We start from the raw sequence: 102,055 nt of genomic DNA, 5'->3' as shown, positions 1-102,055 counted from the left end.
GTGTCTTTTTTACCGTTCATATTTAAAAATATCTTTATCCCTCCTAAGGAAGTTATTTTCTGAACATACTCATCTTTATAAAAATTCAAATATAAATACTGCTCATCGTTTGAAATACGATAGTACATCGCATTTTCCTTATCATAAGCCATTCCTTTCTTGGGATCGGTCTGGGCATAAGAAAAGGAAATAATACAGAATAATAAGACTAAGGTTAAACTGCCTTTCATTGATTAAATATTTTATTTCAGATCATAATTGATCCAGTTGTGCGACCAATTCTGTATATTCGAAAAATAGATATCTTCTTCTGGTGTTGTATTCATTAGTGTACCCAATGTAGCTCCGACTGGTAAAGGCTGAAGACGTACTCCACGCAACAATACCATAATAGATAATGTGTTATTATTACTCTTAAGTACACTACGGGGGATGCTTATTTTTCCTTTAAAAATAGAATAGTCTTTTTCATATTTGCTTTTCCCAGATATCTCTTTATATTTGGCTTCAGCGGTGATGCCGTACTTGTTATACACGGACATCTTACGATCAGGAACTCCAGTAAATCCTCTGGCAACTATTACCTCAAAGTCCTTATTGGGATAAGCATAAACTGGATATACCACATTCGGCACGTTAATGGTGTCTTTCTTGCTTGTCATATTAAAAAAAATCTTGATTCCACCTAGATTCGTCACTTTAGATGCATATTCATCTTTGTAAAAGTTCAAATAGAGGTACTTATCATCATTCGAAATATGATAATACATCATATTTTCTTTGTCATAAGTCATCCCCTTTTTGGGATTGGTTTGACCGTGCGAATACAAAACAAAAAGTATAGAGAATAATAACGCGATTACTTTCATTGATTTAATATTTTTATTTCAATTCATAATCAATCCAGGTATGAGTCCAGGTATCTAAATCTAATGACAAAGCATCTATTTCAGAAGAAGTATTGGTCCCTCTAGAATTTATTATCGGAGAAACTCTACCATCAGGTATCCGAATAGCGCGCGAACCCCTCATGAAGATCATTATCGCCAAATTATTCTTGGAATTTAATCCCTTGAAATACCTCAAAGGAATTTTAATACTACTTTGATACACATATTTATTTTTATGATAATTTCCCAAGGAATCCCTTCCTTCAATCTTTGCCTCCGCGAATATTCCATACTCGTTATAAACCGATAACTCTCCATTGGGAATACCAGATAAATTGAATAACTCTAAACTTTCAAAATTAACTGGTCGCTTATAAACAGGAAATTGAACAATAGGCACCCCTACGGTGTCTTTGATTCCTTCTACATTAAAAAAATACCGTAAACCACCCAACATCCTTGCTTTCATAGCATATTCATCCTTATATATTTTAACATCAAGATACTCTGTATCATTTGTGATTTGGTAGTATAACTTATTCTCTTTATCATATATCATCCCCTTTCTAGGGTCGGTTTGACAATAAGAATTTAAGCTTAAAAAGATTGCTGTTAGAATAAGAAGTACTTTCATTGATTAAATAATTTACTTCAGCTGATAATCAATCCAGCTGTGTGTCCAATAATCAATGTTCGAAAAATAAATATTTTGTTCTGGAGTTGTATTCATTAGAATTCCCAAATTAGCTCCTACAGGTAAAGGTTTTAGACGTACACCACGCAACAGCAGCATGATAGACAACATAGTGCTATTATCTTTCAGTAATTTACGAGGAATACTTATTTTACCTTCGAAAATTGAATAATCCTTTGCATATTCACTTTTGGTTGATATCTCTTTATATTTGGCCTCACCTGTGATCCCGTATTTATTATATATAGACATTTTGCTAGCCGGCACTCCAGTAAATCCTCGGGCTAGTATTATTTCGAAATCCCTATTAGGGTAACTGTATACAGGAAAGAGTATATTCGGTACATTTAAGGTGTCTTTTTCCCCAACCGTATTGAAAAAAATCATTATCCCTCCTGGTTTTATCACCTTGGCAGCATATTCATCTTTGTAAAAGTTCAAATAGAGGTACTTATCATCATTTGTAATACGATAATACATCGCATTTTCCTTATCATAAGTCATCCCCTTTTTGGGATTGGTTTGACCGTGAGAATACAAAACAAAAAGTATAGAGAATAATAACGCGATTACTTTCATTGATTTAATATTTTTATTTCAATTCATAATCTATCCAGGAATGGGTCCATGTGTCGCCCTCAAGAAAATATTGTTGTTGAGAGGTAGACGAACCATCAACAGGGATTGCATTTAAAAGTGGCGATGCAGCGCCTGGTGGGAGAGGTTCAAACCGCGAACCTTTCAGAAAAATGCAAATAGCTATTTTTTCTCCAATACCCACAGTCATATATTGTAGCGGAATACCTAATCTATAATTAAAAATATGACCATTTCTATCATAAAATCCTTTCTCTGGATTTTCTTTCAATTGAGCCTCTGCCGTGATACCATATTCATTATAAACAGACAGAACACCTACCGGTAAATCTGAAAAACGGTCTATTACTATTTCTTCCCATTTTAATTCTCTCCGTCCTCCTGGGGTCGGCTTCTTATATACGGGATATTGAACCACTGAAGCAGTAGATGTATCACGTCTTCCCTCAGAATTGAGAAATAACCTCAACCCTCCTCTCATCTCAACTTTACGAGCATATTCCTCTTTGAATAGTTGTATATAAAGATTTTCCTTATCATTACTTATTTTATAGTAAAGTCTATTTTCCTTATCATATATCATTCCCTTTTTAGGGTCAGTTTGACCATTGGCAAAGCCAATAAATAATAAGTAGCAAAAAAAAATCCTCATAATCTTTGAGTTATAATCTACCTCTAAAATAATGCTTTACCTGCATATGCTTCATAGACAATGTCTATGAAAATGATTTTAACTGCAAAGAAAAAAAACAGACAAATCAAAACTCGCTATTAACAGCCAGACGATAACTACCCGAGAACTCTGTCCATCGGCCATCATCTTTAATATTAGCCAAATTGCGATTTATAACTTCCGTTGGTACATTGGGCGTCTTATTTTTCATTACCTGCATCAATTTATCTTGCATCGAGACTTCCATCTGTTCTGCTAAAGCGATGTCTTGTTGTGAAGGCCTGATTTCTCTAAACCCACGTAATAGGATATTGAACTTAATCTCATTTCCATCAAAAAATGACTTCAAATGTATCAAAGGAATCGCCAATTCATACCGATAAGTTGGATCCACATACTCATCGTCGCTATCTTTTTCCAGAGTCCAGCCGACCTGTATACCGTGCTCGTTGTATAAGTTTAATGCTTTTCAGGTATACCGGAGACCCCCTCAACACCTATATTTGTCAACTGGTCGTGTGGAACGGCTTTGTCATTCTTAATCGCCAAAGGAAATGAAATGCTAGAACTGCTTTTTCGATCTTCTTTGCTAACCGAAAACTGCAATCCACCCCAGCTGAAAATTTTATTCGAATTTTCTTCTTTCTTTACCGCCAAATAAAGATACGTATCGTCATTTGCAAGACTATACCATAACCGTGTTTCTTTGTTATATATAAAATCGTTCTTATTCCATTCATCCAATTTGCCATCAAGAGAGACATCTTGCTTCCAGTGTGCAGGGGATACATCTTTTCCTGCGGTTTGTCCATTTACAAAAATTGGAAAAAGTAAGATCACTGTTATTAAAATTCTCATCAAGATAAGCGTAAGTAAATAGTGTTTATAAAAATCATTTCAATTCGTAACTGATCCAAGTTTCTGACCAAGTATCAGCCTCCAATGAGAGGGCATCTGTACTTGGAGAAGAATTCATGGATAGGGAATTTAAAATTGGAGACCTCCCCCCTGCAGGAATGGCAACATTTCGCCAACCTTTAAGAAAAATCATTATGGCAATAGTTCCCCTGCTTTCCAGTCCTAAAGAACTTAAAGGTATACAAAGGCTACTTGAAAAAACCGCCTTATTAATATGAAAATCTTCTAGATTCTCCTTAAGATCAAACTTGGATTCAGCAAGAATACCGTATTCATTAACCACAGACATTTCAACTTCTGGAATATTTTCTAATTTCGCGACACGGAGTACTTCCAGATTTCTTGGCTTCTTATAAATCGGATACTGAATCATTGGGACCGATGTCGTATCCTTTTTACCTTCGGTATTTATAAAAAATAGCATCCCACCCTGCATCATAACTTTGAGGGCATATTCATCTTTGTATATGTTTATATACAAATTTTCATTATCGTTGTTAATTTTATAAAAAAGCTTCGTGTTTTTGTCATAAGTCATTCCCTCATTGAGATCGGTCTGACAATAAGAGTTTAAGCTTAAAAAAATTGTTATTAGAATAAGAAATACTTTCATTGATTAAATAATTTACTTCAACTCATATTCTACCCACGACCAAGTCCAATCGTCAATATGAGACCAAAGCGCTTCCTCTTCAAGATTCGAATTCATTCCAGCCCCTCTAATAGCACCAAGAGGTGGTTGTACCAGACGTAATCCTCTCAACAAAATCATAATACTTATATTCTTATTTTTATCAATGCGCAATCCATTCAAGGGAATAGTGATTTGACTCTGAAAAACAGATCGATCCTTTGAATACCAATTTTTGCCCGATAATGCCATGATTTTAGATTCACCCACTATACCATACTCATTAAAGACAGACATTCTCCCCTCAGGAACCCCAGAGAAACCGGATGTCTCTATTTCTTCATAATCTTTTTTTGAGCGATTATACACAGGATAGACAATGTAGGGAACATTCATCGTGTCTTTTTTACCGTTCATATTTAAAAATATCTTTATCCCTCCTAAGGAAGTTATTTTCTGAACATACTCATCTTTATAAAAATTCAAATATAAATACTGTTCATCGTTTGAAATACGATAGTACATCGAATTTTCCTTATCATAAGTCATTCCCTCTTTTGAGGCTTTCTGAGCAAAAGAATAAGCTAATACAAAAAAAAACGTTAGGGTTAAGATTGTAACTTTCATATTGTTTTAAAATATATTTAAGGGGTCGTGAAAACCCTAATTTATCTTTTAATCATCATTAATTATAAACAATTTGCCGATGGATTAAATGCGGCCCAAGGAAACACACAGACTCTAGAATTCCAGTCAAAAACTACCTGCAGAACACTGCCTGGCAGCTGTTCTATTCTCAAAACATTGGTAATACCATCTACAATCTGAAAGATTTCCATACACTCCATCGTCCCTATTGTCACAAAAATTTCCATCAATAATAATTTCCCAATCATCTGCTTTGGCCGTATTAAACATAAATAGACCAGTAAAACAAAACATACAATAAAAAATAATTCTTTTCATAATACAAAAATTTAAATTGGTTAAATTTATTTATTCTTTACGACCCCTTCAATGATAAAAACAGCGGGTTCTTCCAAAACATTGGAAAAAAAAGTCACCTGTTGAATATAGTTCCCGATATTGCGAAGCTCATAAGTTAGCGCTACCGTACCTTGTCCTCCTGGCGGTATTGGTTTTTTATCCCAATTTGCACTTACACAATTACAAGAAGGCACCACTTCTGTCAATAGTAAATCTTTAACGCCTGTATTTTTTACCTTGACAACCACCGTCTTTTTATCGGAAGGCTGCCCTTCTCCAAATTGTAAGGCATATCTATCCAACTCCAGCTTCGGCCCCAAACTATCTATGGACTGCAGTTCTTCAGTAGAAATTAAACTCTTCTTTAAACCCGTATAAAGAAACTGATCTATATTGGTATTATGTCTCTGCATCAGCTGATCCAATAATCTTTCATCCTTTGTAAACTGGTATAGTAAATACGTATTGAAGAAATAAGGATAGGTATTAACACTCTTCCTCAGACGATCTAACTCATCTGGATCCAAAGATTCTTTTTTCTCATAGTTAAGATAAGACTGGATCTGTATATTTAAAAAGTCAATCTTTACGGCAGAGGAAACCTCCTTTGCTTCGTATTGATTTAGAAAAAGACCTTTGCCATCATCAAAAAATATTCTTTTATTGAACGTATTTTGAAAAGCTTCTTTCAAAACATGTAGCCTAGCCCCTTAACAAAACCGACTAACTCGTTTTCGGGATTTGTAATCAATATAAGCGGATAGGAAAATTCGCGTAGCAGTTGTTCCAGCCATTTGTTTTCGCTTTTTGTCAGATCCACCGACCTAAATAATACATTTGGAGGCAGACCAGAGAAACTGACCATTTTCTCTTTTACATAACTGCACAGATCGCACTTAGACATTCCCAATATGGTCACGATATAGTTGCTTCTGTCAGCATTATCTTCCTCCAAAAATTCGGTGAACGTCCTATTCTCCTGAAAATCGAATTTTGCAATTACTTTTTTCTCCTCAGCACAGCCCAATAAGAAAACGATAAAAGCCAGAATAAAACATATTAACCTCATGATTTCAAAATTTATAATTAGTTAAATATAATCAGTAAACACCACGGTTCAAATAGACATTCTCTATGAAAATTGATACTATAGCTAAAGAGTATATCCTACGCGCGAATAGAATAACCAGCCTCAATTAGCAAATTATTTTAACTAGAGGGACGACTTTCTTGAGTCAGCGATATATAGCGCATATGAAGCAATAATTCGCAAAGAGCTCACTTCCAACACATTTGATATATCCTGTATATGTTCAAGCGTGATACGTGTGCGGCCATTTTCCATTAAACAATATGAATTTTGAGACAGCCCCATCTTGGTTGCCATCGTATCCTGAGAATAACCATGCTCCAAACGTAACCGCCTTAAAAAATCACCAAAGGTTTCTGAAGAGAAGAAAATATCGTTTCCCATATCTGCAGATTACTCTAAAACAATCTTTGTAAAATACTCAGAAAAGGAAATGGAATCATTCGTTTCTTCTTCATACGGTGTCTTGGCAGCTGGTGGCATCATTCCATTATATATATGAGCCAATGCATTGCCCGTCTTTTTGATGTCCATACCGCGAAGGCATATTCCCAATGAAATCTCTCCCTTTTGTGTTGGAAGTAAAGATTTAGGGATAGCAATCTCTACCTTAAAAATACTTTTATTACGCCCTATTTTGCTTAACTCAATCTGACCGTCTGCCCGCATATCTTTAAGATGGCTCTTGTCTTCCATAAAACGAAAGGCAGTTGAAATTCCATGCTCATTGAAGACCGGAATGACAGCCGCGGACTGCCCGTTCAAATTCTCTACTTGTATAAAATCTTTCGCCTCTAGGCGCTTCTTAGGATCCTCCGCTGTAGGAATAGCGTAAGCGAAAGTAATGGTAAGTGACTTGTCCGTAATTTTTTCTGTATCAAATTGTAGCTGTACACCTCCAGATCGAACTTTTGCGGCATTAAAGTTTTTAAAAATTGCTATATACAGGAAATCCTCATCCTCCCTATAATCATAGCGAAGCTTGTTGTTCTTATCCTCAAAACGAAGAGAGGTATCTCCCCAGTCTTTCAGATCAGCATCAACATCAATCTGTGAAAAAGCATGATAGGACAGGCAAAATAACATCAATAACAAAAAGCATATTCTCATAATTGCTTTATTTAATGGTTTATAGAATTTGGTATTATTTTTTGTGAAAAAGAGAGGTTACCTTACGACAACCTCCCTATACACAAACAACATTATGAAACTTTTATTTCTTTAACCACTCGTCCAAAAGTGCTTTTAGCTTAGGATCGGATGGCCGTGGGCTATCGGCTGTAATCAGGTTGCCTGCTTTATCGATTAAAATGTATCGTGGAATACCAGTTACCTTATAGGCGTTAGATAGCTCATTATTTGTACCTGCATGGATCTGAAGACCTTTCATATGTTTTGTCTTCACATATTCTTCCCACTTTGGCTTATCCTGGTCTACGGACACACCTACAAAGGCAACAGGTTTATCCTTGTATTCCTCATTCAACTTTTCCCAGTATGGCTCTTCGGCTCGGCATGGTCCACACCAGGTCGCCCATAGATCAACCAGTACCAACTTTCCTTTCAGATCGTCCAAAGCCACTTTCTTTCCGGTAACATCTGGGTAGGCAAATTTAAAGGCAGGAACGCCAGTTTTTGTTTCCACTAACTTGGCTTCGACTGTCGCTGCACGTTGCTTTTGCTCTTCTAACGTAAAATATTTGTTAAATGCAGAGTTCATTTCCTGAAAATCATTGTACGAGCGCGAACTCTCTAACCTACCCACCACAAACTGTCCTTTCAGAACATCGTCAGGGATAGCGGCTACCTGCTGTTCGAAAGTCGGCCTGCTGGATAGATCGACCTTTCTGTATACTAAGCTTGATAAAAAGCGATCTCCGTAAGGCATATCTAATAATTGCTTAGTAAGATAACGATCCGCTTGAAATGCGGTGTAAAACTCACTCATCTCCTCTTTGCTGGGGTGTGCGGTACGGGGCATGTTTAAATATGAAGTAGCATAGTATGCAAAATCATAGTCCACTAAGGTCGGGAAAAGTGCATCAAACTTAGGATTACCTGTTTTTACAGATTTCCCAATCGATTCAATCTTGCCTTTAAAAGCTTCTACTTCAGGGAAGAAATCGACATATGTACTCATTCCCCCTGGGTTAGTCCCTTTTTCTTTAAAGCTTTGCGCTTGTTTATCCCAAGCATAAAGAGCTTCATTTTCTTTGCTATTTTTACCCAAGAGGTCGTACCCGACTTTCTTTACTGTGTAGTTGACCTCTTCTCCACCTTTAAAGTAAAACCGGTTTAAATCCTGTTGGTTCTGCGCTGTACCTGTACCTACAGCATACAATCCTTCATATTCTGGCGTAAAACGAAAGGCAAAACGTCCTTGTGTGTCAGGTGTAGATGTTGCAATTTCTACCAATCTTCCATTGTACACCTTAAACAAAGTCACTTTTTTGTATGGTGTGCTCTCAAAAGAGCCATTGATATTACTCGCCTGCTGTGCCTGTGCAGCGAACAAACTGAGCACTGCTGCGCATAGTAAAATTGTCTTTTTAATCATTATAATTCGTGTTTATTATTAAGTCCAATCGCTATTATTCACCTAGTCCATTGAAAAACCTAAAGTTCTCTTCAGATCCTTTGCCTCAAAGCCATTTGCATCTTTACGCTTAATGGCGGCCTGCATCGCCAAGGCTTCCTCCTTGTTGATTTTATAATATGGGTTCGTAAAATCAGCTGTTAAAAATTGCTCTACTGTCTTATCTGCACTCTTAAAGTCGCCTAAATACGTATACAATAGCGTTAGCTTATACTGATCGGTAAAATCTAATGGCTCCTTCTTGCTCTGGGCCTCATACTCTGCCAATAACGCTTTAAGTAGAGGCTTGTTACTCTTTTGGTCGATGATAACCTGTCCCAAAGCATTGCTACGCTCTTCCCACTTGGGATAAAGTGTGTACTTATCAATTAAAGCTAAATAGGCCTTGGCATCCTTGGAGGAATTGTAATAGTCTGCCACAAAATGGGGAAGGAAAACAGGCCACAACTTGTCATTGTATACCGGACGGATATAAGAAACTAACGCCTCCAGACTATCCAATTGTTGTGCCGCTCCGTATTGCTTACTTTTTGCTTTAGCTACATTATTTATTTTATTCATCAGTAGATTTCCGCCATATAACTGAATTAGCTTCGAAAGATTATTGTATGCCCAAAGATTATACTTCGGAAAGTTGGTTACCGAGTTTGCTAAAAAGGCTTGCTCGCTGAATAAATCTTTCTGCTGATCTAAATACTCCTCCAACTCTGAAAAAGGATGGTTTACACCAGTTTTGATAAAGCGCTCACTATAGGCGGCCGGATATTCGCTATCCAAATTTGTATCAAATGCTAAATAATTTTTAACAGCTTCCATCTGTACCGCTTTTTGTAATAAAGGAACAAATCTGTTTACGCCAAAAAAACCAGATTCTGTCAAAATAGCCTTCCCATCCTTATTCAAAATGACATAGGTAGGAAAGCCAGAAGCGCCATATTTACGGGCTAACTTTTTTCCATCCAATTCCTTCATGACGTCGGTTTTATACAAGATGTAGTTTTGCTGAATTTCCTGTTGAACAGAAGGATCCGGAAGTACGCGCTTGTCCATCTCGGCACAGGGCATACAGCCTACAAAATACATATCAATTAGAATTAGCTTATTTTCCTTTTTCGCCTGGGCTTTACAATCTTCAAAAGAGCCTTTAAAAGATTGGTCTTCTTGAGCATAAATGCTTACTATACCCATGAAAAGCATAAGCAAGAGACTTAATATTTTCTTCATTATCAGTTTATCTAAATACATTTATAAGTTTGTAATACTTCCGTCTTCTATTTCAACGGTAACTTCCTCACCAGCTACTGTTTTCTGCTGTATTTCAGCAATTAGCTCCGCCTTCTTTGCCAGTTTATCGGCTGGATAACTACCTAAGCTTTTAATTTTCGCTCCTTTAGCGAGCTCTGCCTTCGCCTCTCCAAAGCCTGCAGTACCCAATACCACTAGTTTGCCGTCATTGTCCCAACCCAACTGATAGTTCTTCAGCACAAAGTCCTGTGGCATGCTATGTAACTTATTCGGACTGAAAAAAACTTCTCCTTCTGCCAAGTTGATGGTCATATTGTAACGGCTTAATAAACGTACGCCGATAGATCCATCAGCACCCGGATTCCAGTTTTCGTTGTCAGAGGAGCCTCCCATTAATGTAACGGGAAGTCCCGACATCGGGCTTAAGCCAGCAATGTTGAATCCATAGCTCTTACCAAGGAAAGTCGGCGAAGATATGCCCATACTGACGGTAGCAGCCTGTACCTCGGGCTTAAATCCTGATACCAATAGCTTATTCTGTCGAACAAAGGGCCTGAAACAGATCAGGTCATAAGATGCACCTGTATCAAACACAAAGTTGCCCGCATATTTTTTCCCCTGTACAATCTCAAGCTCGCCCGGGAGCATCATTATTCCAGATGGCATACCTACCTGCACCGTCTGTCCTGTTCCTTCATAGGTGTGTGGCCCAAAACTGTATAAGGAAAGCATATTGCTATCGTAATCGATATGGGTAATGTAGCGACGGATCAGCGCATTGCCAATGATGCCTTCGGCATGATCTCTGCCCATCTCTGGAAAAATCGCAATACCCATCCCCTTAAGGGAAAGGGTATCCAGCGATACCGTATTGTTGTCTGAAACTTGTATTGTTTTGTTTCCACCGACTACAGAAGCATTATTCTCGCGGGTTATTTTCAATCCGATCTCATCTGCCAACGATTGGCTCAGCGCCATCCCATCTGCCCCGGTATCAAACAAAAGATTTAATGGTCTTTCAAACCCATTGATTCTTACTTTCAAAACGATGGAACCATTGTGATTTTCGAAAGGGATTCGTGCAACCAAACGTGATTTTACCTCCCGCTTTAATCCATATAAGAGATCAAATTGGGTGAGATACAATAATTGTCCTTTAGTATTTACCAATACTTGAGAGACAGTTTTATTCCCGTCCTTTTCGGTAAATTCTACGTTATAAAGTATTCCTTTTGAGGTCGATTCATGCCTCAAAATCTGCATGGACAAGGCCCCGTAATTTTTAATAACTTGATGAAGTCGGAACTTAGCCCCTTCTGCAGTATGTCCCGCTACAGCAAACTCATCTGCCAGATATGTGGAGAGCCCGGAAGTATCTTGGGTCTGGAGAGATTTGTTGATTGCAGCGGAAAATTGGAGCTTCTCTTTTGACTGTGCCTTTACAACATTACTACCAAACAACACTGCTGCTGCTAATATAATTAACTTAGTTTTTCCGCTCTGCATGGATTCCTGTTTTAATAGCCGTATATATTCCTCAAGGCAACATCAATGTCGTCTGTTGCGGAAGCTGTTATTCTCAAAATGATTTTGCCCTGGGCATCAACCAATATTTTGGTTGGAAAGCCTGTAATTGCATAAGATTTAACAATATCAAACTGTTCTTTATTCTCATTATTCAAAACATTAACCCAATGTATACCTAATTCATCTATTGCTTTCTTCCAGCTTTCATTCGCTTCCTCAGGTGTCTTGCCTCGTTCCTGTGCCACTCCAACAATTTCAAAGCCTTTGCCTTGGTACTTCTCATACAGCTCTAACAAATGCGGCATACTTGCACGACATGGCCCACACCAACTCCCCCAAAAGTCTATAAGAAATACTTTCCCTCTTAAATCTTCTAATTTAAATGGCTTACCAATAGCGGTAGTGCGTTCAAAAGTTTTTGCTATCGTTCCCTTCGCTGTTACCGCTTCTCGTTGGATGTTATTTTGTATTTCTTTCCCTACTCTTGTACTTTGATAGCTCTTGTTTAATTGGTTAAAAGTCTTTGCATAGTCATCAGAGGTGTAAATATTCTTGAGTCTATATAATAGAAAAAGACTTACGTAAGAATCTGGGTACGCTACTATGAATTTCTTCTGAGCTGCATATTCCTGGCGATGCAATATACTCATCTCCTTCATTAGGTTTTTGCCTTCTTCCGTATCGCTCTTTACCTCTCCTTTTATCAGAGGTTCATATAAAGCCGTCACTTTACGTGTGATATCCGCTGTAGATTGGCGTAAAGCATTGTAATCATTATTCTCCTCTCCTCCTGAAACAACAGCCAACTCTAACTCGTCATGCTGTCCTGTAATCTGAATATCTTCTTTATGGATGAAAAGATTTAAAGGTCTATACATTACTCCATTCATAGGGTCTGCTCCAGTAAACCTCAGCATGCCATCAATGACCAAAGCCTGCTTAGGTACAGTAAACTGAAACGCACCGGACATTACATTTGAGGATGTACGGAAATCTTGTCCGTCATGATCAGTAAATGAAAACCAAACTTTTTGAATCTGATCTGCTGTACCTTGCTTTAATATTCCGCTGACCAAGAGGCTATCTCCCTGTGCAAAAGATAGCACAGGGAACGATAAGGCTCCTGCAATAATTAAATTCCAAAATTTACGCATGCTTTTATTTTTTTGATAGCACGTTCTCTAATAATTGCTTAAGCTCTGGATTAGAAGGACGAGGTGAATCTACAGTAACAATTTTGCCATCTCTATCGAAAACCATAAAGCGCGGAATACCTTTAATCTTATAGTACTCAGCTATAGCTCCCCAGCCTGATGCAAATAACTGTATACCACCAAGATTTTCATCCTTGATCATTTTTAACCATTTTTCTTTATCCTTCTCTTCATCCACTGAAATACTCACAACCTGTACGTCAGTACCTTTCATCTCTTCCTCCAACTTCTTTAGATGAGGAATCTCTGCTTTGCAAGGACCACACCAAGTAGCCCAAACATCAACAAGTACAACCTTACCTTTTAAATCACTGAATTTGACAGACTTACCATTATTATCAGGAAAAGAAAAATTCAGACCTTGATCTCCAGCCTTAAGCTGTGCCATATCATTCATGATGGCTATAGCTCGTTTTTTTTGTGAGTCCGTCAAAAAAAAGCTTCTATATTTGTCTGCAGCTTCTTTATAAGCTGTGTAATCTTTTTGACGTGCGAGATACGTCAAAACAGCATCACCTTTTAGAGTATCGTTATTTAATAGGGCAATACTATTTTGCAAACCCTCTATCCCCTGTATATAGGGACGGTTTTTAATACGTGCCTCAACAGAAGCTACACCGCCTAAAGTACGATCTCCCCAAGGCATATTGTAAACGGTAGAAGCAGATTTAGAAAAGTCTGATAAAGATATAGTACTATAATAGGAAGAATACTCTTCTACAGCAGGGTGCACTGTTCTTGGTGTGTTTAAAAAATTAGTTGCGTTTGCAGCCATATCCCACTTGATAAATGTAGGCAAAAAGGCGTCAAACTTCTTATTCCCAGACTTATTATGCTGAGCAAAGGTATCTGCCTTTTTAGTTAGTATCTCTAGCTCGGGAAAAAAATCAACGAATGAGCTTTGAACTCGTTGCCAAGAAAAAGCTTTATTCTCTACAGTATTAGCTTCTTTGTGCCATTTGGCCAATATTTGATTCTCTTTACTGTTTTTATTTCCAATAAGATCATAACTGAAATCCGTAATATTCAGTTCAAGCTCCTCTCCTCCTTTAAAGTAAAATGTTAAATTATCTGTTTGACTACCGATCTCCCCGGTTCCAAGAGCATAAAACCCTTCATAATCAGGATAAAAAGTAAACCCAAATTTGTTATCGCCCTGAGGAACAGCGCTAGCAATCTCTTGCATATTACCTTCGACAACCTTAAATAGTTTTATGGGACGGACAAATTCTCTGTCCAAAATTCCTTTGACCTGTACGGGTTGTTGGGCAAATAGTGCAGCACCCGAAAGTGCTGCAAATAATGTTAAAAGTGTTTTTCTCATTATAAAATATTAATAGGAATTAGCATACGTATATTCAGAAACACTAGGTGAAATATACAAAACATCATTCGCCGTACCTTTCCCTTCCAACGTAAAAACGGGTTGTGACTCAAGGTTTCCAGATGATTTTTTAAAAAACCTTATTCTATACTCATTTCCTTTTTTACTACCAATAGCGATGTAGTTATGAGAATATACTGGGTTGGAGTTTTCTGAATATTTCAGATGCCTAATAAAAGTAACTTCTTCATCATTTGGTGTAGAAAATTGTAAATCTTCTGTATGATTATCCAAGTTATGACTATAGACTTGATTCGCAGTTACAAAATACAATATGCTTTCATCTTCTTTATTAAGCGTGTACATCGTTGCATTATGCAATAAACTCGTTGAAGAAATATCCGTTGGTGTAATAGTTAATATACTTTGATCAGCGACCAATTTAACTAGTGTTTTTAGACTTTGGTTTACTTTGTCTTGCAATAAAGCATAACCTTCTAATGCATAACGATAAGCGGAAGCATTGTATATAGCGCTTTTAAAGCCCATATAAAGCAAATTCTTGTTATTGTTATTGTTTGCTTTGATATCATTATTCGTCTGAGCATCAATATACTTTGCCATAGAGGTTCCATATCCCATCGACATAGTAATAAATGAACCAGAAATATTATCCCATAAAATCGGGTCATTAGAAGTATTTACTGCAAAATAATCAGACAAATTATAAGGTGAATCATACTCATCAATCATTTTTGCTGAACCAAATGTACCGTTGTTCGAAGACATCGCATATATAGAGAATAGCTTTCCGCCCTTAATTAAGTAATTTGCTGATGATCCGTTGAAAGCAGCACCGACACTTCCTGGAGGAGGTGTCCCAATAAATAAAGACTCATCGGTATGCAGTGATTTTAACGTATTAATATTCAATGGTCTTGAACTCTTTTCACTTTGTACGAAAAGTGTTCTTGTATTGGCAAGCACTCCAGTAACCGTAGTTTTATAGTTGGTTGTAAAAATCAACTGCTTGGCTCTTCCCGCTAACTTTTTACCGTTGGAAAGACTCAAAACATTCTCCTCTAAAGTTGTCGTACTAATATTATCAGGTGTAAGGTGTAAATCTAGATCTGTAGAGTCTCCCTCTGATTTTGCAACATACCATCCTCTTGTGAACATAGTAACAATATTTAAATTACTACGTAAGTACTGCGTTACCCCTGTCGTTTTATTCTTCGCCATCAAAACTAACATCCAACCTTTAGCAGGAAGTTTAATAGGATAGACCAACTTTGATCCCTTACCTATTGTATCCAACTTTGGCGCATACCCCTGTACATTAGTCTCATATACGCCCCACGTATAGTCAAAATCTGCAGCTGGGATTGTCGAGTTAGCAGAAATATCAATATTCAAAACATCATACCCAGACATTAGAGTATAACTAGGCTCCAAGCCTTCTACTGTAATAACTTCTGCTTGTTGATAATCAAAGTTATTCGTATTTTTCTCGCAGCCCCCAATAAAGAGCACGCCGAGCACAAACAATATTATATGTAATATTTTCATTTTATAATGATTTTTAGACTATGGAAATGTTACTTCAACCCCATTCTCATCAAGCAAGGGATCTCCTCCGTTGTCATTTTTATACTTAATCAGTTCTTTCTTGATTTCAGCCAAATAATATTGCTGAAGAGAAGGGTCTACATTTTCAATAAACTCGCTGTCCCATTTCTCTCCTGTAACCTCTATCATAAATTCATGTTTAACAACACTATATGTTCCATAATAATATTGGGAATAAGAATCTGTCCATGCAGATGGTCGGGTTAGCCTATCTGTGATTTCTAACCTACGAAACAACTTAGTTCTCTCACCTAGCTTAAAGAAATCATTTTCTTTAAGCTTGAACTTCAAGGACACCGTTTTGTTTGCCAGCGATTGGTCACGTATCAAAAAAATTGGTACAACAGCATGTACACTATCGGCCTTCATCATATAATGCTTTTGAATTCCTGGATCATTAAAAGGCACGTAATGAACACCCGCAACAGCGTTCTCCATATGTGGATATTCTTCTTGTTCTAAGACAAATTGTCTATCAAAAGACTCCACCCCACCTATTGCATAAATATCAAAGTATACCGTATCTTTAACAATACTAGCATCCTTATAAAAGAAATTCTGCATTTTTAGTGTATCTGCCATATTATAAGTGGCAGTATAGATACGATTCGGCTGTGGGCCAAATTGTATCCTCTTCTCGTCGTTATATATATAATATTCGTCTTGCTTACATGCGTTTAATAAGCCAGAGAATAAAAAAATTAATAAAAGTATCCTTTTCATCTTTTTATTGGTTAACATTTTCTACCGTTGGTAATGGTAATAGATAGTTTACAGCAGCAGCAGCGGGAGCAAAAATAACCGCTGTTCTAGGTGAATTATGACGTTTATAATTGTAAAAAGCTTGCCCTTCGCCATAAAACTCTCGACGATATTCTTTTACTAACTCTGTCAACAAAGCTCCTTCATTTTGCGGTAAAGGAATATTAGCTTTGTTTCTCGCAGTATAAAAATCTTTAAAATAATTAATCCCTTCTACATAAGGAGCACATTCGGCAGCGATTAAATACATTTCTGATGTACGAATAAGAGGTATCTGCTTAAAGTCTGTTGCAATAGTTACTGTTTTGGGTTCCACAACTTCATATTTACGAATAACATTAACTTTGCTCGCATTACTTAAAGTTAACAATGTCCACAAGGCACTTTCTCGCATATCACTTCCTGTATTTCCATATAGTGTATTTTTAATTGTGGATTCTGTAGAACCTTTTTTTCGTTTCCCAGATTGGTAAGTTGAAATATAACTATCATACATTTTATAATCATAAAGCCCGAAAAGATGTTCTCTAGTCAAAGTATAATCTTTAGATGTATAATCTGCAGATGTTGCTAACGGAAATTTTAAAGTACCGTTATCATTCTTTGCCTCGATTACTTCTTTCGCCGCCAAGAAAGCCTTATCCTTTTCTCCAAACCAAAGATATGCACGTGCTTGCAATCCTTTTAAAGCATAATAATTCATTTTTAAATACCTATATGCAAAAAAATTATCTTCTGGATTGAAACCTGTAGACACAGATGGTGAACGCATTTGTGACATTGATACTTTCAAAAATGGATCAACATCTTTACTCATCTCAAGAGCATCAGAAATGTCTTTCATTATCATGCTTTTGTATTCACTATAGCTTAATCTTTGATTAATATCCTTAGAGAATGTAGTAACATAAGCTAATTGATTTCCTTTTTCTGAATCAGAAGGAATAGGTCCATAAAGACGAAGTAAATCGAGATGTATAAAAGCTCGTAAACCTATCGCTTCAGATTTAATTAAAGTAAATAATTTAGGGTCCTTGAATAAGCTTTTCTTTTTATCTATGTTATCTAAAATAGCATTAATTGAAGCTATGGTAGCATATTGTTTAGAAAAAATCGCATTGAACTGGTTAATAACAGATTCATCTCCATAATTGAATTGCCCCAGCTTTTGTTCAACTGTACCAGAGGTAACATCCCATGATGAAATTAGCGCTTCAATCGTCCCTTGAGTTAGTGAGTTTCCATAACTCAAGCTTGATTTCATCTGTATATAGACACCTGTTAAGGCATCTTTAAATCCCTTTTCACTGTCAAATAGCACATCTTGTCGCATTTCTGTCTTTGGATTCACATCCAAATACTTATTACAAGAGTTCAAAGAAAACAAAGCTGCGGGTAATAGTATCAAGTATTTAATTTTTTTCATGATTAAAATGTTACATTTAGTTTCAGTGAATACATTCTAGAAAATGGATAAGAGGTTCCTCTTTCTTGTCTAATAGTAGAAAAATGAAACGGTTCCCCAACATCTGCTGTTACATATAGAGATTCCATTCCCAACCTCTTGATCCATTCCATTCGACTCATTTGATACTGAAGATTGATATTCGATACTATTAGAGTATTTTCGTCTTGAACAAATCGAGAAGTTTTATAGGTAGGGGTAGTTACTAGGATTCCTTTAAATGCAGCAAAATCTCCTGGATACTGCCATCTGCTATCAAATACACGGCTATCAACATTATACTTATAGTTTGTTAATTCCACTTTATCACGCAGGGTCTTATTATAGCTTTGCGAACCGTAATTATACCTGAATGAAGCATTTAGCGTTAGGTTTTTATAGCGAACCATAGTACTAAAATTTCCATAAATCTTAGGCTCTGTTGTTCCAACAGCCGTCACATCCGAACTGTTCCAAGTGTAGGTAGGCTCTCCATTTGCTGTTAAATACATTTCTTTTCCAGTACTAGGATCTATTCCTAAAGAAGGAACGACCCAAATTGCACGGCTAGAGTATCCTTCCACATACATCGTTCCGGGTTCAATTGTTCCAGTCTGTATCACTTTTTGAGCATCTTTCAGTGCCTGAGAGGTTTCTAGCATTTTATTCCTATTGCCATAGAAACCTGTCGAAACCGACCAAGTTAAACCTTCTGGATTTTTGAGTAGTATTCCTGTCACTGCAACCTCATATCCTTTGTTTCTCAAGCGCCCAATATTGGCTGTATAAGAGTCAAAACCGTTTGAAGCGGGAAGATTGACAGATGAAACGAGATCTTCTGTCGTCTGAATATAATAATCTGCAGTTAACTTAAGTCTGTTATCAAAGAACTCAGCATCTAGACCAATGTTGTTTTTTAACGTACTTTGCCATTTCAAGTCTTCATTTCCTAAGCCAAGCGCGTAAGCACCTAACCAATTGAAATATCTATCATCAGAATAGTATTTATAGGTTGTCATAGCTTGATAAGCATTGAAATTTTGCGATCCTGATGTTCCTATAGAAGCTCTGACTTTTAATCTATTTACATATGGATTCTCTTTTAAAAAGGCTTCATTATGTATATTCCAAGCCAAACCCGCTGACCAAAACGCAGCAAATCGTTTATTGTTTCCAAATTGAGAAGCTCCATCAAAACGTACAGTCAAATCTGTTGCATATCTATCATCATAAGCATAATTTCCATTTGCAACAAAACCTACTGCTCGAGTTAAACTTTCTTTTCCATAAGGTTTTGACCCCTGAGAATATTGAAGAGCCATTGATGGATAATCGAGATTTTCGTTAGGAAATCCTTCTACTTCATATTGACTGAACAGATCTTCTACTTGCTTGATATTTGCATCAATACCTCCAAAAACCTGATGTTTTCCACTAAAGATATTATTATAACTAATATTAATCGCGGCATCATATTTGAAATGATTCGAATTACCAAAACGATAGTCTCCTTTTCTAAACAAATCATCTACAGGATAATCTTTAAAGGCCGTATGCTCTGCAGGCCTAAATCTATTATCCTGAGTATTGGATTTAGTCAAACCTATCCTACCTCTCAATTGCAATTCACTTAAAATGTTCCATTCAACAGATGTATTATTCACCAATTCAGAAAGATTTGTATAGTCATACGTATTTAAACTAGCGTTGAACATTGGGTTGGCGGGTAAGGTCGTCCAATAACTGGAATAAATAGAGCTGCCTGGATCTCCTAAGGATTTTACAACATTGCCATTAGCGTCATACGGCGTCCAATAGGAATTCAACTTCGTATAATCTTCGAATCCTCCATATGGAGATTGATCGGATCTTCCATATTGTACTTGAAGATTATTTCTAAAACGAACTTTTTCCAAAATATAAGCAAGAGTGATATCGCCATTGAAGTTGTTTCTTCCAGATCCTTTCATAACCCCTTTCACATTATTATTCTGAAATGAAGCCGAATATCTAAATTTACTATCCCCTCCTTCGATTCGTAAGTCGTTACGCTGTCCAAAGCTAGTTCTTAATGGTATTGACTTCCAGTCGGTCTCAACTCCTCGATTTATCTCCGACAAAAGAAAGTTATAATATTGCTTTAGTGGAAAATCAGTTTCAGCGCGAGCATTATCATAATATCCTGCTATTCGCTCTAATTCCAATTTATCTCTTCCGTTGATCAACGAATAATCTGACAAATCAGGGTTTTCAATGTTAATGTTTGTTCCAAAACTAACTCTAAGTCTTCCAACCCTCGGTGTTCGTGTGGTGATAACAACTACTCCATTTGCGCCTCTAGATCCGTACATAGCCGTTGCTGAAGCATCTTTTAATATAGTCAAAGACTCAACATCATTCTCATTAATATCCAATAATTTTCTAAGAGAAGATTCGAAACCATCAAGAATAATCAATGGTGTATTTAAAGACACCCCTGCATCAGATTGAATCTCATTCACATTGGGAATACTGGAATTTCCGCGTATTTGAATTTCAGGCATCCTATTAGGATCTGATCCAAAAGAATTGGACTCAATAATATTGAAAGAAGGATCTATATTTCTTAAAGAAGTGATAAGATTTCTATTTCCAAAAGCTTTAAGTTCTTCTCTAGTCACCGTTCGTGATGACCCCGTAAAACTTTTGTCTACCTTTTGAAAAATACCTGTAGATACTACAACTTCCTCTAGTTCCCCCTCTTCAACTTTTAAAACGATCAAATTTGGTTTTCCAAAAGTCACACGTTGTACATGTTGTTTGTATCCTAATAAACTGACAATGACCTCTTGATTATTGCTAGACATAGGAAGGTAAAAATCCCCAGCTTGATTTGTAGCTACCACTGATTTTGGATTGGATTTTAAAGTAACAGTAGCTCCGGCTACAGGTTTTTTATGTTCATCTAGGACTTTACCAATCACGTAGTCTTGTTGAAATTTAGACGTTACTAATTCCGTAGTCCTTGACAAACTATTTATAGGAATTTCTCTATTAGAAGAAAGTGGTTCCTTTTTTATAACAATAGTCTTATCAAAATACTCGTAAGTAAAATTACCATTCTTCAGTACGCTGTTCAGCGCCTGATCTAAAGGCATATTTTTGACATCGATATCGACACCCTTTATCGGAGCAATATCCGTTTTCTTGTAAAAAAAAGTATACCCACTCTGCTTCTCAAAGTCTTTTAAGATAGTTTCTAAGTTTGTCTTTTGACGTTTTAACGTAACCTGTTGGGCATAGGTTCTTGCATCTACCTGAGACAAACCCAGTCCTAATAATAAGGCAATTAGGTTGAGTTTCATCAATGTTCGTGTTAGCGGTCTTGCTAGAAAAAACGGAGTCTTTGTATTATCGAACACCGCACGGGGGTTAGTTTGAGATGGCTCAATTAGAGACACGCCACCTTTCCCATTCTGCAAGAACGGATTTAAAGAAATTTTCATTAATTTCGAATGTTTGGTTGTAACGATTAAAAATTAGTTCACTTATTGATCTACGGCCTCAAACGACTCATCGGGTTCTGCGCCAACAGAATCCGATTTTTGTTTGCGCGATCTACACTATTCTGTGTTATAGTATTCCATTTTGTTTCCTTTCATGTTTTTAGATTATGTAATGATTAAGTTAATTTTCTTATTATTCCCAATAAAAGCCTTGGTCTCCAACTCGGCATAGTTCAACAGCTCTATCAATCGATCTAGGGATAGATTGCGTGGGATCTTACCTATATATTGCCCAACACTGTTTTTCCCTTCATAGACAATGTCTATATCGTACCATCGGGCTATTTCTTGCAAAACCTCTGCGGTATTGGTTCCGTCAAAGCTAAATTGACCGCGGGTCCAGCTCAAAATGTTATCAATATCAACACTTTTGGTTTCTAAGTGCTGTCCAACAGAAGTCGCTTGCTGATTTGGCTTTAGTACAGCTGTGTTTGATGCGAAGGAAACCTCTACAGATCCCTCTTCCAAGGTGGTCTGTTCTTTCTTATCCTGAGGATAAGATTTTACATTGAACTTGGTTCCCAAAACTTGTATTTTCTGTCCCCTGGCCTCTACAATAAACCGACTCTTATTGCTGGTTTTTGTTACTTCAAAATAACCCTCACCCTCGAGCTGAACCACACGGTCTCCTGTACCAAAGGCTGATGGATAGGTGAGCTTGGAATCCGAGTTAAGCGTGACACGTGTGCCATCCACTAAGGTCAACTGATAAGTTGCCGCCTTGGGGATACGCAAGCTATTCGCTTGTATCTTTTCTGTGCCGTCTGCCGCATGATGATAGCGCACCTTACCCTCGGCATCTTTCGTAATGATAGTCTCGCCTACTTGGAGGCTCTCATTGAGAGCCAATCGATCCAGATCTATTTCTTGACCGTTCTCAAGCATAATGATGGCCCGTTGCTTAGCAGGTTCGATTAAAGCAAGTTGCTCTTGTGTCGCTAATTCCTGTCGTGTAAGAGCGGTCCACATCAAGTACCCGCCAACCAAAAATACAGCAGCCGCAGCTGACCAACGGTATATATATTTAACATCCAATCTCTTGGATTCACTTTTTATGGAAGCAAGAATCCTTGTTTTGGCCTTCTCTTGTATCAGAGATTGTGAGTCCTCGCCTATAGAAGTCTTTACATGTAGCTCGTCATACCAAGCAGTCGCCTCTCGACGGTTTTCTTCCTTCGTGTTTAAAAAATCTGTTAATTGTTGGTATAATTGCTTGATGTACATCATAACCGCTTGTATGTATTAACCCCAACCAGAATGAGCACCGTCAGGTATTCCTTTTAACCATAAAAACAAAAGAATGGTCAAAAATATAAGGTTAGTTATTAAATAAGTGTATAAAAAGAGGGGTACCTTCTACTCGTTTTAGAAAAAAAGTAAAAAATTTTTAGTAACATCACGTAATCTCCTGATTGCCTTGTTAATATGTTTCTCAACAGTAGATTCCGAAATGGCCAATCGCTGCGCAATTTCTTTGTTGCTGACAAATTCGCTCCTGCTTAATTTAAATACTTCCCGGCATTTTTCGGGGAGATTTTCGATTTCATTCGAAACGATGTCGATGATATAGCGGTAATGAAGACGCTCTTCCAAAGGAACAGTCTCATCTAGAATATCCAGATCTTCAATTTCCTTAGAATTGGCACGTTTGAGTTCCGAGCGATAATGGGCCAGTATAAGATAACGACAGGAAGAGTACAGATAAGCTGGTAATGATTCTATCTCCAACATATTTTGCCGATTACGCCAGAGGGAAAGGAAAAGATCATGAAGGATATCTTCTGCCACTTGCGCATCGGATACTTTGGAAAGAATATGCTTGGTGAGATCAGCGGAAAATAAGTCATAGAGAATGGAAAAGGCTCTTTCATCGCCAGCAACGATACGCTCTAACAGCGCTCTAAAATCCATTAATTTGCTATCCTTCATAACTATTCGCCGCTAAAGCTAACAAATTTTATAATACAAACGAGAGTGAAGCATATTTTGCGACAGCCCAATCGATCAGCTGACTTCAAAAATACAAAATAAAGACTACCAAACAAGTAGTTTATTTTTATAATCAGGTAAACCAATGAATATGAACACCATCCTTTTCCATTTTCCGCAAGTAGGTCATCTGCCGCTTGGCATAACGATGTATCTCGGTTTCAAGTTTGCTGACAAATGAATCATAATCGAGTAGCTTCCGAAGATAATAGCTGCAATATTTATATTCTAAACCGTAATACTCTATCTCAGTATGATTCAGTCCCCCTTTAATCAATTGCTGAACTTCCTCTACCATCCCTTGTTCTAGACGCTCACGTAATCTCTTGCTGATCCGTTGGCGTCGGATATCAGTTAACGGATCGAGCGCAATAATCGTAGCACTATAGGAAGGAATTGGCTCGGGCAATGATTTTCTGCTATCCGTCAACCAGGTTAGAATTTCCAGTGCCCGTACCATTCTCTTTTTGGAAGAATAATCAATCTTAAAATCTTTGGGGATAACAAAACGTCCCAACTCCTCCTGTATCTCTGGTTTGCTTTTCTGCTCCTGCGCTGTACGCCAAGCCATATCCGTAGGTATCTGATTATAGGGCTGCGATGCCAACAATGCCTGTATATAAAATCCTGTGCCTCCGCAGACAATTGCTGTTTTAGCCTTTGCCTTTATCGTCCGATAGGCCCGCTCAAAATCTTCTAGAAACCGATTTACATTATATTGATCGCCTGGATCAGCTATATCGATAAGGTGGTAGGGAATTTCTTCATATTCCTGGATGTCCTTGCCCGTACCAATATCCATCTGCCGGTATACCTGTCGGGAATCGGCACTAATAATCTCACCGCTCAGGGCTCTGGCTAACTCCACGGCTAATTTGGTTTTGCCAGAAGCTGTAGGGCCTGTTATTACTAAAATATCTTTCTCGAGAAACGATGTCTCCCGAGAAAGATATTCAAGGACCTGTTTACTGTCTATCACAGCACAAATTTAGTCCATTTTTCGTTGCTCTCGTTATTTTTTACGACAGTATCAATAAATGCCATACCGCGTACGCCATCATCAACGGTCGGAAAGTCTAAAGCTTCAGGGCTCGGAGTCTCTCCCTTGCGCTTTGCGGAGACGGTCAACGCAAAATTACGGTAAATGTTTGCAAAAGACTCTAATAAACCTTCAGGGTGACCAGCAGGGATACGGGTATTATGTGTAGCAAAAGAACTTAATGTGTAAGGTGCAGCATAAGCATTACCGGTACGGTACAACTGCCGTGGCTGATCCAGCATCTTAACAATAAGATTGTTCGGATCTTCATTAGCCCATTCCAAACCTCCTTTTTCGCCGTAAATACGTATTCGAACGGCATTCTCTTCACCTGCGGAAATCTGAGAAGCCATCAAAACGCCTTTTGCTCCGTTTTCAAACCTTAAAAGTACAGAACCATCATCGTCCAGCAGACGCCCCTCTACAAAGGTGGTAAGATCGGCACAGAGTTCAGTAATCCGCAAACCCGATACATATTCAGCCAAATGGGCCGCATGTGTACCTATATCTCCCATTACTAAAGACTTACCCGAACGCTTGGGGTCGGCACGCCAAGCAGCACCAGCATTGCCCTCACGCTCTGAAAGACGGCTCAGCCATCCCTGTGGGTATTCAACAACAATCTTACGAACCTTACCAAGGTGCCCTTCACGTATCATTGCTTTAGCTTGCTTGACCATCGGATATCCGGAATACGTATGGGTAAGACACAATGTACGACCGGTCCGCTGTACCACTTCCTGCAAAGCCAGAGCCTCCTCCAAAGAGACGGTCATTGGTTTTTCCACCACTACATCAAAACCATTTTCCATAGCAAGCTTTGCTGGCTCAAAATGCAAAAAATTGGGGGTGACAATGGTTAAAAAATCCATACGCTGTCCTTCTGGAAGCTGGGACTCTTTTTCAATCATCGTTTTATAATCGGGATATACACGGTCCTGCGCAACAAAGAGCTCTCTGCCTGATTCTTTGGATATTTCCGGATCGACACTAAAAGCGCCACAGACCAATTCGATCTTTCCATCCATAAAAGCGGCAATCCGGTGTACGGCACCAATAAAGGCGTCTTTTCCCCCACCGACCATGCCCATACGTAATTTACGTTCCATAATTATTTATAAGTTTAATGTTGAAGGATGTTAAAATAACAAAATCTATTTAAAGAATGAGTTTTAATTTCAAACTACCCTTATTTTCAACATAATAGTCTGCTTGTTGATCTTCAGGAATAGCACTCAATCGCTGCTCTCCAACTATTGCAAAACACTGGGGAGCCACTATGTTTACGATTTCAAAACCAATAGTCTGTAGAGAGGAGTGATTGGAAGACCAATCTCTATCGGCATAGGTCATGATGTCCTGTGGAGAAAAATCTTTTATAAAGGCTTTGAGCAGCTTGGAAAGACCACCTACGACCAAGGTATCGCTCTTATGACAAAATCTGATTAATTCAAAAGATCGATAATCTGGTCCTTCCTGCCGCATATTACGACCTCCACTAAATACAGCAACAGACATCAACTCTCCTCTATAAAACAGACCGTACCGATATTTTCCGGGTAATGCCCCCTGTAAGTGATGCTCTTCCTGAAAAGCTAAAGCAACTCTTTTGTCAATGCGTGCTACAACGGTAGTTCGCGCATAAATCCGCTCCCCGAGACCGTGCTGTCCCTTCAATCTATTGATTATCTTTTCAGGCGCTGAACACAATTGATCATAATCAATATGTATTACCGAAGATTTACTTTCTCCTTCCTTACGTAAAGTCCCTGGCATATATAAATAAAGAACAGCCTGATCGGTATGTACTTTGAACAAATCGCTTTCTTCGTACACTTCTATTACAGAAATAGATATAGAAAGTGCTTGAATAAAGTTTTTTACATTCTTTTTTTTTCCATCCACAGGAACAAAATTACAATTTATAATCTTAACCGATCAGGTTCTAGATATGATCGCCTAATCAGGAAAAATAAAAATTCTTACCTTTGCAGAAGATTAAGAAAAATGAAATTACCAATAGTAGCATACGGTGATCCGGTATTACGGAAAAAAACCGAAGAGATAGATGAAGATTATCCTCAATTAAAAGAATTGATTGATAACATGTTCGAAACGATGTATAGCGCTCATGGTGTGGGTCTCGCGGCTCCGCAGGTAGGTCTTTCTATTCGCATGTTTGTTGTTGACGGTTCTCCATTTGCCGAAGATGAGGATGGAGAAGGCGATCCTAATTTGAAAGATTTCAAAAAAGTATTTATCAATCCGATCATCGTTGAAGAAACTGGTGAAAAATGGGGCTTTAACGAAGGCTGTCTTTCTATTCCAGATATTAATGAGGAGGTAATGCGTCCATCCAATGTTCTGATAAACTATTTGGATGAAAACTTTGAGGAACATGAGATTGAACTTACGGGACTAGCAGCACGTATCGTACAGCATGAGTATGACCATATTGAAGGAAAACTTTTTGTGGACAAATTAGGCCCTTTAAAAAAGACAATGCTGAAAGCGAAGCTAGATCAGATTTCTAAAGGACAAATACGTGTGGGGTATAAAATGAAATTCCCTCTGCAAAAGAAAGGAAGATAAAAAAAGGCGCTCTGCAGAGCGCCTTTTTTATTAACTAAGTCCTAAAATTTCTTTATTAAAGGCAGAATCTGCTCCGGTAGAAGCAAAATCATCAAATGCCTTATCTGTCACTCGGATGATATGATCCGAGATAAATTTAGAGCCTTCTGTCGCTCCATCGATCTGATTTTTGATACAGCATTCCCACTCCATCACTGCCCATCCATCGTACCCATACTGGCTCAGTTTGCTGAATATGGTTTTGAAATCAACCTGACCATCTCCTGGAGAACGGTATCTACCGGCTCTATTCAACCAACTTTGATAACCTCCAAATGTTCCCTGTTTGCCCGTAGGATTGAATTCAGAGTCTTTGACGTGAAATGCCTTAATACGTTCGTGGTAAAAATCAATATACTGTATATAATCAAGCTGCTGCAGAACAAAATGAGATGGGTCATATAATAGGCAAGCTCTCGGATGATTATTTACCTTTTCCAGAAACATCTCATAAGTAATCCCATCAAATAAATCTTCCCCAGGATGTATCTCATAACACAAATCTACACCACAGTCCTCAAAGGTGTCTAGAATTGGTTTCCATCGTCTAGCCAACTCTGTAAATGCCTCATCTACCAATCCTTCTGGCCGCTGTGGCCAAGGGTGAAAATACTGCCATAATAAAGATCCACTAAAGGTAGCATGAGCTTTTAATCCTAGATTCTGTGAGGCTTTTGCACCATATTTCAATTGCTGTATTGCCCATTCTGTACGTGCTTTTGGATTATTCCGATACTGCTCCGGAGCAAATGCATCAAAAAGCTTGTCATATGCCGGATGGACTGCGACCAATTGTCCCTGCAAATGCGTTGACAATTCGGTAATCTCGAGTCCTAATTCTTTTAACTTTCCTTTGTATTCGTCTGCATAGGTTTTACTTTCGGCAGCTTTTTGCAAATCAAAATAATGAGGATCCCCTGTTGGGATCTGAAGTCCTTTAAATCCTAAAGATTTTGCCCATTGTGCAATGTTATCTATAGAATCAAATGGAGCTTCATCAGCAATAAATTGTGCTAGAAAAATACCAGGTCCTTTTATCGTTTTCATCTAATTTGTTTTTGTTGAGAGGCTTATGGTTATAAAAAATTTGTCCACAAGCTCATTTGTAATATTAAGTTTAAGTAATGAAAGATAAGCTTATTTTTTGATAAAATTACTGCTCTCATTCCGAAGAAGACAAAGAAAGTAGCGAAAAATATAATTTCTTATGACTGTCTTTTCTTAGAATTTATATCGGAATTTGTTAAGTTTGATAAATAATATAGCAAGTCATGCATACAAATTATGAGTCAAACCCAATTCTAGACCGCCTTCCGAAACATTTAAGGCAGTTTATTAAACCCCAGAACTACAATGAATACACACCTATAAATCAAGCAGTGTGGCGCTACGTAATGCGTAAAAATGTAGATTATCTATCTAAGGTAGCTCATGAATCCTATCTTGAAGGGTTGAAAAAAACAGGACTGGAAATAGACAAAATACCGGACATGTATGGGATGAATCGGATTCTGAAGGAAATAGGCTGGGCTGCTGTTGCAGTAGATGGCTTTATTCCTCCAAATGCTTTTATGGAGTTTCAGGCATACCATGTGCTTGTAATAGCTTCGGATATCCGCCAGCTGGAGAATATTGAATATACTCCGGCTCCCGATATTATTCATGAAGGAGCTGGTCACGCTCCTATTATAGCAAATAGAGAATATGCAGAATACCTTAGGCGCTTTGGAGAAATCGGGAGCAAGGCAATATCTTCTGCCCATGACTATGAAATATATGAAGCTATACGCGAACTCTCTATTCTTAAAGAAGCGGAAGGTACTCCTTTAGAAAAAATAGAAAAGGTAGAAAGCTTGGTTAACGAACTTCAGAACAAGAAAATAGAACCTTCTGAGATGGCACTGATTCGAAATTTACATTGGTGGACGGTAGAATATGGCTTGATCGGTACGTTGAATGATCCTAAGATATATGGAGCAGGACTACTGTCTTCTATTGGAGAGTCTGCTTCGTGTATGCGCGAAGAAGTCAAGAAGATACCTTATGATATCAGCGCTGCTTATCAAGGATTTGATATTACCAAACCACAGCCCCAGCTGTATGTCACACCGGATTTTGCTTACCTTAGCTTGGTTTTGGAAGAGTTTGCCAATACAATGGCATTACGGACGGGAGGAATCAGTGGATTAAACAAGCTTATAGAATCCAGAGCACTGGGTACGATAGAACTCTCTACAGGAATACAGATATCCGGAATATTCAGTCGAGTAATTGAGCACCAAGGAAAACCTATATATATACACACCTCATCTCCGACGTCATTAGCTTATCATGATCGGGAACTTATTAATCATGGTACCGATTACCATAGCCAAGGATTTGGATCTCCCATAGGTAAACTCAAAGGAATCAACCTTTCTATAGAAGACATGAGTCCCAAAGATCTACAGGCTTATAATATAGAAGAAGGAAAAGATATCAAATTGGAATTTGAAGGTAATATCACCGTAGAGGGCCGTATTATAACAGGTCGAAGAAATATAAAAGGAAAAATTATACTGATTTCTTTGGAAAACTGTACAGTGCGTCATCAGGATGAAATTTTGTTCCAGCCGGAATGGGGAATCTATGATATGGCGATAGGTAAAAAAGTGAGTTCTTGCTATTCTGGGCCAGCAGATAATAGCAGTTTTGATCTCATTTCACATGTTTCTGCGACCAAAACCATAAAACAGCACAAGACTCAAGAAAAAATCGATCTAGAAAACTTGTATTTGGCCGTTCGCAATCATCGCGAAGAAACAAATTCAAACCTTGATCTGGAACAAATCTTCCATAAAGTCCACAAAATCTATCCAGAGGATTGGCTATTGACTCTAGAAATCGCAGAACTTGCTTATCAAGCTGGAAATAATCAACTGTTCGATCAATGTACAAAAAGACTAAATGATCTACAAAACACCAAATCATCTATTGCTCATCTTATCAAGGATGGTCTGGAATTGATGATGGCTTAGTTTTATTCTTCGTTTCAATCCACAATGACATATACTTCGTGGATTGAAACGATTGATACATCAATATATCTGCAAAAAAATTTCTGTTTCTAAAGGACCTAAGGTCTGCCTGAAGCGCTTGAAGTTTAGCAATAAACTCTTGACTGTAAGAATTATCGGCATATAAATCGTTAAAGATACGAAAACCAACCTCTTGTTTTTCTTCCCAAAGGCTCTTGTCACGATACAATCTCAACGTGTTTGCAACAAAAGAATCGGTGTCATCAGCAATGAAACCAGCCCACTCACTGCCGGATAGCATCGACTCCGCACCTATCGTACTGCTCATCGATGGTGTACCAGCATACATGGCATCGACTAACTTTCCTTTTGCACCAGCTCCAAAGGGTATGGGGGCCAACAATACTTTATACTGGGCAACAGTCTCTCTTGCATCCTCCGCCCTTCCCTTAATAAAGAACCCTTCCTTAGGCTTGTGCAATTGAAATACTTTTTCCGAAGCATATGCTCCGAAAACGTGAAGCTCTGCCTGACCTTCCCTTTTACGTATATCAGGCCATATCTTGTATTTTAAAACCTCTACTGTACGCCAATTAGGTTCGTGTATAAAATTACCGATGAATACAAAGTGTTTACGCTGCTCAAAAGATGGCAAAGATAATTCGTGTACCTGTGTTAGCTTTTCTTCCTGAAAAGGCAGAAAAAATAAACGCTCATTGGGCACCATAAAATCATTAGTCAGAAGCCTCATCTCATCTTGGGAAATAATCAAAGACAAATCAGAACGTAATATAGATGCGATCTCGCGCTTGGCGACATCTGTTCTATAGTTTATTTTCTGTTTCTTCTTAAAAGCTTCCTGTCTGGCTAACCTGACGAAGTGTAAATCCTCTGTATCCAATATGCGAATCGCATCCGGGCATTGCTCCGCAACCCGCCAACTATATTGCTCTTCTATCATAAAACGATCGAAAACAACAATATGAGGATTTAGATCCTTAATGAAATCATCAAAAGAAGAATCATTCAGCTGGATAGAATGTGATATTACTCCTATAGACCCCATGTCGAAAGAATAAGGCCCTGCTGCAGCCGCTGAAGCAAAATGAACCTCATAATATTCTGAAAATAAGCGTACCAAATGTAATATTCGCCAACCGGCAGCTGAAGAAGTGGGTTCTGGCCATACTAAACCGATAAAGAGAACTTTTAGCATTTTTAACTATCTCTGCTTTTATTTTTTAACTATCTTTAAACAACCTTAATTACGCAAAAATAACACAATTAAATTAACCGAATAAATGGCTTCTTCTGAATTCATACATGACAGTTACTACCTATGATAAGATTGTGGGAATAATGTGAATGGGGATGGCAGGCTAATCCCAGCCCAAACCGGTCTCAAGGATCTTTCTTTCTGGGGACCGGTTTTTAGCATTTGACACCACGCTGCCTAAGCACTGTTCCTAAAGAAAGTTTATGTAAAGGAAATTATCTAAGTTTGTAGTAGGAAAAAATCGAGAACAAAATGCTAGGACTAAAACTACTTACAGACCCTCGCTGGGCCAATATTGCGGAATCTAATTTAGAGGAAATTTTGACAGACCATGCGTGGTGCGAACAAAAAGCTGCCTCTAATGCTATAATGTTGATTACTCAGAATCCAGAGTTTGAAGATCTCGTACACGAACTGACGGATATCGCACTGGAAGAAATAGAACATTTCAAAATGGTAATAGGTATTATCAAAGAAAGAGGATATACACTGGGACGGGAAAGGAAAGATGATTATGTAGGGCAACTGATGAAGTTTTTAAAGAAAGATGGATCTAGAAACCAAGCTTTTGTAGACCGTCTGTTGTTTGCTGCGATGATAGAGGCACGAAGCTGCGAAAGATTTCGAGTGCTTTCTAAAAATATAGAAGACGAGGAACTGGCAAAATTCTACCATGACCTGATGGTTTCGGAAGCAAATCACTACACTACGTTTTTAAACTTTGCCCGTAAATATACCAAAGACGTTGACGTAGAAAAACGCTGGAAAGAATGGCTGGATTTTGAAGGAGAGCTGATACAATCCTACGGTACTAAGGAGTATATACATGGCTAGATTTTCTTAATCTATCTTAAGTTTTACGAATCCAAAGTACGTTACATTTGTATAGTTAAAATGGTCAGGATATCTACTATGATGATAATACCTGACATTTGGTTTTACATTTAAATACTAAAAACTATGTTAGAATTAGGAATAGGTATGTTTGGCGATTTACAAATCGATCCAAAGACTGGACAGATACAATCTACTCAGCAACGTCTTCAAGAGATTATCGAAGAAATTAAGTTGATGGATGAAGTCGGCCTTGACTTTTTTGGAATGGGCGAGCATCATAGGGCTGATTATGCTGTAGCCTCGCCTGAGATAGTTTTAGCAGCAGCAGCAACTGTAACGAAGAATATTAAATTAGGTTCTGCAGTTTCGGTCATCAGTTCAACAGATCCTGTGAAACTATACCAGGACTTTGCAACAGTAGACCTTATCTCGGGAGGTCGTGCCGAAATAATGGCAGGAAGAGGCTCGTTCATTGAATCCTTCCCTCTTTTCGGTTATGATTTGAAGGATTATAGTGAATTGTTTGAGGAAAAATTAGATCTATTGCTCAGGATAAAAAAGAATGAAACGATTAATTGGACCGGGAAATTCCGTAAATCACTAATCAATCAAGAAATTCATCCGAGAGCTACGGAAAAAGGTCTACCTATTTGGATAGCTGTAGGTGGTACGACATCTTCTGTAATCAGGGCAGGAAAACTAGGTTTGCCAGTTATGTTTGCCATCATCGGTGGTGCCTGGGAACAGTTTACACCACTATTTGAAATGTACAAACAGGCTTATGAAGATAATGGGCATGATATGACCAAATTTCAAGTAGGTGTACATATGCACGCATTCTTTGGAGAAGACAGTAAAGCCGTTGCTGAAAAATACTATCCTATCTATGGAGCACAAATGAATAGAATAGGAGCTTCTAGAGGATGGCCTCCTTATCAGAAATCACAATATGATTTTGGCCGTTCTGCACATGGGCATCTCATTGTAGGAGATGCAAATGAGTCTATAGACAAGATTCTGGCGGTTCAGGAAGCTTTCGGTTTAACGCGATTCTCCGCTCATACTGATGTGGGAAGTCCAGACCATAAAGACATGATGAAAGCCATCGAAATATACGGAACGAAAATAGCTCCAAAAGTAAGAGAGGCTACCAAATAACTAAAAAGGCGCTTAACAATACATTAAGCGCCTTTTTAGTTATAATATGTCGGTCAATTATGGAATAGTACCTGTTTGTGCATCTATCTGAAAACCCAAAAACTAAAAAACGATAATTAGGGCTTAGCTATTTGCCAAACTAAAAAATAAGAAGATGAACAAGATAACATTCCTACTCGCTCTATTAAGCTTAACAGGTGTTTTAGCATGTGGGCAAGGCTCTAAAGAGGTCTCAATGGAAAGCAGCGCTGACAAAGCAACGACTTATGACTTAAAAACAGCAGACGCGGCTGCCACAACCGCTATGCCTTTAAAAAGCGAAGCAACAGAATTAGGAAACGAGAAACTAGAAGCAGAAAAACTAAACCAAGGAAAAAAAATAATACGAACCGGAAATATATCGATAGAATCTAAGGACCTCAAAAAAAGCAAAATAGCAATCGATGCCCTTGTAAAAAAGGCTAATGGCTATTATGAGCAGGAAAGTACCACCACAGGGACGACTTATACAAACTATAACCTAACCCTACGGATCCCCTCCTCTCAATTTGACACCTTTCTTGAGGGAATAGAGAAAAGCAATGATAAAATAACGGAAAAATCTATTCATGCTCAAGATGTATCTCTTCAGTACTATGATCTGGAATCAAGGGTAAAAAGTAAAAGAATATATCTAGCTCGGTATCAAAATATGGTGGCAAATGCTAAAAATGTAAAAGAACTCCTAGAAATAGAGGAACAAATAAGGCAATTGCAAGAGGAGATAGAGAGCACGGAAAGTGCCCTAAGAGTAATGAAGGATCAAGTGGGCTATAGTACACTTGTATTAAACCTATATAACTCGGACTCTATAATTGCCTATAGTGACAGTGGGTTTTGGCTAAAAACGAAGGAAGCTTTTGGTTTCGGCTGGGAACTTATAGAAAACATTTTTATTGGAGCAATTGGCATCTGGCCTATTCTACTATTGCTGCTTGGGACATTTATAGGTTGGCGGAGATATAAAAAACACAAAAGAATTCAATAAAAAGAGGGGCAAAATGTGCCCCTTTTTTTATTGAATAACCCCGTCTATTTAAGAGCTGTTAAATCTAGCCCTTTGAATGCTGTTGTCAATTCATCCAATGAATAACCTCTACCTTCGAGTTTTACTACAAAACGCTTATTATGTATCCATTGTATCTCTGAATCCTTCGTCCCTTGATCGCTATACTCCTTAACCATAGTTTTCGTACCATTAATGTCCATCGTTTTCTCAAAGCCTGTTTCTGTTATTTCTTCTTTATCATTCATCATCCCCATAAACATAAGCGAAACAATACTCGCACCACCTTCTCCTGCCCCATCCATAATATCAACTACTATAGTTTTAGACTGATCTTCATTTTCATATTCCGCTTTACCACTTGCTAAGTTGAGTGCACTCATCTCTCCCACTTGAAGAGATGTACGCTTTAATCCCTGAAAAGTATCTGGTAATACCTTTTTAAAAACATCATTGGAAATCGGGCTCATCGCTTTTAACTCGTTCATACGAGATTCAAGCTCTTTGGTATATTCTTCTAATTTGCTTAATCCCTTTATGGCTTCTGCAGACTCACCGATCTGCTCTAAAACTCCTTTTTCATTATTTTGAGCATCCTGTTCTTTAGCGTCATTGTTTCCACAGGAATACATCAACCCAGCTCCGATCAAAGAAGCTAACATCACATTCTTTATTTTCATTTCTATCATTAGTTTGGATATTGTTTTTTTCATCAAAAAGCATACCCTAAAACCACAATAGTCAAAAGAATCTAATATATTTAAACTATTTATTATCAAGAGGTAGTAGAATTATGATTTTTAAATCATAGTTCCTAATTTTGACGTTATGATCACACAATCAACTGCGGGAATCAATGTATCTGTAGAATGCGTCTATCAGCCAGAATATTCTAATGCTGATAATATGCATTTCATGTTTGCCTATAGAATCACTATAGAGAATACTTCAGATTACACCGCTCAGTTAATTAGCAGACATTGGGAAATTTTTGATTCTATAGGCGAACACAAGCAAGTAGATGGAGAAGGAATTGTTGGTGAACAACCCATCCTGCAACCAGGTCAATCGCACCAATATGTGTCCGGATGTAATCTAAAAAGTGAACTCGGCTATATGGAAGGCTACTACACCATGATGCGAGAAATAGATGGTAAAAAATTCAATGTGAATATCCCGAGGTTCAATCTCACCGCGTCATTCAGGCTGAACTAACAGCTTTTTGTAAAAACTACTCTATACCATTCTTTTTCTAATCTGCAAGAGATAATTTGCTTACTTTTGTGCTTGGATAGATATGCGTACAGTCGAAAGACTATTATGCTGTAATCCAAAGTTATAGGTAAAGCAAATTCAGCTTTCCTAAGTAACTTACAAGCTATTGATTATTAGATAAATACAAATTAATTTAATAATTATCCGGCGTATTGGGCCACGACTTTTCACAAAAGAATCCCAAGGACAGTCCGATTCAGATAGTAGATTTTTTATAGTACGATAATAAAATAATTAGGAAAACGTGAGTATACTCAGTACAGAACAAGTTGGTCACTCTTTTAATGACAAATGGTTATTTAAAGAGTTACATTTTGGCTTGCAAAAAGGCGATCGCATAGCTCTGGTCGGAATAAATGGAACAGGCAAATCTACTTTATTAAAATTACTGGCAGAAGTCTTTCCTCCAGAGGAAGGCAAAATTGTAAAAGAAAAAGGAATCCGAATAGGGTATTTGCCTCAAGAACCTGATTTTTCAGGTTTGAATACAATCAATGACTTTATTTACAGTGCAGACAACGAGCAACAGCAACTGATCAAACAGTATGAAGAACTTATAGACTCTCCTACTGTCGACGAAAACAAGCTGGCAATCATCACCGACCAGTTGACAGCACTCAATGCCTGGGAGTATGAATACAATATAAAAACTATTTTAAACAGGTTACAGATTTCGAATTTTGACCAAAAGATAGATAGTCTTTCTGGAGGACAGAAGAAAAGACTATCCCTAGCCAAGCTTCTTATCGACGAACCTGATATATATATATTGGACGAGCCGACCAACCATTTGGATATTGAAACTATCGAATGGTTAGAAAAACTACTTACAACAGGTCAGAAAACCGTTCTTACAGTTTCTCACGACAGATACTTTTTAGATAATATTTGTACAGAGATACGTGAACTCGATAAAGCCAAAGTACACCTGTATAAAGGAAACTATGCCTACTTCTTAGAAAAGAAAGCAGAAAGAGAATATAACGATGCTATACAGGCCGAAAAAGCACGCAATCTATTAAGGAGAGAACTCGAATGGATGCGCAGACAGCCCCAGGCTCGAGGAACCAAATCAAAATCAAGAATAGATGCCTACTATGCCTTAGAAGAGAAATCAAAAGGACCTAGAGCACATGATAAAGTAGAGCTCAGTGTTAAAGTATCCCGTCAAGGCTCTAAAATACTTGAATTAAACAACGTATCTAAATCATTTGATGGACATACATTTATAGACAACTTTTCCTATATATTTAAAAAAGGAGATAGAATTGGTCTAGCAGGTAAGAATGGCACAGGCAAAAGTACCTTTCTAAATTTACTAACGGGAACCCTCTCTCCTGACGCAGGAACGGTAGATATAGGAGAAACAACGAAATTTGGATATTACAGACAGGGCGGATTAAACTTTGACAGTGGAGACCGTGTACTAGATATCGTAAAGAATGTAGCCGAGTATATAAAAATGGCTAACGGCGATACCTTAACAGCCTCCCAACTACTAACCCTTTTTCTCTTCCCACCGGAAAAACAATTCGGAATGGTAAGCAAATTAAGTGGTGGAGAAAAGAAACGTCTGCAGTTGATGCGAGTACTAATGGCCAATCCCAACTTCTTAATACTGGATGAACCTTCCAACGATCTAGATATAGACACCTTAAATGTACTGGAAGACTTCCTAATCAACTACCCTGGAATATTAATATTGGTATCGCACGATAGATACTTAATAGATAAACTCACAGAACAACTCTTTATTTTTGATGGAGCTGGAGATGTAACCATATATAATGGAAACTACGCAGATTATAAAGCAGAACAAGAGTTAAAACTAAAAGAAGAAAAATCTATCGACAAAACCACTAAAGAGTCCCCTACCACAACTGGTCAAAGCAATAAAAAGAAATTAAGTTTCAAAGAACAATTTGAATACGACACAATAGAAAAAGAAATAGAAGTCTTAGAAAAAAGTATAATCGAAAAAACAGACTTACTAAACAACACTACAGAGCACGAAGCGTTAACTGAAATATCAAACGAGATACAAAACTTACAAAAAGAACTCGATAAAAAATCAGACCGCTGGATAGAATTATCAGAATACATTTAAACTGTTTCACGTGGAACATAAAAAATAAACACCTGTTCCACGTGAAACATTACTCATTAATATGTTTAATAAATATAACGTAATCGTTGTAGGCGCTGGTCACGCAGGGTGTGAGGCCGCAGCAGCAGCAGCAAATCTCGGATCCTCTACCCTATTAATCACGATGAATATGGGGGTGATAGCTCAAATGAGTTGCAATCCTGCAATAGGTGGAGTAGCCAAAGGTCAAATCGTAAGAGAAATAGATGCGATGGGTGGATACACGGGTATCATCGCTGACAAGTCTACCATTCAATTCCGGATGCTAAACAAATCCAAAGGACCAGCTATGTGGAGTCCAAGAACGCAAAATGACCGTATGCGTTTTGCAGAGGAATGGAGACTACAACTGGAAGCTATTCCAAACCTGGATATGTGGCAGGATACGGTCAAAGAAGTAATTGTAGAAAATGGCACTGCCAAAGGTGTGATAACTTCGCTGGGCATACGTATAGAAGCTGATGCTGTCATACTAACAAATGGAACTTTTTTAAATGGCCTGATACATATTGGTGACAAGAAATTCGGTGGTGGTCGTACCGGAGAAAAATCAGCAACAGGACTGACAGAACAACTAGTTTCACTAGGTTTCGAATCAGGGAGAATGAAAACAGGAACTCCCCCACGCATAGACGGAAGAAGTTTAAACTATGCACTCATGGAAGAACAATGGGGTGATGACGAAAAAGGACGATTCTCCTTTACAGATGTCCCATTGCCTACAGAACAACGTTGCTGCTGGATAACCTACACGAACGACAAAGTACACGAAGTACTCAAAACCGGCTTTGAAAAATCTCCAATGTTTACCGGTAGAATCAAAGGCCTAGGACCAAGATACTGTCCATCCATAGAAGATAAAATAAACAGATTTGCTGAACGAGATAGGCACCAAATCTTCGTAGAGCCAGAAGGATTTCAAACTGTAGAGATATATGTAAACGGTTTTTCAACTTCACTACCGGAGGATGTACAGCAAAAAGCATTACGACTTATACCTGGTTTTGAAAATGCAAAAATGTACAGACCTGGATATGCAATAGAATATGACTACTTCCCTCCTGTGCAATTGGATCTGACACTAGAAACATTGAAGGTAAAAAATCTATTCTTTGCAGGTCAAATAAACGGAACAACAGGTTATGAAGAAGCCGGAGCGCAAGGTTTTGTAGCAGGAGTAAATGCACACCAAAAGATAAATGATCTGCATGAGCTGATTCTAAAAAGATCTGAATCCTATATCGGTGTACTAATAGATGACCTAGTAACAAAAGGTACAGAAGAACCGTACCGCATGTTTACCTCTAGAGCTGAACACCGTTTACTACTGAGACAAGATAATGCGGATATCAGACTCACTCCTATCGCACATAAATTAGGACTTGTATCTGATGATAGACTAAAAAAGGTTCAGGACAAAATAGATGATTCTGATCGACTCGTGAGCTATATGAAACAATCGTCGGTAAGTCCAATCGAAATAAATGAAATATTATCACGAGAACACTCGAGTCCATTGACTCAAAAGAGTAAAATGTTTGGCATATTGAGTCGCCCGCAGATAAACATACGCCATATTGCAGAATCAAATACCGAGTTTTCTACCCTTCTTGAGAAATATAATGAAGAGACGATAGAACAGGCGGAGATCAAAGTAAAATATGAAAGTTACTTTGAAAAAGAAATGGAAATTGTAAATAAGATGAAAAAAATGGAGGATAAAGAAATTAATCCTAATTTTGATTATTCTTCATTAACTTCGCTATCGATAGAAGCACGTGAAAAGTTACTCAAGGTAAAACCTCGAACACTTGGACAAGCTTCACGAATATCTGGAGTATCACCTTCGGATATTAGCGTTTTAATGGTCCACATGAGTTAATTAACTATATATCAATAGGTTATATAATATAAAATCGAGTTAAAATAAAGCGATATAAGAGATTATCTATAAATTTATGATACTGGAGTCCACTAAAGATAATATTGCGTCAAAACGCCTTAAAACACGTTTAATTCAAAAATTGATAATAATAGGCTTTATATCTCTTATATCGCTCACTTTCTTTCGATGTGCAAACATGCAACGCCCTACTGGCGGGCCAAAAGATTCGCTTCCACCAAAAATATTAAACGAGTCTCCAGCAAACTATACTAGAAATTTTGATGCAAAAGAAATAGTACTGACGATGGATGAATACATCAAACTCAATAATCAATTCAAAGAGTTCAGTATCTCTCCTGATCTAGAGAAACAACCCGAATATAAAATAAAAAAGAAAACATTACATATACGCCTCCCCGATTCTTTAGAAATGAACACGACATACACTATAAACTTTGGTAAAGGTCTAGTGGATTATAATGAAGGAAATCCTATATTAAACTATAACTATGTATTCTCTACTGGTCCTGAACTCGACTCACTACAAATCTCAGGTTCAGTAAGAAATGCGTACACTAAAGTATTTGATGAAAAAATAGATAAAGATGTAAAGGTATTGCTCATCCCTACCCGCCAGGACTCTATATTTGGTAAACGTAAAGCAAATATCTTTACCTTAGTCGATTCATCAGGTAACTTTACTTTCAGAAACCTTAGAGAAGATACCTATAGAATATATGCACTTAAAGAACAAAATAACGATAGAATATATAACAACCCGGAAGAAGCTATAGGTTTTATCCAAGACAGTATCGTCCTAGACAAAGATGTAGATGGTATAAAAATCGAATATTCGGTGGGAAAACCAACTAAATTTAGAACTATAGATAAGAAAATAGAAAAAAACAGTAGGATACTACTTACCTTTAATCAGCCTATTGATTCGGCTCACCTCAGGATAATGGAGCCTAATATAGCTATCGCTGATCAACAAATCCGATTCTCTAATTACAATGATTCCTCTTTCATATTTCTAAGAAATATGGACTTTGATTCCGTTAAATTCGAACTGAGTGATAAAGATAAAGTACTGGATACAATACTCTTAAGAAGATCAAAAAATGAAAAATACGAACGATTTATAGAGCCTGTTATTAATATAGGGAATAAGGTGGACAAGATTAAACATCTTACCATAACGAGTATCTTCCCGATTAAAAATATAGATAAAGCTAAAGTAACCCTGATGGAAGATAGTACGTCAAGACGTAACTTTCAACTGCAACAGGATACTTTAAATAAAAATATCTATCATATACGTTATAACTGGAAACCCAAAAAGGACTATGAACTCGTTCTCGAAGAAAAAGCTATATTAAGCCCCTTTGATGATTTTAACAAAGAATTTAAAACTAAATTTACTTTGGACGAATCAGAGAACTATGGCGATATTAAATTCAAAATAACCGGAATAGAGCCTGATATCCAATATATAGTACAGCTTACCGACGAAAAAAAGGAAAAAATATTTGACAGTAGAATAGTTGTCAATGTAGATGAAGTCTCTTACCTAAAGTATCCGGGAGGAAAATACATATTGCGTGTCATAAAGGACCTAAATAAAAACCAACGATGGGACGGTGCTGACGTCTATAATAAAATACAGGCTGAACCGATCTGGTACTTAGACAAACCGTTTACAATACGTGCGAATTGGGAGCAGAATGAAAATATAGTGCTACAATTTGAATAAAATCAGTTTTTTATGGCTGCCTCTTTATCATTTAAACCAAGAGGCGTACATCACGTAATTGTGTGGAAGATTCTGTAATAGAGACAGTTGGTCTTCTGTCAATGGCTTGACTTTCTTTGCCGGAACGCCCGCGTAAAGAAAGCCTGATTCACAGAACATATTTTCTAAAACTACTGCGCCTGCAGCAATGATTACATTGCTTTGTATATGTGCTCTGTCCATTACGATAGCTCCCATACCGATCAATACATGACTATCTATGGTGCAACCGTGGACTATTGCATTATGTCCTATATTAACGTAAGATCCTATATCGGTTCCATTGCGTTCGTAGGTACCGTGAATAGTGACATTATCCTGAATATTGGAATAATCTCCTATTTTAATATAATTTACGTCACCACGTACTACCGCATTAAACCAAATGGAACAGTGGTTTCCAACTGTTACGTCACCCACGATTGTACAATTAGGCGCAAGATAGGTATCATCACCTATAAATGGAAAGCTCTCTTTAACTGGGAGAATTGTAGCCATAATCTATAAAATTGTATCTTCCAACTGCTCTGCATGTTGAAGATAATCTGTTGTAAAATGTAATCCCCTACTCTCTTTTCTATTCATAGCCGATTTGACCACCAAATAAGCCACTTGTATAACATTACGAAGCTCACAAAGTTTAACAGATAAACGTGTCCTTTTATAAAAAGATTCGGTTTCTTCATGCAATAACCCTAAACGACGCATAGCTCGATCAAGACGAAAATCGGAACGAACAATACCTACGTAATCACTCATAAATTTTTGTGTCTCACGTAAATTGTGAGTCACCAAAATATCTTCATTAGATAGTTTAGTATTCGAATCGTCCCAATCTGGAACTGATTCTTGATAAGTCAGGGAAGCAAACTTGGCTTCTGCATCCAAAAATATGCGATGCGCATACACAGCAGCTTCTAGTAAAGAATTGGAAGCCAACCTATTAGCTCCATGAAGGCCTGTAGATGCACATTCTCCACAGGCATATAAATTGGCTATTGAACTGGCGCCAAACTCATCCACTAATATTCCACCACACAAATAATGAGCTGCTGGAGTAACAGGTATAAAATCCTTGGTCATATCCAATCCGATCGAAAGGCACTTCTCATAGATATTTGGAAAATGAGAAAGCAAATCGGCCTTATTGCGATGCGTAATATCTAAATAAACAAAATCTAGCCCAGATCGCTTCATCTCGCTATCTATAGCCCGAGCGACTATATCTCTTGGAGCAAGCGAACCACGCTCGTCATACTCCTCCATAAAGGATTCGCCATTGCATCTTCTTAAAATACCACCAAAACCGCGCACGGCCTCAGAAATTAAAAAAGCAGGGTATTCACTCGGGTTGTATAAAGCTGTCGGATGAAACTGTATAAACTCCATGTTCCTTACCTTTCCTTTGGCCCTATATACCATAGCAATACCATCCCCGGTAGCAATAGTTGGATTTGTCGTACTCGAATACACATGCCCAGCTCCTCCAGTAGCCATCAAAGTGACCTTTGCAAGGAACTTTTCCACATTGTTAGTAAAAGTGTTGAAAGCGTAAATACCGTAGCAAGCGGTGTCTGTAGACTTCTTATCCACATGTTTTCCTAAATGATGCTGTGTAATGAGATCTACTGCAAAATAATGTGTTAGAATCTCTATATTCGGTTCCTGATGAATCTTCTCAAGTAACGCACGTTCAATCTCATAGCCCGTAATATCCTTATAATGAAGGATTCTATGCGCAGAATGACCTCCTTCTTTCGCTAAATCGTAACTACCTGAATCTTCTCTGTCAAACGAAGTCCCATAAGCTATCAGCTCTTCTATACGGGCAGGCCCCTCTTTTATCACGTTTTCCACAACCTGTGGATTACAAAGACCATCCCCTGCAATCAGGGTATCCTGTATATGTTTTTCGAAGCTATCTGTATGATCTGTAACGACCGCTACGCCTCCTTGAGCGTACTTTGTATTGGATTCATCTTCATTAGACTTAGTGACTATCAATACTTTACCTAACTTAGCTGCTTTCAATGCAAAACTCAACCCTGCAATACCCGAGCCTACTATTAAAAAGTCAACTTTTCTCTCCGACATATTAAAAACTTAAATCTAGAACCTTTATACGTTAACAAATTAACAAAATATGTGGAAAACGTGTAAACAAATAGTGAATTAAATTGTAAAACTTTTTATTATTCCACAATCGCCTATAAATACACACATCCTGACCTCAATAATTCTACAAATATGAAGCAGATATTAACAAATTGTAAACATAAATAAATTCACATCTGAATATGGAAAAAATAAAGGCATAAAAATTACTCGATTGAAAATCAAGCGATATCCCAATAGATCCTGTGGATAACTTGTGGATAAAACAGCACTATCTCAAAAATAAAATAAATTTTACCTCACTTATCCCCATTTTCCACAGACTAATAAACAATAAGATTGATTTATATAAAATAGATTATTAATTATTGAAAAAAAGGAATGTGGATTTCGTTTGAATTTCTTTGTTTACTTTTGTGATGTTGATTTGGTTCCAATGATTGACAAATAAAGAAGAGAGATGAATATTACTTTTGAGAGAGACTTAGAAGCCAAAGGCTTTATCGATGTTGCTATTGATCCTAGTATTGATTTGGTCGATGAAATAAAACGATTGAAGAAAGAAAAGAATGCTGTTATTCTAGCTCATTATTACCAAGAGTCTGAAATACAGGATTTAGCAGATTATATTGGGGATAGCTTAGGATTGTCACAACAAGCGGCTAAGACAGATGCCGATGTGATTGTATTTGCAGGTGTTCACTTTATGGCTGAGACAGCTAAAATACTGTCCCCCAGTAAAAAAGTACTTTTACCGGATTTGAAAGCAGGGTGTTCTCTATCGGATAGTTGTCCTCCACATTTGTTTGCAAAATTTAAAGAACAATATCCAGATCATCTGGTGATTACCTATGTGAATTGTACAGCTGAATTGAAGGCGCTATCGGATATCGTATGTACATCAAGTAATGCAGTACAGATTGTAGAGAGTTTGCCACGTGACCAAAAGATTATTTTTGGCCCTGATAAGAATTTGGGCGACTATGTAAAGAAAAAAACAGGTAGGGATTTGGTTTTATGGAATGGCGCATGTATGGTACATGAAATTTTTTCTCAGGAAAAGATAGAAAGACTGCGTGACGAAAATCCTGGAGCTAAATTTATAGCCCATCCAGAATGTGAAGAACATATTCTGAGTCAAGCTGATTATATCGGATCTACGTCAGGAATGTTAAAATTTACAATCGAAGATGCCAGTCAAACGTATATTGTAGCGACAGAATCGGGAATTTTACATCAGATGCAAAAGGCTAGTCCAGATAAAAAGTTTATTCCGGCTCCGCCAAATAATGCATGTGCCTGTAATGACTGTCCACACATGAAGCTAAATACATTGGAGAAATTGTACAATTGTCTCTATTATGAGCAACCTGAGATTATGCTGCCGGAAGATGTGATTGCTAGAGCTCAAAAACCTATCGAACGGATGTTGGAAATATCAGCTCAATTGGGATTATAATAGATAAATAATAGAAAATACGAGCAAAAATATGTTTGATAATATAGATAAAACAAATATTAGTGAGTTAGGAGAATTCGGTTTAATCGATCATCTGACACAAGCTGTGGAATTAACAGAGTCTTCAACCGTGAAAGGAATCGGGGATGACGCTGCTGTATTGGACTTTGCGAATAAGAAAACGCTGATTTCCACTGATCTTTTGCTCGAAGGAATTCATTTCGATTTGCGTTATGTTCCACTAAAACACTTAGGATATAAAGCTGTACAAGTAAATTTGAGCGATATTTATGCCATGAACGGTATGGCTTCTCAGATTACGTTTTCCATCGGATTGTCTTCAAAATTTCCGTTGGAAGCGGTTGAAGAAATTTATGAAGGTGCCTTGATAGCTTGTAAGAAATTTAACGTTGACTTGATTGGTGGTGACACTTCTGCTTCGGCACAGGGATTGGTGATTTCAGTAACCAGTATTGGTTATGCGGAGGAAAGTGAAATAGCTTATCGATCAGGTGCTAAAGAAGGAGACTTAATCTGTGTATCGGGTGATTTAGGTGGGGCTTATGTGGGATTACAATTGTTAGAGCGTGAAAAACAGATTTATTTGGAAAATCCTAACATTCAGCCCGACCTGGAGGGAAAGGATTATATTATCGAGCGGCAGTTGAAACCTGAAGCCCGCAAAGATGTCGTTCAATTATTGGATGCGTTGCACGTGAAACCTCATGCTATGATCGATGTGTCGGATGGATTGGCTTCAGAAATATTGCACATTTGTAAAGCCTCAAATGTGGGATGTAAACTGTACGAGGATAAAATCCCTATTGATCCAATGACTTATGAGACTGCTCGAGAATTTGGATTGGATCCTACAGTATGCGCGTTGAGTGGTGGTGAAGATTATGAACTTCTATTTACAGTTCCACAATCTGACTACGATAAAATAAAAGGGCAATTGGATATTTCTGTTATAGGGTATGTAACGGAAGCAGCAGCAGGATGTGGTATGATATCGAAGTCAGGACATGTACACGAAATAAAAGCTCAAGGATGGAATGCTTTCAATAAATAGTTTGTTTTAAAGAAATAGTAAAAAATAGGACCTTTAGATTACGATATATATACTATTGTTGTTTATTTTGTTGCTTAAATTGCTAATTTTGCAATTATAATAGCCGAAAATAAACAATATGAGCAAAGCTTTATGGACACCATCGTCCGATTATATCAGTAAATCTGGACTTTTCCATTACCAACAGTTTTTAGAATCGGATAAAGGAAGAAAATTTTCTTCTTATCATGAGCTGCATCAATGGTCAATTGACAATTTAGAAGAGTTTTGGTCCAGTTTACTTTTCTACTTTAACATATCGTATTCAGGTACTTATGAGAAAGGATTATCCTGGGATGATAGTGCTTCTGATTTCATTGGTACACAGTGGTTTGATGGTATAGAATTGAGCTATGCAGAGCATATTTTCAAACAAACTACTACGGAAAGACCCGCTCTTAAATTTGCTAGCGAATCTATCGGATATGAGGAAGTCTCGTGGAAAGAATTGGCAGAAATGGTCAGCCGAATTCAACAATTTCTTGTGGAAAAAGGTGTGGAAAAAGGTGATCGTGTCGCCGCTGTCTTAAATAACACGATCGAATCTATTGCTATCTTTCTAGCTGTGAATTCGTTAGGTGCTATATGGTCATGTTGCTCTCCTGACTTTGGCGATGTGAGTATTTCAGAACGATTTACCCAAATAAAGCCAAAGGTATTATTTATAGAGACTTCCTACCAATATAACGAAAGGGTGTTTTCTAAGTTGGAAACACTGGCGCGGTTGAAATCGGATCTCGTGGATCTCGTAGCTGTCGTACAGGTATATGAAGATGATTGGAAGAAAATTATATTCGATTATGTGCCAAAGCAATTAACTTTTGTACGTGTCCCTTTCTCCCATCCAATTTGGATACTATATTCTTCTGGTACAACAGGTAAGCCTAAAGCTATTACCCATAGTACGGGAGGAAATCTTCTGGAGCATTTTAAAGCTTTAGTATTACATCAAAATGTACAGGACGGAGAAAATTTTCTTTGGTACACAACAACAGGTTGGATGATGTGGAACTATGCATTGTCGTCGCTCTTATGTGGCGCTACCCTTTGCTTGTTTGATGGTATTATTAACCATAATAAACACCTTACTTTTTGGACATTTTTGAAAAGAGCTCAAGTAGATCATCTTGGAGCCGGAGCGGTTTATTTTACTTCATTAGAGGGAATAGAGATAGCTGATTATGCACCGAAGGTTATTGGCTCTACGGGATCACCGTTGCCAATAGCTACGTTTGAAGATTTGCAAGGTAAATTTCCGGATGTACATATTGTTTCCTTGAGCGGAGGTACGGATGTTTGTTCGGCTTTTTTATCGGGTAGTCCGACGCTACCAGTATATGCCGGGATGTTACAGTGCCGAGCACTAGGAGCTGATATTGTGGCTTTTAATGATCAAGGGAAAGCTGTATATGATGAGGTAGGTGAATTGGTAATCCGCAAACCTATGCCCTCTATGCCACTTTATTTTTGGAACGATACGGAAAATAGGAAATATCATGAGAGTTATTTTGATCATTTTCCGTTAGTATGGAGCCATGGCGATTGGATAAAAATAAATGATGAAGGTGTAATAATCTACGGTAGATCGGATGCTACTTTGAATCGAGGTGGTGTGCGTATAGGTACTGCGGAAATCTATAATGCAGTAAATAGTCTACCACAGATAAAGGACAGTTTGGTAGTCTGTATAGACTATGATAATGGCTCTTCGTCGATGTTGCTATTTGTACAGACAGAAGATAAAAGCGATTTTAACGAGGATCTAAAGGATATGATAAAGCGAACACTGAGGGGACAGTATAGTCCAAGACATGTGCCGGATTTCATTTACCCTGTTTCTGATATTCCTTATACACTGAGCGGTAAAAAACTAGAGCTTCCTATCAAAAAGATTTTTTCGGGAACAGAGGTTGCTAAAGTTGTTTCTACGGATATTATGCGTAATCCAGAATCTCTAGCTGGATATGTTTCTATTTATAATTCTATTTAGATTGTTAGGCTATTAAGGATTGAAAATCAACCCTTAATAGCCTGTTTTATTAGGTCTGTATAACACCTACATTATATTTTGGTATGTCGGGATTGTGGTTTGCTGCCTCAATGCCCATGCTGATAATTTTTCTGGTTTCTTTAGGATCTATAACGCCATCTACCCAAAGTCGAGCTGCCGCGTAATAGGGACTTAACTGTTCATTATATTTTTGCTCTATTTCGGAAAGTAATTTATTTTTTTCATTTTCAGATAGCTGTACGACCTTCCCTTTTAAGGTTGCTTCCTGAATCTGTAGTAGCGTTTTACCTGCTGAAGCGCCACTCATAACAGCCATTTGGGCAGTTGGCCAGGCGTATATCAATCTTGGGTCATAGGCTTTACCACACATCGCATAGTTGCCTGCCCCATAACTATTTCCGATTACGAAGGTAAATTTTGGTACCACGGAGTTGGCCATTGCATTTACCATCTTTGCTCCATCTTTTATGATTCCTCCCTGTTCCGATCTGGAACCTACCATAAATCCTGTTACATCCTGGAAGAAAACTAAAGGAATCTTCTGCTGATTGCAGTTCATGATGAATCTAGCCGATTTGTCTGCAGAATCCGAATAGATGACCCCTCCCATCTGCATTTCTTGGGTACCTCCCGGTTTCTTCGCTTTAACGACTTCTCTTTGATTGGCAACTATACCTACTGCCCAGCCATCTATCCGGGCTAAGGCACAGATTATGGTCTTGCCATAATCTTTTTTATATTCTTCAAGGGAATCTTTATCTACTATAGAATCTAGTAACTGAAGCATATTATAGGGCTTGAGTCTGTCTTCGGGAAGATTTTTATAGACGGCATCTGTAGGTAACAAAGGTAATTGGGATTCTATTCTTGAAAATCCTGCTTTGGGTGTATCCCCAAACTTATCCACTATATTTTTGATGGCATCTAAACAGCTTTCATCATTTGGATATTTATTATCTGTTACGCCTGATATTTCAGAATGTGTAGTGGCACCTCCCAGACTTTCGTTATCGATTACTTCGCCTATTGAAGATCTAACAAGGTAAGAACCGGCTAGAAAAACAGAGCCTGTGCCCTCTACGATAAGTGCATAGTCTGACATAATAGGTAAATAAGCACCACCGGCCACGCATGACCCCATAATGGCAGATATCTGTGGAATACCCATAGCAGAAATCTTTGCGTTGTTTCTGAAAATTCGACCGAAATGTTCTTTGTCTGGAAATATTTCATCTTGCATAGGAAGATATACGCCTGCTGAGTCCACTAAATAAATAATAGGCAGGTGGTTTTCCATTGCGATCTCTTGTGCTCTTAGGTTCTTTTTTCCTGTAATCGGAAACCATGCCCCTGCTTTTACGGTAGCATCATTGGAAACAATAATGCATAATCTTTTTTGTACGTAGCCCATGACAATGGCTACACCTCCGTTCGGGCAGCCCCCATCATTGGGATACATATTGTCCCCTGCAAAAGCTCCTATTTCTGTATAAGGACTATTGGGATCCAGTAGGTATTTTATACGTTCCCAAGCGGTAAGTTTTCCTTTTTCCTTGTGTTTTTGAATTTTGTCTAAACCGCCTCCTAAGTAAAGTTTTTCGGTTTTTTCTTTTAGTATTTCAAGAAGGTTTTCCATATGTTATGGATTATTAATTTAATATTTACAAAAGGTCGTTTGAATTATTTTTATAAATATCGTAAAATATTATTTGTTTTTTTTGATATTTGTAATAATAATTATAAACTGAATATAAACATAAGTAAAATTTCATTATGTATAATGCGAAGGATACCGAGCAAATGGTAATGATACGTGAGAGCGCACGTGAATTTGCAAAAACGCACATCAAACCTTTTGTGATGGAGTGGGATGAAAAGCAATATTTTCCTGTAGAGCTTTTTAAAAAAATGGGTGATTATGGTTTCATGGGAATTTTGGTTCCGGAAAAATACCATGGAGCGGGACTTACTTATCAGGAATACATAACTATATTGGATGAAATATCTAAGGTATGTGGTTCTATAGGTCTTTCTGTAGCTGCTCATAATTCGTTGTGTACAAATCATATTCTATCCTTTGCGAGTGAGGAACAAAAGGAAAAATATTTACCAAAATTAGCTACTGCCGAATGGATCGGTGCCTGGGGCCTGACAGAAACTGGATCGGGATCGGATGCAGGAGGAATGACTACTGTGGCTGTTCAAGATGGTGATTATTGGGTAATAAATGGTTCTAAAATTTTTATTACACATGCCATAAGCGCAGATGTAGCCGTAGTTATTGTCCGTACGGGTGAGAAGGGGGATAAACATGGGATGACGGCTTTTATTATTGAAAAAGGAACACCTGGATTTACTGCAGGTAAGAAGATCGATAAATTGGGAATGCGGGCATCGGAGACAGCTAGTTTATTCTTTGATAATTGTAGAGTTCACAAAGATCAGGTCATAGGAGAAGTCGGCAATGGTTTTGTACAGGCACTAAAACTACTGGACGGAGGTCGTATTTCTATCGCCGCCTTGTCTTTGGGAATTGCGCGGGGCGCTTACGAATGTGCGTTGCAATATTCGAATGAGCGGGAACAGTTTAATCAAAAAATATTTGATTTTCAGGATGTTTCATTTAAATTAGCCGATATGGCAACCAAGATTGAAGCTTCGGAGCTATTAATCAGACAGGCTGGTTATTTGAAAGATACGAATCAAAAAGTGACGAAAGAAGGTGCTATGGCTAAGCTCTATGCATCAGAAGTAGCTGTCGAGGCTAGTAATGAATCCGTACAGATACATGGTGGCTATGGATTTACAAAGGATTTTCCTGCCGAAAAGTTCTTCCGCGATGCCAAGTTATGTACAATCGGTGAAGGAACTAGTGCAATACAGAAAATGGTAATCGCACGCGAAATAAGAAAAGATGTCAAATAGTTCAGAAATACAACTTATAGAATGTCCTAGAGATGCAATACAAGGTATAGGTGGTTTTATTCCTACGGGAAAAAAGATCACCTATATCAATGAATTGTTAGCTTCCCGACTATTCGATTATATTGATTTTGGAAGCTTTGTTTCGCCAAAGGCTGTACCCCAACTGGCGGATACGGTTGAAGTATTGGAGGGATTGGAAAAGGGAAAGACGAAGTTGTTGGCAATAGTAGCGAATGAAAGGGGGGCACAAGCGGCTTCTGTATTGGAGAAGATTGATTACCTGGGATATCCATTTTCTATTTCGGAAACATTTCAGCAACGCAATGCTAACTCTTCTGTGTACGAGTCTTTTGAGCGCGTGAAAGGGATATGTGACCTGATCCAAGGGAATAAGCAGGAACTTGTGGTCTATATTTCTATGGCATTTGGAAATCCTTATGGCGATCTATGGCATGAAGATTTAGTTATAGAATGGATGGATCGTCTATCAACGCTAGGAATAAAACGTTTTTCTATAGCTGATACGACTTCGGAAGCTTCTGCAGATGCAATTTCTAGTTTGTATAGGTTAGTTGCTAAAGAGTTTTCCAATGTTGACTTAAGCCTTCATTTGCATGCACGGGTTGAAGAGGCGTTATTAAAGGTTGAAGCAGGATATAATGCTGGATGTAGACGTTTTGAGGGGGCATTTTTAGGATATGGTGGCTGTCCATTTGCAAAGGATGATCTGGTAGGTAATATTCCGATGGAATTATTGTTGGATAGATTCGAAAAGGGAAACCTAGAGCAGAATGTAAAACTTATGGATGCGTTTCAAACTATGATTAGACATGGAGTTATATAAATATATCAAAGTTGAAATAGATCGTCATATATGTAAAGTAGTATTGGCCCGACCGGAGAAGCGAAATGCGTTTACTCCTACTATGGTCAATGAGATAAATCATGTATTTCAAAGAGTTAATGGAGATGATGCTATTAAAGTGGTACTCATCGAAGCTGAAGGACCTGTTTTTTGTGCAGGGATGGATTTAAAGACTTTTGAAGATGCAGGACTGGATGAGGTAAATCCCACCATTATAAATGAAAATATATCCTTGGGCGAGGTATTTGAGAGGTTGTATAAACCTTCGATAGCTATTGTGGAAGGAAATGTAATAGCAGGAGGTTTTTTGATCACCTTGGGCTGTACTTATGTATTTGCTACTCCGGATGTGAAGTTTAGATTGCCGGAGTTGGACCTTGGTATATTTCCGTTTCAGGTGATGGCTAGTCTATTGAAGATCATGTCCGAAAAGCAAGTATTACAGTTATGCCTGGATACAGGGTATTTTGATTTTGAACGGGCTCGAAATTTAGGGCTTGTGGATGGTATTCTGGATAGGAAAGAATTGGATGTATTAATAGGAAGCTTCGAAAATAAATCTGTTCGTGCCCTGAAAGAAGGTATAAAGTCTTTACGAGCTATAAAATCAATCCCGGCACAAGATCAGTTTACCTATCTGAAAGAGGTATTGGATAATCTGAAGAGAGGTTAATTAGCTTCTGCCTCTTCAATGACTTGATCGATAGCATTTGGATCTTTCTTTTCTATAGAAAAGCTATTATACCCTGCTCCAATCTCTATCTCTAATAGTTTTTGTTGCAACATTTCTAATATAGCTAAGAAATTGAATACAAATTGAACCCTGTTTTCAGAGTTTTTTAAAATATGTTGGAAGTCTAATTTTTTGTTAAGCTCAATAAGTTCGGAAATAGCTTTTTTTTGTTGCTCGATAGTATACGGGAATTTGACGACAGTATGTGTGGCTGGCATCACTCTATGTGTAAAATGATACATCATTTTTTCATAGACCATCATAAGCTTATAGAGGTCGAATGAGGCGAGCTCTTCTTCGGTTATCTGACGTTGGGTATGTTTTAGATCATAAGCAATATTGGCTCTATGATGTAATTTTTCCCGATCCGTTTCTAAGGTTTTTAATTCTTCACATACATCTTTGAATTGTTTGTAAAGAATAAGCTTTTGAACAAGTTGCTCCTTAAGATCTACTTCATTTTCGCTACCATCTAAATCAGGACGAGGAAGTAGCATTTTTGCTTTGATACGCATTAATGTAGAGGCAACAAAGATGAACTCAGAGGCTAGTTCTATATTTAGAGATTGCATTTTTTGGATATAATCCAAAAAATCATCCGTGATTCTGGAAATAGGTATGTCGTGGATATTCAATTCATCACGTTCAATAAAGAACAATAGGAGATCGAAGGGACCTTCAAATTGTTCCAGTTTTATTTCGTAGTTTGTTGTATCCATATTGAGATCCAAAAATAGACATTTGAAAATTAATATTTATGTTTTAGAAAACTTCTCTTTGTATTTTAACTGACAAAACTAATTATATAAATAATTGTATAGACTTTATGGAATTAATTGTTACTTTGTATCTTATTTTGAAACTTTTTGAGGTATGCAGGTAGAAGCAGGAGAACTTTTGAAAGGAATTCAATTTCCATCTGATTTACGTAATCTAAAGGATAGTGAATTAGAAGAAGTTTGTAAAGAACTCAGACAATATATAATTGATGTTGTTTCTGTTAACGGAGGGCACTTCGCAGCAAGTTTGGGCGTAGTAGAATTGACTGTCGCATTACATTATGTGCTAAATACTCCGTACGATCAGATTATTTTTGATGTCGGACATCAAGCGTATGGGCATAAGATTCTGACAGGACGTCGTGATCTATTTCACACTAATCGAATTTTAGGGGGTATTTCGGGATTTCCAAAACGTGGGGAAAGTGAATATGATGCTTTTGGGGTAGGGCATTCTTCTACCTCTATTTCTGCTGCGCTCGGTATGGCCGTAGCTTCGGCTTATAAAGGAGAAACGGATAGACAACACGTCGCTGTAATCGGCGATGGAGCACTGACTGGTGGAATGGCATTTGAAGCGTTAAATCATGCTGGTATAGAGAAGTCAAACTTATTGGTGATACTTAATGACAATTGTATGTCTATCGATCCCAATGTAGGAGCGATGAAGGAGTATCTGACTAGTATTACGACTTCTAAGAGCTATAATAGATTCCGCGATGACTTGATTGCAGTATTGGCAAAAATATCTAAAAATGGGCCAGATGCCTATGGATGGGCAAAGAAATTGGAATTAAGTATAAAAGGTACTCTTTTGAAGAATTCTAATCTGTTTGAGTCACTTAATTTTAGATATTTTGGACCTGTAGATGGACATGATGTCAACAAGTTGGTTAAGACGCTAGAGGATCTTAAGCATATCAGTGGTCCTAAATTGTTACATGTGGTCACTGTGAAGGGAAAAGGATATGCGCTGGCAGAAAAAGACCAAACGAAATGGCATGCGCCCGGTCTATTTGATAAAATAACTGGAGAGATTAAGAAGTCTACACCCGAAAAGCCACAGCCGCCTAAATACCAGGACGTATTCGGTCATACCTTGGTTGAACTAGCAGAAAGTAATCTTCAAATAATGGGTATCACTCCTGCTATGCCAAGTGGATCATCGATGAATATCATGATGAATGCAATGCCAGATCGAGCTTTTGATGTAGGTATCGCAGAGCAACACGCCGTGACTTTTAGTGCTGGTCTAGCTACTCAAGGATTGGTACCGTTTTGTAATATTTACTCTTCATTCATGCAACGTGCGTATGATCAAGTGATACATGATGTCGCATTACAAAATCTAAATGTAGTCTTTTGTTTGGACAGAGCAGGTCTAGTAGGTGCTGATGGACCGACCCATCATGGCGCATATGATATCGCTTTCATGCGTTGTATTCCTAATATGACTATTGCGGCTCCTATGAACGAAGAGGAACTACGTAATATGATGTATACAGCTCAGCTCAAGGATATGGGGCCTTTCGTAATACGCTATCCAAGAGGGTCGGGAGTTATGACAGACTGGAAGAGACCATTTAGAGCATTGGAAATCGGAAAAGGGCGTAAGCTTGTGGACGGTGAAGAAGTAGCTGTTTTAAGTTTTGGACATGTGGGTAATGAGGTGTCAAAGGCATTTCATACATTGAATGCAGAAGGAATTTACCCTGCTCACTATGATATTCGGTTTGTGAAACCAATTGACGAAAACCTACTACACGAAGTATTTAAAAAGTTCAAGAAAGTCATTACTATAGAAGATGGGATACTGCCAGGAGGATTTGGCTCAGCTGTACTTGAATTTATGGCCGATCATAGATATACTGCAGATCTTGTCCGATTAGGTATACCGGACGAAATAGTAGATCATGGTGAACAACCTGAACTGTGGAGATTGTGTAATTATGACGCCAATGCAGTTGTTGAAGAATGTCGAAAACTAATGAAATCTCAGCCTACAAAGACTATGGTTAGTTAAGTTGTCACTATATAGAAATTTGCAATTTTAAAATTCATTAAGCCACAAGTATTTGTGGCTTATTTTTTGCTGTACATACAGTAAAAAATGAACTGATTATTGGAACAAAAGTTTTCCACAATTTTCAATCTACAATCAATTTATTTTCAAAAAAAGCAAGCTATTTTTGTAAGTGATTACTTATGTGGAAAAGTATAATTGGTTGCTATTTCAGGCTTTGAAAAACACTTGAAATACATGTAAAATACTGTGTAATAGTTGTTTTGTATTTTTTTGGATTTTGATTTTTTTACCTCAGAAATTTTTGTCATCTTCGTTGAGAGCGAAAGTTATAAACAATTTTTTTATCATTAATTGGTTATCAAGTTATTAACAATTTAGGAATGGAAAAAACGTATACAGGTGTTTGGAATAATTGTCTTCAGGTGATAAAAGATAATATTCCGGCACAGAGTTTCAAGACATGGTTCGAGCCTGTGAAGGCTATTCGTTTGGAGGGAAACGTTTTAACTATTCAAGTACCTAGTTTGTTTTTTTACGAATGGTTAGAAGAGCACTATGTTGGAATCCTTCGTAAGACTGTAAAGAAATTTTTAGGGGAGCAAGGAAGGTTGGAGTATAATATTGTTGTAGAGAAATCATCTACCAATATACCTTATACAACGAATCTGCCTTCGAATGGAAATGGGGCGGAAGCTAAAAGGCAATCTATACCTGTTCCTGTCGCTCTGAACAAGAATATAAAAAATCCGTTCGTTATTCCTGGATTGAAGAAATTGCAAGTCGATCCGCAATTAAATCAGAATTATACGTTTGAGAATTTTGTAGAGGGAGAATGTAATCGTCTGGCTAGGTCTGCTGGATATGCCGTTGCAAATAAACCCGGAGGTACTTCTTTCAACCCATTGATGTTGTACGGAGATGTTGGACTAGGAAAGACGCATCTGGCGCAGGCTATTGGAAATGAAATTAAAAAGAACTTACCAGATAAGTTAGTCATATACGTATCATGTGAGAAATTCTGTCAGCAGTTTGTAGATTCCTTAAAAAATAATACAATAAACGATTTCGTAAACTTTTATCAGGCAATGGATGTCATCATTATGGATGATGTACATAATTTTGCCGGAAAGGAAAAAACACAGGATATATTCTTCCACGTGTTTAACCATTTACACCAATCTGGTAAGCAGATTATTTTAACGTCGGATAAACCGCCTAAGGACCTTTCTGGGTTGGAAGAGCGATTGTTAAGTCGTTTTAAATGGGGATTATCTGCCGATATACAGATACCGGATTTAGAAACAAGGATGGCTATCCTTAAAAAGAAGATGTATTCTGATGGTATCGAGTTACCTGAGAATGTTGTAGAATATGTGGCTACTCAAATTGATAACAGTGTTCGGGAACTAGAGGGGGCTATGGTTTCTTTATTGGCTCAATCTACCTTGAACAAGAAAGAAATTGATTTGAATCTTGCTAAATCAATGTTAAAGAACTTTGTGAAAAATACGCACAAAGAGATATCGATGGAATACATACAGAAATTAGTCTGTGAATACTTTGAAGTACCTGTTGAAATGGTCAAATCAAAAGTACGTAAAAGGGAGATTGTACAGGCTCGTCAAATATCTATGTACTTGGCTAAGAACCATACGAAATCATCACTTAAATCTATTGGTAGTTTTTTCGGAGGTAGAGACCACTCTACTGTGATTTATGCTTGTCAAACTGTAGAAGATCTGATCGAAACAGATAAGAAATTTAAAACTTATGTTCAAGATATTCAGAAGAAGTTAAAAACATCCTAGTATCGAATTATAATTAGTATATAAAAAAAGCTTTCTATTTTTGGAAAGCTTTTTTTATTAAAAATAAGGACGGACAAGAAACTTCTTTCCGTCCGCCCCAGCTAGGTAATTATGAAATTAAACTATTGTATGTATTATATTTTTTCTTCTTTATTGGCCATTTTTTCCTCTAAGTACTGAATAAATATTGGTTTTTGATCTTCTGTCAATAAGTCATTTATCTTACCATTTGCAGTAGCTGTAAGTGCTTCTATTTGCTGTTTGACAACATCCTCCGAAAGTGTAGTGTCAGATTTAACAGCTATTTTTGCTTGTACCTTTTCCAGTACGATATCATATACGGCTGCTTGTTGGTCGTCTGTTAACGTTAATTTCTCTGTCAATTCTGTAACAGTTTCTTTAGCTTTATTTTCTGGATTTATTTCCTGGGCAAACAACATCGTTACAGCAAATAAAAAGCTCAATCCAGTTAAAATTATTTTTTTCATAGCATTTAAAATTTAAAGTTTTAAAAATGTATTATTAAATTGTTTTCTGAATTAATAACTGTTTATTGGGTGACTTTATTGTTATTAATGTATCTGTTTTGTTACAATTTAACATCATTTAACAGAGTTTTAATCAGAATTTATTAGATAAAACATTGTTAAGTTACTGTATTTTAGCTATTTGTGTGTTTTGACCTTCCTCTAATCTCCTTTTATGCTATTTTAGAAGATTTCGTGTTTGCTAGACTGTTTCCTTGTTATAAAAATTCTCTTTTTTTGATACGTCTATATCTAGGACTATAGACTATTCCTACTGCATTGACAGCACCTAGTCTAACGTTCGTTTCGGGTTTAATAGATAATTATTAGTGTCAGTTAGTTCTAAAGCTAACTGTTGGGGAGGGACGAGTGAATGTAATTAAAAATGAACTGATCAAAAGTATTTTGCTGTTGATCTATTGATTTTAGTGAAATAGGTATATAATAAAGCGGTAGGTTTGACAAAGCAGAGTTTGGTATCCTTTGGATATCTTTTTCTGTGGTTAGCAGTATTTTGTTGGTTGAAGGTAATGAATAATAATATTCTTCTATTTTTTTGAAGTCTTTGTCTATGTAGTTATGATGATCTTGGAACTCTAAGGTATATATTGTATTGCCTATAGCGGAGAGATGTGTTTTTAAGGGAAGGGGATTAGCTATTCCACAAAACAGTATGATATCAAAGCCTTTTAGTTCAACTGTTAAATTTTCTCCATTTCTATTTTTGGGTTGTTCATATTTAATACCGGTATAAAATATCGGAGCAGGAGAATGTTTTCTTATCAGATGTTCTATATGCTTTTTTTGATCTTCTAGGATATTGTCTGGTGATTTGGTAACTAATATAAGGTCTGCTCTTTTTGTAGCGGATATATTATCTCTAAAGTCGCCTGTAGGAAGGGGGATAATAGGAGAAAAAAGAGAATTGAAATCGAAAAGAAGTATTGAAAAACCAGGAGTTAGTTTTCTATGTTGGTAGGCGTCATCTAATAGGATTAAGTCATGATTGTCTTTCAGCTGTCGAATCCCGAAACAGCGATCTTCTGAGACAGCTACAGTAACATCTGGAAACTTGTTTTTAAACTGTAAGGGCTCATCCCCTACTTCCAATGCTGATGATGCTGTGGTTACAATCTTGTATCCTTTTGTCTTGCGGCCATATCCCCTACTGAGCGTAGCTATTGTATAGTTTTCTTTCAATAGGCGGATAATGTATTCTGTCATTGGACTTTTCCCTGTGCCTCCAATAGCAAGATTGCCTACAACAATTGTGGGAATCGTAAATTTAGTGCTTTTTAGTATCCCCTTATCATATAATATGTTTCTAATCCAGACAACGATACCGTATATAACACTTACTGGCATCAGTATCCATCGTATAAGCGTGATCATTTTTTGATGACTTTGATGCCTACATCCACAATGTCCTTAAGGGGTGTTTCTCTCATATTCTGTTCGATTGCAAAGGTATAGGTGCCAGTGTCCGGAAACACAAAGTTTTCTTTAGCTAGGTATTGTACTTCATACAGTGATCCTGCAGAGTTTCCTAACCAACGCCCATCCAATTGAGCCAAGGGTATCTCCTTTCGATAAGCTGTATCTGCTAAATTATTTCCCTTTTCATGCAACAGGACAAAGAGATTAGAAAATCGGTATTCGTTAGAGTGTCGTAGGTTGATATAGATGTCATATTTGGCCTTTGAATCGTCTATATGTATATTAAAAGCTGGTTTTTTTTCATAAGTCCAAGAGCGATTTGGAATAGGCTCATTTTTTTCATAAAACGTACCATTGGTACATGAAACCAAAAAACTAATTATACTAAGGCTGTATATAAGATACTTTATCATATAAAAAATAGTGACGAGAACTTACTCGCCACTGTTATTCGGTTTATCGTTATTTTTATTTCTGTTCCTGTTATTATATCTTCTTTTTTTTCTCTGCTCATTCTTTTGAGCATTGTCTTCTCCTTGATTTGTAGGTGAAGTAGGTTTATTATTACTTCTACCTTGGCTTGGTTTATTCCGAACCTCAGCAGCCGAGTTATTTTCCTTCTTTTGTCCTGTATGAGGCTGCTTGGTTAATTTTGATTGCTCATTAGTTCCATTAGCCTCTGTTTTCTGACTGGAAGAGGGCTGCCTTGGCTTACTTTTTTTCTTTTTGCGTCTTTTGTTCTTATCGTCCAGACGAGTAAGGCTATCTTGTCCCACAACATTTTCATAATCAAAAACTATAGGTTTTTTACTTTCTACGACCTGTGGTACATAATCCAAAGCATCAGGTTTAACACCTCCCTTATTCATTTCTGCGAGTTCTTTTACCTTGCTTATGGATAGTGGAATCCAGTTTTCTGCACCTGGATAAGAAAACCACATTGTTTTTTTGAATATGTCTGTCTTTTGAAGATAGGCAACACCACTATTGGTCTCGATACGGTTTACGTCATTCGGAATATCTTTTAGTGCATCCATGTAACTATCCAGTTCATAGTTCAAGCAGCATTTTAGCTTACCACATTGCCCCGCTAATTTTAGGGTATTCAATGATAGATTTTGGTACCGTGCTGCCGAAGTGGATACGGTCTTAAAATCAGTAAGCCATGTGGAACAACAGAGCTCGCGACCGCAAGATCCAATCCCCCCTAAGCGGCTTGCTTCCTGCCTCATGCCGATCTGCCTCATTTCTATGCGAATACGGAAAGCTTCTGCCATACGTTTAATCAATTCGCGAAAATCAACACGTCCTTCGGCTGTATAATAAAAAGTAGCTTTGGTTTTGTCTCCTTGATAGTCTACATCTGAAATCTTCATGGATAATCCCAAATCTAAAGCGAGTTTTCGCGCTCGGTGCATCGTTTCCCATTCCAACTCCTTGGCAGCATTGAACTTTGCCACATCAGCATCATTGGCTTTGCGATAGATTTTTTTTATCACTGAATCTGGAGTGACATTATTCTTTTTTAATTGTAAACGAACAAGTTCGCCTGTTAATGACACGTGACCTATATCATATCCACCTGTAGATGGTTCGACAGCTATCATCTCTCCCATTTCTAGGTAGATATTGTCCGTGTTTAAATAATAATCCTTGCGTGATCCTTTGAAGCGAACTTCAACGATATCAAAAGGTTTATAGTTTGAAGGCAAATCCATGTCGGAAAGCCAGTCATATACGTCTAATTTATTACATCCGCTGGTCATGCAAGAACCATTGTTATTGCATCCTGATGGTACCGTGCCTAATTTACTTCCTGTACCACAACCTCCGGATGAGCAACTGCCACATCCCATATGTCTATTTTATATTATTGAGTCCCGACGAGTCGGGAACGTTTGATATTTGAACAATAAAACTAATTGCAAAGATAAATCTAAAAATAATATTTTAGCATTTCCATTTCGCTCAATCCCGTAATGTGTTCTTTCAAGGATATCGATAGCCTCTTCTAACTGTTCAAATTGGAATAAACCACTAAATTTTTCTACAAATGCTAGTTCTTCTTCTTGTAAAAATACAAGATTCTTTAAACCTTGTTGCATTAATATGATCTGTCTCATCATATTAATGGTATAAAGTAAGAAACTTTTTTGATTTTCTCTTCCTAATTTTGAAAGTTTGTCCTCTGTAAGACTGATTAACTCTTTCCCATTATCCGTAACGATAAAGCGTAACCAATTTACTAACATGGAGAAAGTTTCGCTTTCACCATGCTCGTTTAACAAATTGAGTGCTTCTTGGATATTACCATCTGCAATAAATGATATTTCTTTGGCTCGTTTAGGATCTAATCTTTTTTCCGAGATAAGGTAATTGTTCATTTCTTCGTGCTGAAGTTTATTGATCTTAACCAATTGAGTTCTGGAAATAATAGTATTGATTATTTTATCTTGGTTTTCAGCAACTAAAAGGAACAGTGTTTTTTCTGGTGGTTCTTCAATAAGCTTTAGAAGGGCGTTTCCTTGGGTGTCAAGGTATTCCGGAAGCCACATAATCAATACTTTGTATTCGGCTTCAAACGACTTTAGACTAAGTTTTTTTATGATATCATGCGCCTCAGCTATATTTATGTTAGCTTGTTTGTTGCCCGAATCTAATTGTTCTCTCCAATAGTTCAGTCCTAAATAAGGATTGGTAAGAAAAGTCTTACGCCACTCATTCATATAGGTGGTTGCAGTTTCATCTTTCCCTTTAGCAAAGAATGGATAGGAAAAATGTAAATCAGGATGGATTAGTTTTTCATATTTTCTACAAGAAGGACAAAGGCCACAGCTATCTTCTTCTTGCTTGTCTTCACAATTTATGTATTGAGCGTAAGCTAATGCCAAAGCAAGACTGCCCGAGCCCTCCGGTCCCAAAAAAAGCTGAGCGTGGCTGACTCGATTTTTTTTTACCGAGTTGATTAGATGGTTTTTAATGCTTTGGTGTCCTACTATTTCCTTAAACTGCATATCGTAAGTCTACGCAAACTTATGTAAAAAGCATTGTATTAGCGAATACATCAAGTAAAAAATAAAGAAGTAATGTGATGGTAAGCAAAGATAAACCTAGACATAGATTGGAAAAATTTAATTCTTTTCTGTATTATTGCATATAAAAAAATATCGAAGCTAGACATGAGATTTATAGTATCCACATCTGTATTATTAAAGCAATTGCAGGCCATAAGCGGAGCATCAAGTAGTAGTACTGTCCTTCCTATTTTGGAAAACTTCCTGTTTGAAATAAAAGATAACACTTTAACTATTTCTGCTACGGATTTACAAACCAGTATGGTGACTTCTTTGCCGATCGAGGCCAAAGAAGAAGGACGAGTAGCAATGCCTTCGAAAATTTTGATAGATACATTGAAAACGCTTCCAGATCAACCTGTTGCTTTTTCAGTGGATACTAAAACATTGGCAATCGAAATCAGTGCTGGAGATGGAAAGTATAAGCTCAGTGGAGAAAATGCAGATGATTTTCCAAAGATTCCTGTTGTTGAGAGTGTATCTACGGTAAACATTACTGCAGCTATCTTATCTGAAGCTATAAATAAGACGATATTTGCGGTAAGCAATGATGAACTACGGCCCGCAATGTCAGGGGTTCTTGTGCAGCTAGGCGAACAGAATATCACTTTTGTAGCAACAGATGCACACCGCTTGGTGAGATACCGTCGTACAGATGTCGGTGCAGAAAAGGCAACATCTATCATTCTTCCAAAGAAAGCTTTAACATTGTTAAAATCCTCCCTACCGTCTGATGAAACTTCGGTAGCGGTAGAGTATAACACGACAAATGCATTCTTTCAATTTGGCAGCATTCACTTGATCTGTCGTCTTGTAGACGAGCGTTATCCGGATTATGATGCTGTAATCCCTCAGGTGAATCCAAATAAACTTACAGTAGACCGCGCTTTGTTTTTAAACACATTGCGTCGTGTGGTTATTTTTGCAAATAAAACGACACATCAGGTTCGTTTGAAAATCAATGGTAGTGAGTTGAATATCTCTGCGGAGGACTTAGATTTCTCTAATGAGGCTCATGAACGTCTTAATTGTCAGTTTGAAGGCGAAGACATGGAGATAGGATTCAACGCTAAGTTTTTGGTAGAAATGCTGAATAACTTAAACTGTGAAGAAGTGGTGTTGGAAATGAGTACTCCAAATCGTGCAGGATTGTTATTACCAGCAATCAAGCAGGATAATGAAGAAATATTGATGTTGGTCATGCCGGTAATGCTGAATAGTTTTAATTAATACCGAATTCCATTGGATTTAATATATTCATTGATAGATTTTATTCTTCACATTGATGATCATCTGGTGGAGATTGTAAATGACTATCAGACCTGGACGTATCTGATTTTGTTTCTGATCATATTCGTTGAAACAGGTGTGGTCGTGATGCCTTTTTTGCCAGGAGATTCGTTGCTTTTTGCAGCAGGTATGCTTGCTGCTCAACCAAATGATCTTAATATCTGGATTATGATTATTCTGTTGCTTATTGCCGCTATTACGGGGGATTCCTTAAATTATGCGATAGGCAAGCATTTTGGAATGCGTATTACTCGGTTTAGGCTGTTCGGGAAGCAAATGGTAACGGATGCGCAGCTTGAAAAAACGCACTCGTTCTATGAGAAATATGGTAGCAAAACGATCGTTATTGCTCGTTTTGTTCCTATCGTAAGAACCCTCGCCCCTTTTGTGGGAGGAATTGGTAGGATGAAATATAGTACGTTTATAACCTATAATATTGTTGGAGCAATTCTTTGGGTTGTCGGAATTACATTGGCAGGCTATTTCTTAGGGAACATTCCTTTAATTCGAGATAATTTTTCTAAGGTGGTTTTGATTATTATTTTCCTTTCTATACTTCCGATAATTTTTGAAGTAGTGAAGGAAAAACTAAAAGGAAGTAAAGCAGGCTAAAGGCAATATATGATATAATAGAAAGGGCATTCAATCATTTGGATGCCCTTTCTTTTTTGCGTTTAGGGAATGGATAATTAGGATGATAGGTATGCGATGAGGTTTATTATAGTACGGTATAGATAGGGACTCTCTTATGTTCAAATTTGTACCAGCTTCCCTTTTAGTCCGAAGTTCATTCGGAGATTATACGGACTTCATTCGGACTTCATTCGGATATAGCCGAGTAAAGTCCGAAGTATATACGTTTTAAAATTGGATTATCTCCAATTTTAATAATAATCAGTTTTCAATCAGTAACGAAGTTTCTCTAACGTTTGCAAGAATATACCATTAAACGTATACACCACAATCTAGTCTATTAAAGAAATAATTTTGATATGCGCATTCTATGTCTTTTAATTTTGATTTCCAGTTCTGCTGTAGCCCAAAAGAAAATGATAACGACCGACCGGCAACAAGCAAAGGAGGCATATACCCTACTCAATGACATCCGTATGCATCCCGAGAAATACGCTAAGAAATTAGGAATTTCACCAGTGAATAAGGTGAAAAGAACGACGTTGATTTGGAATGATGATCTTGCAAAAGTAGCTGAATTTAGGGCTTATGATATGGCTAATCGTAATTATTTTGAACATGTGACACCAGAAGGTTTGGGACCGAATTATTACATGGTAAAGGCTGGATATCACCTCAACCCTGATTGGACAAAGAAAAAATCAGCGAATAATTTCGAATCGATAGCAGCCAACCATGCCACGGCCGTAGAGGGAATCAATGCTTTTATCATCGGAAAGGGATCTCCAGGTTTTATGCATCGGAAACATGTTTTAGGTATGGACGATTGGAATGGTTCTCTAGTCGATATTGGTATCGGTTTTGTCCATTCACCAAGCGGATCTACTTATAAAACCTATTTATGTGTAATCATTGCTAAGCATGATTGGTAGGATGGTTGTCGATAAACGTCAATTTTGTATAACAGGATATAGTTTGGGGTTTTTCAATAGCCAGATTGTTAGAAATCAACATTAGTTTTCCTACCTTTGCATATGATAAAATCAATGACAGGATATGGTGTAGGTTCGCATGAGAATGCGAAGGTTAAATACACTGTGGAAATAAAATCACTTAATTCAAAATTTCTAGAGCTAGGAATACGTTTGCCTAAGGCTGTTTCGGACAAGGAGCTCACGCTTCGTGGAGAATGTAGTAAACTGATAGAACGAGGAAAAGTGAACGTTTTGATTTCATCAGAATACGCTGACCAAACAGCGAAAGCATCTTCTATAAACCGTGAACTGCTGAAAAAGTATTATAATCAACTTAAAGATATCGCTGCACAGCTCGGAGAAGATCAAACGGGTTTATTTAATCTAGCGTTGTCAATGCCTGAAGTGATTGCGAACAATGAAGACGAAGTGGATGAAGAAGAGGGTAAAGTATTATTGAATGCTTTCTATCAAGCTGTAGAATCATTCACTGGGTTTAGAATGGATGAAGGGAAGGTTCTGAAAAATGATTTGGAGAAGCGTGTAGCGTTGATTCTTGATTATTTAGGACAGGTAGAAGCTGTCGAAGGTGATCGGATTCCATTGATCAGAGAACGCTTAAGCCAGTATATGGATGAAGCTGTGGGAAAAGAGAATATCGATAAAAATCGATTTGAGCAAGAGATAATTTTTTATATCGACAAACTTGATATCACTGAAGAAAAAGTTCGTTTAAGAAGTCACTGTAACTATTTTTTGGAGGCGCTTAATGCCGCGGATTCTAATGGTAAAAAACTAGGGTTTATTTCTCAGGAAATGGGGAGAGAGATAAATACGCTAGGATCGAAGGCTAATAATGCGAACATTCAGCAAATTGTAGTTCGTATGAAAGAGGAGCTTGAGAAAATCAAGGAACAACTACTAAATGTATTGTAAGTTATGAATAAAAAATTGATAATCTTCTCCGCTCCCTCTGGAGCAGGAAAAACAACGATAGTAAGACATCTGTTAAGTAAATATAGTGACAAATTGGAGTTTTCTATATCGGCGAGCACCAGAGAGCCAAGGGGTAGCGAAGAAAACGGTAAAGACTATTATTTCATTTCCAAAGAGGAGTTTCTACATAAGGTAGCAAAGCAAGAATTTATAGAATTTGAAGAGGTTTATTCTGGAACTTATTACGGAACACTGAGGTCCGAATTGGATCGTATATGGTCTCTAGGAAAGAGTGTAATTTTTGATATTGACGTAGTCGGTGGATTACGATTGAAATCTAAGTTCCCAGAGGAAGCGTTAGCGATTTTTGTAAATCCACCATCGCTAGAAGTGTTACAAGAACGACTTTCTGGACGTGGTACAGATTCAGAAGAGAAACTGAAGGAGCGCTTTGCAAAAGCGGAATTGGAGTTGAGTTACGCGGATAAATTTGACGTGATATTAAATAACTTCGATCTGGATGTAGCATGTCAAGATGCGGAAAAAATAGTATTGGATTTTCTGGATAAATAATGGCAGGCAATAAGATTGGACTTTTTTTCGGATCTTTTAACCCGATACATATAGGACATCTGATTATTGCAAACTATATGGCGCAATATACAGACCTGGCTGAGGTATGGTTTGTTGTGTCACCTCAGAATCCTTTTAAGGACAAAAAAAGTCTGGGCAATATGTACGATCGCTTAGAAATGGTGAACCTCGCTATTGAAGGAGCAGAAAAGCTGAAGGCATGTGACATTGAATTCGGACTTCCACAGCCTTCTTATACGATAGATACGCTGACCTACATGAGGGAGCGGTATCCGGGTAAAGAGTTTGTGTTGATTATGGGAGAAGATAATCTAATGGGGTTACACAAATGGAAGAATGCAGATATCTTGTTAAGAGATTTTCAGATTTTTGTCTATCCAAGGCCAAAATACGAGGCTGGGGAATGGCTGAATCACCCGGCTGTGACAATGACAGATACACCTCAAATGGAGTTGTCATCTACTTTCGTAAGAAGCGCTATCAAGGGCAGAAAGGATGTTAAGTTTTTTGTCCCTGATCGTGTTTTAGAATTTATAGATAAGAAGGGCCTGTATCTCTAGCTTTATGAGGCGCTTTCGTTTCGATCTATGGTGAATATACTACCCCTATAGACCTCGGCTTAATCCACATATTCCTTTGTGGAAAATAAGAAGAAATCATTAATTTTATTTTTGGAAAAAAACTTTCGACAAGTAGGTCACTTGTTTACTATTGCTATGAGATATTTAATAACATTTTTGATCAGTATAAGTGCAGTAGCGTTTTCTTATGCACAAGATGATTTGGCGCTTTATGAACCCACAAAAGCGGATTATGACTATTGGGAATACCGAAGGAAAATGACGGTTCCGCCCTACGGTCTGGATAAAGTGAAGGGCTTGATCAAGAAAATCGAAATCAAGTCTGATGATAACGATGATATGGGACTTTCGGCCTTATCTACAGCTGATTTTAAATCGTTGACTCTACGCGAAAAATTTACATATACGGTGGTTCATCCAGAACTATATTCGCAGAATTGTGATATACGGATTATGTTGCCCAATGAAGAACAAAAGGTATTTGGCTATTTGCTTTCTACATTAAACGAACAGACCTGGAGCCAGCGACAGCTAGTTTTCTTGCGTGAGAATAGAGACTCCGTAATGTCCTATATAGAGGAGTCTACTTTACGAAGCAAGCGGATGGGCGTGAATTACAAGGATGTGATCGACGAAATTAACGGATGGGAAATGATTCCCTTTATCATTACTTATTTTGAAAGTAATAAGAAAGATAAAGATGCATTGACTTTGCTTCTTTTGCTGATGAAAAAAGGAGAATATGAAGAGTTCCTGAAGTCTACCTCCTATCGAAAATTATATGGGCAATCCTATAATTATGAGACGTATATTGAGTATAATAAGGCAAATGAAGCGTTGATATTACAACGTGCAATGGGTTACTTTAAAGAAAAAAGTGCTGGAGGGAAATAATTCGATAGGAATAATAAATAGAGTGGATTAGATGCAAAAGATTGTTTTTTTTCTGTTGTCTATAGGTTTTACTGTTTCTTCTTTTGCACAGGATCTAGATTTTGTTCGGATTGAAGAAGGGACATATACCGTGGGGGAAGACGGGGCTGTCCTGAATCCGAGAAGAACTGTTTTTATCAAGGAGTTTAATATCGCTACAACAGAGTTGACTAATGCCGCTTTTCTACTATTCGTAGAAGCTACAGGGTATAGGACTACTGCTGAGAGATACTGTAATGCGCAGGTTTTTGAGCCGGGACTGGAAGAGTTTAGATGGATACAAGATAGTACGGCGTACTGGCGTTTTCCAAATGGGGTATCCCGAGGTGGGATAGGGAATAAGATGGATCATCCTGTCACGTGTATTTCTTATCGGGATGCTATTGCATACTGTAAATGGGCAGGTGTACGACTGCCAACCTTTGAAGAATGGGAAGCTGCAGCAAAAGCGGGTTCCACGGGAAAATACTTTGAGGGGGCTTCTGAAGAAAAAATAGAAGAGTATGCAAATATCTGGCATAAAGACGATCATCTTAAGCCCGATTTTTCGGATGGTTATATGTATACAGCACCTGTAAAAAGCTTTAAGGCTAACCCATGGGGGCTATATGATGTATTAGGAAATGTCTTCGAGTTTTGCGAAGGACGGCTCCCTCAGGACAAAGGGCGTAAAGTAGCTCATGCCCGAGGCGGATCTTGGTGGTGTAATAGGACGAGTTGTGCTGCGTTCAATACTGTTTTTATAGGTTCTGTAGCGCCAATGGCTTCTTTTAGTAATCTCGGATTCCGTGTGGTACGGGATTAGATTATTTACTAACTTAGCAGTATGACAAAGAAGAAACCTACTATACTCGTTGTGAATGATGATGGTATAACAGCCCCAGGAATAAAGGTCTTGTTGGAGGAAATGAAAAAGTTGGGACGGGTGATCGTTGTAGCTCCAGATGGGCCTCAATCGGGAATGGGACATGCAATAACTATTGGAAAGCCATTGAGACTGGATAAAATAGAGCTATATGAAGGTGTTGAGATGTATAAGTGTTCTGGTACACCTGTGGATTGTGTCAAACTGGCGGTAAACCGGATTTTTAAAGGAGAGAAGCCCGATTTATGCGTATCGGGAATAAATCATGGACTGAACTATTCAATCAATGTATTATACTCTGGCACGATGTCAGCCGCTGTAGAAGGAGCTATTGAAGCAATTCCATCAATTGGTTTTTCATTAGATGATTTTTCACATAGTGCTGATTTTTCACATTGTAGACCTTATATCTCGGCCATAGTGGAGCAAGTGTTGGCAAACGGACTACCTAAAGGCACGCTCTTAAATGTTAATTTCCCGCATATAGATAAGGAGATAAAAGGAATTAAAATATGTAGGCAGGCTAATGGTCATTGGATAGAAGAGTTTGAGCATCGATTGGACCCTTATAACAGGGAATATTTTTGGTTGACAGGACAGTTTGAGTGGAGTGATAGAGGAGAAGATACAGACGTATTTGCGTTAAAAAACGGTTACGTTTCTATAGTGCCTACGCAATATGATATGACTGCACATCATACGATTCAAGAATTAAATTCTTGGGCATTTAATTTCAAAAGCTAAATGAAAGATTCTTTTTGGGCTGGAGGAGCAATAGGTACCCTCACTCCTATTTTAGCCTACGTACTATCTAACTATACCAGCATACAAACAAGCTACTTTTCAGATAAACCTATTGCACTGTATGTGGTTGCAGCTTTTATTAACCTGATTGTTGTGCGGTTTACCTATCGGGCAGGAAAAGAGTCGTTGGCTAAAGGGATTGTTTTTGTAACTTTTATTGCAATGCTGGTTTTGGTGATTACTGTCAAAATAAAGGTATAACACTATTTTAAAATAATGAAATTAAGTTTAGGTTTTTCTCCATGTCCTAATGACACCTATATATTTGATGCCTTGATACATCAAAAGATTGATACATACGGGCTGGAGTTTGAGGTCGAATATCATGATGTGGAGACGCTGAACCAAAAGGCTTTCAAGAAAGAATTAGCTATTACAAAGCTGAGTTATCATGCCTTTGCTTATGCTGTCGAGGATTATGAGTTGTTGGATGCAGGTAGTGCTCTAGGGTTTGGTGTAGGCCCCTTGCTTATTACCAAGAATAAGGCATTAGCTGAAGAACTAATGGAGTATGTAGGTCAGGATCTGCCTGATAAGTTTAGGAATCTGGCTATAGCTATACCAGGTAAATATACAACTGCAAACTTTTTGTTGGGTTTGGCTTTTCCCCAATTGCAAAATAAGCAAGAGTTGGTTTTTTCTGATATTGAAGAAGCGGTAATGGACGGTAGGGTCGATTTGGGATTGATTATTCACGAAAACAGGTTTACTTATCAGGAGAAGGGGCTACATAAGGTGGTGGATCTTGGCGACTACTGGGAGAAAACAACCAATAGTCCTATCCCCTTGGGCGGTATTGTGATTCGCCGGGATTTGCCACTAGACATTAAAGAGAAGATTAACCGTTTGGTACGCCATAGCGTGGAATTTGCATTTGCCAATCCCAAGTCTGGAATTGAATATATACGCAGTCACGCTCAAGAGATGGAGGAAACGGTGATGTATAAGCATATAGAACTGTATGTGAATTCCTATTCAATTGATTTGGGAGGTATTGGTAGAGCGGCTATAGCTACTATGTTTGAACGTGCTGAGGCTCTTCAATTGATCCCCGAGATGAAAAAAAATATCTTTTTAATAGAAAGAGACGAGGGATTTGGCTAGATATAAAAAAAATACATTGTAAGAGTGAAAGTTATCGTTTCGAATAAGTAAATTTGCCCGGTTAGTGCCAAAATGTCCTATGTTTTGTCTTTGGATTCAATTTTGTGCATGTGGACAGAGATAAAAAAAAATTATGTTAAAATTCTTAAGTAAACTATTTGGTAGCAAGTCAGAACGTGATATCAAGGCTATCCAACCTTATGTAAATAAGGTTAAAGATGAATATAGCAAGTTAACCAATTTATCACATGACGAGCTTCGTGCCAAAACAATCGAATTTAAAGCACGCATTCAGGACTATTTAAAGGAAATCGATGCAGAGATTGCCGATTTAAAAAGCAAGTCTGAAAATACAGAAACAGACATGGCTGCCAAAACGGAAGTTTACGAGAAAATCGATAAATTGAACAAAGACCGAGACAAGAAGCTTGAAGAAATATTGTTAGAAATATTACCTGAAGCTTTTGCGGTTGTAAAAGATACAGCTCGACGCCTTACTGAAAATTCGGTACTGGAAGTTACGGCTTCAGATTTTGATCGGGAATTGGCTGCTCGTAAAGCAAATGTCACTATTCAAGGAGATAAAGCTTTATGGAGCAATTCTTGGACAGCAGCCGGGAATGAGGTGAAGTGGAATATGGTGCACTATGATGTACAATTGATCGGTGGTATAGTTCTGCATCAAGGTAAAATCGCAGAGATGTCCACAGGTGAAGGTAAAACGTTGGTAGGAACATTGCCGACTTACCTAAATGCACTGTCCGGTCAAGGTGTACATATTGTAACTGTCAACGATTATCTTGCTAAGCGTGACTCGGAGTGGAACGGTCCTCTTTTCGAGTTTCACGGATTGAGCGTAGATTGTATTGACAAGCACCAGCCAAACTCTCCACAACGTCGCGATGCTTATAAATGCGACATCGTATACGGTACTAACAATGAGTTTGGTTTTGATTATTTGCGTGACAATATGACGCAAACTCCGGACGCTATGGTACAGCGCAAGCTACATTTTGCAATGATTGATGAGGTTGACTCGGTATTAATTGATGATGCCCGTACCCCATTGATTATCTCTGGACCAATCCCTATGGGAGACCAGCATGAGTTCTATCAGTTGAAGCCACGGATAGAACGTTTGGTAAATGCACAGAAAGCCTATATCAATACGGTATTTAATGAAGCTAAAAAAGCTATTACAGCAGGTGATGTAGATCCTGAAGCTGGAGGGTTGGCTTTGTTTCGCTCATTCAGGGGATTACCTAAGAATAAAGCATTAATCAAGTTCTTAAGTGAAGGAAATCACCGTCAGATTTTGCAGAAAGTAGAAAACTACTACATGCAGGAGCAAAATCGCCACATGCCTAAAGCCGATAAAGAGCTTTTCTTTGTTATCGATGAGAAAAATAATCAGGTAGAACTTACTGAAAAAGGTATTGAGCTAATTACGGCTTCTGGAGAGGATCCAAGTTTCTTTATCCTGCCAGATGTGGGTTCTGAAATCGCTGATATCGAAAAATCAACAGCTACATTAGAAGAAAAAGCTGCCCGTAAAGAGGAACTATTGCGTGACTATTCTATAAAAGCAGAACGTATTCACTCTATAAATCAGTTATTAAAAGCATATACTTTGTTCGAACGCGATGATCAATATATCGTGGATGAGGGTAAGGTTAAGATTGTAGATGAGCAGACAGGACGTATCATGGATGGCCGTCGCTATTCTGATGGTCTGCACCAGGCAATCGAAGCTAAAGAAAACGTAAAAGTAGAAGATGCGACACAAACTTATGCGACAGTAACGCTGCAAAACTACTTCCGTATGTACCATAAGTTGTCGGGTATGACGGGTACAGCTTCTACAGAAGCAGGTGAGCTTTGGGAGATCTATAAGCTAGATGTTGTCGAGATTCCAACAAATAGAGGGATACAACGTGACGATAGGCAAGATTTTATCTACCGTACAGCACGTGAGAAATATAATGCTGTAGCACAAGAGATTCAAAATTTAACAGAACAAGGACGCCCAGTGTTGGTCGGTACTACATCTGTTGAGATTTCGGAGCTTTTGAGCCGTATGTTGAAGTTGAGAGGAATTAAGCATAACGTCTTGAATGCGAAGTTGCACCAGAGGGAAGCAGAAATTGTTGCCGAAGCTGGACATCCAGGACAGGTGACAATAGCGACCAATATGGCGGGCCGTGGTACGGATATTAAACTTACGGAAGAGGTTATTAATGCTGGTGGTTTGGCTATTGTGGGTACAGAACGACATGAATCTCGTCGTGTGGATAGACAGTTGAGAGGTCGTGCAGGACGTCAAGGAGATCCAGGGTCGTCCCAGTTTTTCGTTTCATTAGAAGATCCATTAATGCGTTTGTTCGCTTCCGAGCGTATTTCAAACATCATGGTGAAGATGGGCGTTGAAGATGGTGAGGTGATGCAGCACAGCATGTTGACCAAATCTATTGAACGGGCACAGCGTAAAGTGGAAGAAAATAACTTTGGTATTCGTAAGCGTTTGTTGGAGTATGATGATGTCATGAACTCTCAGCGGACGGTAATCTATACTAAGCGTAAAAACGCATTATTTGGAGAGCGTTTGGATGTAGATTTGAATAATGCAATTTACGATGTTGTCGAAGATGTGGTAACCGAATCGAAGGAAGGTGGTTCTTACGAGGAGTTTCAAATAGAGGTGATACGCTTATTTGCAGTAGATCCTAGCATTAGTAGTGAAGAGTTCACGGCAAGTAATATTCAGGTATTGACGGATAAGGTTTTTGATCAAGTCATTACACATTATGAAAATAAGGCGAAGCATCTAGCAGAACAAACTTTACCTGTATTGACCAATGTAATGGCTGAGCGGGGGAATATGATCGAAAATATCGTTGTTCCGTTTACTGACGGCATTCGTGGCATACAAGTTGCGACAAATCTTAAGAAAGCGATCGAGACTCAAGGTGCTGAAGTGTTCCGTTCTTTTGAGAAAGGTATTGTTTTGGCCTTGATTGATGAGGCTTGGAAGGAGCACCTTAGGGAGATGGACGACTTAAAACAGTCAGTGCAAAATGCTGTTTATGAGCAAAAAGATCCAATTATCATTTATAAAATGGAGGCTTTTAACTTGTTCAAGAGCATGTTGGCAAGTATGAATAAAGAGATTGTGAGTTTCCTATTCAAAGGTGAAATCCCAGGACAGCAGCCACAACAGGTTCAAGAAGCAAAACCAATTGTACAGCCAAAGGTCGTAGCGACAAAGGAGGAACTAAGTTCGCCGACAGGGGTATCTGAAGAAGATGTAGATACAAGAACTGCTCAGGTAACGCAGCCAATAAAGAAAGAGCAAACTGTTGGCAGAAATGACGAATGTCCTTGTGGATCAGGATTGAAATACAAGAACTGTCACGGTAAAAACGCTTAAAAAATAATATAATGTTGAGAAAAGGATTGATTTTAGGTTTTGTTCTAGGAGTAATGGTCTTGTCGACCAAAGCACAGCAAGCGGGTGTAGTTGAAGTATCTAGAGATACCTTGATTGCAATTTTGCAAAACTTCAGAGCAGAGCATGAAATCAATCCCACAGCAACACGTACGGTGAGTCTTGGTCCTAAGGTGGTAGATAAGAGTAAAGCAAGCCGGGTGAAGAGAAAGGGCTTCCGCGTGCAGATATACTCTGGTTCCAATCGGAATGATGCCTATGCCGCCCAAAGTCGGTTTAGGAGTCAGTATACAGATATGGATGCGTATATCAACTACGATGAACCTAATTATAGGGTCAAAGTTGGAGATTTTACCAGTAGAACCGAAGCTAATAATTTTATGCGCACTCTTCGGAATCAGTTTAGCTCTGTTTTCGTTTTCCAAGAGGACATTTGGGTCTGGGAATAACAAATCATTGAACTATGGAGAGCCTTAAGCGTAGCATAGAACAATTGGCTAAAGTTTTTTTCGAAGAAACTGTTGATATAAGACGGCATCTACATCGTAATCCTGAACTTTCTTTTGAAGAGTTTGAAACTTGTGACTTCGTGAAACGACAGTTGGATCGAATTGGAATAAGTTACGAAACAATGGCGGGAACAGGTGTTGTAGGGCTTATCAAAGGAGATAAAGATTCGGATAGGGTTATTGCATTACGGGCTGATATGGATGCATTACCGATAACGGAAGTCGAAGGACGTTCATACGGTTCGCAAAGAACTGGTGTCATGCACGCTTGTGGACATGATGTACATACCTCTTCCCTACTCGGGGTTGCTAAGATATTACAAGAATTACGCCCATTTTTCGGAGGAACTATAAAGCTTATTTTTCAGCCCGGTGAAGAAAAATTACCTGGGGGAGCCTCATTAATGATTAAAGAGGGGGTTTTAAAAAAACCAGATCCAGAGGTTATTTTAGGGCAGCATGTCATGCCTTTCATTGAAGTCGGCAAAGTTGGATTCAGATCAGGACAATATATGGCCTCTACAGATGAGCTTTACATGACTGTCAAGGGAAAAGGTGGACATGGAGCACATCCGCACCAAAATATAGATCCTATCGCTATCTCAGCGCAAATTATAACGGCTTTACAACAAGTTGTAAGCAGGTATGCCGATCCACGTATTCCAACCGTGGTATCGTGGGGAAAGATTATTGGTGATGGTGCGACGAATATTATTCCGGATAAGGTCTATTTGGAAGGCACATTCCGTACCTACGATGAAAAATGGCGTGTGGAGGCTCATCAAAGAATGGTACAAATAGCAACAGGAATAGCTGATGCGATGGGCGCTATATGTGAGTTTGAAGTTCGTAAAGGATATCCCTTTTTGACGAACGACCCCGCTTTGACAAATCAATCACGATCTTTTGCAGAGGAATACCTTGGAAAGGAAAATGTTGTAGAGTTAGAGCTTTGGCCTGCTGGAGAAGACTTTGCTTATTATTCGCAAGAAATTCCAGCTTGTTTTTATAGGCTCGGTACAGGAAACTCTGCTAAAGGAATTAACTCGGCGGTTCATACATCAACATTTGATATCGATGAAGATGCTCTTGAACTGAGTATCGGCTTAATGGCTTATATCGCAATTAGACAACTGGAAAGTTAAGTCGGAGAATATAGAATCAATGTCGTCACACCATATTGTTAGAGAGAATCAAGAACCGGCTTTATTAATACAAGATTTCTTAGTCTTGGATAGATTTATGGTAGATCAGCTGTTAGAGTGGTCTCCTACTATAATTACTGATGACTATAACCTGGATTTTCTTCTTTCAGAGGAAATCAAAGTTGATGTTGTTTTCTCTACACCTCCAAATGAATTTTTGCAGGAGCAAATAAGCTTTCTTCCACTTAATGGTTCTTTTTTGGATTCAGCATTGTCCTATTTGATATCAAAGTCGTACCCAGCTGTAAATATCCTCTGTACGGAAATTGAAGATTCGTTAGTTAGATTTGCGGAAGATATTAACATTGTTGCTTTTTGTAAAAACAAGAGATATGTTTTCGTTAGGAGCTATTATGAAAAATGGAAACCAAAAGGCGAAGCAGTATATGTAGATCCTAAGTGTTTAGAGTCTCAAGAGGGATTGCGCCTTGTCGGCGAACAATCGTTTGAAACAGAAAATGATGGGTTCTTTCGTTTGTTTTTTTGCGATGAGAAGTTCGTTTGTGTGGGTGAAGATATTTAGTCTTTCAGCTTTTCAACACGTTGAGGTGTCTGACTTCCATTTATGATTCCCGATGCTCCAATTGCTATAGCTTCTATACTTGATTTTATGTTGTTGATATTTAAGGTGCTCACTTCATCCTTTACCGTGTGATAGTATTCGTCTTTGTCAATTTGTGAAGTGGAGAAAGTATGTGCTGGTACGCCTAATGCAGCCAATACGGCGTTGTCACTTCTGTAAAATAGATTCTGCTGTGGATAGGGATCTGGATAGAAACGAAAGGGCGAACCTTTTATATTTTGCTGCATGAGCTCACCTAGGTTGGACCTGTCGTATCCCGTGATATACATAGAGTTTGGGCCAAATTTCGCATCCTTACCAATCATTTCTATATTTATCATAGCGATGACGCTATCTGCGTTGATATTATTTGAAAAGTACTTGGAACCGAACATTCCAATTTCTTCTGCTGTAAATGCAACAAAAATTAGGGTACGTTCGTTATTGTCTTGTTTTTTATAGTATTTGGCGAGACTGATTAACGCAGTAGTTCCGGAAGCGTCATCGTCCGCTCCATTAGCAATAGAATCTTGTCCCTCAGCTTTGATGATACCAAGATGATCATAGTGGGATGAAAAAACAACGTACTCATTGGCTTTAGATTTTCCTGGGATAATTGCAGCTACATTTGACATGGATATGGATTTGACATTATTTTCACTGACGATTTGGTAATCATTACTGGACTTTTCGCTGATGATAAATGCTTTTGTAGGGGTATGGTTTGTTTTTGATACGACATCTTCTCTGTCATATATTTTGTTGTAACGAGCGATAAAGGCAGAAAATTTAGGATCGACTAAGATAATAGCGTTTTCATCGGATTGCATATAGCTTCTAAAGCTCTGAGCAAAATCATCTGTTTTTTTTATGCTGTATACAGGTATATTGGAAGAAGGTGTCCAGTTTATTTTTTTGACATGCCCTAAGATCAAAAATTGGTTTGGATCTAATGACTGACCATTCCAGGTTACAGTGCTATTTTTCTTTGATATTTGTAACATTTCGAAACGTTGTCGATAGTCATTCCCTATGTAAGGTGCGAGGCCAATAGCTTCAAACTCTTTCTCAATAAATGTAGCTGCGCGTTCGGCATCCTCAGTCAGCGCGTGACGACCTCTCATTTCGTCAGAAGCAAGGGTGGTTAATATTCTTTCTATATAGGTTTTTTCTACAATCGGAGAGGAAGAGCTTTGACCAAGCGATGTGCTGCTCAAGAGTATTGAAAATAGGAAAGTAAAGAATATATTTTTCATTTTTTTTATGTTGTACGATACAGGGTACAATTTAGTAAATAGGATTGATATTATTTTTTTTAGGAGGTATTCGTGAATACCAAGCATTTTATCTAAGTTTGAGAGAAAAGTGGTTAAAGATAAATTTTAAATATATGAAAGAGATTACAGTTCAAGAGTTAAAATCAATGATGGATCAAAATGAAGAGTTTCAATTGATTGATGTTCGTGAAACATTTGAATATGAGGTTTCTCATTTAAATGGAATTAATATTCCTTTGGCGGGTATTCTCATTGAATCTGACAAGTTATCAAAGGATAGACCTGTAATCATACAGTGTCGTTCTGGAAAACGTAGTGCCCAAGCTGTCATGCTGTTGGAACAACAGGGATTCACAAACTTATCGAATCTAAAGGGGGGCATTTTAGCGTGGAAGGAAGAGATAGATCCAGAGATAGATGTCTATTAGTTTTATCCCTGTAGGGAAATAAAAGGGCATTATTTATATGCCCTTTTTTTATTAGGGAATTTAGAGAAACGCCTCTTAAAAATAAAGATGCTGGAGTCCAGATGTTTCATTATCTCTTTTTCTTAATTTTATATTGTTTTATGTATAACTAACTACAAATCAATGTCTATTAATAATACTTATAGTTTTTTTAGTGGTGTGGAGCGTAGCTTTGATAAAGCGGCCAAATTTACTCGTTTTTCAAATGGAATTTTAGAACAAATTAAAGCTTGCAACTCTATTTTGCGTGTCAAGTTCCCTGTTCGGATTGGGGATCAGGTGGAAGTAATAGAAGCTTATCGGGTGCAACACTCTCATCACAAGCTTCCGTGTAAGGGAGGAATACGGTTTAGTATGGAAGTCAATCAAGATGAGGTCATGGCGTTAGCAGCTTTAATGACCTATAAGTGCGCGATTGTCAATGTTCCTTTTGGTGGCGGTAAAGGTGGGATTAAGATAGATACCTCAAAATATAACGTTGGGGATCTGGAACGGATCACTAGACGTTATACATCAGAGTTGTGCAAGAAAAATTTCATAGGGCCAGGAATAGATGTTCCAGCGCCAGATTATGGAACGAGTGGACGAGAGATGAGTTGGATAGTGGACACCTACTCTTCTTTGAATCCAAATGATGTGAATGCCATGGCTTGTGTCACTGGTAAGCCGATATCTCAGGGTGGTGTGCGAGGGCGTGTAGAGGCGACAGGTTTAGGTGTGTTTTTTGGAATACGAGAAGCTTGTTCTATAAAGGAGGACATGAAGGAAATAGGCCTGTCAGTAGGTATAAAGGGAAAGAAGATAATTGTTCAAGGTTTGGGAAATGTTGGGTATCATGCTGCGAAATTCTGTCAAAAGGCCGGAGCAATAATTGTTGGTTTGATTGAGTATAATGGTGCTATATATAAGGAATCTGGAATTGATGTCGATCAAGCGCAAGCGTATCGTTTACAAAATGGGTCTCTTTTGGATTTTCCTGGTGCAACGAATATAGCGCAAGTTGAAGAAGGATTGGAACAGGAATGTGATATTCTAATACCTGCTGCATTAGAGTCCGTGATTCACGAGGGGAATGCCGGTCGTATACAGGCAAAGATTATCGGTGAGGCCGCAAACGGACCACTGACTCCCGAAGCCGATGCCATACTTAACGAGAAAGGCACAATGGTGATTCCTGATATGTATTTGAATGCAGGTGGAGTGACTGTTTCTTATTTTGAATGGTTGAAGAACTTGAGCCATGTCCGGTATGGACGCTTAGAGAAAAGGTTTAGTGAAAACCGGTATGCAGAGATTATGAATTCCGTTGAAGAGCTTACGAATAAGAAGATGTCGGAGATGGAGCGTAAGATGATTTTAAAAGGTCCCGATGAGATTGATTTGGTACACTCTGGACTGGAGGATACGATGATGGGCGCTTATCAAGAGATCCGTGAAGTATGGAAGACGACAAAGGGTGTAGAGGATTTAAGGACTGCCGCATTTATATGTGCTATTAATAAAATTGGCGTGGCCTATGAAGAACTGGGAATTTTTCCGTAGGTAATCGTATTTTTTTGTAATTTCGGAGGATGAAAAATTTATATCACCAGACTAAACAGGCGTTCTATTTTAGTCTGGTTTTTTATGTATTGGCAATTGGTACAGTCCTATTAAAGATCCCGGCTGCAGTGGTACTGGTGAGTATATCGCTGCTTATATCTATGATTTGGGTGCTATTGGTACTTCGAGAGATCATGTTGTCAATAAATATCGGCACGTTCGAGCGTATACTGTTAGCCCTATTTGTGATTTTGACGAATATTCTAGGAGGGATTGTGTATTTTGCGTTTATTAGGGAAAGGGTAATTGGTAAAGAAAACAAGAAGCGATGAAGAAACATTTTATACTAAACTTATTACTGAATTTAGGTATAATCTTTTTGATAATGAGTGGTGTAGCTGCTTATCAAAGTGGGAATATGCTGATTCTGGGAGCAGCCATAGCTATTTCCGTAGTGCTGATCTATTTGAAGATTGTTCTTTTGAAGCATGTCAAGAGCGATTTGGTCAAAAAGCAACAAGAAAAGAACAGTATGGTTACTAAAAAGAAAAAGGGATAATGTTAATTATCCCTTTTTTATGAGCGTATATCTGCTAATCTACTGGTCAATTACTTTACAAAAGGCGGCTTTTTGATCACAGCCTTAACTTTTTGGTTTCTTATGTTGATGTATATCTCCGTACCTTCTTTAGTAAAAGCATTGTTGACATAACCTAATCCAACAGATTTTTTCAATGTAGGGGATTGTGTGCCTGAAGTAACTCGGCCGATAATATTTCCATCTGCATCTACAATCTCATAATCATGGCGGGGAATTCCGCGATCAATCATCTCAAAACCAACAAGCTTTTTTTGAATTCCAGCCTCTTTTTCGGCTTTTAAGTTTTCTGAGTTTACGAAGTCTTTTGTGAATTTGGTAACCCATCCCAATCCAGCTTCTAAAGGTGATGTATTGTCGTCGATATCATTTCCGTACAAGCAAAAGCCCATTTCTAAACGTAAGGTATCACGAGCACCAAGTCCAATCGGTTTAATTCCATAAGGGGCTCCAGCCGTAAAAATCGCATCCCAAACAGTTTTCACATCTTCGTTAGCAACATATATTTCAAACCCTCCTGCTCCTGTGTATCCTGTTGCGGAGACGATTACATTATCCACTCCTGCAAATTTTCCTTTTTGGAATGTATAGTATTCCATGGAAGCAAGTTCTATTTCTGTAAGAGATTGTAGAGCTTCAGCCGCTTTTGGTCCTTGGATTGCAAGGAGTGCAGTTTGATCAGATATGTCTTTCATATCTACTCCAAATGTATTAAACTGGCTTATCCAGTTCCAGTCTTTCTCAATGTTTGAAGCATTGACGACCAATAGATATGTTTCGTCGTCTAATTTATAGGTTAGAAAATCGTCAACGATTCCTCCATTCTCGTTTGGAAGGTAAGCATACTGTACCTTGCCGTCATATAGTTTTGTGGCGTCATTGGAAGATATTTTCTGAATCAAATCGAGAGCCTTTTCTCCTTTTAAGATAAACTCTCCCATGTGGCTTACGTCAAAGACGCCCACTCCATTACGTACTGTTTCGTGCTCATCGTTTATACCAGTGTATTGTACAGGCATGTTGAAGCCTGCAAAAGGAACCATCTTTGCACCTAGTGATATATGCAAATCTGTCAAAGCTGTGTTTTTCATTCTTTAGCTATATAAAAATGTTTTATTACAAAAATACTTATAAAGTTGACATTATGGGCTTATATTTTGCAATATTGATAAATTCTGGCAGGTGTGTCCAACTGCTATAGCATTATGAACAGAGATGCTGTGGTCCAGCTGTGCCGGTAGCTGGAGGTATGAAGATTAAACGATATCAGACGTATTCATACGTAGCAGGTCTAATGCTTTTTTAAAGTTGGGATGAATCTTTGCCTTTATATCAATTTTATCTCCAGTATGCGGATGATGAAAAGAGAGGCTGCTGGCATGTAGGAGCATTGTGTCTATTTCGAATTTCTCTTTCCATAACTTGTTCTGTTTATTACAGCCATGAGGCCTGTCTCCTATAATCGGATGGAATATGTGTGCAAAGTGTCTACGCAATTGATGCATGCGTCCAGTTTCGGGATTGGCCTCTACTAGAGAGTACCTCGAGGTATCGAACTTGCCAAGAGGAATAGGAATCTCCGCTTGCGCTAAACGACGAAAATGTGTTATAGCATTTTGTGAAGTACCGTTTTCTTTTAATAACGGATAATCAATACAGTCCTGCTCAGGGCAGAAACCTCTTAAGACAGCTAAATAGCGCTTATCCATTTTGTTTTCAGCAAATAGTGGTTGCGTGAGACGGTCTGTCTCTTTGTCCAATGTAAAGAGTAGCACCCCTCCTGTCTTGCGGTCCAATCGGTGGGCGGGATAAACAGGTCTGCCAATTTGATCACGTAACATTTGCAATGCAAACTCGGAGGCATCATTTGCTATGGAAGACCGATGGACAAGTAAACCGTGTGGTTTGTTGATCGCGATTAAGAACTCGTCTTGATATAAGATTTCTAGCATTACAGATCTTTTAATATTGTAATGATTTCATCTGCTTTTTCATCAATTTTAGGACTAATCCAAATGGATTTAAACGCCCCCACTCCTATCGGTGTTTCCGTATCCTGCCATCTTAACTTTACAATGGAGAAGAGGTAGTAGTTTTTGATGATAATACTTCGATCAATAAAATCCTGAACGATTTTATCGCCAAATAAAGTCATCCCTAAAAGCACAGCATCTTTGTCCTTATAATGTAGTTGTTTTTCAAAGAGATCTTTTGCCTTGATCGTGAGTTCTTTTTCAAATTGTTCACGGGGTGGATTGGTCAGAATACTTGCGAAGATTAAAGCAAGCATTAGTAGTGCGAATATTCTAGTTTTGGACATGGAGCAAAATTAAAATAATTTAAACAAAGTCACAGGTACTGTGCTTAAAACTTAGGAAGTATCAAGAATACGCTTAGAATATGGTGCCTAGGAGGCGAATAAACCACCCGGATAGCAACCACATGAAGTAGAATAACGCGATACATACAACAAGTAATATAATCAATATGCTGATCAATAGTTTTTTTGCGCTACCCTGGTGTTTTTCTTCAAAGTAGTGCTCGCGTAGAAGGATTATATTCTTCTGGTTTGCTTTATGAAAAAAGTCAAATACTTGCCCAAAGAAAGGAATTGCACCAAAGAAAGCATCGTAAATTACGTTGAGTAGCATCTTTACAGCCACTTTGGAACCAGCACCATTGCGAAGCATTATTAGAACTAATAAAATAGAGGTGCCAAAGGAGATGATTTGACCAGCATAAGGTATTAAATTTAATAAGGGATCCAGGCCAAACCTGAATCCCCCGATATTAAATTTATTGTCTAGGAGATAGGAAACGCGCTCGACCCAAATGAAGTCTTTTTTACGTTTGCCTGTCCTGTCATCTTGTTTAGCGAACATGGTCACTTTATTTTATTTCAAATACACCGTCAATGTAACAGGTCAATTTTATAGGACGGATATCAATGTTCAGGTCATTTGATTCCGCGCCTCCAGACGTGTCCATGCGGGACGCTTTGGCGTACATCATTTGAGGTACAGGAGCGAAGTCATTAAAGTTGATGCTGCTATTGTCATTAATAATCAATACACGGCCTACAGACTGACCATCGGCAGCCGCTAGAATTTCTGCATTTTGTCGAGCATCTTTTACCGCAATTGTTTTTAATTCCTTTTCAATCTCTCTTTTTTGAGAATGATCATAACCATTTATAGATGTGCTTTGTAAGCCCTGTGGGTCAACCTTATCCAACATGGTACTGAGGCCATTTAAGTTGGTTACTTTAATGCGGTATTGACGGGATTGCAACAACTCGTTGTTCTTTTTCTTGTTTTCGTAGTTATAACTGTAAATGTTTTGAATTGTAATGTCTTCCTTCTTTACTCCTGCCGCGATAGCCCCATCAAATAGTTGTTTTTCTATAAGTTCGATAGCTACTTTTTTCTTGGTGTTGCCATCCATATAGAATTCTTTCAGGCTGACGGAGAGATAAATGATGTCCGGAGTAACCTCTTTTTCTGCATATCCTTTGGTTGCTACTTTGCGACTGCTTTCGATGTTCATTGTTTGCGCGTTTACCATAGCTAGAGAGCTAATTAAAAAGAAAAGTGCTATTATTTGTTTCATATTATTGTTTTCTAAAATGTTTTATAATTCGATAGACAAAGAAAAAGCAAGAATGTTTAACATAGTTTTAAAAAAAATGATAACTTTTTGTTTTTTATCCATTATCTTTAGAGAAATTAACAAATTAAAGTAATGCAAGAAGGTAAAGTAAAATTCTTTAATGAGACCAAAGGTTTCGGTTTCATCATCCCTGCGTCAGGCGAGAGCGAAATTTTTGTTCACGTTTCAGGATTAATTGACAAGGTTCGTGAAGGTGACGATGTCTCTTACGAAGTTGAGCAGGGCCGTAAAGGTCTTAACGCGGTAAATGTAAAAGTTATCTAGTAGATTCTATATATATTTATTGTGAAAAAGCCCGAAATCTGAAAGATTTCGGGCTTTTTTGCGCTGTAGAAAGAAGGGTTATTGATTGTCGTTTCTGAATGGATTATTTTGGCCAGAAAACGGATTGTTGATGTCTCTTTGTCCTGCAAAAGGGTCTTCGTTCTCCCCTCCTTTAGGGTCAGGACCATAATTGTTTTGGCCGCGATTTCCTTCTTGGATGACTAAGTATAACACATAAAAAGCACCGATACAGGTCAATACCCACAGGTAGTTCCATCCTGATTTTCCGGTATCATGTAGACGTCTTACGGTCACAGCAAGGCCCGGTATAAATACCGCTAGAGAATAGATACCGCCTAGAATTCCTGTTCCTCCACCATATGCAGAAAGCTCACTTCCTCCCATTTTCAACCCTAAAACACTGTCTATGATACTTAAGACAATACTGATTCCAAGATTCACTAAAAAGAACATCCAATACTCTTTTCGCCTAGCACGACCATTAAAGTTGGCGTAGTTGTCTCTCACGACTTTTAAATACCATTCCATAGTTGTAGTTGTTAAAGTTTTGTTTATAGTGTATGTAATAAAACTATTACGTGTCAAAAATAAATTATTTTTTTTATCTCCGAAATTTAATGAAAGATTTCTTCTAAAACTTCTAGGGAATTAACTGCTCCGAAATTGTCTGCATGTAGTTTATAAAAATTAATGATCTGTTGTAGGATATATATGCGGTCATTGTGCTTTATAGCTATATCAGCAGAGTTTTCATAGCTAGAACTAAGAATGCTATGAAATAAACTTGTGTGTGGTTCTTGTAATGCATAGCTGTGAGCCGGAAGGCTGTCTGTAAATCGCCCTTCCATCAGGTCAAAAAATGGTTTTGACTGTGAGGTTGTACTGGGTAGATACCCCAAAAACCGACTTAGTTTCATTAAAAAGCATAAATGAAAATTTTGTATGGAAAGATTAGTTTGATCTAACCAAAGTATGGATTGGAAGACGAAATGAAAAAGTTGGGGGTCCGGATGTTGATGTTTTAAAACTTTATATAGAATTTCATTTAAGAAAAGTGCTACTGCACTTTTCTTGATATCTAAAGGTATTTGTACAAGTGCCGGAGCAGGGTGTGCCTCTTTAATTCGTTGTAAGTTGCTCCCCTCCTTTACATATACAACCATATCCAAAAGATGAAGGGGCTGTAGCATATTTATATGTATTTTGGCTTTTGGTTTTCTCGCACCATTAATTAAATAAGATTGTAAACCAAGGTTTTCTGTGAAAATTTGAGCAACAATACTACTCTCTGAATAATTTGTAGTCTTTAGGGCTATTCCTTTTGTCTTTTGTAGCATATTCTATTCGGTCGACAAACTTATACAAAGTTGGGATTAAATTCTGATATTAGCTAGAAAGCCACTGGAGGGCTGTTGTTTTGTGATGATTCACGGCGTAAACCTCTCCTTTCTTGTCGTACTGATAATGTTAATTGTTGAAAACTATTTTCAGTGGCAAAGAAGGAGAAAATATTTCAAAAGACATACCTTTGCAAGGACTCCACGAATATAGAATGTTTTAGAAAAATATTTCTACCCCTAATTGTTGTAAATCCAAAAATAAATATAGATATTTGCAAACTCTTTGCAGAGAGTGCAAAGGTGATTTGTGTAAATAGACAACATTAAAAATAAATATCATGTCAAGAATTTGTGACTTAACAGGCAAAACGGCATTAAAAGGAAATAACGTATCTCACTCGAACGTTAAGACCAAGCGTAAGTTTTACCCTAATCTACAAACTAAGCGTTTTTACATTCCTGAAGAAGATCGTTGGATTACTTTGAAAGTATCTACGTCTGCGATTAAAACAATTAACAAAAACGGAATTACTTCGGTTATCAGTAAATTTATCAAAAAAGGATACGTTTAGTAGATAATTGCCTGTTAATTAAAGATATTCATGAAATCGATCCGTCAGCTGACGGATTAAAATAAAGTAAAACAATGGCTAAAAAAGGAAATAGAGTACAGGTAATTTTAGAATGTACTGAGCATAAAGAAAGCGGTCTTCCAGGTATGTCACGTTACATCACAACGAAGAATAAAAAGAACACTACTGAGCGTTTGGAGTTGAAAAAATTCAATCCAGTGTTGAGAAAAGTAACTGTTCATAAAGAAATTAAATAAATCATATTTGGTCAAGGTTGTAACTTGTCCATTTTAAAAATAGAATTATGGCAAAGAAATCGGTAGCATCGTTACAAAAAGGTGGTGGTAAAGAGTTTACAAAAGTAATCATCACAACGAAGTCTCCTAAAACAGGAGCTTATACTTTCAAAGAGAGCATGGTGCACAATGACAATGTAAAAGAAGTCGTTGCTGCAGCAAATAAATAAGCAGAAGATATTCCTTTTTTAAAGTTTTTCTTTAAAAAGTTGAAGAGCCGTTTTGGTGCATAAGCCGAAAGGGCTTTTTTAGTATATTTGCTTCCTAAACATGAGAAGAACGTAAAAACGGAAGGCCATTGGTCTATAGAAAAGTTTTTTGATCTTCTTACTTTTTTTAAATTTGAAATATGGGTTTATTCGATTTTTTTAAGAAGAAGCAAGAAACTCCTGAAGCACAAGAGGCTCTGGATAAAGGATTAGAAAAGACCAAAGAGGGTTTCTTTTCAAAGATCACAAAGGCAGTAGTCGGTAAGACAACTATAGATGACGATGTACTGGATAATCTCGAGGAGGTGCTAGTAACCTCGGACGTAGGGGTTACGACAACGCTAAAAATCGTCGATCGTATTCAACAACGTGTTGCAAAGGACAAGTATGTCGGAACTGATGAACTAAATAGGCTACTAAAGGAAGAGATCCAAGCTCTGCTTGCCGAAAATAATAGCGATGACTTCCAAAATTTTGAATACGGTAATCATAAACCTTATGTTATTATGGTAGTAGGTGTAAATGGAGTGGGGAAGACAACGACTATAGGGAAACTAGCGCATCAATTGAAATCTGCAGGCAACAAAGTTGTTTTAGGAGCCGCGGATACGTTTAGAGCCGCAGCTGTGGATCAGATTAAGCTGTGGGGAGAACGTGTTGGAGTTAGGGTGGTTGCACAGGCCATGGGTTCGGATCCAGCCTCGGTAGCTTTTGACACGATTAAGTCTGCTGTATCCAATGGCGATGATGTTGCGATTATTGATACCGCTGGTCGATTGCATAACAAAGTCGGATTGATGAATGAGCTTGGGAAAATTAAAAATGTAATGCAAAAAGTGATCCCAGGAGCTCCTCATGAGATTCTATTGGTATTAGATGCTTCAACGGGACAAAATGCGATAGAACAGTGTTCGCAGTTTACACAAGCAACAGATGTCAACGCCTTGGCTTTGACAAAATTGGACGGAACAGCAAAAGGTGGTGTTGTAATTGGGATATCCGATCAATTTAAAATCCCAGTGAAATACATCGGTGTTGGAGAAAAGATAGGTGACTTACAGCTTTTCAATAAGAAAGATTTCGTTGATTCCTTATTCAAATAGGATACTGGTATCGTTATAAACGCGGTAATGTAATAATCTTGATTTGGGGTTGCTGAACCGTTGTTAAAGAGAGGGAAAGGGTATTCTTTGGTACTCATTTCGTACTACTCAAAATTATAAAATGAAAACAAAGCAAACAAAAGCGACAATTTTGACAGCAAAACCACGGGTAAACGTAGTTACGTTGGGCTGTTCAAAGAATATTCACGATAGTGAGGTCTTGATGGGACAATTGAAAGGAAATCAGATCGACGTCGTGCATGAATCAAATAATATACAGGCCAATGATATTGTGGTCATTAATACCTGTGGTTTTATTGATAATGCGAAGCAAGAGTCTATAGATACGATTCTACAATTTTCCGAGTTGAAGGATCAAGGTAAGGTAAATAAGGTAATCGTAACGGGATGTTTATCTGAGCGGTATAAGCCCGAGTTGCAGACGGAAATCCCTAATATAGATGCATATTTTGGAACGAATGATTTACCCGATTTGCTTTCGTCGATTGGGGCAGATTATAGGCATGAGCTTCTAGGTGAGCGATTGTTGACAACACCTTCTCACTTTTCTTATTTTAAGATCGCAGAAGGATGTAATCGTCCCTGTTCATTTTGTGCTATACCGCTGATGAGAGGTAAGCATGTGTCAAAATCTATCGACGATTTAGTAAAAGAAGCTAAATTTCTCGCGTCTAACGGTACGAAGGAGCTTATTCTTATTGCCCAGGATCTTACGTATTACGGGTTGGATATATATGGCAAAAGAAATCTTTCTGATTTATTAAGACATTTGTCGGATGTTGAGGGAATTGATTGGATTCGTCTGCAATATGCTTATCCTTCGGGATTTCCTATGGACATATTGGATGCCATGAACGAGCGAAGCAATATCTGCAACTATTTGGATATGCCTCTACAGCATATTACAGATAATATGTTGACTTCTATGCGTAGGGGTACAACGAAGCAAAAGCAAATTGACCTTGTGAATAGAATAAGGGATAAAGTGCCAGATATCGCATTGCGTACTACCTTGATCTGTGGATATCCTGGTGAGACAGAGCAGGATTTTGAGGAGATGTTAGCTTGGGTAGAAAGTACACGTTTTGATCGATTGGGCTGTTTTACGTATTCGCATGAAGAGAAGACTCATGCTCATAATCTTGAGGATAATGTTGCAGAAGAGATTAAGCAAGAGCGCGTAGATGCAGTTATGGAGGTCCAACAGGGGATTTCTTACGATATCAACCAATCTAAGGTGGGAAATAGTTATAAAGTATTGGTCGATCGTATAGATGGAGACTATTATATAGGACGTACAGAGTATGATTCTCCAGAGGTTGACAATGAGGTTATCATCGCCGCAAAAGACAACTATCTCCGGATAGGGGATTTTGTGAACGTTGCTATAGAACGGGCCGAGGATTTTGATCTGTATGGATCGGTTGTAAAGTAATTTTATAAAAAAAGGGGCTTTAGCCCCTTTTTTTATAAGTATTTCTTAAAGATGGAATATAGGACCTTGAGGTCGTATTCTGTCAGTTGGGCAGAATTGGTGTCTTTTTGAATGTAATGTTGTTTGAATGCCTTTATTGCAGCATCTAGATTCTTCACATCATATCCAATTATTCTAAGAGCCAACCTAGGTTCAAACCCCGAGGGAACATTTTCTAGGTATTCATCGTACCAATATCCGAAGCCTTTGTCAGCGAGAATTTTCCACGGGAAACGTGAAGGGTCGTTTTTGCGTGTTGGAGCGTAGTCCATATGTCCGATAAAATTTGCCTGTGGTATATTGTAACTTTCTTTGAGAGAGCTTAGTAGGTTAAGAAGGGCTTGTATTTGCTTATCTGTCCAAGGATCGGTAGTTCCATTATTATCAAGTTCTATGCCGATAGAGGAAGAGTTTAAGTCCGTATCGTTGCCCCAGCGTCCTGCGCCTGCATGATGGCCACGATATAGATCATTGACCATTTGCACGATTTTGCCATCTCGACCAATTACATAATGAGAGCTGACTCCTGCTTTAGCGTTATGAAATGTTTTTACTGTTTGTGCTAAGGAATCTTGTGCCGTATGATGAATCATTACATAATTCGGTTTTCGAATCCCGAAATTGATAGAAGCAATCCATTCTTTATCCGTGCTCGCTATTTTTTCCAATTGTCCTTTTACAGGAGCTTCTTTATACTGTATGGCAAACTCCTTTGCTTTTTTCTTATATACTTTTTCCGTTGCGGAATATTTGTTTGAGCCACATGAGCTCATTAATACTATTCCAGTGATAATTGAGATAAAGAAATATTGTTTCATTGTGTTTAGCTGTTTTGTGCACAATATAGGAATACTACTTTAGAATATCTTGTAACAGACTCGATTCAAAAAACAAAAAATGGTGAAAAAGGGAAAATTGACGTATCTTTGTATCGTGTTGAGTACTACAAAATTGATAGATATACGGAGCCTTTCATTGGAACAATTGAAAGCCAAGTTAGTGGATATGGGTGAACAGGGATTCCGCGCCAAACAGATTTATGAGTGGATTTGGCAAAAATCCGCTACAGATTTTGAGGAAATGAGTAATCTCAGTAAAGGCCTCAGAGAAAAATTGAAAGAGAGTTTTTCCATTAATTATGTTAAGGTCAAGGAATCACAAATAAGTAGTGACAAAACAATAAAAAGCAGTTTTTCCTTATATGATGGAAATATCATAGAGGGGGTGCTGATTCCAACACCAGACCGGATGACTGCTTGTGTCAGTTCGCAGGTGGGGTGTAGCCTGACCTGTAAGTTCTGTGCCACGGGCTATATGGATCGTAAGCGTAACCTAAATGCAGATGAGATCTATGATCAGGTAGTACTTATTAGCAAACAGGCAGAAGAAAACTATGGACAGCCCCTCAGTAATATTGTGTATATGGGAATGGGGGAGCCGCTACTTAATTATGCTAACATGATGAAATCTGTGGAACGTATAACTGCGGCAGATGGATTAAATATGGCGGCAAAACGTATTACAGTATCTACGGCGGGTATTGCTAAGATGATAAAGAAGCTCGGGGATGACGAGGTGCGTTTTAACCTTGCTCTGTCGTTGCATGCTGCTAACGATAAAAAACGAAATGAGATCATGCCCATTAATGAACAGAATTCGTTGACCGCTTTAGCTGAAGCGCTGAGGTATTACTATGCTAAGACGAAAAACCCTGTTACATTTGAATATATCGTATTCCATAATTTTAATGATGAGTTACAGGACGCTAAAGAGCTAGCAAAATTTTGTAAACATGTGCCTTGTAAAGTCAATATCATAGAGTATAACCCAATATCCCTGGCTGATTTTGTAAACGCTGAAGCAGACAAAATTGAGGATTTTGCAAGCTATTTAAGGAGTCAAGGTGTGGTGACGAATGTGAGGAGGAGCCGAGGAAAGGATATTGATGCGGCATGTGGACAGTTAGCTATAAAAGAGAAAACTAACTAGTTAGATTTAACCGGCATATTTTATTAAGTTTGCTTTATACCAAGGTAAACTAGTTGTGAATATAACTCACTTTGTAAGGGACCTACTGCATGTGCTATTGCCCAATTTGTGCCTAGCCTGTGATACGGTATTGTTTGCTCATGAATCTATAGTATGTACCGAATGCTTATATCATCTACCCTTAACAGATTTTCATCATGATGTAAATAATGAGACCGCTAGACAGCTGTGGGGTAAGTTGGATTTTGAGGTGGCTATGTCTATGTTGTACCTGTCTAAAAATTCAAGGGTAGAACGACTTATACATCAGTTGAAGTACGGAAATCGACCTCAGATAGGACGCTTTTTGGGAGAAATGTATGGGAGGATAATAAAGGATATTGCTAAAGATCAGGGATTTGATACGTTGGTCGCTATCCCTATTCATAATAGAAAACGCCAAGAGAGGGGCTATAATCAGGCTTTCCAATTTGGTATGGGCTTGTCAGAATCCCTAGGTATACCTGTCCATGAGAATGTGCTGGTACGAAAGGTATACAATGTAAGTCAAACGAGAAAAAGTCGATCGGAACGATACGAAAACGTCGAAGGTGTGTTTAGTATCAATCCACAATATAGCATGCTAGAAGATAAACATGTTGCATTGGTCGATGATATACTGACTACCGGTGCGACCTTAAGTGAGGCGGGTAGAATTCTCAAGCTATCTGGAGCTAAAGTCAGTGTGTTGACCATTGCCCGCGCGTGATGTTGTCTTGTCTTTTATTTCCGCTTGCCAGACAATGGTTTGGGACAGCCACAGTCTTTTTTGAAAATTCCACACGACTGTAACGTAAGGAATGTTATAAGTGCTGCTAAAAACCAGGTTGTATATTTTTTTCTTTTCATTTTTCTCTTTTATAAAAAAATACGAAGGCAAATGTAGCCATTCCTATACCTATGATATCTGCAACAATATCCCATATGTCTGCTGTCCTTGTAGGGGATAAGTATTGTTGAGCTGCCTCTGTGGCAAAGGCAAAGATAACAGTGCTGGATACAATTTTGAGAATACTTGTCCATTTATTTACAGACCTCTTGCTTTTCAAGATAGATTCCCAGTAGAGTATTATACATAGTACGAAAAATATCCCACAATGAACCATTTTATCAAAGCCTTCATAAAAGGTAACGCTTTTGACTTCAAAGTTTTTTGACGGTAATAGTAGTAGAACCAACATTACTAGCGCCCATACGATTGCCCAGATATAGCTTTTTAGGTATTTCATCGATGCAAATCTCGGATTATTGCCCGATATAACCGTTGTTTTATTGAATTAAGTTTTGTTAAATATTATTTAAATAAAATTATTTAACTGATTTATAGTTGTTTGTGTTTGTTTTTTGAAAAAATATAGTACTATGTATTGCAAAGTACCATCTAAAGGATATAACTTTGTATTGTTATGATAGCAGAGAATACACAGATCCAGATGCGGAAAGGAATACTTGAGTATTGTATCCTTTCAATAATCTCTAGAGGGGAGATTTATGCTTCGGATATAATCGCAGAACTCAAGAAAGCAGAATTACTCGTGGTTGAAGGGACGCTATATCCTTTGTTGACCAGACTGAAAAATAATGGCCTACTAAGCTATAGTTGGCAAGAGTCTACTTCTGGTCCCCCACGCAAGTACTATCAGATTACTGAAGAGGGAAAGGAAGTGTTACGCAAATTAGATGTCACCTGGAAAGAGTTAGTATACGCTGTTGAAATTTCTTTAACAGGTAATAAGAAGTAAAAACAAACCAATTTGTCAACAGACGAATAATGAAAAAATATATACATATGAAATATCAATGTAGCAGCAACTGCACAAACACGAATGAATATAGTTTGGATATTCCATATGGCAACTGAAAATCAAATTATATACATATGAAATACTCCTGTTTAGCGAAGCACAAAAACCCATGAGTATTCCATATGACAGATAAAAGACAAATTATATACATATGAATAAGACAATAATTATCAATATAAATAGTATAGTCTTCCATATTGAAGAAGATGCTTACGAGGTGTTGCGTAGTTATATGATTGAGATTAAGCGCCATTTCAGTCAATCTGATGATAGTGGGGAGATATTACAAGATATAGAAAACCGTATTGCTGAAATGTTTACGGAGCGAATCCAAGTTGGAAAGAAAGAAGTTATCTCTATGCTAGATGTTAACGAGGTGATTGGGCAGATGGGAAGGGTTAGCGACTTTGAGCAAGTGGACGAAATGAAAGATGAACCTTACTTGGATGAATCGAAGGAAGATTACAAACGTGTTATTTCTGAAAGGAAATTAATGCGTAATCCCGACGATAAGGTGGTCGCTGGAGTTTGTAGTGGGTTGGGGTATTATTTCGGTATGCAGGCGAAATGGATTCGAGTCTTGTTTATATTATTCTTTCTTTTCGGAGGATCTGGAGTGCTTTTGTATGTTATCCTTTGGATTGTGATGCCAGAAGCAATTACACGGGCTGATCGTATGTCTATGCGTGGTGAAGAACCTAATCTTCAAAATTTTAAAAAGAATTTTGAGGAAGAATTGGAAGGCTATAAGGATGATTTGTCAGCCGTAAGAGGGCATCTGAGTAACGGAGGAAAGGCGGTTGGTAAGGGGATATCTACCTTTTTCCAGATTTTAGGTAAAGGCTTTGCTTTCCTTATGCTCGTTTTCTGTGGAATGGTAATCATTGGTATGCTCATTACTTTTGTCGGTTTTGCAACTGGAATCTTAGGTTACCAAGATGAAATGGTGTTTCCAGGATTACAATTACTGTCAACGGGACAGGCGTTTATTGCTTTGCTTGCCGGAGTTATGGCCATTACAATTCCTTTTATAGCGCTATTGCACATTTTTTTAAGAATGTTGCTGAAAACGAGATCGATGAATACGTATCTATCGCTTAGTTTGTGGGCTGGATGGATAGTATCTATTATTCTGATTATTGTCTATTCTTTCGTGGGGATACAAGAGTATAAAGAATCGAGTACCATTAAAGTGGAGAAGGTTCTAGAAAAACAAAATGTTTATCATTTCGAAGAAAAGGATATTAGGGTAATAGAAGCGGCAGCATTGGATAACGGAGATAAGAAGTATACAATGACATTCAAAAAGAAGGAGTTATCCAGATACCTAAGGAATGAAATAAACATTCGCTTCGAATATATTGATTCATTAGATATACCTTATATGCAGTATAACTATTTTGCGAAAGGGCGAACTTATCAAAGCGCCTCGGAGCGTGCATCGCATATCGATTATTTAGCAAAACAGGATAAGGGAAAGATTGTCTTCGACAGCCATTTTGCGTTGACTACTGAAGAACCTTATCGTGACGAAGCGGTGTCTGTCGTGGTATTTCTTCCTGTGGGAGCAAAAGTAACAATAGACCAAACCATTAGATCGAAAATGTGGAACTTACCCTATTCCGACTGTAAAAAAGAATATGATAATGATGAAACTATAAAATATACAGAATGGATTATGAGACGCTCCGGGCTACAATGTGCCCCATTGCATATCGAAAAGGCCAAGAAGAAGGAAAAGAAAGTGAAGGATGCAACCATTTCAGACGATGAATCGTCTTATTAAATAATCAATAGATTTAGTCCCTAACGATTGCCTACTATGAAAAACGCTTTTTTTTGGATAATCACTCTGGTATTGTATAGTACAGTAGTAACGGCTAATCAACGTCCGGCTTTACGTGGGAAGATTGTGAATCACAATAATGAGCCAATTAATGGAGCTTCTGTTTATTTAATCACGACTACTGCTAGAGCAGTTTTAAAAACAGCTGTAACGGATGAAGAAGGGAAGTATACAATTTTGGACTATCCAAGTGGAACGTTTATAATAGAAGCCACAGCTGTTGGATTCGGTAAAGGTGAAACAGCCATATTCAAAATAGGGGCTGAAGGTGTGGAGTTGCCAAATGTTATGTTGACTCCTGTTAACAAAGAAATAGAGGCTGTAACGGTAATGGGCGAGCTGCCTTTGATACAGAACGTGAAGGGAAAAATGGTGATGAATGTAGAAAACTCTTCAGTTAGTGCGGGAAATAATGCGTTCGAAGTATTAAAGCGAGCGCCTGGTGTCAATGTAGATAAAGATGATAACATCAGTCTAATGGGAAGGCAGGGGGTCAATGTTACAATAGATGGGCGACCTACTTATATGACAGGAGAGCAGTTGGCTACATTTTTGAAGAGCACAGATGGTGGGCAAATCAAGAGCATAGAACTCTCTAGTACACGTTCTGCTAAAGATGATGCTGAGGGGGCTGCTGGAGTAATTAATATAATCCTGAAGAAGAATAAACTGGAAGGATTTAACGGATCTTTTGTTGCTAGCGTCGGTCAGGGAGAGCGGCTTAGAGGAAACTCTTCTATCAACTTAAACTATAAGAAAGATAATACAACCGTTTTTAGTAACTACGCTTATACAGATAATAAAACGATAGAAACCCTGAATATTATGCGTGTGATTCCTGACGGCGATAAGCAAACTGTATTTAGTCAGCTTGCTGAATTAAAAGAGAGAGATCGGACGCATAATTATAAGTTGGGGCTAGAGCAAAAGACATCTGTTCGTAATACATTTGTGTTACAATTCAGCGGTAATAATAATGTAGAAAACCAGGATAATCCCGGTACAACGAATATGGGAAGTGCGCTAGGAGTGATTGATTCTGTGATGAATTCTTATACATTAGGCAAGGAAAAATTTAATAAGTACACCTTTAATGCTAATAATGAGTTTAAGATAGACACGATGGGTAGGACGTTGACCATGGATTTGGACTATAGTATGTTTAAAACCAGTACTGGACTCAATTACGAGTATCGTACCTATTTCCCTGATGGGGAGACACTAATCTATGCGCCAGATAAAGAGCGAAGCAATTCATTGACAGACATTAAGATCTTCGCTATGAAGGCGGATTATACGCAGAAGGTTGGTAAAGGTAATTTGGAAGTCGGGATTAAATATAGTAATGTAGAATCAGATAACGGAATAAGGTTTGATCAACTCATTGTGGATAGTTGGCAAAATAACCCAAAGCGTTCCAATGCATTCAATTATGTAGAGCAAATAACGGCGGGATATATTGATTATAGTGTGTCGTTAAATAAGTGGGAGGTGAAGGCGGGACTTCGCTCTGAATATACGCTGACTGATGGAATATCGGGGACGGAAAATAAAGAGAATAAGCGGGATTATTTAGATTGGTTTCCTTCGGGTTCGTTGAGTTATACTAAGAACGAAAATCATGTATTTACACTTAATTATGCTCGCAAGATATCAAGACCGAATTACCGACATCTTAATCCATTTGAGTATTATATTGATAAGCGGACATCTATGCGTGGTAACCCATATTTGAAGCCGGAATATACAAACGGGTTTTCACTGTATTACACATTACATAAGATGTTTAATATTGCAGTAGGGCACGACTTTACGAATGATGCCATGGTGGAAAGTATGGGACAGGATACTATTCTGAAGACAACATGGGTAACCCGGGAAAACTTGGGGAAGCAGAGCACAAGCTACATCAACCTTACTGTACCTGCGCGCATCGGTAAATTTTGGACGATGTATAATAATCTGACTGGAATATATATGCACTTTCGTGGTCCCATAGCGGGTTACTATGTGAGTGAAGGATCAACATTCTTCCAGTTGAACTCAACTAGTAATTTTAAAATTAATAAGGCTCTTTCATCTGAATTGGCTTTACGTTATAACTCACCCTTTTTATATTATGTGTATAAAATTCAAGGAAGATTCAATACGGATGTCGGTATAAGTTATAACTTAAAAGACCAGCGTAGTTCGTTCAAATTGGCGATAACGGATGTTTTTCGAAGCAACCGGAATAATTTATACACCAAATTCAGAGAGTATGATTCAGATATACGGCAATACAATGATACCCAGTCTATACGGTTTACTTTCAATTATAAATTCGGAAACTTGAAGCAATCCGTTCGCCGTCGAGAAAATAGCAGTGAAGAGAAAAATAGAGCTCAATAGGAGCTATTGGCTAACTTATTTATGTTTTAGATTTAGTCGTACCGTAAGCTAGCTGAGCTTACGTTTTTTTTGTGCGCTGTCAAACTCATTTTTATTAGATTTGTTTAAGTATATATAGAGGTATTCTCGAATCATCAGATTGGATGTCAAACCTTAATAATGTAAATTGACGGTTGATTTTGGTATTGACCAAATTTTGTATGCAGAGGAATCGTATACAACTCTGAATTGTAGGTCCAAGTAAAGAACTTTAATAAAATAGTTATGAAGAAGAAAGTTTTAGCATTATGTGTGGGGCTAATTGCTTTTACGGCAAAGAGCCAAAATCACCAACTTGAGAAGTTATGGGTGGCGAATGAAAAGCTTGCTGTCCCAGAATCTGTTTTATACGATGGAGTAAAGGAGGTATTATATGTTTCTCTGATTGATGGAGGCGGAGCAGAAAAGGATGGAAAGGGAGGGATAGCTCTTTTAAATACGGATGGTTCTATACGAAATGCTACTTGGATTTCGGGATTGAATGCACCCAAAGGACTGGCTCTACATAAGGGGCTATTATATATTGCTGATATTGATGTTGTCATTGTTGTAGATGTGGTTTCTGGGAATGTCATTGATGAGATTGGAATTAAGGAGGCCGTATTTCTGAATGATGTTACAGTGGATAATGAAGGAGTCGTGTATGTGTCGGATACTAGAGAGAATAAAATTTATAAAATAGATGAGGGTAACTATTCGCTGTATATGGATAATGTAAATAACGCTAATGGATTGAAATGGTTGAATGGAAGCCTGTACGCGCTGGCAGGTAAAGAGCTTTGGCGAATAGATTCTCAGAAAAAAGTTACTATAGTGGCGCAAGGTTTCGAACAGGCAGGGGATGGGATAGAACCTATTGGAAATGGTGATTTTCTGGTGACGTGCTGGCCGGGATTGATTTATTATGTAAAGGCAGATGGTATAATCGAGAAATTACAAGATGTACAGGGAGAGATGAATACTGCAGATTTAGGGTTTAATGCTAGAGAACGTATATTGTATATTCCTACTTTTAATGGTAATAGTGTAATAGCTTATAAGCTTAAGTAAGACGTTTTTCAAAAAGATTCATGAATAGATTTTGACAACCTGAAGTATTATTTATTTTTGCTTTAACAAAACAGGTAGACCATGAAAGTAGAAGCGTTGTACAATATATATAAACAGTATCCTTTAATATCTACGGATACGCGTAATATAAAAGAAGAAAGTATTTTCTTTGCATTGAAAGGAGCTAGTTTTGATGGTAATACTTTTGCCGACCAAGCGCTGCTTAGTGGAGCCCGTTATGTAGTTGTGGATGATCCGACACGTAAGAAAGATGAACGGTATATACTAGTTGACGATGTGTTGGAGACTCTACAGAGGTTAGCAGAATACCACCGGGACCAATTACACATACCGATAATAGGTATTACAGGAACAAATGGAAAGACAACCTCTAAAGAACTGTTATACGCTGTACTCTCACAACGATATAAGACCTTCGCTACCCTAGGAAATTTAAATAATCATATTGGTGTTCCGTTGTCTATACTATCTATATCTAAAGATATTGAAATAGCAATTATTGAGATGGGGGCAAACCATCTGGGCGAAATATCATTTTTGTCGAAAATCGCTAAGCCAACACATGGATTGATTACAAATGTTGGAAAAGCTCATTTGGAAGGCTTTGGTTCATTTGAAGGAGTGAAGATTGCTAAAGGCGAACTGTATGATTATTTACAGGATCATCATGGAATACTGTTTTTACAGGGTGACAATATGCACTTAGTGGAAATGGCGAAGAAGAGACATATCGATACCGTAGTTCGGTATGGATTTGGTGCAGAAAATAATGTGATAGGCAAGCTGTTGATTGCAAATCCTTACTTGGCTATTACTTGGAAAGAGAGAAGCAATTCCGCAACATATGAAGTCTCTACGAATTTGACTGGCTCTTATAATACAGAGAATTTTTTGGCAGCAATTGCTGTTGGATTGCACTTTGGCGTAGATCCAATTGCTATAAATACTGGAATAGCAGGTTATATACCTAAAAATAACCGATCACAGATTACAAAAACAGATCGAAATACAGTTATTGCGGATTTCTATAATGCGAATGCCAGTAGTATGGCCGCAGCATTAGATAATATGAAAGTCCTTTCAGCCGAACGTAAAGTATTGGTTTTAGGAGATATGTTTGAATTAGGTGAAGACGCTTACGAAGAACATGCGCTTGTTATTCAGAAAGCGAAGGAGCTGTTATTAGAAAGACTTATTTTTGTAGGGAAAGAGTTCTATATGCATAAGTGCGAAGGGGCTGAATTTTATGAAAATACAACAGAAGCATTGATTCCTATGGCTACAATATCAGGGTGCTTTGTGTTACTTAAGGCGTCAAGAGGAATGTCCTTTGAGCGGTTACTGGAAGCTCTCTAGCTTTTTTTGTCTTCAACGGGGGAAACTGTTGGCAAAGATAGGTTGTATTTTACGGATATCAATCGTACTGCAACAACAAAAGAAGCGGAGATAAAGGCATTCCACCCTCGGCTTAGGCCAAAGTATTCTAGTATTACGAATAGGAGAGCTCCGGATAGACATGCGGATGCATAAATCTCTTTTCTCAAAATAAGGGGCGTCTCATTCATTAAAGTATCTCGGATTACACCTCCCATAGCTGCGGAGAACATCCCAAACATAATGGCAGCAATATTACTGCTACCATAGTCTAGAGATTTTTGTGTCCCCACTACGGTAAAAAAGCCAATTCCAATGGCATCAAATAGTGTTAAGGTCTTGGCCCAGTTATAAAGATGCCTGTTTGCTACTATTGATATAAAGACTCCAATGAATATGGCGATTAAATAGTTTCCGTCTTCTACCCAAACGGGACGTATATTCAAAAATACATCGCGTAAGGACCCACCTCCAATTGCTGTAACAAAGCCCATAAAGGTTGCGCCAAAAACATCAATGCCTTGCCTGTTGGCTGCCATTGCTCCAGATATGGCAAAAACCATAGTTCCAAGTAAGTCTATTCCGTAGATGATATTCATAATCTAACTGCTGCTAGGCAATGATACAGAAAATTTTCAAAGTTTAATATCTCTAATACGATATATACGTCCCTCCTTGGATGTCTTCTGCATCGCTTCTTTACTTCTTCGTATCTGTTTTAATTTTTATAGGGGTTGTGTAGTGTTATAATAGAGGGGCTGTAGAGGGATCATACAGGTAAATCACTATAAAAGCTCTGTTATTCCTGGCTTAAATCCCTGCTGATCCTGCCCAATGATAGGAACAGTATGCCTTTTGTGCATTCCATGGTGCCTGTGTTCTTTCTTTTTTCAATTTTATTGTTCGCTGTTCCAGCGTTTTATGCTTTTTGCGGTAAAATAGTTTGTTTTATGTCTTTGAAATGTGGTTTTAAAGTTCCTATCTTTGCACCACTCCGCGAGGGAGGGACGGTTCTCCGGAACGATGACATAAGGTAGACAGAGTGGTTATTTTGCGGTCTGATCCGTCAGATCCGATGCACTCAGATCTTCTCCGGAAATTATTTTAAAATAAAATTTGGAGGTTCGAAAAAGATTCCTACCTTTGCAGTCCCAACGGAAACGAAGGGCGGTCTCCGCAAGGGAGTCCGGAAAAAAAAATGACAGGTCACATCTTCGGATGTCGATGATACAAGCAGAAGCGCGAAGCGGATGCGATAAAGTTCTTTAAGGAAATGATCATGTAACGTAACGAGTAGTGTTGAGAAACAACGAAAGTTAAAAAACTCAACCTGACGATCATAGAATCAGAAATTATTTAAATAAGGACAATTCTATTTTTCATAAATAGTCTTGATCTCACACTTCATTTTACTATGGAGAGTTTGATCCTGGCTCAGGATGAACGCTAGCGGCAGGCCTAATACATGCAAGTCGAACGGGATCCAT

General features: G+C 37.9%; 100 protein-coding genes and 1 rRNA gene. 50 read left to right on the top strand and 51 right to left on the bottom strand.

The window, feature by feature from the left end; all coding sequences use genetic code 11:
- The 28 genes from M472_RS0122590 to M472_RS30200 form a co-directional block, all read right to left on the bottom strand.
- Window positions 1–230, bottom strand: a 230-nt coding sequence (locus M472_RS0122590; RefSeq protein WP_031301516.1) for a hypothetical protein, incomplete at its 3' end; no start/stop codon positions are given.
- A 12-nt stretch (window positions 231–242) separates the two neighbouring features.
- The gene (locus tag M472_RS30325; protein WP_021069639.1) at window positions 243–869 is read right to left on the bottom strand and encodes a hypothetical protein; all 627 of its coding nucleotides are present in this window, start codon (window positions 867–869) and stop codon (window positions 243–245) included.
- Window positions 870–882: 13 nt separating this feature from the next.
- Window positions 883–1,449 (bottom strand): hypothetical protein, encoded by a 567-nt coding sequence (locus M472_RS30320; RefSeq protein WP_021069638.1) that lies wholly within the window; start codon window positions 1,447–1,449, stop codon window positions 883–885.
- A gap of 87 nt (window positions 1,450–1,536) precedes the next feature.
- Window positions 1,537–2,163, bottom strand: coding sequence for a hypothetical protein (locus M472_RS30315; protein WP_144062671.1), 627 nt, complete (start codon window positions 2,161–2,163; stop codon window positions 1,537–1,539).
- Window positions 2,164–2,176: 13 nt separating this feature from the next.
- Complete coding sequence (locus M472_RS30310; protein WP_021069636.1) at window positions 2,177–2,833, bottom strand: hypothetical protein; 657 nt, start codon at window positions 2,831–2,833, stop codon at window positions 2,177–2,179.
- A 106-nt stretch (window positions 2,834–2,939) separates the two neighbouring features.
- Window positions 2,940–3,248, bottom strand: a complete 309-nt coding sequence (locus M472_RS30305; protein ID WP_021069635.1) for a hypothetical protein — start codon at window positions 3,246–3,248, stop codon at window positions 2,940–2,942.
- A gap of 65 nt (window positions 3,249–3,313) precedes the next feature.
- Entirely contained in the window at window positions 3,314–3,712 is a 399-nt protein-coding gene (locus M472_RS30300) for a hypothetical protein (protein WP_021069634.1), read from the bottom strand.
- Between the two features lie 34 nt (window positions 3,713–3,746).
- On the bottom strand, window positions 3,747–4,385 hold the full coding sequence (locus M472_RS30295) for a hypothetical protein (protein WP_021069633.1): 639 nt from the start codon (window positions 4,383–4,385) through the stop codon (window positions 3,747–3,749).
- A 12-nt stretch (window positions 4,386–4,397) separates the two neighbouring features.
- A complete protein-coding gene (locus tag M472_RS30290; RefSeq protein ID WP_021069632.1) occupies window positions 4,398–5,030 on the bottom strand; it encodes a hypothetical protein in 633 nt (210 codons plus the stop codon).
- A 126-nt stretch (window positions 5,031–5,156) separates the two neighbouring features.
- Window positions 5,157–5,321, bottom strand: a complete 165-nt coding sequence (locus tag M472_RS30285; RefSeq protein ID WP_394330228.1) for a chitin binding peritrophin-A domain-containing protein — start codon at window positions 5,319–5,321, stop codon at window positions 5,157–5,159.
- Window positions 5,322–5,395: 74 nt separating this feature from the next.
- Window positions 5,396–6,082: a DUF1573 domain-containing protein gene (locus tag M472_RS30280; protein WP_021069630.1), complete on the bottom strand. Its 687-nt coding sequence runs from the start codon at window positions 6,080–6,082 to the stop codon at window positions 5,396–5,398.
- On the bottom strand, window positions 6,079–6,459 hold the full coding sequence (locus M472_RS30275) for a hypothetical protein (protein ID WP_021069629.1): 381 nt from the start codon (window positions 6,457–6,459) through the stop codon (window positions 6,079–6,081). Before M472_RS30275 ends, M472_RS30280 begins: the two co-directional genes overlap by 4 nt.
- A gap of 144 nt (window positions 6,460–6,603) precedes the next feature.
- Complete coding sequence (locus M472_RS30270; protein ID WP_021069628.1) at window positions 6,604–6,864, bottom strand: helix-turn-helix domain-containing protein; 261 nt, start codon at window positions 6,862–6,864, stop codon at window positions 6,604–6,606.
- A 9-nt stretch (window positions 6,865–6,873) separates the two neighbouring features.
- Complete coding sequence (locus M472_RS30265; RefSeq protein WP_144062670.1) at window positions 6,874–7,590, bottom strand: hypothetical protein; 717 nt, start codon at window positions 7,588–7,590, stop codon at window positions 6,874–6,876.
- Between the two features lie 103 nt (window positions 7,591–7,693).
- Window positions 7,694–9,037 carry a TlpA family protein disulfide reductase gene (locus M472_RS30260; RefSeq protein WP_021069626.1) on the bottom strand — a complete coding sequence of 448 codons (1,344 nt, stop codon included), beginning with the start codon at window positions 9,035–9,037 and terminating at the stop codon, window positions 7,694–7,696.
- A 42-nt stretch (window positions 9,038–9,079) separates the two neighbouring features.
- Complete coding sequence (locus tag M472_RS30255) at window positions 9,080–10,300, bottom strand: thioredoxin family protein (RefSeq protein WP_158499885.1); 1,221 nt, start codon at window positions 10,298–10,300, stop codon at window positions 9,080–9,082.
- Window positions 10,301–10,321: 21 nt separating this feature from the next.
- Window positions 10,322–11,827: a retropepsin-like aspartic protease gene (locus M472_RS30250; protein WP_021069624.1), complete on the bottom strand. Its 1,506-nt coding sequence runs from the start codon at window positions 11,825–11,827 to the stop codon at window positions 10,322–10,324.
- Between the two features lie 11 nt (window positions 11,828–11,838).
- Window positions 11,839–13,002, bottom strand: coding sequence for a TlpA family protein disulfide reductase (locus M472_RS44450; RefSeq protein ID WP_021069623.1), 1,164 nt, complete (start codon window positions 13,000–13,002; stop codon window positions 11,839–11,841).
- A 4-nt stretch (window positions 13,003–13,006) separates the two neighbouring features.
- A complete protein-coding gene (locus tag M472_RS30240; RefSeq protein WP_021069622.1) occupies window positions 13,007–14,386 on the bottom strand; it encodes a TlpA family protein disulfide reductase in 1,380 nt (459 codons plus the stop codon).
- A gap of 9 nt (window positions 14,387–14,395) precedes the next feature.
- Entirely contained in the window at window positions 14,396–15,955 is a 1,560-nt protein-coding gene (locus M472_RS30235; protein ID WP_021069621.1) for a PKD-like family lipoprotein, read from the bottom strand.
- 18 nt (window positions 15,956–15,973) lie between these two features.
- Window positions 15,974–16,738, bottom strand: a complete 765-nt coding sequence (locus tag M472_RS44445) for a DUF4843 domain-containing protein (protein ID WP_158499884.1) — start codon at window positions 16,736–16,738, stop codon at window positions 15,974–15,976.
- A gap of 4 nt (window positions 16,739–16,742) precedes the next feature.
- On the bottom strand, window positions 16,743–18,203 hold the full coding sequence (locus M472_RS30230) for a RagB/SusD family nutrient uptake outer membrane protein (protein ID WP_021069619.1): 1,461 nt from the start codon (window positions 18,201–18,203) through the stop codon (window positions 16,743–16,745).
- Between the two features lie 2 nt (window positions 18,204–18,205).
- Window positions 18,206–21,706 carry a SusC/RagA family TonB-linked outer membrane protein gene (locus M472_RS30225; RefSeq protein WP_021069618.1) on the bottom strand — a complete coding sequence of 1,167 codons (3,501 nt, stop codon included), beginning with the start codon at window positions 21,704–21,706 and terminating at the stop codon, window positions 18,206–18,208.
- Window positions 21,707–21,871: 165 nt separating this feature from the next.
- Entirely contained in the window at window positions 21,872–22,993 is a 1,122-nt protein-coding gene (locus M472_RS30220) for a FecR family protein (protein ID WP_081643118.1), read from the bottom strand.
- Window positions 22,994–23,131: 138 nt separating this feature from the next.
- Complete coding sequence (locus tag M472_RS30215; RefSeq protein ID WP_021069616.1) at window positions 23,132–23,695, bottom strand: RNA polymerase sigma factor; 564 nt, start codon at window positions 23,693–23,695, stop codon at window positions 23,132–23,134.
- Window positions 23,696–23,828: 133 nt separating this feature from the next.
- Complete coding sequence (gene miaA / locus M472_RS30210; protein ID WP_021069615.1) at window positions 23,829–24,734, bottom strand: tRNA (adenosine(37)-N6)-dimethylallyltransferase MiaA; 906 nt, start codon at window positions 24,732–24,734, stop codon at window positions 23,829–23,831.
- A complete protein-coding gene (locus M472_RS30205) occupies window positions 24,731–25,903 on the bottom strand; it encodes a Gfo/Idh/MocA family protein (RefSeq protein ID WP_021069614.1) in 1,173 nt (390 codons plus the stop codon). The genes miaA and M472_RS30205 overlap by 4 nt, the downstream gene beginning before the upstream one ends.
- Window positions 25,904–25,952: 49 nt before the next feature.
- On the bottom strand, window positions 25,953–26,699 hold the full coding sequence (locus tag M472_RS30200) for a hypothetical protein (protein WP_021069613.1): 747 nt from the start codon (window positions 26,697–26,699) through the stop codon (window positions 25,953–25,955).
- Between the two features lie 102 nt (window positions 26,700–26,801).
- Here M472_RS30200 and def point away from each other — a divergent pair, with 102 nt between their 5' ends.
- On the top strand, window positions 26,802–27,386 hold the full coding sequence (gene def, locus M472_RS30195; protein WP_021069612.1) for a peptide deformylase: 585 nt from the start codon (window positions 26,802–26,804) through the stop codon (window positions 27,384–27,386).
- A 30-nt stretch (window positions 27,387–27,416) separates the two neighbouring features.
- Here the strand turns inward: def and M472_RS30190 are convergent, their stop codons facing one another.
- On the bottom strand, window positions 27,417–28,472 hold the full coding sequence (locus tag M472_RS30190) for a sugar phosphate isomerase/epimerase family protein (RefSeq protein ID WP_021069611.1): 1,056 nt from the start codon (window positions 28,470–28,472) through the stop codon (window positions 27,417–27,419).
- Window positions 28,473–28,696: 224 nt separating this feature from the next.
- On the opposite strand from M472_RS30190, the gene M472_RS30185 reads away from it, so the two are divergent.
- Window positions 28,697–30,442, top strand: coding sequence for an aromatic amino acid hydroxylase (locus tag M472_RS30185; protein WP_021069610.1), 1,746 nt, complete (start codon window positions 28,697–28,699; stop codon window positions 30,440–30,442).
- Here M472_RS30185 and M472_RS30180 read toward each other — a convergent pair.
- On the bottom strand, window positions 30,411–31,658 hold the full coding sequence (locus M472_RS30180) for a glycosyltransferase (protein WP_021069609.1): 1,248 nt from the start codon (window positions 31,656–31,658) through the stop codon (window positions 30,411–30,413). The genes M472_RS30185 and M472_RS30180 overlap by 32 nt on opposite strands.
- Window positions 31,659–31,970: 312 nt before the next feature.
- Between M472_RS30180 and miaE the strand changes: the two genes are divergently transcribed.
- The 3 genes from miaE to M472_RS30165 all read left to right on the top strand — a co-directional run bounded on the left by miaE (window position 31,971) and on the right by M472_RS30165 (window position 34,740).
- A complete protein-coding gene (miaE, locus tag M472_RS30175) occupies window positions 31,971–32,552 on the top strand; it encodes a tRNA-(ms[2]io[6]A)-hydroxylase (RefSeq protein ID WP_021069608.1) in 582 nt (193 codons plus the stop codon).
- Between the two features lie 126 nt (window positions 32,553–32,678).
- On the top strand, window positions 32,679–33,713 hold the full coding sequence (locus tag M472_RS30170; protein ID WP_021069607.1) for an LLM class flavin-dependent oxidoreductase: 1,035 nt from the start codon (window positions 32,679–32,681) through the stop codon (window positions 33,711–33,713).
- Between the two features lie 154 nt (window positions 33,714–33,867).
- On the top strand, window positions 33,868–34,740 hold the full coding sequence (locus tag M472_RS30165) for a DUF4349 domain-containing protein (RefSeq protein ID WP_021069606.1): 873 nt from the start codon (window positions 33,868–33,870) through the stop codon (window positions 34,738–34,740).
- 44 nt (window positions 34,741–34,784) lie between these two features.
- Here M472_RS30165 and M472_RS0122580 read toward each other — a convergent pair whose 3' ends face one another.
- Window positions 34,785–35,471 carry a hypothetical protein gene (locus M472_RS0122580; protein WP_021069605.1) on the bottom strand — a complete coding sequence of 229 codons (687 nt, stop codon included), beginning with the start codon at window positions 35,469–35,471 and terminating at the stop codon, window positions 34,785–34,787.
- Window positions 35,472–35,586: 115 nt separating this feature from the next.
- Here M472_RS0122580 and apaG point away from each other — a divergent pair, with 115 nt between their 5' ends.
- The 4 genes from apaG (at window position 35,587) to M472_RS30145 (ending at window position 41,817) form a co-directional block, all read left to right on the top strand.
- Window positions 35,587–35,973, top strand: a complete 387-nt coding sequence (gene apaG / locus M472_RS30160; RefSeq protein WP_021069604.1) for a Co2+/Mg2+ efflux protein ApaG — start codon at window positions 35,587–35,589, stop codon at window positions 35,971–35,973.
- Window positions 35,974–36,277: 304 nt separating this feature from the next.
- Window positions 36,278–38,140 carry an ABC-F family ATP-binding cassette domain-containing protein gene (locus M472_RS30155; RefSeq protein WP_021069603.1) on the top strand — a complete coding sequence of 621 codons (1,863 nt, stop codon included), beginning with the start codon at window positions 36,278–36,280 and terminating at the stop codon, window positions 38,138–38,140.
- 61 nt (window positions 38,141–38,201) lie between these two features.
- On the top strand, window positions 38,202–40,061 hold the full coding sequence (mnmG, locus tag M472_RS30150) for a tRNA uridine-5-carboxymethylaminomethyl(34) synthesis enzyme MnmG (RefSeq protein ID WP_021069602.1): 1,860 nt from the start codon (window positions 38,202–38,204) through the stop codon (window positions 40,059–40,061).
- A gap of 199 nt (window positions 40,062–40,260) precedes the next feature.
- Window positions 40,261–41,817 (top strand): Ig-like domain-containing protein, encoded by a 1,557-nt coding sequence (locus M472_RS30145; RefSeq protein WP_021069601.1) that lies wholly within the window; start codon window positions 40,261–40,263, stop codon window positions 41,815–41,817.
- Between the two features lie 27 nt (window positions 41,818–41,844).
- On the opposite strand, the gene M472_RS30140 is transcribed toward M472_RS30145, so the two are convergent.
- Both M472_RS30140 and nadB read right to left on the bottom strand, forming a co-directional pair.
- Window positions 41,845–42,354, bottom strand: a complete 510-nt coding sequence (locus tag M472_RS30140; RefSeq protein ID WP_021069600.1) for a gamma carbonic anhydrase family protein — start codon at window positions 42,352–42,354, stop codon at window positions 41,845–41,847.
- 3 nt (window positions 42,355–42,357) lie between these two features.
- Window positions 42,358–43,950, bottom strand: coding sequence for an L-aspartate oxidase (nadB, locus tag M472_RS30135; RefSeq protein WP_021069599.1), 1,593 nt, complete (start codon window positions 43,948–43,950; stop codon window positions 42,358–42,360).
- Window positions 43,951–44,431: 481 nt separating this feature from the next.
- Here nadB and nadA point away from each other — a divergent pair, with 481 nt between their 5' ends.
- The 3 genes from nadA (at window position 44,432) to M472_RS30120 (ending at window position 48,531) form a co-directional block, all read left to right on the top strand.
- Window positions 44,432–45,430 carry a quinolinate synthase NadA gene (nadA, locus tag M472_RS30130; protein WP_021069598.1) on the top strand — a complete coding sequence of 333 codons (999 nt, stop codon included), beginning with the start codon at window positions 44,432–44,434 and terminating at the stop codon, window positions 45,428–45,430.
- A 31-nt stretch (window positions 45,431–45,461) separates the two neighbouring features.
- Window positions 45,462–46,502 carry a thiamine-phosphate kinase gene (gene thiL, locus M472_RS30125; protein WP_021069597.1) on the top strand — a complete coding sequence of 347 codons (1,041 nt, stop codon included), beginning with the start codon at window positions 45,462–45,464 and terminating at the stop codon, window positions 46,500–46,502.
- 118 nt (window positions 46,503–46,620) lie between these two features.
- Window positions 46,621–48,531: an acetoacetate--CoA ligase gene (locus tag M472_RS30120; RefSeq protein ID WP_021069596.1), complete on the top strand. Its 1,911-nt coding sequence runs from the start codon at window positions 46,621–46,623 to the stop codon at window positions 48,529–48,531.
- 49 nt (window positions 48,532–48,580) lie between these two features.
- Here M472_RS30120 and M472_RS30115 read toward each other — a convergent pair whose 3' ends face one another.
- A complete protein-coding gene (locus M472_RS30115) occupies window positions 48,581–50,188 on the bottom strand; it encodes an acyl-CoA carboxylase subunit beta (RefSeq protein ID WP_021069595.1) in 1,608 nt (535 codons plus the stop codon).
- A 137-nt stretch (window positions 50,189–50,325) separates the two neighbouring features.
- Here M472_RS30115 and M472_RS30110 point away from each other — a divergent pair, with 137 nt between their 5' ends.
- Genes M472_RS30110 through M472_RS30100 form a run of 3 tightly spaced genes read left to right on the top strand, consistent with a single transcriptional unit; the run spans window position 50,326 to window position 53,015 of the window.
- Window positions 50,326–51,477: an acyl-CoA dehydrogenase family protein gene (locus M472_RS30110; protein WP_021069594.1), complete on the top strand. Its 1,152-nt coding sequence runs from the start codon at window positions 50,326–50,328 to the stop codon at window positions 51,475–51,477.
- Window positions 51,467–52,321, top strand: a complete 855-nt coding sequence (locus M472_RS30105) for a beta/alpha barrel domain-containing protein (RefSeq protein ID WP_021069593.1) — start codon at window positions 51,467–51,469, stop codon at window positions 52,319–52,321. Before M472_RS30110 ends, M472_RS30105 begins: the two co-directional genes overlap by 11 nt.
- Window positions 52,308–53,015 (top strand): enoyl-CoA hydratase/isomerase family protein, encoded by a 708-nt coding sequence (locus M472_RS30100; protein WP_021069592.1) that lies wholly within the window; start codon window positions 52,308–52,310, stop codon window positions 53,013–53,015. Before M472_RS30105 ends, M472_RS30100 begins: the two co-directional genes overlap by 14 nt.
- Here the strand turns inward: M472_RS30100 and M472_RS30095 are convergent.
- Complete coding sequence (locus M472_RS30095) at window positions 53,012–53,794, bottom strand: segregation and condensation protein A (RefSeq protein ID WP_021069591.1); 783 nt, start codon at window positions 53,792–53,794, stop codon at window positions 53,012–53,014. The two genes, M472_RS30100 and M472_RS30095, sit on opposite strands and share 4 nt — an antisense overlap.
- A 154-nt stretch (window positions 53,795–53,948) precedes the next feature.
- Here M472_RS30095 and dxs point away from each other — a divergent pair, with 154 nt between their 5' ends.
- Both dxs and dnaA read left to right on the top strand, forming a co-directional pair.
- Window positions 53,949–55,877: a 1-deoxy-D-xylulose-5-phosphate synthase gene (dxs, locus tag M472_RS30090; RefSeq protein WP_021069590.1), complete on the top strand. Its 1,929-nt coding sequence runs from the start codon at window positions 53,949–53,951 to the stop codon at window positions 55,875–55,877.
- A 383-nt stretch (window positions 55,878–56,260) separates the two neighbouring features.
- On the top strand, window positions 56,261–57,688 hold the full coding sequence (gene dnaA / locus M472_RS30085; protein WP_021069589.1) for a chromosomal replication initiator protein DnaA: 1,428 nt from the start codon (window positions 56,261–56,263) through the stop codon (window positions 57,686–57,688).
- 134 nt (window positions 57,689–57,822) lie between these two features.
- Here dnaA and M472_RS30080 read toward each other — a convergent pair whose 3' ends face one another.
- The 5 genes from M472_RS30080 to M472_RS30060 all read right to left on the bottom strand — a co-directional run bounded on the left by M472_RS30080 (window position 57,823) and on the right by M472_RS30060 (window position 62,666).
- Window positions 57,823–58,176 (bottom strand): hypothetical protein, encoded by a 354-nt coding sequence (locus tag M472_RS30080; RefSeq protein ID WP_021069588.1) that lies wholly within the window; start codon window positions 58,174–58,176, stop codon window positions 57,823–57,825.
- A gap of 387 nt (window positions 58,177–58,563) precedes the next feature.
- On the bottom strand, window positions 58,564–59,607 hold the full coding sequence (lpxK, locus tag M472_RS30075) for a tetraacyldisaccharide 4'-kinase (protein WP_021069587.1): 1,044 nt from the start codon (window positions 59,605–59,607) through the stop codon (window positions 58,564–58,566).
- Complete coding sequence (locus M472_RS30070; RefSeq protein WP_021069586.1) at window positions 59,604–60,065, bottom strand: gliding motility lipoprotein GldH; 462 nt, start codon at window positions 60,063–60,065, stop codon at window positions 59,604–59,606. The genes lpxK and M472_RS30070 overlap by 4 nt, the downstream gene beginning before the upstream one ends.
- A gap of 21 nt (window positions 60,066–60,086) precedes the next feature.
- Complete coding sequence (locus M472_RS30065) at window positions 60,087–61,508, bottom strand: PSP1 domain-containing protein (protein ID WP_022829302.1); 1,422 nt, start codon at window positions 61,506–61,508, stop codon at window positions 60,087–60,089.
- 9 nt (window positions 61,509–61,517) lie between these two features.
- Window positions 61,518–62,666 (bottom strand): DNA polymerase III subunit, encoded by a 1,149-nt coding sequence (locus M472_RS30060; protein ID WP_021069584.1) that lies wholly within the window; start codon window positions 62,664–62,666, stop codon window positions 61,518–61,520.
- Between the two features lie 165 nt (window positions 62,667–62,831).
- Here M472_RS30060 and dnaN point away from each other — a divergent pair, with 165 nt between their 5' ends.
- From dnaN to M472_RS29985, 15 genes are all read left to right on the top strand, one after another.
- The gene (gene dnaN / locus M472_RS30055; RefSeq protein WP_021069583.1) at window positions 62,832–63,956 is read left to right on the top strand and encodes a DNA polymerase III subunit beta; all 1,125 of its coding nucleotides are present in this window, start codon (window positions 62,832–62,834) and stop codon (window positions 63,954–63,956) included.
- A 12-nt stretch (window positions 63,957–63,968) separates the two neighbouring features.
- Window positions 63,969–64,628 carry a DedA family protein gene (locus M472_RS30050; RefSeq protein ID WP_031301503.1) on the top strand — a complete coding sequence of 220 codons (660 nt, stop codon included), beginning with the start codon at window positions 63,969–63,971 and terminating at the stop codon, window positions 64,626–64,628.
- Between the two features lie 437 nt (window positions 64,629–65,065).
- A complete protein-coding gene (locus M472_RS30045; protein ID WP_021069581.1) occupies window positions 65,066–65,581 on the top strand; it encodes a CAP domain-containing protein in 516 nt (171 codons plus the stop codon).
- Between the two features lie 102 nt (window positions 65,582–65,683).
- Complete coding sequence (locus tag M472_RS30040) at window positions 65,684–66,559, top strand: YicC/YloC family endoribonuclease (protein ID WP_037458207.1); 876 nt, start codon at window positions 65,684–65,686, stop codon at window positions 66,557–66,559.
- Between the two features lie 3 nt (window positions 66,560–66,562).
- On the top strand, window positions 66,563–67,132 hold the full coding sequence (gene gmk, locus M472_RS30035) for a guanylate kinase (protein WP_021069579.1): 570 nt from the start codon (window positions 66,563–66,565) through the stop codon (window positions 67,130–67,132).
- Entirely contained in the window at window positions 67,132–67,713 is a 582-nt protein-coding gene (gene nadD / locus M472_RS30030; RefSeq protein WP_021069578.1) for a nicotinate (nicotinamide) nucleotide adenylyltransferase, read from the top strand. The genes gmk and nadD overlap by 1 nt, the downstream gene beginning before the upstream one ends.
- Before the next feature lie 156 nt (window positions 67,714–67,869).
- Window positions 67,870–68,628, top strand: a complete 759-nt coding sequence (locus M472_RS30025; protein ID WP_144062668.1) for a hypothetical protein — start codon at window positions 67,870–67,872, stop codon at window positions 68,626–68,628.
- Window positions 68,629–68,659: 31 nt separating this feature from the next.
- Complete coding sequence (locus M472_RS30020) at window positions 68,660–69,472, top strand: formylglycine-generating enzyme family protein (protein ID WP_021069576.1); 813 nt, start codon at window positions 68,660–68,662, stop codon at window positions 69,470–69,472.
- Between the two features lie 21 nt (window positions 69,473–69,493).
- A complete protein-coding gene (gene surE / locus M472_RS30015) occupies window positions 69,494–70,276 on the top strand; it encodes a 5'/3'-nucleotidase SurE (RefSeq protein WP_021069575.1) in 783 nt (260 codons plus the stop codon).
- A complete protein-coding gene (locus M472_RS30010) occupies window positions 70,277–70,537 on the top strand; it encodes a hypothetical protein (RefSeq protein ID WP_021069574.1) in 261 nt (86 codons plus the stop codon).
- Between the two features lie 15 nt (window positions 70,538–70,552).
- Window positions 70,553–71,440: a 1,4-dihydroxy-6-naphthoate synthase gene (locus M472_RS30005; protein ID WP_021069573.1), complete on the top strand. Its 888-nt coding sequence runs from the start codon at window positions 70,553–70,555 to the stop codon at window positions 71,438–71,440.
- A 133-nt stretch (window positions 71,441–71,573) separates the two neighbouring features.
- On the top strand, window positions 71,574–74,867 hold the full coding sequence (gene secA / locus M472_RS30000; protein ID WP_021069572.1) for a preprotein translocase subunit SecA: 3,294 nt from the start codon (window positions 71,574–71,576) through the stop codon (window positions 74,865–74,867).
- A gap of 11 nt (window positions 74,868–74,878) precedes the next feature.
- Complete coding sequence (locus M472_RS29995; RefSeq protein WP_022829301.1) at window positions 74,879–75,334, top strand: SPOR domain-containing protein; 456 nt, start codon at window positions 74,879–74,881, stop codon at window positions 75,332–75,334.
- A 14-nt stretch (window positions 75,335–75,348) separates the two neighbouring features.
- Entirely contained in the window at window positions 75,349–76,539 is a 1,191-nt protein-coding gene (locus M472_RS29990; protein WP_021069570.1) for a M20 metallopeptidase family protein, read from the top strand.
- A gap of 19 nt (window positions 76,540–76,558) precedes the next feature.
- Entirely contained in the window at window positions 76,559–77,122 is a 564-nt protein-coding gene (locus tag M472_RS29985; protein ID WP_022829300.1) for a hypothetical protein, read from the top strand.
- On the opposite strand, the gene M472_RS29980 is transcribed toward M472_RS29985, so the two are convergent.
- Complete coding sequence (locus tag M472_RS29980) at window positions 77,119–78,417, bottom strand: M20/M25/M40 family metallo-hydrolase (protein WP_021069568.1); 1,299 nt, start codon at window positions 78,415–78,417, stop codon at window positions 77,119–77,121. The two genes, M472_RS29985 and M472_RS29980, sit on opposite strands and share 4 nt — an antisense overlap.
- Before the next feature lie 134 nt (window positions 78,418–78,551).
- On the opposite strand from M472_RS29980, the gene M472_RS0122575 reads away from it, so the two are divergent.
- The 4 genes from M472_RS0122575 (at window position 78,552) to M472_RS29965 (ending at window position 81,006) form a co-directional block, all read left to right on the top strand.
- Window positions 78,552–78,866, top strand: coding sequence for a rhodanese-like domain-containing protein (locus tag M472_RS0122575; RefSeq protein ID WP_031301500.1), 315 nt, complete (start codon window positions 78,552–78,554; stop codon window positions 78,864–78,866).
- Window positions 78,867–79,028: 162 nt separating this feature from the next.
- Window positions 79,029–80,447 (top strand): Glu/Leu/Phe/Val family dehydrogenase, encoded by a 1,419-nt coding sequence (locus tag M472_RS29975; protein ID WP_021069566.1) that lies wholly within the window; start codon window positions 79,029–79,031, stop codon window positions 80,445–80,447.
- A gap of 29 nt (window positions 80,448–80,476) precedes the next feature.
- On the top strand, window positions 80,477–80,779 hold the full coding sequence (locus M472_RS29970) for a hypothetical protein (RefSeq protein ID WP_021069565.1): 303 nt from the start codon (window positions 80,477–80,479) through the stop codon (window positions 80,777–80,779).
- Complete coding sequence (locus tag M472_RS29965) at window positions 80,776–81,006, top strand: DUF6358 family protein (RefSeq protein WP_021069564.1); 231 nt, start codon at window positions 80,776–80,778, stop codon at window positions 81,004–81,006. Before M472_RS29970 ends, M472_RS29965 begins: the two co-directional genes overlap by 4 nt.
- A gap of 50 nt (window positions 81,007–81,056) precedes the next feature.
- Here the strand turns inward: M472_RS29965 and gcvT are convergent, their stop codons facing one another.
- The 5 genes from gcvT to M472_RS29940 form a co-directional block, all read right to left on the bottom strand.
- Window positions 81,057–82,136, bottom strand: a complete 1,080-nt coding sequence (gene gcvT, locus M472_RS29960) for a glycine cleavage system aminomethyltransferase GcvT (RefSeq protein WP_021069563.1) — start codon at window positions 82,134–82,136, stop codon at window positions 81,057–81,059.
- Between the two features lie 165 nt (window positions 82,137–82,301).
- Complete coding sequence (locus M472_RS29955) at window positions 82,302–82,997, bottom strand: pseudouridine synthase (protein WP_021069562.1); 696 nt, start codon at window positions 82,995–82,997, stop codon at window positions 82,302–82,304.
- Window positions 82,997–83,365 carry a hypothetical protein gene (locus M472_RS29950; protein WP_021069561.1) on the bottom strand — a complete coding sequence of 123 codons (369 nt, stop codon included), beginning with the start codon at window positions 83,363–83,365 and terminating at the stop codon, window positions 82,997–82,999. The genes M472_RS29955 and M472_RS29950 overlap by 1 nt, the downstream gene beginning before the upstream one ends.
- 73 nt (window positions 83,366–83,438) lie before the next feature.
- Window positions 83,439–83,927, bottom strand: a complete 489-nt coding sequence (locus tag M472_RS29945) for a DUF4112 domain-containing protein (RefSeq protein ID WP_021069560.1) — start codon at window positions 83,925–83,927, stop codon at window positions 83,439–83,441.
- Between the two features lie 7 nt (window positions 83,928–83,934).
- Window positions 83,935–84,654 (bottom strand): SIMPL domain-containing protein, encoded by a 720-nt coding sequence (locus M472_RS29940; RefSeq protein ID WP_022829299.1) that lies wholly within the window; start codon window positions 84,652–84,654, stop codon window positions 83,935–83,937.
- Window positions 84,655–84,786: 132 nt separating this feature from the next.
- Between M472_RS29940 and M472_RS29935 the strand changes: the two genes are divergently transcribed.
- Entirely contained in the window at window positions 84,787–84,978 is a 192-nt protein-coding gene (locus M472_RS29935; RefSeq protein WP_021069557.1) for a cold-shock protein, read from the top strand.
- A gap of 78 nt (window positions 84,979–85,056) precedes the next feature.
- Here M472_RS29935 and M472_RS29930 read toward each other — a convergent pair whose 3' ends face one another.
- Together M472_RS29930 and recO are read right to left on the bottom strand one after the other, a co-directional pair.
- On the bottom strand, window positions 85,057–85,527 hold the full coding sequence (locus tag M472_RS29930; RefSeq protein WP_021069556.1) for a DUF805 domain-containing protein: 471 nt from the start codon (window positions 85,525–85,527) through the stop codon (window positions 85,057–85,059).
- Window positions 85,528–85,613: 86 nt separating this feature from the next.
- Window positions 85,614–86,336 carry a DNA repair protein RecO gene (recO, locus tag M472_RS29925; protein WP_021069555.1) on the bottom strand — a complete coding sequence of 241 codons (723 nt, stop codon included), beginning with the start codon at window positions 86,334–86,336 and terminating at the stop codon, window positions 85,614–85,616.
- Window positions 86,337–86,677: 341 nt separating this feature from the next.
- On the opposite strand from recO, the gene rpmB reads away from it, so the two are divergent.
- From rpmB to rimO, 5 genes are all read left to right on the top strand, one after another.
- Window positions 86,678–86,911, top strand: a complete 234-nt coding sequence (gene rpmB / locus M472_RS29920) for a 50S ribosomal protein L28 (RefSeq protein ID WP_021069554.1) — start codon at window positions 86,678–86,680, stop codon at window positions 86,909–86,911.
- Window positions 86,912–86,985: 74 nt separating this feature from the next.
- The gene (gene rpmG / locus M472_RS29915; RefSeq protein WP_002998409.1) at window positions 86,986–87,168 is read left to right on the top strand and encodes a 50S ribosomal protein L33; all 183 of its coding nucleotides are present in this window, start codon (window positions 86,986–86,988) and stop codon (window positions 87,166–87,168) included.
- A gap of 47 nt (window positions 87,169–87,215) precedes the next feature.
- Complete coding sequence (locus tag M472_RS44890) at window positions 87,216–87,377, top strand: DUF4295 domain-containing protein (protein WP_021069553.1); 162 nt, start codon at window positions 87,216–87,218, stop codon at window positions 87,375–87,377.
- Window positions 87,378–87,556: 179 nt separating this feature from the next.
- Window positions 87,557–88,519: a signal recognition particle-docking protein FtsY gene (gene ftsY, locus M472_RS29910; RefSeq protein ID WP_021069552.1), complete on the top strand. Its 963-nt coding sequence runs from the start codon at window positions 87,557–87,559 to the stop codon at window positions 88,517–88,519.
- Window positions 88,520–88,640: 121 nt separating this feature from the next.
- Complete coding sequence (gene rimO, locus M472_RS29905; protein ID WP_021069551.1) at window positions 88,641–89,975, top strand: 30S ribosomal protein S12 methylthiotransferase RimO; 1,335 nt, start codon at window positions 88,641–88,643, stop codon at window positions 89,973–89,975.
- 32 nt (window positions 89,976–90,007) lie between these two features.
- Here rimO and M472_RS29900 read toward each other — a convergent pair whose 3' ends face one another.
- On the bottom strand, window positions 90,008–90,832 hold the full coding sequence (locus M472_RS29900) for an N-acetylmuramoyl-L-alanine amidase (RefSeq protein ID WP_022829297.1): 825 nt from the start codon (window positions 90,830–90,832) through the stop codon (window positions 90,008–90,010).
- 79 nt (window positions 90,833–90,911) lie between these two features.
- Between M472_RS29900 and rlmN the strand changes: the two genes are divergently transcribed.
- The gene (rlmN, locus tag M472_RS29895; RefSeq protein WP_021069549.1) at window positions 90,912–92,003 is read left to right on the top strand and encodes a 23S rRNA (adenine(2503)-C(2))-methyltransferase RlmN; all 1,092 of its coding nucleotides are present in this window, start codon (window positions 90,912–90,914) and stop codon (window positions 92,001–92,003) included.
- Window positions 92,004–92,058: 55 nt separating this feature from the next.
- Window positions 92,059–92,751: a ComF family protein gene (locus M472_RS29890; RefSeq protein ID WP_022829296.1), complete on the top strand. Its 693-nt coding sequence runs from the start codon at window positions 92,059–92,061 to the stop codon at window positions 92,749–92,751.
- Between the two features lie 136 nt (window positions 92,752–92,887).
- On the opposite strand, the gene M472_RS45960 is transcribed toward M472_RS29890, so the two are convergent.
- Window positions 92,888–93,223: a VanZ family protein gene (locus M472_RS45960; RefSeq protein ID WP_394330227.1), complete on the bottom strand. Its 336-nt coding sequence runs from the start codon at window positions 93,221–93,223 to the stop codon at window positions 92,888–92,890.
- 225 nt (window positions 93,224–93,448) lie between these two features.
- Between M472_RS45960 and M472_RS29880 the strand changes: the two genes are divergently transcribed.
- From M472_RS29880 to M472_RS29860, 5 genes are all read left to right on the top strand, one after another.
- Window positions 93,449–93,784, top strand: coding sequence for a PadR family transcriptional regulator (locus M472_RS29880; RefSeq protein WP_021069546.1), 336 nt, complete (start codon window positions 93,449–93,451; stop codon window positions 93,782–93,784).
- Between the two features lie 214 nt (window positions 93,785–93,998).
- Window positions 93,999–95,633: a PspC domain-containing protein gene (locus tag M472_RS29875; RefSeq protein WP_021069545.1), complete on the top strand. Its 1,635-nt coding sequence runs from the start codon at window positions 93,999–94,001 to the stop codon at window positions 95,631–95,633.
- A gap of 36 nt (window positions 95,634–95,669) precedes the next feature.
- Window positions 95,670–98,084, top strand: a complete 2,415-nt coding sequence (locus tag M472_RS29870; protein WP_021069544.1) for a TonB-dependent receptor domain-containing protein — start codon at window positions 95,670–95,672, stop codon at window positions 98,082–98,084.
- A 264-nt stretch (window positions 98,085–98,348) separates the two neighbouring features.
- Window positions 98,349–99,173: an NHL repeat-containing protein gene (locus tag M472_RS29865; RefSeq protein WP_021069543.1), complete on the top strand. Its 825-nt coding sequence runs from the start codon at window positions 98,349–98,351 to the stop codon at window positions 99,171–99,173.
- An 81-nt stretch (window positions 99,174–99,254) separates the two neighbouring features.
- Window positions 99,255–100,550: a UDP-N-acetylmuramoyl-tripeptide--D-alanyl-D-alanine ligase gene (locus tag M472_RS29860; RefSeq protein ID WP_021069542.1), complete on the top strand. Its 1,296-nt coding sequence runs from the start codon at window positions 99,255–99,257 to the stop codon at window positions 100,548–100,550.
- On the opposite strand, the gene M472_RS29855 is transcribed toward M472_RS29860, so the two are convergent.
- A complete protein-coding gene (locus tag M472_RS29855) occupies window positions 100,547–101,167 on the bottom strand; it encodes a trimeric intracellular cation channel family protein (RefSeq protein ID WP_021069541.1) in 621 nt (206 codons plus the stop codon). The genes M472_RS29860 and M472_RS29855 overlap by 4 nt on opposite strands.
- An 812-nt stretch (window positions 101,168–101,979) precedes the next feature.
- On the opposite strand from M472_RS29855, the gene M472_RS29850 reads away from it, so the two are divergent.
- Window positions 101,980–102,055 (top strand): 16S ribosomal RNA (locus M472_RS29850); the annotation flags it as partial.

It is taken from the genome of Sphingobacterium paucimobilis HER1398, from assembly GCF_000416985.1.
GTDB lineage: Bacteria > Bacteroidota > Bacteroidia > Sphingobacteriales > Sphingobacteriaceae > Sphingobacterium > Sphingobacterium paucimobilis.
This window is presented reverse-complemented; position numbering and strand designations above follow the sequence as displayed.

What these genes read in the sequence shown, in the direction of transcription:
- M472_RS30325 (WP_021069639.1), bottom strand. Translation starts at nt 869, where the DNA reads ATGAAAGTAATCGCGTTATTATTCTCTATACTTTTTGTTTTGTATTCG.
- M472_RS30320 (WP_021069638.1), bottom strand. Translation starts at nt 1,449, where the DNA reads ATGATATATGATAAAGAGAATAAGTTATACTACCAAATCACAAATGAT.
- M472_RS30315 (WP_144062671.1), bottom strand. Translation starts at nt 2,163, where the DNA reads ATGAAAGTAATCGCGTTATTATTCTCTATACTTTTTGTTTTGTATTCT.
- M472_RS30310 (WP_021069636.1), bottom strand. Translation starts at nt 2,833, where the DNA reads ATGAGGATTTTTTTTTGCTACTTATTATTTATTGGCTTTGCCAATGGT.
- M472_RS30300 (WP_021069634.1), bottom strand. Translation starts at nt 3,712, where the DNA reads ATGAGAATTTTAATAACAGTGATCTTACTTTTTCCAATTTTTGTAAAT.
- M472_RS30295 (WP_021069633.1), bottom strand. Translation starts at nt 4,385, where the DNA reads ATGAAAGTATTTCTTATTCTAATAACAATTTTTTTAAGCTTAAACTCT.
- M472_RS30290 (WP_021069632.1), bottom strand. Translation starts at nt 5,030, where the DNA reads ATGAAAGTTACAATCTTAACCCTAACGTTTTTTTTTGTATTAGCTTAT.
- M472_RS30285 (WP_394330228.1), bottom strand. Translation starts at nt 5,321, where the DNA reads ATGTTTAATACGGCCAAAGCAGATGATTGGGAAATTATTATTGATGGA.
- M472_RS30275 (WP_021069629.1), bottom strand. Translation starts at nt 6,459, where the DNA reads ATGAGGTTAATATGTTTTATTCTGGCTTTTATCGTTTTCTTATTGGGC.
- M472_RS30270 (WP_021069628.1), bottom strand. Translation starts at nt 6,864, where the DNA reads ATGGGAAACGATATTTTCTTCTCTTCAGAAACCTTTGGTGATTTTTTA.
- M472_RS30265 (WP_144062670.1), bottom strand. Translation starts at nt 7,590, where the DNA reads ATGAGAATATGCTTTTTGTTATTGATGTTATTTTGCCTGTCCTATCAT.
- M472_RS30260 (WP_021069626.1), bottom strand. Translation starts at nt 9,037, where the DNA reads ATGATTAAAAAGACAATTTTACTATGCGCAGCAGTGCTCAGTTTGTTC.
- M472_RS30255 (WP_158499885.1), bottom strand. Translation starts at nt 10,300, where the DNA reads ATGAAGAAAATATTAAGTCTCTTGCTTATGCTTTTCATGGGTATAGTA.
- M472_RS30250 (WP_021069624.1), bottom strand. Translation starts at nt 11,827, where the DNA reads ATGCAGAGCGGAAAAACTAAGTTAATTATATTAGCAGCAGCAGTGTTG.
- M472_RS44450 (WP_021069623.1), bottom strand. Translation starts at nt 13,002, where the DNA reads ATGCGTAAATTTTGGAATTTAATTATTGCAGGAGCCTTATCGTTCCCT.
- M472_RS30240 (WP_021069622.1), bottom strand. Translation starts at nt 14,386, where the DNA reads ATGAGAAAAACACTTTTAACATTATTTGCAGCACTTTCGGGTGCTGCA.
- M472_RS30235 (WP_021069621.1), bottom strand. Translation starts at nt 15,955, where the DNA reads ATGAAAATATTACATATAATATTGTTTGTGCTCGGCGTGCTCTTTATT.
- M472_RS44445 (WP_158499884.1), bottom strand. Translation starts at nt 16,738, where the DNA reads ATGAAAAGGATACTTTTATTAATTTTTTTATTCTCTGGCTTATTAAAC.
- M472_RS30230 (WP_021069619.1), bottom strand. Translation starts at nt 18,203, where the DNA reads ATGAAAAAAATTAAATACTTGATACTATTACCCGCAGCTTTGTTTTCT.
- M472_RS30225 (WP_021069618.1), bottom strand. Translation starts at nt 21,706, where the DNA reads ATGAAAATTTCTTTAAATCCGTTCTTGCAGAATGGGAAAGGTGGCGTG.
- M472_RS30220 (WP_081643118.1), bottom strand. Translation starts at nt 22,993, where the DNA reads ATGATGTACATCAAGCAATTATACCAACAATTAACAGATTTTTTAAAC.
- M472_RS30215 (WP_021069616.1), bottom strand. Translation starts at nt 23,695, where the DNA reads ATGAAGGATAGCAAATTAATGGATTTTAGAGCGCTGTTAGAGCGTATC.
- M472_RS30205 (WP_021069614.1), bottom strand. Translation starts at nt 25,903, where the DNA reads ATGGAACGTAAATTACGTATGGGCATGGTCGGTGGGGGAAAAGACGCC.
- def (WP_021069612.1), top strand. Translation starts at nt 26,802, where the DNA reads ATGAAATTACCAATAGTAGCATACGGTGATCCGGTATTACGGAAAAAA.
- M472_RS30190 (WP_021069611.1), bottom strand. Translation starts at nt 28,472, where the DNA reads ATGAAAACGATAAAAGGACCTGGTATTTTTCTAGCACAATTTATTGCT.
- M472_RS30185 (WP_021069610.1), top strand. Translation starts at nt 28,697, where the DNA reads ATGCATACAAATTATGAGTCAAACCCAATTCTAGACCGCCTTCCGAAA.
- M472_RS30180 (WP_021069609.1), bottom strand. Translation starts at nt 31,658, where the DNA reads ATGCTAAAAGTTCTCTTTATCGGTTTAGTATGGCCAGAACCCACTTCT.
- miaE (WP_021069608.1), top strand. Translation starts at nt 31,971, where the DNA reads ATGCTAGGACTAAAACTACTTACAGACCCTCGCTGGGCCAATATTGCG.
- M472_RS30170 (WP_021069607.1), top strand. Translation starts at nt 32,679, where the DNA reads ATGTTAGAATTAGGAATAGGTATGTTTGGCGATTTACAAATCGATCCA.
- M472_RS30165 (WP_021069606.1), top strand. Translation starts at nt 33,868, where the DNA reads ATGAACAAGATAACATTCCTACTCGCTCTATTAAGCTTAACAGGTGTT.
- M472_RS0122580 (WP_021069605.1), bottom strand. Translation starts at nt 35,471, where the DNA reads ATGAAAAAAACAATATCCAAACTAATGATAGAAATGAAAATAAAGAAT.
- apaG (WP_021069604.1), top strand. Translation starts at nt 35,587, where the DNA reads ATGATCACACAATCAACTGCGGGAATCAATGTATCTGTAGAATGCGTC.
- mnmG (WP_021069602.1), top strand. Translation starts at nt 38,202, where the DNA reads ATGTTTAATAAATATAACGTAATCGTTGTAGGCGCTGGTCACGCAGGG.
- M472_RS30145 (WP_021069601.1), top strand. Translation starts at nt 40,261, where the DNA reads ATGCAACGCCCTACTGGCGGGCCAAAAGATTCGCTTCCACCAAAAATA.
- M472_RS30140 (WP_021069600.1), bottom strand. Translation starts at nt 42,354, where the DNA reads ATGGCTACAATTCTCCCAGTTAAAGAGAGCTTTCCATTTATAGGTGAT.
- nadB (WP_021069599.1), bottom strand. Translation starts at nt 43,950, where the DNA reads ATGTCGGAGAGAAAAGTTGACTTTTTAATAGTAGGCTCGGGTATTGCA.
- nadA (WP_021069598.1), top strand. Translation starts at nt 44,432, where the DNA reads ATGAATATTACTTTTGAGAGAGACTTAGAAGCCAAAGGCTTTATCGAT.
- thiL (WP_021069597.1), top strand. Translation starts at nt 45,462, where the DNA reads ATGTTTGATAATATAGATAAAACAAATATTAGTGAGTTAGGAGAATTC.
- M472_RS30120 (WP_021069596.1), top strand. Translation starts at nt 46,621, where the DNA reads ATGAGCAAAGCTTTATGGACACCATCGTCCGATTATATCAGTAAATCT.
- M472_RS30115 (WP_021069595.1), bottom strand. Translation starts at nt 50,188, where the DNA reads ATGGAAAACCTTCTTGAAATACTAAAAGAAAAAACCGAAAAACTTTAC.
- M472_RS30110 (WP_021069594.1), top strand. Translation starts at nt 50,326, where the DNA reads ATGTATAATGCGAAGGATACCGAGCAAATGGTAATGATACGTGAGAGC.
- M472_RS30105 (WP_021069593.1), top strand. Translation starts at nt 51,467, where the DNA reads ATGTCAAATAGTTCAGAAATACAACTTATAGAATGTCCTAGAGATGCA.
- M472_RS30100 (WP_021069592.1), top strand. Translation starts at nt 52,308, where the DNA reads ATGGAGTTATATAAATATATCAAAGTTGAAATAGATCGTCATATATGT.
- M472_RS30095 (WP_021069591.1), bottom strand. Translation starts at nt 53,794, where the DNA reads ATGGATACAACAAACTACGAAATAAAACTGGAACAATTTGAAGGTCCC.
- dxs (WP_021069590.1), top strand. Translation starts at nt 53,949, where the DNA reads ATGCAGGTAGAAGCAGGAGAACTTTTGAAAGGAATTCAATTTCCATCT.
- dnaA (WP_021069589.1), top strand. Translation starts at nt 56,261, where the DNA reads ATGGAAAAAACGTATACAGGTGTTTGGAATAATTGTCTTCAGGTGATA.
- M472_RS30080 (WP_021069588.1), bottom strand. Translation starts at nt 58,176, where the DNA reads ATGAAAAAAATAATTTTAACTGGATTGAGCTTTTTATTTGCTGTAACG.
- lpxK (WP_021069587.1), bottom strand. Translation starts at nt 59,607, where the DNA reads ATGATCACGCTTATACGATGGATACTGATGCCAGTAAGTGTTATATAC.
- M472_RS30070 (WP_021069586.1), bottom strand. Translation starts at nt 60,065, where the DNA reads ATGATAAAGTATCTTATATACAGCCTTAGTATAATTAGTTTTTTGGTT.
- M472_RS30065 (WP_022829302.1), bottom strand. Translation starts at nt 61,508, where the DNA reads ATGGGATGTGGCAGTTGCTCATCCGGAGGTTGTGGTACAGGAAGTAAA.
- M472_RS30060 (WP_021069584.1), bottom strand. Translation starts at nt 62,666, where the DNA reads ATGCAGTTTAAGGAAATAGTAGGACACCAAAGCATTAAAAACCATCTA.
- dnaN (WP_021069583.1), top strand. Translation starts at nt 62,832, where the DNA reads ATGAGATTTATAGTATCCACATCTGTATTATTAAAGCAATTGCAGGCC.
- M472_RS30045 (WP_021069581.1), top strand. Translation starts at nt 65,066, where the DNA reads ATGATAACGACCGACCGGCAACAAGCAAAGGAGGCATATACCCTACTC.
- M472_RS30040 (WP_037458207.1), top strand. Translation starts at nt 65,684, where the DNA reads ATGATAAAATCAATGACAGGATATGGTGTAGGTTCGCATGAGAATGCG.
- gmk (WP_021069579.1), top strand. Translation starts at nt 66,563, where the DNA reads ATGAATAAAAAATTGATAATCTTCTCCGCTCCCTCTGGAGCAGGAAAA.
- nadD (WP_021069578.1), top strand. Translation starts at nt 67,132, where the DNA reads ATGGCAGGCAATAAGATTGGACTTTTTTTCGGATCTTTTAACCCGATA.
- M472_RS30025 (WP_144062668.1), top strand. Translation starts at nt 67,870, where the DNA reads ATGAGATATTTAATAACATTTTTGATCAGTATAAGTGCAGTAGCGTTT.
- M472_RS30020 (WP_021069576.1), top strand. Translation starts at nt 68,660, where the DNA reads ATGCAAAAGATTGTTTTTTTTCTGTTGTCTATAGGTTTTACTGTTTCT.
- surE (WP_021069575.1), top strand. Translation starts at nt 69,494, where the DNA reads ATGACAAAGAAGAAACCTACTATACTCGTTGTGAATGATGATGGTATA.
- M472_RS30010 (WP_021069574.1), top strand. Translation starts at nt 70,277, where the DNA reads ATGAAAGATTCTTTTTGGGCTGGAGGAGCAATAGGTACCCTCACTCCT.
- M472_RS30005 (WP_021069573.1), top strand. Translation starts at nt 70,553, where the DNA reads ATGAAATTAAGTTTAGGTTTTTCTCCATGTCCTAATGACACCTATATA.
- secA (WP_021069572.1), top strand. Translation starts at nt 71,574, where the DNA reads ATGTTAAAATTCTTAAGTAAACTATTTGGTAGCAAGTCAGAACGTGAT.
- M472_RS29995 (WP_022829301.1), top strand. Translation starts at nt 74,879, where the DNA reads ATGTTGAGAAAAGGATTGATTTTAGGTTTTGTTCTAGGAGTAATGGTC.
- M472_RS29990 (WP_021069570.1), top strand. Translation starts at nt 75,349, where the DNA reads ATGGAGAGCCTTAAGCGTAGCATAGAACAATTGGCTAAAGTTTTTTTC.
- M472_RS29985 (WP_022829300.1), top strand. Translation starts at nt 76,559, where the DNA reads ATGTCGTCACACCATATTGTTAGAGAGAATCAAGAACCGGCTTTATTA.
- M472_RS29980 (WP_021069568.1), bottom strand. Translation starts at nt 78,417, where the DNA reads ATGAAAAATATATTCTTTACTTTCCTATTTTCAATACTCTTGAGCAGC.
- M472_RS0122575 (WP_031301500.1), top strand. Translation starts at nt 78,552, where the DNA reads ATGAAAGAGATTACAGTTCAAGAGTTAAAATCAATGATGGATCAAAAT.
- M472_RS29975 (WP_021069566.1), top strand. Translation starts at nt 79,029, where the DNA reads ATGTCTATTAATAATACTTATAGTTTTTTTAGTGGTGTGGAGCGTAGC.
- M472_RS29970 (WP_021069565.1), top strand. Translation starts at nt 80,477, where the DNA reads ATGAAAAATTTATATCACCAGACTAAACAGGCGTTCTATTTTAGTCTG.
- M472_RS29965 (WP_021069564.1), top strand. Translation starts at nt 80,776, where the DNA reads ATGAAGAAACATTTTATACTAAACTTATTACTGAATTTAGGTATAATC.
- gcvT (WP_021069563.1), bottom strand. Translation starts at nt 82,136, where the DNA reads ATGAAAAACACAGCTTTGACAGATTTGCATATATCACTAGGTGCAAAG.
- M472_RS29955 (WP_021069562.1), bottom strand. Translation starts at nt 82,997, where the DNA reads ATGCTAGAAATCTTATATCAAGACGAGTTCTTAATCGCGATCAACAAA.
- M472_RS29950 (WP_021069561.1), bottom strand. Translation starts at nt 83,365, where the DNA reads ATGTCCAAAACTAGAATATTCGCACTACTAATGCTTGCTTTAATCTTC.
- M472_RS29945 (WP_021069560.1), bottom strand. Translation starts at nt 83,927, where the DNA reads ATGTTCGCTAAACAAGATGACAGGACAGGCAAACGTAAAAAAGACTTC.
- M472_RS29940 (WP_022829299.1), bottom strand. Translation starts at nt 84,654, where the DNA reads ATGAAACAAATAATAGCACTTTTCTTTTTAATTAGCTCTCTAGCTATG.
- M472_RS29935 (WP_021069557.1), top strand. Translation starts at nt 84,787, where the DNA reads ATGCAAGAAGGTAAAGTAAAATTCTTTAATGAGACCAAAGGTTTCGGT.
- M472_RS29930 (WP_021069556.1), bottom strand. Translation starts at nt 85,527, where the DNA reads ATGGAATGGTATTTAAAAGTCGTGAGAGACAACTACGCCAACTTTAAT.
- recO (WP_021069555.1), bottom strand. Translation starts at nt 86,336, where the DNA reads ATGCTACAAAAGACAAAAGGAATAGCCCTAAAGACTACAAATTATTCA.
- rpmB (WP_021069554.1), top strand. Translation starts at nt 86,678, where the DNA reads ATGTCAAGAATTTGTGACTTAACAGGCAAAACGGCATTAAAAGGAAAT.
- rpmG (WP_002998409.1), top strand. Translation starts at nt 86,986, where the DNA reads ATGGCTAAAAAAGGAAATAGAGTACAGGTAATTTTAGAATGTACTGAG.
- M472_RS44890 (WP_021069553.1), top strand. Translation starts at nt 87,216, where the DNA reads ATGGCAAAGAAATCGGTAGCATCGTTACAAAAAGGTGGTGGTAAAGAG.
- ftsY (WP_021069552.1), top strand. Translation starts at nt 87,557, where the DNA reads ATGGGTTTATTCGATTTTTTTAAGAAGAAGCAAGAAACTCCTGAAGCA.
- rimO (WP_021069551.1), top strand. Translation starts at nt 88,641, where the DNA reads ATGAAAACAAAGCAAACAAAAGCGACAATTTTGACAGCAAAACCACGG.
- M472_RS29900 (WP_022829297.1), bottom strand. Translation starts at nt 90,832, where the DNA reads ATGAAACAATATTTCTTTATCTCAATTATCACTGGAATAGTATTAATG.
- rlmN (WP_021069549.1), top strand. Translation starts at nt 90,912, where the DNA reads ATGGTGAAAAAGGGAAAATTGACGTATCTTTGTATCGTGTTGAGTACT.
- M472_RS45960 (WP_394330227.1), bottom strand. Translation starts at nt 93,223, where the DNA reads ATGTTGGTTCTACTACTATTACCGTCAAAAAACTTTGAAGTCAAAAGC.
- M472_RS29880 (WP_021069546.1), top strand. Translation starts at nt 93,449, where the DNA reads ATGATAGCAGAGAATACACAGATCCAGATGCGGAAAGGAATACTTGAG.
- M472_RS29875 (WP_021069545.1), top strand. Translation starts at nt 93,999, where the DNA reads ATGAATAAGACAATAATTATCAATATAAATAGTATAGTCTTCCATATT.
- M472_RS29870 (WP_021069544.1), top strand. Translation starts at nt 95,670, where the DNA reads ATGAAAAACGCTTTTTTTTGGATAATCACTCTGGTATTGTATAGTACA.
- M472_RS29865 (WP_021069543.1), top strand. Translation starts at nt 98,349, where the DNA reads ATGAAGAAGAAAGTTTTAGCATTATGTGTGGGGCTAATTGCTTTTACG.
- M472_RS29860 (WP_021069542.1), top strand. Translation starts at nt 99,255, where the DNA reads ATGAAAGTAGAAGCGTTGTACAATATATATAAACAGTATCCTTTAATA.
- M472_RS29855 (WP_021069541.1), bottom strand. Translation starts at nt 101,167, where the DNA reads ATGAATATCATCTACGGAATAGACTTACTTGGAACTATGGTTTTTGCC.